This is a genomic window from Bacillus cereus group sp. BfR-BA-01383 (assembly GCF_022663495.1).
Classification (GTDB): Bacteria; Bacillota; Bacilli; order Bacillales; family Bacillaceae_G; genus Bacillus_A; species Bacillus_A cereus_AU.
In genome coordinates this window covers 1-115,343 of sequence record NZ_JAKUFP010000004.1, presented here as the reverse complement: position 1 = coordinate 115,343, position 115,343 = coordinate 1, and the positions used below count along the sequence as shown (strand labels likewise).

Here is a 115,343-nt window from a genome sequence, read left to right as displayed (position 1 = left end):
ATAAAGATATTTTACAGTTACCAATAAAAGCAGAGCACGGTACATATATTGAGTTTGAGACTGGATCTACAATTTTAGCGATGAATACAAGGGATGATGTAAAGGAGTTAACCGGATTACTACTTACAGAAGGTGAATTACAGTCTTCTCATTTCGAATTAGGATTTGTTGTTGAGAATGTACAAGATACGATTGAGCAATTCAGAGAACAAGGTATTAAAATTTTAGTTGAACCAATTGTAAAGCCATGGGGACAAACCATTGCATATATTGCTGATCCAGATGGAAATTATATTGAAATTTGCAGTTCAGTAGAATAGAGGGAGAAAAAGAGATGGGGTTTCCGAAACTAGAAACAGAACGTTTACTATTAAGAGAACTTACACTATTAGATGCAGAAACGATGTTCCACTATTTCTTAAAAGAACCCGTTATTCGTTATTTCGGAATGGATTCTTTCGAAAATATTGAGCAAGCGAAAACAACGATTCAAACGTTCAAAAATCGTTATGAAGAGGGAAGTGTGTTTCGCTGGGGAATTGAGAAAAAGGGGACTCGCCAACTAATCGGAACGTGTGGATTTCATTTAATTAACAATCACCACAAAAGAGCCGAAATTGGTTATGAATTAGATGATACATATTGGGGAAAGGGATATGCATCTGAAGCACTTCAGGCCATTTTAACTTATGGGTTTGAATCGTTACAGCTCATAAGAATCGCTGCTGTCGTATATGTAGAAAATAAAGCTTCTCAAAAATTGTTATTAAAAGCAGGGTTTCAAGAAGAAGGGTTACTTCGAAAACATATGATTCAAAATGGTGTTGCCCATGATACAATTTTATACTCATTATTAAAAGAAGAATGGCAGAAGTAATGAGTACAAGTGAACTTATAAGTGTTATGAAGAAACATAAAGAAAACAGATTTATTTTAGGGATAGATGGTTTAAGTCGATCGGGAAAAACAACATTTGTAACAAATTTAAAGGAAAATATGAAACAAGAAGGCATTCCGTTTCATATTTTCCATATTGATGATCATATAGTGGAGCGAAATAAACGCTATCATACAGGATTTGAAGAATGGTATGAGTATTACCATTTACAGTGGGATATTAAATGGCTGCGGCAGAAATTCTTTCAAAAATTACAAAGTGAAACAAATCTGAAGTTACCTTTCTACCGCGATGATACCGATACTTGTGAAATGAAAAAAGTACAGATCCCTATAGTAGGTGTAATTGTAATTGAAGGAGTCTTTTTGCAGCGAAAAGAATGGAGAGATTTCTTTCACTATATGGTGTATTTAGACTGTCCAAGAGAGACAAGGTTTCTTCGCGAGAGTGAGGAAACGCAGAAGAACCTTTCAAAGTTTCAAAATAGGTATTGGAAAGCAGAGGATTATTATTTGGAAAGTGAAACACCGGAGAAGAGAGCGGACTTAGTCATAAAATGATTCGAAAATAGCAGGATTAGTTATTAAGTAGAAATATAATGGCAGATAAAGTGGTAGTGTTCACTTTATCTGTTTTTTTATATCATCCAAATTTTGGTTATCAGTACTAGAATAATCTCATAATTATATAGAAGGGGGATGATAGGATGAACACCGAAATAGTTCCCAAAAAGAAGTACAGTATAATAAGCTATATATCTTTACTCATCGGCATTTTGTGTTTTCTGTTCGTTTTTATAACACCGACAAGGATAGCGAATGCAGGTAATATAGTGGGAGATTATATAACGATTGCTCTAACAGGTGTAGGTATCATACTTTCAATAATTGCAATGACGAAAAAAGCAGAAAAGAAGGCAATTGCAATTGTCTCATTAATACTTTCCTCATCGTTCTTTATATTTTGGATTATCGCAATTATTTTAGTGTTGACTGGTCAAATTAGCTTCGCGCCGTAATGAGCAATAAAAAAAGTCCTTCATACGAGAAGGACTCTTTTATTCGGTATCTTCAGGTTTATATTCTAAAATATCCCCAGGTTGGCATTCTAATGCTTTGCAAATCGCTTCTAAAGTTGAAAAACGGATTGCTTTTGCTTTTCCATTTTTCAAGATAGAAAGGTTAGCCATTGTAATTCCAACCTTCTCAGTAAGCTCTGTTACGCTCATTTTTCTTTTCGCTAACATTACATCGATATTAATAATAATTGCCATATGATTCACCTCAGACCGTTAAATCATTTTCTGATTTTATATCTATTGCATCTTGTAAAAGTCTTTGGAGAACGGCAGCAAAGACTGCGATAACCATGGAAGCAAAAATCATAATCATGCCGATAATTATAAAACCTGGAGCGTCATCTCTCTCCGCAATGAGATAAAAGAGTGGCATGCCTAATACGTACAAGACGCTGATTGTCATAGCGCAATATTTTATATGTTTTAAAGCGCTAACAGATAATTCCGAGAAAGCATTATTTTTATCAATATAGCTTAAAAGTTTAAAAGCTTGATACAGGGCGTAGTAAAAAGGTATAGCCGTTGCATATAAGTTGATAAAGACAAAATATTTTATAAATGCAATATCGGGATACAATTCTGCTGCAAAATTCCCAATTTTAGGGACCAAAAATATACACATAGCTAGAACAGGGATTCCAATTAGAATCACAACGGTTTTTAAAAAGAGTGTGGACCCTTGTTTCATAAAAAGCACCTCATTTATTTAATATCTTTTAAATTTAACATGAATTTTATCGTTTAACAATAAATTTTTATTCACTATAACCATGTTTTTATTGTTAAATAAATTTTGGAATAAAACGAATATAATCGTTCCTTATTTCTGTAAATGATGTTATGTTAAAAGTAAAGATTAAGCCTTTTGTATATTAAGAGTTTTTAGAAAATCAATATTTTGCGTAATTTGACGAGGTGTTAATGAAATGAAATCGTACACACAATTTGAACGAAGAAAACACATACTAGATGAATTAGAAAAATATAACCGAGTGATGGTAAATGATTTAGCAAAGGTATTAAATGTTACGACAGAAACGATACGAAGAGATTTAGATATGTTGCACAAGGAAGGGCAGCTTACGAAAATACATGGTGGTGCAATTAAGAAGAAAGATCAAACACTAGAATTTCATTTTGATAAACGTCGATCTGAGAATATTGAAGAAAAACGAAAAATTGCAATGGAAGCAAGTAAAATCGTAGAAGATAATGATATTATCGCAATTGAAATTGGGACAACCACAATGCAAATTTTAGATTACATATACGATAAAAAGAATTTGACAATTTTAACAAACTCGATACCAGCTGTAAATAAAATTATTGAGCTGAAAGACCAGTATGATTCCTTTGATTGTAGGTTAATAGTCATAGGGGGAATATTGAATACGAATTCCTTAGCATTGTCTGGAGAAATGACATTAAACTATCTGGATCATTTCACTGTTAATAAATTATTTGCTTCTTGTGATGGTATTTCATTAGAAAAAGAACTGACATGTTCGTATATTGAAGATGCACAAATATTTAAGCAGCTAAAGAATAATGCAAAACAAGTTGTAATGATGGCTGATGAATCAAAGTTTAATTTGACAAAGTTTTATAAAAGCGGAAGTTTTAGTGATATAGATGCGTTATATACGAATGCGAAGCTCGATGAATCGTGGAAAAATGTGCTAACAAGTAATGGGGTTGAAGTAATAACAGTATAGAAAAGCTAAAAGAAGACTATTTCTTAGTAAGTTGAGAAATAGTCTTCTTTTATTGTTTATATGTTGTTTTATTTTGTTTATTTGTTGTTTTTACAATTAGTTAACAAATTAACAACATTGTGTTAATAATATACTCGTACAATATGAATTAGGGGGTGGCAAGAATGCAAATAAAACTATCAAAAGCTGTGTTCTTTTTAATACCAGTTGGAATACCTCTAATCTTGTTTTGGATTATTCCGAATTTCATTAGTTTAGGTATTAGTTTTACTGATTGGGATTTTATGACGAATGATTTTAACTTTGTTGGTTTAGAAAACTATTTTAATTTATTTACACAAGATTCTTTTATGCAAGCATTGCTCAATACGTTTTATTTCGGAATTGGAACAGTCATTCCAACAATTGCATTGGGCTTAGGTTTCGCATTATTCTTCCGAAAAAAATTTAAAGGTTCCGCATTGTACCAATTAATGATTTTTTCACCTTGGGTAACGCCAACAATAGCTGTATCCATTGTGTGGTCACTTTTATATGAACCTCAATTTGGAGTTATTAATAAAGTGCTAAACTTTTTCGGGATACCAGGTTTGGACTGGCTTCAAAGTAGTCAAACAGCGATGTTAGCAGTCATTATTATGACAGTTTGGAAATTAGTTGGTTGGACAATGATCTTCTATATCGGTGCATTAGAAAAAGTTCCAGATAGTTTATATGAAGCAGCTAGTATTGATGGGGCAAATTCATGGCAGAAATTCCGATACGTAACACTGCCGATGGTTTCATCAACAACTTTCTTCTTAGTTGTCGTCAATACAATTTCTTCGGTGCAGGCTTACGATCAAATAAAGATTTTAACACAAGGTGGGCCTAGTGGTTCGACGCGTACGTTACTGTATTTATTCTTCCAACAAGGGTTTGAGCAGTTTGATATGGGATCTGCAACAGCAATCGCATTTATCATACTAATCATTACAATTTTACTATCTGTTATTAACAAAATAATAGGTGATAAGTGGGTGAATTATTAAGGTGAATAATATGAAAAAAGGTCCATTAATCGTAAAGCATCTCTTTTTAGCATTATCAAGTATACTATTTGTTTTTCCGTTCATATGGATGGTACTTGGTTCGTTTAAAACATCTAGTGAAGTATTACAAGGAGGTTTTTGGCCTAAAGAATTTCACTGGGAAAATTATCGACAAGTATTAGACATACTACCATTTAACACATATTTATTTAATAGTTTTTATACATCTTTCATCATTACTATATATGTGCTTGTTTCATCTGTACTGTTTGCTTATATGTTAGCATTTTACAAGTTTAAAGGTAAAAATATTACATTTAGTGTCGTGATGGCAACCTATATGATTCCTGGAGCTGTTTCGTATGTTCCTGTATATGTAATGTTAGGGAAATTCGGGCTACTTGATTCACATTTGGGATACATGATTTCTATGGCTGTTAGCGTATTCGGTATTTTCTATTTAAAACAATCGTTCCACAAAGTTGGTTTTGAAATAGTAGAAGCAGCCAAAATTGATGGAGCAAGTGATTGGCGTATTCTTTGGAAGATTATTTTTCCAATGACACGATCATCATTTGTAACACTAGGATTGGTCACATTTATTGGTAATTATAATAATTACGTCTGGCCAGCTCTTATATTGAAAGATAATACGCAAAAGTTAATTACGAATGGGATTGCTGATTATTTCATTAATAGTTCCTTAGGGCGAGATTGGTCACACATTATGGTTGCAAGTACAATCGCAACAGTGCCGCTCTTAATCGTATTTTTGATTCTACAAAAATGGTTCTTATCTGGTGTTACTGATTCAGGAATAAAGGGGTAAGTAAATAGTAAAGGAGATTTATGGGATGAAAAAACTATTCATGCTTCTAACAGTTATAACATTGTTTGTTAGTGCACTTGCGGGTTGTTCAGGTAGAAAAGGGAGTACGGTTAAAGCGAGTAAAGAAGGGGAGAAGGTTGTTGTTCCATTCATTAATGGAGTAGGGGGCTCTCTTGCGGATCGTGTAGATAAGATTGTGGAAGAATACAATAAAAGTCAGGACAAATATGTAGTGAAAACGACAAAAGCGGGTAGCTACGATGAGTCATATCAAAAGTTACAAAGTGGATTTGCAGCGAATAACCAAGAAGCAATTGCATTACTAGGCTCTGATGTCATTCAAGAATATGCTAAAAAGCAGTTAATCGTACCTATAGATGAATATGTTAAAAATGATACTAATTTCAAAAAAGAAAATTACGGAAAAGGGTTTATGGAGCAAGCAACAATTGACGAGAAGTTGTATGGAATTCCATTCTACGGTACAACGCAAATTCTTTATTACAATAAAAAAGCATTAGCGGAGAATGGCTTTACAAAAGATGATTTAAAGACGTGGGAAGGTGTAGAAAAGGTAGCAAAAACAGTCGCAAAACGTGGTGAAAATGGAAATGTGACATATGCGGGCTGGATGCCAATGTGGGGAACTTCCAATTTAATTGATGCGGTTCGCAGTGCCGGTGGAAACGTATTAAGCGAAGATGGTAAAAAAGTATTAATTAACGATGACACTTGGGTTTCGGTATGGGAGAAATTCCGTACATGGCTACATGAAGATAAAATTATGAAAATACATTCAGGTGGTACTGGATGGGAATATTGGGATAAAACTGTAATTGATTTAGTTGAAGGTAGAACATTAGGATTTACAGGATCATCTGGTGATCAAGGATTTGTTTTTAAATCATTAGGAAAAGGAATGACGGAAGAAGAACGCCTTAACACATTTGAAGCATTACCTCAGCCTGCTTGGGGTAATAATAAACCAGCGCCAAAACTAGAAACATATTTATTCGCATTAACGAGAAACATTGATCCAGAAGTAGCAAAAGGCGCGTATGACTTTATGAAGTTTGCGACAAGTACGGAGAAAACAGCTGAATGGTCCATGGCTACAGGATATATTCCTGTTCGTAACAATGTAACAGAGTATGGTCCATATGCTGAATTCGTTAAAAAACAACCACAAGCATTAGTTCCATTAGAACAAGCTAACAATTATGGAGTGGGACCATTTGTAGATCCAACGGGCGGTAAAATTAATGACGCCTTAAATGTAGCGAAAGATAAAGTAGAGATTGAAGGAGTACCAGCGAAAAAAGCATTAGATGAAGCAGCTAAAGTTGCGCAAGAAGAGTTAGATAAAGTTCTGAAAAAGAAGAAGTAATATTACCAACATGAGGTGCTTTTGAACGAAGGAAGTGCCTCTAAAATTCCTTCATTAAAACGTAAAAGGTGTGAGAATGATGATCGAAATAACAAGTATGATAACACTTTCTCCATTCGTAAAAAATAAACATTGTTTCCAAATGGATGAAACTGATATTAAAAATTTCACATTAACTATTGATCAAGGGGACAGCCGGAAAATCCCGCTTTTATTAATCTTGCGAGACCCTAACGATTATGTACGTATACAATATCAAACGCCAATTGTAAATGAAAAACTAGTCGTTTCAAAAGATTCAATATTTTGTTCTGCTGGTTGTATTGGAGGAGAAATACAGTCAGGTAATTGGGAATTAGAAGTCATATATATCCCTCATTGTGCAAAGAAAGCAGTAAAGTTTACCGGAGAAAAAGTTGACTACACAGTAAATATAGTAGTGAATGATCAGTTGGAACAAAAGTATAATAGAGATCATTTTTGTAAGGGAAATATTTTTATCAATGAAGACCGTTTTAATAAGGTAGTAAATGAAGAACATCGCTGGTACAAAGGGGATTTTCATGAACATACAGATTTAACAGACGGCGAGATAGATGATGAACTTGGAATGCAAGTATGTGAAAAACAAGAATTAGATTTTTTATATGCGACGGAACACAATATTGTAATGCCATCGTATCAAAAAGGAAACACATTAATTATACCATCTATGGAACTTACAACTCCTTACGGTCATTACAACATATTCGGGATAAAGGAATACGTTGATTTTACAAAGTATGTAGATGAATCGTTTAGCGCAGAAACAATGAATGAACTATTTTCTTTCTTGAAAGAAAAAGGTTATTTATTGAGTGTGAATCATCCGTTTATGAAGCCTTGGGCGAACCAAGTGAATATTAACTTAGAAAATGTTCATACGATGGAAATTATGTGTGATCCAACTTATAAAAAAAGTAAATCATCCACTTTAGAAGCTTTACGTTGTTTCGATCAAATGTGGTCAAACGGTCTTAAAATCTGGGGAATAGGAGGAAGTGATTCTCATTTGCATCCGTCTAAAACATTCCCAGGATCAAAAGACCCATCCATTTATGGTGATCCAGGAACATATGTATTATGTAATGGTTTATCTATTAAAAACTTAAAATTTGCGATCAAAAAGGGACGAATTTATTTCTCTCGATTTAGAAAATTAGCGATAGATATTCAAAACGAAGGTGAAACAATTTATGTCGGTGATGAGGCTAAAGGAAATATTATTTACAACATTTCTACTGACAAACCGTGTGAGTGGAGACTAGTAATAAATGGGCAAATAATTGAACAAAAATCTGGCAGCGATGTAACCTTTGCATTCTCTTTAAATGAAGGGGAATACGCTAGGGTTGAGGGATGGGAAGAGGACGAATTAGTAGCGTTTATTAATCCTATTCATAATAAAGTTGAGAATAAAAATATGAAAACATGGAATGAAGTTATAGGGGGAATAAAAGGTGAATAAAGCAATTATTTTTGATAAAGATGGTACATTAATACAGTTAGATTCAGTTTGGTACAAAATTGTGCATCGTGTGTTAGATGATATATTTCAAACGTATTCAAATGAAAAAAGTAAACGAGATGATTACTTATCGATTATTGGTATGAATGATAACGATTTTGAGAGTACGAGTTTACTAGCATGTCGCACAAATTACTTTATTGCGGCTGCGTGGTATTCATTGTTAGAAAATCAACATGTGGATAAAGAGAATTTTATTCATAATGTGTGTCTTCTATTCAAAAAGTACTCTACAGCAGATGATCTTGTATTTACAGAAGTGGAAGGTGCAAAGGAAACGTTACGATATTTAAAAGACAATGAATATATTATTGGGGTTGTTACGGCAGACGATGTGGATGCAGCGATTCATTCTCTGAAAATGACTGAGTTATATGATTACGTAGATTTTTTAGGTGCAGATGATGGTGTGAATAGAACAAAACCTGAAAGTGATTTTTATCATATGTTTAAAGAAAAATTTTCATTAACTGAAGAAGATGTGCTTATGGTAGGTGATACATTAACAGACGTTACATTTGCGAGAAATAGTAACATTAAAGTAGTGGGCGTCTTATCGGGTGCGAGTAGGAAAGAAGATTTAGAAGGAAAAGCAGATTATATTTTAGACAGTATGAAGGATATTTCGAAGATTTTATAATTCATGTCATCATAATTTTTAACAATATCTATAAATATAGTTCAAATTCTAGGAGGATATTATGGCTCAACTATCATTCAAAAACATTTACAAAAAATATGATCATGATGTGACAATCGTAAAAGATTTTAACCTAGAAGTAAATGATGGAGAATTTATCGTTTTGGTTGGCCCTTCAGGGTGTGGGAAATCTACAACATTACGTATGATTGCAGGACTTGAAGAGATTTCAGATGGCGACTTTTATATTGACGGAAAACGTGTAAATGATATTTCGCCGAAAGATAGAGATATCGCAATGGTGTTTCAAAACTATGCACTTTATCCGCATATGAGTGTTTATGAAAACATGGCATTTGGATTAAAACTACGAAAATATAGTAAAGAAGAAATTGACCAGCGTGTGCAACATGCAGCAAAAATTCTTGGGCTTGAGCAGTATTTAAGTCGAAAGCCAAAAGCACTTTCAGGTGGGCAGCGCCAGCGTGTTGCCTTGGGCCGAGCGATTGTTCGAAATGCAAAGGTATTTTTAATGGACGAGCCTTTATCAAACTTAGATGCGAAGCTACGTGTTCAAATGCGTGCTGAGATTACAAAATTACACAAGCAGCTGCAAACAACAACTGTGTATGTTACACATGATCAAATAGAAGCCATGACGATGGCAACTCGACTTGTTGTGCTAAAAGATGGGATTGTACAACAAGTCGGTACACCGAAAGAAGTGTATGACAATCCTGAGAATGTATTTGTCGGAGGATTCATTGGCTCCCCTGGAATGAATTTTTTCAAAGGGGTATTAACAGATAATACGCTTATGATTGATAAGTGGAAAATTGAAGTGCCAGAAGAGGAAATGAAAGGCTTGCGAAATAAGGGCTATACGAATAAAGAAATAATAATAGGAATACGTCCAGAAGACTTTTATTATGGAGAAGAAATCGAAGCTTTACCGTACAACGCAAAAGTATCGGTATCTATTGATGTAGCAGAATTAATGGGGGCAGAAACATATCTATATTCCAACTTAAATGGACAATCTTTTGTAGCTCGTGTAGACAATTCTTTAGATGTGCAAAGTCAATCAAATATAGAGCTCGGTTTAAACATGGACAAAGTTCATTATTTCGATTCAGAAACTGAGAAACGAATTGTTTTATCCCGCATTAACGGGCAGTAAAATTCCCACCTCCAAATTCAGCTGGAGCAAAGAAGTTAAGTGGGAGATCCCACAGCCCATAAACGCCCGATTGGTGAAGGCTAATAATTAAGGTAATTATATTTTTAAAGCTTCTTCAATTAAATGAATAGTAACATGGCCGATTATCCATTACAGGAAATCGGCTTTTTTATATAAAAGATCGTTTAGCGTGCGAAAAACGCTTTTTGTTGGCAGCGCTCTATCGCTATCAAGTTGAAATTTTATAATGCCCCAAAACGAAAAATTATATCTTTATAGTGAATGAACCCCTGTGATTTAAATAATCAGTAGTGTATTTTAGCTATTTATAAAAAATATTATTTTGACCCCCATAAAATTATTTCTTCCTTCGAATATATATAAGGAAGAAAAAAATTATGGAAAAGTACTATTAAAAGGTACTATGGCACCTATGCTGGTCTGTAGCTCGTTTCTGATGGAAAAAGCAATCTTACACAAGATACATTAGAAAAAAGCGACAGAAGACTTAGGGGGATTCGAAAGCAAAAACTGCAATTACCAAAAATATAGTGAAGAGTTATTCAAAGATTGCAGCTAAAATAGAAATAGAGCAAGAAAAACAAGCGGACGTTATTGTGAAAGAAAATAAGAAAGTAGATCAAAATATAGACGTAACTCTAGCGCCAACAGAAAAGAATAATCATTAAGAAACAGTGAAAAAAGTCGGTCGCGAAAAATATGAGAAATAACAATAAGACAAGCATAAAGAACAGTACTAAGAAGATGTGGTTAAATGGTCACTTGTTTAGTGACCATTTTGCTATTTGAAGCAGAAGGAGGCAGGGAGATTACTAGTGTTGAGTTTAGTAATGAAGATCTTAAAAAAACCGAAAATAGAAGATATCGTATTTAACATACAAAACAACGGAGAAGATAAGGAAGCTTTTATCGTACAGTATCAACCTTTTATTAAAAAATCAATATCGTCTGTCTGTCGCCGATATATTACGGAACAGGATGATGAATATAGCATTGGGTTGTTTGCGTTTAACGAAGCAATTGAACAGTATTCATACAAAAAAGGAAAATCTTTTCTAGCGTTTGCTGATCTTCTTATAAAAAGAGATGTAATTGACTATATACGCAAGGAGTCTAAGCATAATCTTGTCTTTTTAAAAGAAGATAAGCAAGAGGAAATGTTAGAAATGCAAGTATCGCTTACGGAGTATATGAAAGAGATGGAAAATAGTAACCGTAAGGAAGAAATTCTTCATTTTCAAAGTGTGCTAGCTGAATTTAAAATCACATTTTCAGAGCTTGCTAAAGAATCTCCTAAGCATCGTGATACGCGTGAGCACTTAGTAGAAATTGTAAAGATTATTATAAAAGAAGAGGAAATGATGGAAGAACTGTTCCGAAAGAAAAAGTTACCGCTTAAACATATTGAACCGCGTGTTAGGGTAAGTCGTAAAACTTTGGAGCGTCATAGAAAATACATCATTGCAATGTGTATTATCTTTGCAAACAACTATACATATATTCTGGATTATATAAGAGGGGGACAGCATGATGAATAAAGGGATTGTGATGGATATAAAAAAACATAGTGTAGTTATTTTAACGCCAAATGGAGAGTTTATTGCGTTTAAAAGAAAAGCGCACTCTTACATGATTGGAGAGGAAATCTCGTTTAATGAACAAAAGCAAAGGGCACCGCGTTTTTCAATCCCTTCTTTCTTAAAGCCTGCATCGTTACTTGTTGCTTGTTTTCTATGTGTGTTGCTGTTTTTCTACAACCAACCGGAAGAAAAAGTATTCGCTTATGTCTCAGTAGATATAAATCCGAGTTTAGAGGTGAGCGTAACAAAGGATCTTCGTGTTATAGATTTGCGAGCTTGTAATGATGATGGAAAGCGCATTTTAAAAGAAATGAAACGGTGGGAAAATAAACACCTGCAAGACGTAATACGTACTATTATAAAGCAGAGTCAAGAGGATAAGTACTTAACGAATGATAAGCAAGTTATGCTAACAGCTGTTACAAAGGACAAGTCACTAGAAGCAGAGTTGGAAAACGCTATGCAAGAATTAAAGAAAGAGTATGAGATAAAACATGTTACAGTCGAATATCAAAACAGTACGATGCAAATGCGAGAGAATGCTAAGAAAGCAGGAATTGGCACAGGTGTTTATATAAAGCAAGAGAATGAGAAGAAAAAATCGCTTACTCCTCCTGTACCGCCGTCTGATCAGGAGGAACACGATGGGGAGATACAAACGCAACCAAAGTTACCTCCTGATGCATCATCGGATTTGTCTCCTGTAAAAGAAGAAAAATACGAGAAGCAGGAGCATATAGAACAAAAGCAATCTAAGAAACAGCAATCTAAGCAAATAAAAGAAAATAATGAACACCAGCAAGAAAACAACGGAAGAGGATCACAGCAAGGAAATAATGGACATCAGCAAGAGAACAACGGTAGGGGGCCTCAGCAAGGAAATAATGGAAACCAACAAGAAAACAACGGAAGAGGTCCTCAGCAAGGAAATAATGGAAACCAACAAGGAAACAACGGTAGAGGGTCACAGCAAGGAAATAATGGACATCAGCAAGAAAACAACGGTAGAGGATATAACCAAGAAAATAAAGAGTCTCAGTAAGAAAATATAGGTAATATAAACGAAAATAACAGGCCTAAAAATGAGGGGGAAAATGTTCCTACCACACAACATTAAGGGGATGGAAAGAAGAATCCATAGAATATTGAGGATGTTTAGGAACCCCTTGAGTTTCAGACCGAAAAGTTTTTTAAAATTTTTTTGAAATGACGGACATAAAATCGTATATCATTTCGAATTATATATATGGATATCATTAATATTTATATAAAAGGGGAGAAAGAAATATGAAAGAAATGTATGAAGAAATCACTGAAGTATTAAAGGTATTGGCGCATCCTGTCCGTTTATCTTTAGTAGAAATAATGCGTACAAAAGGCCCTACTAATGTAACAACAATGTATGAAAAATTACAGATGCCTCAAAGTACAATTAGTCAACATTTATCCAAACTAAGAGCTGCTAAAATCATTACAGGTACTCGGAAAGGATTAGAAATTTATTATGAAGTAACGGACAATCGTACAAAAGCGATATTATTAAGTTTGGTTTAAATGCTAACTTTAATGAAAAAATGCGTCATTCTTTCTGTGGAATCCATAGGAAAGGATGGCGTTTTTGTATGTCAATTTCTGTATTTGATGAATTATAACTATTCGCTTAATAAATTGAAAACGAGAAAATAAATATGGATCATTATTATATTTATTAAAGTTATATATCTTAATAAAAAATCAAATGTTTCATGAAATAGATTCAGTTCCGGTAAAATCAGTTGCAACGAGTGAACATTACTTTCATTTATGCATGTTATTCGTTTTTTATCGTTTGGGGAAACTAGTTATTGTTAGTTTTGTGACAAGGAGGAATAACAATGACGAATCTGTGTAAAAAGATAATGGGGCTAACATTAAGTTTATTAGTTACAGGAAGCATGCTTAACGATAACGGGGTCGAAGCTAAGGGAGAAAAAGTAGGGCGACAACCGAAAAATGTAATTATGATGGTTATGGATGGAACGAGCTCTTCAGCTACAACTTTAGCTCGTTGGTATAAAGGGGTACCACTTGCGTTAGAGCAAATTGTAACAGGGGGCGTCCGCACGTATTCGGCGGAATCAGCTACTACAGACTCAGCTCCAGCAGCAACAGCATTAGCAACTGGGAATAAATCAAATTCAAACTACATAGGTGTATTACCGTCTATTGTGAATTCACCTGGTTTAAAGCCAATTAAAGAAGAAGACAGGTTTCGTCCAGTTGCCAACGTACTAGAAGGTGCAAAACGTTCAGGGCGCGCAACAGGAATTATTGCTACATCTGAAATTCAGCATGCTACTCCAGCGGGGTTCTCTGCTCACCACTTAAACCGCAAGCAATTTGAGGTACTTGCAAAACAGCAAGTGTATCAAAATATAGATGTTGTATTAGGCGGGGGGAAGGCAGCACTTTTACCTGTCAAAAGTAATGGAATCCGAAAAGATGGTGAAAATTTAGTAAAAGTGATTCGAGAAAAAGGATACGACTTTGTTGAAACGAAAGATGCATTATTGAATGCTAAATCAGATAAAATTTGGGGCTCTTTTTCTCATACTGCACTTGCGTTCGATATGGATCGTGAAGCAACTAATCCGGAGCAGCCAACACTATCCCAAATGACGGAAAAAGCAATTCAAACATTATCAAAAGATAAAGATGGCTTCTTTTTATTTATAGAAGGAAGTAAGCCAGATTGGGCAGCGCATGCGAATGATCCAATTGGGATGATTAGTGATGTATTGGCATTTGATAATGCGGTTGCAGAAGCGTTAAAATTCGCGAAAAAAGATGGGAATACGATGCTCATCGCTTTAGCGGACCATGGTAACAGCGGTATTTCCATTGGGAATATGAATACGACAAAAGGATATAAGACGACGCCGGTATCTGCTTACATTAATCCGCTGAAAAAGGCGAAATTGACACTTGAAGGTGCTACAAAAAAACTAAAAAGTGATTTATCTAATGTAGAAGAGGTCGCTGCACTATATGGTTTAGACAATTTAACTCATGATGAAAAAGACAAGTTAAAAGCAGCGCAAAAGAATATGGATGTAGGTCCAATACTTACTACATTATTGGCCAACCGTGCGAACATTGGCTTTACGACAGGTGGTCATACAGGTGAGGATGTATTCTTATATTCTTATGGACCTCAAAAACCACAAGGCTTAGTCCAAAATACGGACATTGCGAAGACAATGGCGAAAGCAATGGGTTTTAACTTAGAAGAATTAACAAATAAATTATTTTTAGAAAGTGAATCAGGCTTTAAACAAATCGGTGCAACTGTAACAATCGACAAAAACAATGTAGCAAACCCGGTGCTCATAGTAAATCATAATAATGTGGAAGCTCAATTATTTGTTAATAAAAATATAATTCGTATCGATGGTAAAGAGTATGAATTAGGAAGTATCGTCGTTGAAAGTAATGGAAAGTTCTATGTACCAGAAGAAGCAATTCATTTGTTCAAAAAACATTCTCGTTAAAAAATCGCTAATCATTTATCCTATATAGGCTAAGTGGTTAGCGATTTTTGTTTTTTGTCCTAAAGTTTTAAATATTAAACATTACAATGTTAAGATCTTATTATGTATTTCACTTTACATAAAAAATATTTCTCAACAATTGTACGTCAATAAAATATTGAATATTCGCATTATACCGAATATTATGTTGTTATCGACAAAAAAACGATAATTCGCAAACACTGGGGAGGAAATGCATTGAAAAAGAATAAGAAGTTAAAACCTTTATCGGTACTAGCAACAGCGGCAGTGCTAAGTAGTACTTTTGCTTTTGGAAGTCATGCAGCGTATGCTGAGACGCCAACATCATCTCTACCAATAGATGAGCATTTAATACCGGAGGAGCGTTTGGCAGAAGCACTAAAAGAACGGGGAGTAATTGATCAATCTGCATCGCAAGCTGAGACATCAAAGGCTGTCGAAAAATATGTTGAGAAAAAGAAAGGGGAAAACCCTGGGAAAGAAATCATCAAAGAAGATAGTCTTACGCAAGAAGCTTCTGATTTTATGAAAAAAGTAAAAGATGCAAAAATGAAGGAAAATGAACAGGCGCAGCAGCCGGCGGTAGGACCGGTAGCTGGACAAGATGCTGGATTGAATTCTAGAAAATTAAATGGAAAAGTACCTACGACACCAGCGCAGCAAGCTGAGTACAATGGATCTGTTCGAAAAGATAAAGTACTTGTTTTACTTGTGGAATTTAGCGATTTTAAGCATAACAATATTGATCAAGAGTCAGGATATATGTATTCTAAGGACTTTAATCGTGAACATTATCAAAAAATGTTATTTGGTGATGAGCAATTTACGTTATTTGATGGATCGAAGATTAACACATTTAAACAATATTATGAAGAGCAATCTGGTGGCAGCTACACAGTTGATGGAACTGTAACGGAATGGCTTACTGTTCCAGGAAAAGCTTCAGATTATGGTGCGGATGCAGGAACCGGTCATGATAACAAAGGTCCTTTAGGGCCACGTGATTTTGTGAAAGAAGCATTAAAAGCAGCGGTAGCAAAAGGGATAAATTTAGCAGACTATGATCAATTTGATCAATACGATCAAGATGGTGATGGAAATAAAAACGAGCCAGATGGCATTATTGATCATTTAATGGTTGTACATGCTGGTGTAGGTCAAGAAGCTGGCGGCGGTAAATTGAAAGATGATGCGATTTGGTCTCATCGTTCAAAACTTGGATCAAAACCATATGCGATTGATGGCACAAAATCTTCTGTTTCGAATTGGGGCGGAAAGATGGCTGCATACGATTATACAATCGAGCCTGAAGACGGAGCAGTTGGTGTGTTTGCGCATGAGTATGGTCATGATTTAGGCTTACCAGATGAATATGATACAAAGTACTCAGGACAAGGTGAACCTGTTGAATCATGGTCTATTATGAGCGGCGGCAGCTGGGCTGGAAAAATTGCAGGAACAGAGCCAACAAGTTTCTCGCCACAAAATAAAGAATTTTTCCAAAAGAATATGAAAGGTAACTGGGCGAATATCGTTGAGGTAGATTATGATAAGCTTCGCACGGGAATCGGCGTTGCGACATTTTTAGATCAAAGTACAACAAAATCAAAACGACCAGGAATCATTCGTGTTAATTTGCCGGACAAAGATATAAAAAATATCGAATCGGCATTTGGTAAGAAGTTCTATTACAGTACAAAAGGAAATGACATTCATACAACACTTGAGACACCAGTATTTGACTTAACAAATGCAACGGATGCTAAGTTTGATTATAAGGCATTCTACGAGCTTGAAGCGAAGTATGATTTCCTTGATGTAAATGCGATTGCGGAAGACGGAACGAAGACACGTATTGATAGAATGGGCGAAAAAGATGTAAAAGGCGGCGTGGATACAACTGATGGTAAGTGGGTTGATAAAACTTACGATTTGAGCCAATTCAAAGGGAAAAAAGTAAAACTGCAATTTGAGTATGTAACAGATATTGCAGTAGCTTATAAAGGGTTTGCGTTAGATAATGCTGCATTAACTGTAGATGGAAAAGTTGTTTTCTCTGATGATGCAGAGGGTCAACCAGCAATGACGTTAAAAGGATTTACTGTGTCAAACGGATTTGAACAGAAAAAAAATAACTACTATGTAGAGTGGAGAAACTACGCTGGTTCTGACACGGCGTTACAACATGCGCGTGGACCAGTATTTAATACAGGAATGGTTGTATGGTATGCGGATCAAAGCTTTACAGATAACTGGGTAGGCGTTCATCCAGGTGAAGGATTCCTAGGAGTAGTAGATTCTCATCCAGAGGCAATCGTAGGGACATTAAACGGACAACCGACTGTGAAGAGCAGTACGCGTTATCAAATTGCCGATGCAGCATTCTCATTTGATCAAACGCCAGCATGGAGAGTAGATTCACCAACTCGCGGTATCTTTGATTATAAAGGATTACCAGGAGTTGCAAAATTTGATGACTCTAAGCAGTACATCAACAGTCTCATTCCAGATGCAGGACGTAAGTTACCAAAATTAGGATTGAAGTTTGAAGTAGTAGGCCAAGCTGAAGATAAGTCTGCAGGTGCAGTTTGGATTCATCGATAAAATAAGGTGAAATTAAGAGGAGCTGCCTCATAAGTCGGTAAAACCGAGTTATGGGCAGCTCTTTTTTTATTGTGGAAATGGGACAGTATAGGAACAGAAAAATCTGTGTGTCTTTTTTATTAATATATTTATTGGGGAAAACTTCAAGATTTCCGGCGCAGATGATTCTGCTACCTTATTATAGAAGTTATTTTGGATGTAAGTAATTTGTAAGTAATAAGTAAGAAAAAAGAGATTTTCATAGTATATAATATTTATTATATCTACACTTAACACCTACTACTAATAGTATGCTATAATATGAATTAGCAACAAAAAGAAAGGAATTAGAAAAAATGACCTTACAAAATACTAAAAATTTAAAAAAACAAGTTGCTCCTTTTGAAAAATCAACGATTAAAAAAAGTGTGTGGCAACTTATCAACACAATCGTACCATTTATTATTTTATGGTACCTTGCTTATAAAAGTTTGTCTGTTTCTTATTGGTTATCATTAGTTCCATCTCTGTTAGCCGCTGGATTTATGACAAGGATTTTCATTATTTTTCATGATTGCACCCATTATTCATTTTTTAAAAGTCGACGTGCAAATAGAATAGTTGGGACATGTATGGGTGTTTTAACATTATTCCCGTTTGATCAATGGGGGCATGAGCATTCCATTCATCACGCTACAAGTGGTAATTTGGATAAACGAGGTACAGGAGATATTTGGACGCTTACAGTGGATGAATATTTGGCAGCACCATTTAGACTCCGTTTAGCATATCGTTTATATCGCAACCCATTCGTTATGTTTGGATTAGGTCCGATTTATGTTTTTCTGCTTAAAAATAGATTTAACCGAAAAGGTGCTAGAAAGAAAGAGCGCATGAACACCTATTTGACGAATGTTTTAATCGTTGTTTTAGTAGGATTACTTTGCTGGGCAATCGGATGGCAATCGTTTCTTCTAGTACATGGTTCCATATTCTTAATAGCAGGTTCAATAGGTATTTGGCTGTTTTACGTACAGCACACATTCGAGGATTCTTATTTTGAAGAAGATAAAGAGTGGGAATATGTGAAAGCAGCAGTGGAAGGAAGTTCGTTTTATAAACTTCCAAAAATCCTGCAATTTCTAACTGGTAATATTGGATATCATCATGTTCACCATTTAAGCCCAAGAGTACCTAACTATAAACTAGAAGAGGCACACAATAATACGCTTCCTTTAAAAAATGTACCAACGATTACTCTTGCTACAAGTTTGCGATCACTCCGTTTCCGTCTTTGGGATGAGAAAAGTAACAATTTTGTTACCTTTAAAGACGTCAAAAATTTAGTGAAAAACAATGTTTCTATTCGAGTGAAATCTGAGCTATAACTTCATCATATATACAAGAAGCCCCTTAATCCTTTTTGGTTTAAGGGGCTTCTTTGTTTAAATAGTGGATGCCTGATTCTGATAAGGAATTGATGTTTTACTTACCTTGTTGAACGAAAGCAATCGTTAGCTTAATAGTAAATGATTATAACCCTCTATTTCTCCCAAAGCTCAATCAGTCGACCTTCAGGATCTTTAATCCAAATAAACTTCCCAAATTCACTAATCTCTTCTTTCTTTTCAAGAGGTACACCAATTTGTTCAAGATGCTGAATAGTCTCGTTTAGATTATGTACTTGGAAATTTAACATCACTTGTTGTTCTGTCGGAAAATAATTGTCATTCTCGGTAAAGAAAGAAAAGATAGTCGCAGTTCCTAATTCGGGTTTAATCACAGTCCCATTCCAATTTTCTATTTCAATCTTCAACACGTCACTATACCATTTTTTTATAACATCAATATTTTTAGTTCTCCAAAATATTCCTCCGAAACCTTTTATCATCGTAGATAACTCCTGTCTATTTTAAAATTTTTAAGCAATATATATTCAATATATCAAAACAGTAATAGTAAGGAAAATTATTAACTTATAAACAGTAAAAAATCACAATTGCTAGTAATGTAGTATTAACTACATTAACAATACCGACATCATCTTTCGCAGAACTTGAAAAGTAATACGGACTAGTTTGAGGATAACTCTTCAACTCGAAATTCAGATGAACAATCCAACATTCCAAATGGTATAAAAAACCCTTCCGATAGTATAGAAAAAACAGGGGAACTGTTCCTGAGGAAATGAATGAGAAGTGTCAATGATAAAAGACCGCACATGTAGTAAAATCCATGTGCGGTCTTTTATGTATAGGTATTGCATTACATAGTTTTGCTAATTTTAGTTTCTGTTTGATTGTTAGTAGCAATCCTTTTCTTAACCTTAAAGTGATAGTAGGTGTAGCAAATGATAATAAATGGTACAGTGCAATAGATTCCTAGTCTTTGTTCTGGGATAAAGATAAGACTTATTAATATAATGCCGTACAACCCAAAACCAAGAATTGGTACAAGAGGATAAAGTGGAGTTCGGAATTTTAAGTCTTCTAATTTTCCACCTTCAGCCAAATAACGTTTACGGAAAAAGAATTGAGAAACACAAATCGACATCCAAACAATGATTGTAATGACTCCGGAGATTGAAATAAGCCATAAGTAAACCGTTTCAGCAGCTACAACGCTTGTCAATAGAGAAAAAGCAGAAATAGAGATCGTTAAGATTAAAGCGTTTAAAGGTATTCCTCGTGATGATAATTTCTTTAAAAAGGCTGGAGCCATTTCGTGTTGTGATAACGACCAAAGCATTCGAGTTGCGGCGTACAGTCCTGAATTTGCGACAGAAAGAACAGCAGTAAGAATAACAAAGTTCATAATATCAGCTGCATATGGAATACCAATATTATCAAAAACAGCAACAAACGGGCTCTTTGTTAATCCTGCTTCTTCCCATGGAATTAAAGCCACAAGAACAAAGATTGCTAAGACGAAGAAAAACATCGTGCGCCATATAATATTTCTAATAGAACGAGGTAAAGTTTTCGCTGGATCTTCACTTTCACCTGCTGCGATCCCTACAAGTTCTGTACCTTGGAAGGAATAATTGACTGTAACCATTGTTAATAGGATAGCGGCAAGTCCATTTGGGAATAAACCACCATGATTTACGAAATTTGAAAATAGCGGAGCTGGTTCGTCTCCTTTTAAGTCAATAAAACCGAACATAGCGGCGCCGCCAAGGATAATAAAAGCAATAATGGCAGATACTTTAATACTTGAAAACCAAAATTCTGTTTCTGCATAACTACGAGCAGATAATGCGTTAATAGTGAATATCGTAACACCAAATATTAAACACCAAACCCAGACGGGAATATCAGGAAACCAGCGCTGCATTGTAATGCCAGCAGTTGTAAATTCAAGTCCGGTCGTGTTTGCCCAGCTTAACCAATATAACCATCCGATTGTAAACCCAGTTGCAGGGTTAATAAACTTGGTTGCATATTCCTGGAAAGAACCTGAAACAGGCATTGCTACAGCAAGTTCACCAAGACATAGCATAACGAGATACATTAATAATCCACCGGCCATAAAGGCAAGTACGGATCCACCAGGTCCAGCTTGACTTATAATATAACCAGATCCGTTAAATAACCCCGTTCCAATCACACCACCGAGTGCAATCATGAATAAATGTCTACTTTTCATCGTGCGCTTTAATTCATTGTTTGTATTGTTTACTTGCGTCATTGTTTTCCTCACTTTCATAATTGGTAGTATGAGAATTGATGTTTTTCCGTATTATGGAATGTATTCCGTGATGTGAAATCTTGTTATAATTTTCAGATAATTAAGAAGAAAAGTCAATATTTTTTTGTTTGCGTTTTCAAATTGTTAAAAGTGTATCTTTTGTTTATTTAGAAAATTTAATAAATTAATTGATTTTAGTTTGAATTTTTGTTAAATTGATAGTTAATTAAGCGTACTAACATATTACAAGTAAAGTTGAGGCGAGTTATGGTACAGTCCATTGATCGAGCGATAAGTATTATTAAGTTATTGAACTCCACAAACGAAAAAGAGTATTGGGCTATTTCTGATATAGCTGATGGAACACAACTTCCGGTTAGTACAGTACATAGGTTACTGAACTCTCTAATGGAGCATGGATTGGTTACACAAATTTCAGAAACAAAACAGTACAAAATTGGACCAATGTGGATGGAAATAGGATTACGTCAATTGGAAAAGGTAGACTACAGATCTGTTGCAAGAGAAGTGATGAAGCGTTTGGCCTCTGAAGTTGAAGAAAGTGTTTATTTGAACATTCCAAATGGAACACATTCTATTATCATTGAAAGAATTGATAGTCCTTTAAAAATTCGAGTAATCGATAACTTAGGGGAACAGATTCCGCTTTCGATTGGCGCCGCAAATAAAACGATGCTTGCGAATATGAAAACGAATGAAATGGAATACATTGTAGACCATTTACTTTCTTCTTTACCAGAACAAAAGCAAATTCTTCTTGATCAAATAAAGCAAATAAAAAACGAAGGATATGCTGTGAGTTATGGTGAAAAAACAGAAGGGACAGCGTCAGTAGCTGCACCTATTATAGGATTTAATCATAAAGTAGTAGGAGCATTAAGTGTTGGGTTAATTAGTCATCGCATTAATGATGACAGATTATCTTTTCTTATTCGTAAGGTAAAACAAGCAGCTCATGAAATATCAATAAAAATCGGCAGTACATCAGAACTATAATTTTGATAGCTGTCGTCATTTTTTATTCATATATTGGAATTGATTTTCATAATGCGGAAAAATAGGGGGATTTATATGTCAAAGTGGCAATCAAAAGAACAATTGGTTCAATTATTAAGCAATCTTGTTGAAATTCCTAGTATTACAGGTTCAGAAGCTGAAGTTATTTTGCCAGACTTTGTTGTAGAACAATTATCTGACTTACAATATTTCAAAGAAAATCCGCATCATTTGCAAAAAAATCCGACAGGGGATGGACGATATTTTGTTACAGCCCTAGTAAAGAAAAGTGATAGTACGAAAAATACCGTAATTCTTGTTAGTCACTTTGATGTTGTAGATGTACAAGATTATGGAGTGTGGAAAGAAGATGCATTTAACCCTAAAAAATTAACATCTATGTTTTATTCTCATAAAGATGAACTACCAGATCATGTACGAGAAGATATAGAACAAGGAGATTGGCTATTTGGTAGAGGAACAATGGATATGAAATGTGGTCTAGCTTTACAAATGGCGATGATTGAGCAAGCTTGTGAAGGAAGATTTGATGGGAATATTCTTTTATTAGCTGTTCCAGATGAAGAAGTGAACTCTGTAGGGATGAGGGCTGCTGTTCCAAGATTATTAGATTTAGCAAGAGAACATGACTTAGATTATAAAACAGTCCTAAATTCAGAGCCTATGTTTTCACGACATCCTGGTGACCAAAATAAGTATATTTATACTGGTTCTATTGGTAAAGTGTTACCTGGTTTTCTTTGCTATGGAAAAGAGACACATGTAGGTGAACCTTTTGCAGGCTTAAATGGGAGTTATATGGCTTCATTAATAACAGCAGAATTAGAGTTAAACACAGACCTTTGTGATATTGTAGAAGGGGAAGCGAGTCCTCCGCCAACTAACTTACTTCAAAGGGACTTAAAGGAGGATTATTCTGTACAAATTCCGCATCGTGCAGTCACATTATTTAATTTGTTTTTATTAGAAAAATCAATGACAGATGTCGTTTCATTGTTACGTCAAAAAGTAACGAAAGTAGCAGAAAAAATAGAAGAGTCCTATGAGAAGCATGCATATCGCTTTTCTAAATATAATCCATTCATACCACCTAACCTCAAAGTAAATGTATTAACGTATGAAGAGCTTATCGCTTATGCAATTGAACAACATGGGAAAGAGAAACTAGATGAAATTCAATCTACTATTATAAAAAATAGAGAAGATAAAGATGATCGTGCGGTAACGATTGATTTAGTAGATAAATTAGCTATTTTATGTAAAGAAAAGGCACCGATGATTGTGCTATTCTTTGCGCCACCATACTATCCAGCTGTGAGTTCACGCAACAACCCTTTAATTAAAGAGGTAGTTGAAGAAATGGAACAGTATGCTCACTATAACCATAGCATTACATTTGAAAATCAAAATTATTTTGGCGGAATTTCAGATTTGAGCTATGTTGGTCTGCAGTACCCACTAGATTCAATGAGTTCTCTTGTAGACAATATGCCATTATGGGATAAAGGCTATTCGATTCCACTACAGGAACTAGAAGAGTTTGATGTTCCAGTATTAAATATGGGGCCAGTAGGAAAAGATGCACATCAATGGACAGAACGTCTCGACGTAAATTACGCATTTGAAAGACTATTAGATATGTTACCGATATGCATTGAAAAATTACTTGTTCCTAATAAAATTAAACAGTCATAGTAAGGCCTGTATATGAGGAGAAGGGTCGAAACTGTAAGGTTCTGTTATGTAGTTTCTTAACTCAATATAGGATGTTCTACTGGTAATAGGTAAGGTATAAAACTAGAAGCCAAAAAGAAGATGTAAGTAGAAATGGATAGAGTTATTTTAGTATAATAAAAACAAAACGGACAAACTAAATTACTTATGAGTTTGTCCGTTTACCTTTTAGTAACAACGGGGGAGTATGGAAACAAAATGTGTATATAGTCAAAAACGATTTAAAGTTATTCTTTATTTTTTACTTTGATTAGATAGTTCAACAGATTTTTGCGTACAACGCTGCATAGCTGAAATGATGGCTGTTCGTAAGCCTTTTTCCTCTAATGTTGCTACAGCTTCTATTGTCGTTCCGCCTGGAGAACAAACCATATCTTTCAATGCACCTGGATGTATTCCTGTTTCTAGTACCATTTTTGCAGAGCCTAATACAGCTTGAGCTGCGAATTTATATGCTTGATTTCTTGGCATGCCATCTAGTACAGCAGCATCTGCCATCGCTTCTATAATCATGTATACATATGCTGGTGAAGAACCACTTACAGATGTTACAACATCCATTAATTTTTCGCTTACGATCTCTGTTTGACCAAAACTATTAAAAATGTTTAGTACATCCTCTAAATCTTTTTCTGTCACCATTTCATTGGGACATAACGCAGACATTCCTTCGCCAACAAGAGCAGGTGTATTAGGCATCACTCGTACAACTTTTAACTTTTTACCAAAGGAATCCTCAGTACTTTTAATACTTTTTCCTGCAGCGATCGTTACGATGATAACGTCGTTTTGTATCACTTCTTTTATTTCGCTAATTACTGATGAGTAAAGGTCGGGTTTGATTGATAAAATCAAAATATCAGCATTTTTAGCTACTTCAGTGTTGTCAATAGTTGTAGTTAATCCATATTTATCACTGGCATTTTTTAAATTAATAGTGTTTAAATCTGAACAAATGATTTTATTTGAAGACACTATATTATTGTTTATCATCCCGCCAATGATAGCCATCCCCATGTTTCCGCATCCGATGAATCCAATTTGTTTGTCCATAATAACTCGATTTTGCTCCTTTTATAATAAATTATATCAGTTAGACATTATTATCTTGGAATAATAATATCCTCTCCATGCAATATAAAGAAACATTCTAAGAGAATATACTCCTTTTTGCAATAGTAAAAGATAAAAATGAATAATATTAGACATTAAGTAAGGACATACACTATAATTTAATATTTTGTGTGATATACATTGGCATGGAGAATAACAACATATGTTATCAATCATATAAATGACAGGGGGGCCTTTTTAAGGTTTTATGTTTATGTATATGAGCATAGTTATATCAACTTTTTCTAGATGTGGTGATGTTCATCCAGTATGTTCATAATTTCATACACGAAACTTATCGTACTACTCATTTTTCAAAATACCTCTTGACACAAAAATAAACTATATCGCATAATATAAAAAAATTAGATTGAAAATCGTTGAAGGGAAATAGTACATATGTCTTCTTGCGAAAGAGAGTGGAATTCACCGGCTGAAAGATTCCTCGTATAGAATGTATCGAACCTATCCCTGAGTCTTAAATGAAAGTTTAGGCGTTCGCCTGCGTTATAGGCGCCAAGTGGATATCTATGTATATCAATTAAGGTGGTACCGCGGAACAATGACCGTTTCGTCCTTTTTATTTTATTAAGGGCGAAGCGGTCATTTTTATTTTGCTCTTAAATACTTAGGTGCAGCATTGATGAGAACAGACATAGCTGCAAACTGAATGAATAGAAGTGTAATTTATAAAAAACTTTGATTTTAGACTTGGGGGGTACAAAAATGAAAAAACAACGAATTGTTGTAAAGATTGGGAGCAGTTCCTTGGCAGCTAGTCATGGAGGCATCTCTAAAGAACAGCTTTCAGATCACGTTGCCGCATTGGCAAGACTGAAAGAAGAAGGTCACGAGGTTTTGTTAATTACATCTGGAGCCGTCGCTGCAGGTTTTTCTGCTCTAGGCTATCCTAGTAGACCTGTGACAATAAAAGGGAAACAGGCTGCAGCAGCTGTCGGACAAAGTTTGTTAATGCAGGCGTACACGGAGGAATTCCGTAAATATGGTATCGTTACTGCGCAACTTTTACTAACGAGAAGTGATTTTTCTAGAAAAGAACAATACAGTAATGCGTACGCTACTTTAGGAGAGTTACTAAACCGTTCCGCTCTTCCTATCATCAATGAAAATGATTCCATTTCTTTAGAGGAGCTGACGTTTGGTGATAATGATATGCTATCAGCTTTAGTAAGCGGACTTGTGTCGGCAGATATGCTCATGATTTTTACGGATGTGAACGGTTTATATGACCAAAATCCTCAGAAAAATGCGGATGCGAAAAAATATTATTTCCTCCCTGAAGTAACGGAAGAAATTGCTTCTCTTGCAGGAGATGCTGGCTCAAAACTCGGGACTGGCGGTATGAAATCAAAAATTGATGCTGCAAAAATGGCACTATCTCTTGGTGTGAGTGTATTTATCGGAACAGGACATGGACAAGAGAAATTTTTAGATGTTTTGAAGGGGAAAGGTGATGGAACATATATCGGTAATGCCCCTCAAAAAGTGATTAAGATGAACAAGCAATGGATCGCCTTACATTCGCTTGTTAGCGGACAAATTGAAATAGATGCGGGGGCAGCTACTGCCATCATTCAGCATGGAAAAAGTCTTCTCCCTGCTGGGGTTACGAATGTTGCAGGATTTTTCCAAGTGGGCGAAGTTGTGGAGGTAATCACGCAACAAGGGCGCGTAATAGGAAAAGGACAATGCACATATAGTGCAGAGGAACTAAGAGATTTAAAAGGTATGCAGAGCCAAGATATTCAAGCAAGAGGCGAAAGGCATAGTTATGAAGTCATTCATAGGGATTATTGGGTTTCATTTTAAGGATAGAGAGAGCTCTAATTTTAATAGGCAGGAAAGATTTAGATACTGGTGTTAAACGGCTCTCAAACTGTAACCTTTAAAAAGGAGGAAATAAAAATGAATGAAGTGTTAGCAAAAGGTAAAACAGCAAAAGAAATTGCTAGAGAACTTGTGCTTAAATCTACAGACCAAAAAAACGAAGCACTTGCCGCAATTGCGAATCAATTGATAGTAGAAACAGCTTATATTTTAGAGGAAAACAAACGAGACATCGAAGAAGGTAAGGCAAAAGGATTTTCTGATTCTCTCCTTGATCGCCTTATGCTGAACGAGCAGCGTATTATTGATATGGCTGAGGGGATTAAGCAGCTAATTGATTTACGTGATCCGGTTGGAGAATGTGTAAGTGCATGGGAACGACCAAATGGACTATCTATTCAGGAGATGCGCGTACCACTTGGTGTTGTCGGAATGATTTACGAGGCAAGACCGAATGTAACTGTGGATGCTGCTACAATTTGTTTGAAAACAGGAAACGCAGTAATATTGCGTGGTAGTTCTTCTGCTATTCATTCTAATAAAGCGATCGTTGCTGTAATTCACCGAGCGCTCAAACAAACGAGCTTGCCTAAAGAAAGCGTACAGCTCATAGAAGATACAACGCGAGATAGTGCGAAGCAGTTGTTTACATTAAATGACTACTTGGATGTTCTTATTCCAAGAGGTGGCAAGCAGTTAATCGATACTGTAGTAAGAGAAGCGTCTGTTCCAGTACTTGAAACAGGTGCGGGAAATTGTCATGTTTTTATTGATGAAACAGCGGATAAACAAATGGCATTTGATATTATTATAAACGCAAAAACGCAGCGTCCATCTGTATGTAATGCAATTGAAACGATTATACTTCATGAAAATTGGGCGCAGCAATTTGGTAGCGAATTGTTTTCTTCCTTGAAGGAAAGAGGCGTGGAGATACGTGGCGATAAGAACGCATTAGCAATGGATTCTTCTATTATACTTGCTACAGAAGAAGACTGGGAAACAGAGTTTTTATCTCTCACTTTAGCAGTGAAAGTGGTTTCTTCTGTTGAAGAAGCGATTTATCACATAAATACGTATGGATCTATGCATTCCGAAGCGATTATTACAGAGAACGAGGAAAATGTCAGCAAATTTTTCACTTCTGTTGATGCGGCAGCACTTTATCATAATGCATCAACTCGTTTTACAGATGGATCTGAATTTGGATTCGGAGCAGAAATTGGTATCAGTACACAAAAGCTACACGTAAGGGGACCAATGGGGCTTCCTGCATTGACTTCCACAAAATATGTGATACGTGGAAATGGACAGATTCGAAAATAAGAATGATAAAAGAAGAAGTAATAATGTGAAGACACCCAATTTAGTTTGGGTGTCTTTTGTTATGAAAACGAAGCGAGTATTTATTTACCACACAAAAAGCCCAACAAGCATAGCGCTTAATAAAGAAACAGCCATCCCGCTCACAAGAAGTTTCCAAACATTTTTACCGATTATTGCTGATTTTTCCCCGCCAAATAATGAATTGAAAGTTCCGTAAATCATACCTACTGTACTAAAGTTAGCAAAAGAAGCTAGAAACGTTGTTGCAACGGCAATCGTATGAGGTTGTAAAGACTTTAAATTTGATTTTAAATCCATCATGGCAACAAATTCATTCGTTGTTATTTTGATCCCCATTAATTCAGCTACATACATAGCATCTTTTCCTGATAAACCGAGTAAAAAAGCGAAAGGACTAAAGATAATGGAGAAGATTTTTTGAATTGTTAAACCTGTTACGAAAAAGCTTAAAATCCCATTTAAACATGCTGTTAATGCTACATATCCAATTACCATAGCTAAAATAACGATAACCATATTCATCCCGACTAACATACTGTTTGAAATAGTAGAAAAGAAATCTTTTTTTTCATGTTTTGAAGGTGAATAAATAACATCTTCTTCTTGCGTAACTTCTATAGGATTTAAAACATTGGCTAAAATTAATGCGTTAATACAGTTTAAAGGAATAGCACTGAAAATATATGTTGCTGGAACCATTGATAGATAAGCACCAAGAATGGATCCGCTGACGCTACTCATACTCATAATTCCAAAAGTCAACAAACGATTTTCTTTTAACACAGATAATTGATCACGAACAACCGCAAGTGCTTCCGTGTTTCCTAAAAACATCATTTGAATGGAAAAGAAGCTTTCTAACTTTGGTAAACGAGAAATCTTTGAAATAACTGCACCTACTTTATCAATAATCCAAGTTAAGATTCCGAAATACGAAAGAATATCGAAAAAAGTAATAACAAAAATGATAGGAAGTAACGCGCTAAAGAAGAAATCAATGTGTTGATTTTCCATAGCTGAAGGAAATGCAAATCGAATACCTTCATTTGCACAAGATAGTAGCCAACTGAAAAATGACGCGATTTTATTAATGATAATACTGCCGAGCTTCGTGCCTAACATAAACCATGTAATAAAAAGTTCCAATATTATTAGAATAACGATTGGTCTCCATTTTATTTTTCTTTTATTAGGCGAACATAGGAAAACAAATAATATGACAATGAAAATCCCTAACATATTTAATATAAAATGCATGTCAACAACTCCTTGAGGTTTATTATTTGTATATAAAAAAGCCTCTATTCTTCCAAATTTGGATTGTTATCAGAAGTTATGAAGAATGTAAATTATGTTTGGGATCAATTTATTTCAATTAATGTACTAAAAATTAATGTTTATTCGCTTTATAAAGTTATTTATTAGTAATGTAAAGCAACAAAATAAATCTATTGCCGGAATGAAGGACAACTAATACCTGCATCCATTTTTAAATTGTTTAGGTGAAATACCAGTATGCTTTTTAAAGACCTTTGTAAAATGACTTTGGTCGTGAAAATTTAGTAATGTAGAAATTTCGGATATAGAATGTCTCGTATAAGTCATTAACTTTTTTGACTCATCCACTTTAGCGCGCTGAATATAGTCATTTAGAGAAATTCCAACTTCTTTTTTGAAAAGGGAAGATAGATAACTAGGGTTTAATGTGACTATTTCTGCAAGGATATTTAGTGTAATATCACCATAAAGATGAGTGAATATATAATTTTGACATACGTTTATAGGTTTTGAATGTTGCTGCATTGTACCATTTTTGACACGTTCTGCAAACTCGAGTAAAGCATTCTCCAAAAAAGGGGGAATAGCTTCATTTTTATGTATTTCTTCAAGTTTTTGTATAAATAAATCACTAAGAGTATATGCGATTTCAGGGAAAAGTCCTCCTTCTATAGCAGATCTAGTTGCAAGTGTAATGGCTGCAATGGCGGAGTTCTTTTGGCTTCGAAGGTGACTTGTCTTTGATAACACCCCAAGCTCTCCTGATTCAGGTAATCTCCTTAGATTTTTAATTAAATCCTCCTTTTTCCCTTGCTTTATACACTCAAATATTTTCCTCTCAGCTAGTGGATCGATATGAGTTAATGTACTTTGTCGTTGTTCCGATATATGTATATCAGGCTGTTCAATTTCAAAATCATTCTTTTTTAACAGTATATTTTTTTGCAAAATATCAGCAACATCTAATTTTTGTTGATACAGCATGTAATAAAGTACTAAACTTATATTTAAAAAACTCAAATTATTTAATACGGGTAGAGAACGATAATATCGAATCATTTCTTCTTTGTCTATTTTTAGTTGAAGATCATTAACAATTCCTTTAATTGATGTTTCTGTTAGCCTGGAATAAAGGACTGGTCCAACAATGATATTACCACTAATTTGGTCGTTCAAACGCAGATTAATTGCGAAAAAATTTTCGAGAAAGGCAGTCTCTTCTAGTGATGGAAAAGTATAGGGAGGCTGTTCCTTAAATAGTTCATTAAGTATCGCCTCTTTTGAAGAATACATAGGGTTATGCTGAATATTGGACGAGATTTCAAATACTAAATCTCCTTTGTTATTAAGAAAATAGATAGGTGTTTTATGTATGTCAAAGACTAGTTTACAAATATAATATAAATCCTCTAGTTTGGAGCAATTCATTATTTTAACCTCTATCCTTTAAAAATTAGCTAAATTTTTTACAAGTATTCTAAAAAATATACCATAATATCTAAAAAATAATAATTATAATAACCTTAAGAAAGCGTTTACTTAATTATTTTTAGGAGGGCTACCATGAAAAGGGATATTAAGAAAATCATTTCACAAATGACATTAGAAGAAAAGGCAAGTCTATGTTCTGGATTAGACTTTTGGAATACAAAAGGGATTGAGCGATTAGGAATTCCTTCTATTATGGTAACTGATGGGCCACATGGGCTTAGAAAACAGGCAGAAGGAGCAGATCACTTAGGGATTTATAACAGTATTCCATCGACTTGTTTCCCATCAGCAGTAGGATTAGCAAGTACATGGAATAAAGACTTAATAAATGAAGTAGGAGTTGCGCTAGGAGAAGAATGTCAGGCGGAAAATGTAGGTGTTCTCCTTGGGCCAGGTGCAAATATTAAACGTTCGCCGCTATGCGGAAGAAACTTTGAATATTTTTCAGAGGATCCGTATTTATCATCACAAATGGCTGTAAATCATGTTAAAGGCGTACAAAGCCAAGGAATTGGAACATCATTAAAACATTTCGCTGCTAATAATCAAGAGCATCGCAGAATGTCTGTAGATACAATTGTTGATGAAAGAACATTGCGTGAAATCTATCTTGCTAGTTTTGAAGATGTTATTAAGGAAGCACAGCCTTGGACAGTAATGTGTGCTTACAACAAAGTAAATGGTGAATATGCTTCGGAAAATAAATATCTGTTAAATGATATTTTAAAAGATGAATGGGGATTTGAGGGCTTTGTCGTATCTGATTGGGGCGCAGTAAATGAGCGTGTCGCAAGTTTAGCGAACGGTTTGGAGTTAGAAATGCCTTCAAGCTTTGGAATTGGTGAGAAGAAAATTATTGAAGCAATTAATTGTGGTAAGCTATGTGTAGAAAAGCTTGACCAAGCAGTTGAGCGTCTTCTTTACATTATTTTTAAAGCCGCTGATAACCAATTAGAAAACGCTATGTATAGTAAGGACGAGCATCATCAGCTTGCAAGAGAAGTTGCAAGTGAAAGTATGGTTATGTTAAAAAATGAAGATTCCATCCTTCCATTGAAAAAAGAGGGAACGGTAGCAGTAATTGGAGGATTTGCAAAGCAACCACGTTATCAAGGCGGTGGAAGTTCTCATATTAATCCAACAAAGCTTGAAAGTATTCTCGAAGAAATTGAAACGGTATCAGGTGAAAAAACGAACATATTGTTTGCCAAAGGTTATGATATTGCAAGTGATGATGTAAATGAAAGCATGGTTAATGAAGCGAAAAAAATAGCAGAGCGAGCAGATACAGCGGTCCTTTTCGTTGGACTTCCAGATCGTTATGAATCTGAAGGCTTTGATCGAAAACATTTACAGATGCCAGAAAATCACGTGCAATTAATTGAGGCTATTGCTGAAGTTCAAAGTAATATCGTTGTAGTTTTAAGTAACGGTGCACCAATTGAAATGCCTTGGATAGGTAAAGTAAAAGGAATACTTGAAGGCTATTTAGGTGGTCAAGCATTAGGCGGAGCGATTGCTGATTTATTATTTGGTGATGCGAACCCAAGCGGAAAATTAGCGGAAACATTCCCGAAAGTTTTAAGCGATAACCCTTCTTACTTAAACTTCCCTGGTGAAGGTGACAAAGTGGAATACAAAGAAGGCGTGTTCGTAGGATACCGTTATTACGATACGAAAAATATTGAACCATTGTTCCCATTTGGTTTTGGATTAAGCTATACAAACTTTGAGTATAGTAATCTTTCAATTAATAAGAAAGAAATAAAGGATATAGAGACTGTTTCTGTAAGTGTAAACGTGAAAAATATTGGTAGTACAGCAGGTAAAGAAATTGTTCAGCTTTATATAAAAGATGTTGAAAGCACAATGATTCGTCCTGAAAAAGAACTAAAAGGATTTGAAAAAGTGGAATTGCAGCCGGGAGAAGAAAAAATGGTTAGCTTTACTTTAAATAAAAGATCATTTGCTTATTATAATGTTGAATTGAAAGATTGGCATGTTGAAACAGGTGAATTCGAAATTTTAGTAGGAAAGTCTTCAAGAGAGATAATTTTACATGATAGCATATATGTTCAATCAACGACTATAATCCGAAAACCAGTACATCGTAATACTTTACTAGGGGACATATTTGCGGACCAAGTTTTAGCACCAATTGCAAAAGAGCTTATAGAAAAGGCATTAAAAGACAGCCCGTTTGGTAGTATGGCTGAAGGGGATAGTGATACTTCTGAAATGATGGGTGCTATGCTAAACTACATGCCGTTACGAGCGTTAGTGAACTTTAGCGCAGGTGCTTTTACAGAAGAAATGTTAAGTGGAATAATTGTGCTATTAAATGATGCGCAGATGAATCGATAAGTGGTGAATGAATTTTAATTACGATCAAAAAATTTATAATCAATAAAAAACGTAGTTTACAACTAAACTACGTTTTTTTGCGTTCAATGAATTATTGAATTTAAAGGATTGTAAGTATAAAAAGTTTAAAATTCTAAAAAAATAGAAGGTTTAGTTCGAAAAAAATAGAATTCAATACATAGCAAACAAGGAGGGGATAAAATGGAAGTCTTTCACGTAACGAGTAGAAAAAGGGAAACATACAACATTCAAATGAAGTATTCGATACTTTTCGAATGTGCACTTGGCATTGCGGCAATTACTCATAAGAGGTTAATAGACACGCTCGAAAAATCTCAAAGCGAATGGGAAGAAATTAGGGAATCATTAACAAAAGAGATGAGAGAACATTTACAGTTTGTCGAAGAACATAATACGTGGAAAGCGTTGCTACAGTTATTGTATGAAGGGGATTTTCAAGACTTATCGCAGTTTAATGCTAAAATTGATTCGCTTTCAGAAGAAGAGTTGAAGTATATATGTTTACCATTTTTAGGAGAAAAGTATCAAGAAACAAGACGATTAGCGGCAAGGGGAGACGTATGTGCAATACACGAACTAAAGGAACTAACACATGACCATCAGTTTTTCGCTACGTATATTGGCTTTATATGTGATGTAGATGTACAAGAACTAAAAAATCACTTAATCGCTGTAATGACAGGATGGTATGAGAGTGTTATTAAAAAAGAGGAGGAAGAAATTCTTTCTATATTAGAGCGAGACTATGAAGCAAAGAATGAAATGAATAAAAAGATGAAACCAGAAGAGTTTGTCGAGTGGGCCACTGGTGGAGTGAACTATATGCCAGAACCAAGTGTTCATCACGTACTTCTTATCCCGCAAATGACGTACAGACCGTGGAATATAGAAGCTGATATTGAAGATACGAAAGTATTTCATTATCCAGTTGCGAACGAAAGCATACATCCTGAAGATCCATATGGACCAAATTATTTTTTAGTTCAAAAACATAAGGCTCTTGGGGATGAAGCGAGATTACGCATTGTAAAAATGTTGTTTGAAAAAGAACGCACATTGCAGGAAATAACGGAAAGATTGCAACTTGGTAAATCGACAGTACATCATCATTTGAAACTGTTACGTGCAGCTAAGCTAGTTGATATACACGATGGAAAATATGTATTGAGGAAGAAAGCAGTGCAGTCGTTAGCGAAAGAATTAGAAGCGTTTTTGAATAGATAATATACAACGAGAATGTACATAAAGGGAGGAATTTAATAGAAAAGTTGGTGAGTTATAGTGAAAAGCGTATTGAAAAATCGTTCGTTCTTTTTTATGTGGATTGGTAGCGCGATTTCAGAATTAGGTGGGGCTTTCGGAACGTTATGTAATTCCATTCTTGTATATGAGTTAATAGGATCGAAAACGGCGTTAAGCAGTATGTGGTTATTATATTTTATCCCGTCTCTCATACTACAACTAATAAGTGGCCCATTCATAGATAAATGGAGCCGAAAGTGGATTATGATTTTTTCACAATGGATACGGGCAACTGTTTTCTTACTACCTTTAATCATGCTAATTAGTAGCAGTATAGAAGTTTGGCACGTGTATGTCGTTCAAATCATAATCGGGCTCATTACGCCGCTTTATACACCCGCAAGTCAAGCAATCACACCGAGCATTGTAAGTAAAGAGCACCTTCAAGATGCAAATGGGTATATTGATGGAATGACTCGCCTTATGATGTTTCTTGCGCCAGTATTAGGTGGTATCGTTATTAAATTCATTGGGCTCAAATTAACGATATTTTTTGTTTGCGTTTGTTTATTTATAAGTGGAGGTTTGTTATTTTTTATAAAAGAAGCAAGGGTAAAACAAGAACTAAGAAAAACGTGGCTTGAACAGTTTCTTCACGGTTTTACATATTTTTTTACAAAACCAACAATCGTTTGGCTAGGGGTCTTCCTTACTTTCGTGCAATTCGGAGTAGGAGTAACGATGGTCACAAACCTTCCTTATATAAAAGATGAGCTGTCAGCGGGATATGCAGAGTACGGTTACTTCCTGGCAGGATTCCCACTTGGTTATGTAGTTGGATCCATGTTAGTTGGAAAAGTAATATATAAAAGTCGGCGCATACTTATGCTGGGAGGATTGTTTGTAGGAGGGCTCACATACATTTCTCTAGGGTTTAATCATAGCATTATCATTGCGATAATAATTGAAGTAATAGCAGGTATTTGCATTGCATTTTTCAATATTCATAACACGACGATATGCCAACAATCAGTCCAAAGCAATATGATAGGAAAAGTATTTTCAGTGCGATTATTTTTCATACGATCCGCTATGCCCTTAGGTGTGTTATTAGGAGGAATACTGAGTGAAATGTGGGGAGTGAGAGTATTATACCTTATCATCGGTTCGATTATATGTGTCACTTCTTTAATCGGGATAGTACTTCCGTATTTTAAATTTTTAGATGAGCCGATTGAAGGGAAATCTGCATAATTCTAAAAACTTAAAATTTTATAATTGAAAATAATTATCATAATCAATTATAATAAAAGAATACTAGTATTCGTATTACAAAGAAGGAGTGGGAAATATGTTTATCGAAACGAAGACATTTACAGTAAAAGAAGGTACATCAAATATAGTTGTAGAACATTTCACTGGAGAAGGTATTATTGAAAAATTTGAAGGCTTCATCGACTTAAGTGTTCTCGTGAAAAAAGTAAGACGCGGAGACGAAGAAGTAGTCGTAATGATTCGCTGGGAATCTGAAGAAGCTTGGAAAAACTGGGAAACGAGTGAAGAACATTTAGCTGGACATAGAGCAAGCCGTGGTAAACCAAAACCAGATCATATCATTAACGTTGAACATGGTGTTTATTATGTGAAATCATCGAAAGCGGCTTATCAGCAGTCGTAAAATATAAGTAGAGGATACATGTTGTAGAAGCTAACATGTATCCTCTTTTTTAGTACTGGGAGAATAGGAATGATAGAAAGTTTTTCATTCATTACAAATGTTTCATTGAAAAAACGTTCTAGACGATAAAAAAAAGTATTAGACTATTAAAAAATGAACACTTGAATACACCCCTTTAACATTCAGGTGTTATTAATATGGGGCAATATATTATCGTATAACCCTTGTTTAAAAGGAGATGAGTGAATGAAGTTGAATCATTTGAATCTATGTGTTGATGATTTATCAGAAGCGAGACATTTCTTTGAAACATTTTTTGATTTTCAATTTTTGGAGCAAAAGGGAAAGGCACTTGTAGTAATGAGTGATGAGAGTGGATTTATACTTGTGCTAAGTGATCCAAAAGCATTTAAGGGGAATAAGGAAGTTATGTATCCGGAAGCTTTTCATATTGGTTTTTTGGTGGAAACTTCAAGTGAAGTTGATCAAGCATATAATCGTTTAGTAGCTGGAGGCATTGAAATAGACAAGGAACCTTATACAATGAGAGGTAGTAGTTATGGTTTTTATTTTTCAGTATTTAATGGCTTGTTAATTGAAGTTTCTTGTCTTGATTATAGAGAAGGTAAGAAAGTTTCAAAACATAATGATGCTCATCAAGATTAATTGTTTGAATGGGTCTGTTATCATTTGAATAATTTCTTTAATGGAACACCAAAGTAGAAAAGAAGCGTCTTTTAGTCAAAAATTCGACTTAAGAGACAGCTTCTATTTTTATTAATCCAACCGAATTTCAAATTCAAGTACAGCTTGATCTTTCATAAACGGCATACTTCGGTCTTTAAATCGTAAGCTTATTCCAGATAGATTATCAGGAAGAACTGGAGATACAACGAAATGATGACTCATATGTCCATCTGTGCCGCCACTACCTTCTGACCAGCAATCGTATGTATCATTTATTGATAATTGAAAGAAATTATGAGGCTTATCTTCATTAAAAACTTCATTCGTGGAATCCCAATCGCTAAACAAATAAACTACACTAGCATTTGAGTATTGACGAATAAAGGTAACAGTATACATGATGCCTTTATGTTCATAGGTTTTAAAAACAGGTATATGTTTTAGAAACTTAGCTGGTTCAACGCGAGGTTTAAATTCTTCTTCGTCCATCATGGAAGAGAATAATGAATTTATATAATCTGGATACAATCCGTATTGCTTCGCCCAATTATAAATTGCTTCATCATGTGGAAAGCCTGGATTCCCATTTGAAAGTTCTTTTCGTTCTTTTAATAGGGCGCAAATTTTTTCATCGATTGAGTATAAGCGTTCATCATAATGATCGGTAGGGCGTTCAAAAGTCATTCGTTGCATAATCATTCCGCCTTTTCTATAGTTTAACAAAAAAGACAGACTAATATATAGTCTGTCTTTTTACATTAATTCTTCACATCACCATAAAGTTCCAGCGCCTCTTTCACATTCAATCCATTCTTCACAATACCATGTATCGCTTGAATCATCGCAGCTGGATGTTCGGATTGCCATATGTTTCGGCCCATGTCTACGCCGATGGCACCTTCTTGCAGCGCATTGTACGTAATGTTTAATGCGTCTTCGATTGAATCTAGTTTCGGTCCGCCGGCGATGACGACTGGTGCAGGGCATGTGCTCGTAATTTTTTCGAATCCTTCGCAGTAGTACGTTTTAATAATGTCAGCGCCCATTTCAACACATACGCGAGAAGCAAGTGCTAGAAATCGAGCTTCACGTTTTTGTAGTTCTTTTGCGACTGCGGTAATACCGAGAACTGGCAGGCCGTAATCGTGAGCTTCTGAAACTACGTTTGCGAGATTCGTAACGGTTTGTGTTTCATAGTCTGATCCGACGAAAACAGAAACGCCGACGCCAATTGCGTTTTGTTTAACCGCTTCTTTTACAGGTGTAACAATTGTTTCATTCGCTAAATCTTTACCAATGACAGTAGCTCCGCCTGATACACGCATTACCATCGGTGTGTTGCAGTTTTCAGGAATACAAGAGCTAAGTACACCGCGCGTTAAAAAGAGGGAGTCTGTATAAGGAAGCAAGTTTTTAACTGTCTCAAGTGGTTGTTCTAGTCCGTGAATTGGTCCTAAGAAATAGCCGTGGTCTATCGCTAACATTACCGCTCTACCATCAGGTAAAATTGTATTTAATCGATTTTTAAATCCCCAAGTCATTAGGAATCACTCCTTCGTTAATGTTGGATTTTTCGTTTGTACAGTATCTTTATTTGGTAAATGTGGTGACTTTATAAAAACAGCTTTAAAAGGTTTGTCAGAATGGTTAATAAGATAGTGAGATTCATGAGGGCGAACTTGCAGGACATCGCCTTGTTTAATTGGAACTCTTTCATTATTTACATAGAAATCTATTTCACCTTCTAATGCATAAAAAACTTCTTCACATGTTGTATGAAAATGGTTTTGAAATTCTTGTCCAGGCTGGATTACGACAAGGCCTAAATCAATATTTGGACCTTGTATTAAATATTTTGGTCCGTTATCACCGAAACGATAGGAGAAGTCATTTTCATTCACTTTCAGCATACATTTCACTCCTTTATCCCGAATTAACGGGCAGTAAAACTTCCATCTTAAAATTTGGCTGGAGCAAAGAAGTTAGGTGGGAGATCAACTGCCCGTAAACGCCCGATTGGTTCAACTAATAATCAGTGGGGGGGGAACAAAACCCCCACTGATTAAAGTTTCACTTTATGTAATGTGTTACAGAGCACCTGGTGCAATCCACATATGTGATGTGAGTCCTTTATCGGCTAAAGCGAGCTGACTGTCATACACAGTTTTCCATGTTTCATAGAACTCCTTATATAGTTCGTGATTTTCAGTAATTGGCTCGAATATGTTTTCCCACTGTACAAACTGTATAGCGGTTTCTTCCATAGAATTATATATTCCAGCGCCAACTCCGGCAGCAATTGCAGTTCCTAAAGCAGCTGCTTCTTTTACTACTGGTACTTTTACAGGAATGCCGAGTACGTCTGATAGAATTTGTGGCCATAGTTTTCCTTTAGCGGCACCCCCAGCAAAAATGACTTCGGAAGGGAACGTACCTGTAATATTTTCAATTAGTTTTAAGTTGCCAAGTGTAACGAAGGCGGCATTTTCTTCAATAGCGCGGAACAATTCTTTTTTACCGCATTTGTCAGCGTCTAAACTTAAATTTAAAAAAGAAGGTGCGGCATGACGCCAAGAAATGTAGTTCATGACGTTTGAAAAAGTAGGGATAATGCCATGTGATCCGACCGGAACATCTTTCGCTTGTTCTTCTAATAATTCATATGCATCTACACCGAGTTTTTCAGCAAGTTTCTTTTCTTCTTGGCAAAAAGCATCTCGAAACCAGCGCATAACAAGACCAGGGAAAAAGGCGATCGTTTCATATTGCCATAAGTTCGGAACGACGTGACAATTCACACGAATTGCAGCTTGTGGATCCGTTATCGGCTCTGTAATATTCACTTCTTGTTGCCAAAAACTGCCCCCGCATATGAATGTTTGATTTGACTTAACAACTCCAGTTCCGAGTGATGCCATTTGTGCATCACCGCCGCCAGCGACGACAGGAATCCCTTCCCGTAAACCAGTTAATACGGAACACTCTTTCGTAACATTACCGATTACAGTGCCAGCTTCATTTACTTTTGGTGAAAAAGGCAGAGTTAAACCACACTCCTTAGCGACATCGTTATCCCAAACTCTATTTTGTAAGTCAAAAATACCGGATGTACACCCGTTGGAAGAATCGATTTGTAGTACGCCGCTTAATTTATATAAAATCCAATCATTTAGCATCGTAAAAGAATGAATATTGCTATAGACTTCGGGTTCATGTTTTTTAATCCAAAGTAGACGAGGTAAAGCGCCTAATGAAAAGGTTTGCCCAGATCTTTTATATAAATCTTCCTCAAGATGTGAGCGGATTTCTTTTAGTTCGCTAACTTCAGCGGATGCACGCCCATCAACATTTGCACAGGTCCATATTTCTTGCCCGTTTTTATCGTATAGAACAAAACCTTCACGCATACTTGTAGCGCTAATAGCTTGAATAGAAGAGGGAGATATATTACTTTTCTGCATAACTTCTTTCGTGCACTGTTGTACAAGCTGCCAGTTTTCTTTTACATCAAAATTCATAGAGCCTGGGTAACGAGAGTCAGATTTATGAATCCATTCTTTTTGACTTACAGCAATTTGATTGCCATGTAAATCAAAAAGAACTGCTCGAATGCTTCCTGTACCAGCATCGAAAGCTAATAAAGTAGACATTAAGAATCACCGTCCTTTCGTAATAAAGAGAGCGCTGTTTCTTCATCAGTAATTAATGTATGAATAAACTTCCCTTTTAAAGCCCCATAAATGGCGTCTATCTTATGAATGCCTCCAGCAACACCAACGATATGATTCATATTGCGCAAAATAGAGAGAGGCGTGCCAATTAGGCGGTTGTGATGCGGAAGATTTAATAAATTTCCATTCGTATTATAAAACTGTCCTAAAATATCGCCAACACCGTGTTGGCTACGAATATATGTCATTTCACGTAGCGTTAATTTTTCTTCTTTCACAATAGTGGCATCTTGAGATAAACCGCCAATACCGACAACTGCCGTTTGAGCAAGTGAAGCAACATGAAGCATATCTTTCACACTCGGTTCTGATAGAATGCTTTGTGCCATTTCAGTTGTAGATGCTAGAAACGGCGTAGGGATAATGTGAAGATCGCCTTGCATGTAGTGTAAATAGTTTTGTTTTCTCGGGAGATAGTGATTTACTCCGCCTGTTAGTGTTACGATTGAAAGGTTTATAGAACTTTCAAAATGAATGTTTTCTAGCATTTTGCTAATTGTTTTTCCCCAGCCAATACCGAGTAAATCTCCTTGCTGGAGCTGGGTTTCTAAATATTGTGCAGCAGCTTTTCCGAGAGAAGCGGCATAATCGTCTATTGGAGTAGGGATAATGAAAGCATCTTTTAAATGGAATTTTTTCATTAGGTCACGTTCAATGCTTAAACAGTGTAAACCAGTTCCTTTTATGTGAAATGTCACGATACCTTCACTGCGTGCTTTATCTAATAACCGAACCACTTTATTTCTTGAAATGTGAAGAAGTGAGGCGATCTCTTGTTGTGTTAATTGATCTTTATAATAGTACCAAGCTACTTTTGTTAATAAATTTTCTTCAAAGTTCAGCTGTGACATACTCTTCATCCCTTTCAACAATTGACCAATGCTTAAACATATGTGCCGTATATTTTGTTTATTCCAGTTGAAACGATTAATAGTCTGGTGAAAAAAGTGTTCTAGATATGAAAAAAGGAATATACAATGCTACAAAACAAGTAGAACAAATAATCATTTTCTCAAAAAATGTTCTGCATAAAGGCAGGTGACATCATGTGGAGAACGTGCCCTTATTACAAGTAAAGAAAATGAGTAAGGCGTTTTCAAATCAACTTGTACTAAAAGAAGTGAACTTACAAGTAGAGCGTGGTGATATATACGCTTTAGTTGGGGGAAATGGTGCTGGAAAATCAACATTAATGAAAATATTAACGGGTTTATATTCGTATGATAGTGGAGAAATGTATGTAAAAGGTATGAGGCAGCAGTTTGCAAATCCAAAAGAAGCACACCGAGAAGGTATTTACTTAATACCACAAGAACCTCTCATTTTTCCGCATATGACCATTGAAGAAAATATATGTATTGGACTAAAGGGGACTAGAAAGAAACTAAAGGTAAAAGTTCAGCAATTAATTGCCAGTTTAGGTTGGAATATTGACCTGAATGAGCTAGGGGGATCGCTATCCATTGCACAGCAACAATTAGTAGAAATCGTTAGAGGATTAATACGAGAAGCAGAGATTCTTATATTAGATGAGCCAACATCGACATTAACAACTCACGAAATGAAGAGTCTTTTTGTGTTGCTGAAAAGTTTACAAGAAAAAGGAATTGGAATGATATACATTACGCATCGCTTTCCAGAAATTTTTGAAATTGCCAATAAAGTAGCGATATTACGTGATGGAATGATTACAAACCAAGGGGATGTATGTGATTATACATATGACATATTGATGGAGGGGCTATTGCCAAAAGGGTATAAGCAGAAAGAGAAAAAAGAAGTAGTTCACGAGACAGAAAGGACGGAAAAAATATTAGAAGTGATTGATGTGAATGGTCACGCATTTGAAAATATATCATTCACTGTACATGCTGGAGAAATTGTAGGTATTGCTGGCATTGTTGGATCAGGTAGAACGGAATTAGCAGAAGCGATATTTGGATTGAAATCTATAAAATTAGGTTCAATTTTGTTAGAAGGAAAATCAATTGATACATGTTCTTTACATAAAAGGATAAGCGAAGGACTAGTTTACGTGCCAGAGGATCGGGCGAGAAACGGGATTTTTTCAATTGCATCTGTGAAAGAAAATATGACAGCAGCATGTTTACAGCAAAATAATCGTTTTTTTATTAATCAAGAAAAAGAAAGCGCTTTAGTAAAGTCGTTTATAGAACAGTTCCGAATTGTTGTATCGAATATAAATGAAGAACTGGCATCTTTATCGGGAGGTAATCAGCAAAAAGTCGTGCTTACGAAATATCTCGCATGTAATCCAAAAATTATTATTCTCGATGAACCGACACGTGGCATTGATGCGAAAGCAAGGCTTGAAGTGTATGAGACGATAGAGAAAATGAAGAGGGAAGGACTCGCTGTATTATTCATTTCTTCAGATGTTGAGGAAATAGTCCAATTAGCAAACCGTGTATATGTAATGCGAAATGGGCAATTTGTTTCTCATTTGGAGAAAGAACAAATAAGTGTAGATGAAGTTACACGTCTTGCATACGGAGGTGTAACGGAATGAAGCGTATGTTTAAAATGCACGAAACATCTATCATACTGTTATTACTAATTTATATAGCCATAGTTGGAATAATAAATCCTAGTTTTGTTCAATTTAACTCGTTATCTTTAGTAATGAAATCAAGTGTTATTTTAGTCGTTCTAGCAATTGGCCAATCTTTCGTCTTATTCACGAAAAATATAGACGTATCAGTTGGCTCGATTATGGGAATAAGCGCGGCGGTTTGCGGAATGATGTTAACGAATGGCTATAGTGCATTTTTGTCTATATTTGCTGCTATTTTACTTGGCGCTATTATCGGTTTCGTAAACGGGATTGGTGTGGCAAAGTTTCGGGTACCGGCCATCATTATGACGTTAGGCATGCTAGGAATCATTAGAGGTGCGATGTTAATCTTCACAGGCGGAAAGTGGATTGAAGATATTCCAAACGATTTTAAGCAGCTGTCATCCCTCGTTATACTTGGCTTGCCAATCACAGTATGGAGTGTTCTTATTATTTTATTACTACTATATTTCTTTTTAATGAAAGTACCATACGGAAGGTACTTCTATGCGGTTGGTGATAATGAAGACGGTGCGAGACTTATTGGAATACCTGTAAATAAAGTAAAGATATACGCTTTTATGATTTCAGGCATAAGTGCCGGGCTTGCTGGTTGCATATTTGTTATGAATATCGGGTTCGTTCCAAATCAAACAGGTACAGGATTAGAATTACAAGTAATCGCCGCCGCTGTACTAGGAGGGATTCATTTAAAAGGAGGAACAGGATCTATATTTGGAGCCGCATTAGGAGCATTATTTTTAGAAACAATAAGCAGTTCACTCGTCTTTTTAAAGATACCAGCATTTTGGAATAATGCTATTTCAGGTTTTTTATTATTACTTATCATCATATTGGATAGTGTTATGAAAAAGTGGAAATCAGAAAGGAGGATGAATCTATGAAGTATTTTTACAGATGGGAAGGTGTTCTAATCGTATTGCTTCTTATAGAATTCATTCTCTTTAGTTTTCTAAATAGTGATTTTTTCAACGTAAGTAATCTCCTTTTTAGTACAAATGATTTTCTATTTATAGCAATTGCGGCGGTACCAATGACTTTCGTTATTGTAACAGGAGGAATTGACGTATCAGTTGGCTCTATAATGGGGCTCACTTCGATTTTGATTGGTGTACTTTGGATGAACGGAATACCTATTTTGCTAGCCGTCATAATCTCCTTAATAATTAGTTGTTTAGCAGGCGCTTTAAACGGACTCATTATAAAAATGACAGATGTAGAACCACTTGTTGTTACACTCGGAACGATGTTTTTATACGGAGGAATTGCACTCGTTATTTCAGGAGGCTCAGGTGCTTCCGGATACGAAGGGATTAGTGGTTTACCTGACGCTTATGTACAACTAGCTAATGGTAGTTTTATAAGTATACCAAATTTATTATGGTTACTCATATTATTAACAGTTGCCTTTACGGTATTGTTTCACCGAACGATATATGGGCGCCATGTAAAACTAACAGGGGCGAATGAAGATGCAGCGAAATACACCGGGATCAAAACGAAAAAAGTAGTTATCATTGCTTACATACTTTCTGGGTTAGGAGGTGGATTAGGGGGAGCTTTCTTAACTGCATATTTCGGTTCCGCACGTGCTGATATTGGAAGTGAAACAATTTTACCAATCATTACGGCAGTCGTATTAGGCGGAACACTTATTACAGGTGGAAAAGGTAGTATTTTTGGTACTGTACTTGCTAGTATTTTCATTGGACTTATGCAGTACGGTCTACAAATGACAGGTTTAACAAATGAACAATCTAATGTAGTAATTGGTATTATCCTTATTCTTTCAGTTATTATGAGACATTTCAAATTACATCTATTCACAATGGGGAAAAGAAGGAATTTGCATAAGGGGGAAATGTCATGAAGAGAAAACTGAGGATTGTATTGATTGTATGTATTTGTTTAATCGGTTTAATTGCTTGCTCTAGTCAAACGGCAGATAAGAAAAAAGCAGATGATGTGAAATTTGCATTCATTCCTAAATTAACTGGAGTTGGTTTCTTCACATCGGGCGGTGAAGGAGCAAAAGAGATGGGGGATAAGTTAGGCGTACAAGTGAAGTATGATGGACCGTCTGAAGCGAGCGTATCAGGTCAAGTAAAATATATAAATAATTTTATTAACCAAAACTACGATGTGATTATGGTTTCATCTACGTCAGTGGATGGACTATCGCAATCACTGCAACGTGCTAAGAAAAAGGGGATGACGGTGTTAACGTGGGATTCTGATGTGAATCCGAAAGATCGTTCTTTTTATATAAGCCAAGGAACGCCAGACCAACTTGCTAATTTATTAATAGAAATGACTTCAAAGCAAATTGGAGATAAAGGGAAAGTAGCATTCTTTTATTCTAGCCCAACAGTAACAGATCAAAACCAATGGGTAACGAAAGCGAAAGAAATTATTAAAAAGAAATATCCGAACTGGGAAATTGTAACGACGCAGTACGGTGAGAATAATGCACAAAAATCGTTATCAGTAGGGGAGAATATATTAAAAACGTATCCTGATATTAATGCGGTTATTTGTCCAGATGCAACGGCACTTCCGGCAATGGCGCAAGCAGCTGAAAATTTGAAAATGGATAAAAAAGTAGTTGTAACAGGGTTTTCTACGCCAAACGTCATGCGCGATTATGTAAAACGAGGAACAGTACAGCAATTCGGACTATGGGATGTAAAACAACAAGGTGCACTCGCTACGTATGTTGCAAATGAAATTGTTGTAAAAGGGAAGAAGCTAAAAGTAGGGGATAGCTTCGAAGTAAAAGGAGTTGGCAAAGTGAAGGTAGAGCCAAACTCTATTCAGGGATATGACTATGAGGCGGAAGGAAACGGAATTATCGTACTTCCAGAACGAGTCGTATTTACAAAGGATAATATTGATAAGTACGATTTCTAGAAACGAAAAAACGTCCGAATATATCGGACGTTTTTTGATCTCTTCATTAATTATGAACAGTTTCTTTTTCGTTTAATCCAAGTGCACGTCCTGTAGAAGCGTGTAAATCTTGGAATAGCTTTGGATTTTCAGTTAGTGAAATGCCATAAGAAGGGATCATTTCTTTTATTTTTGAATCCCATTCAAGCATACGGCCTGGGAAGCATTTTTCTAATACTTCAAGCATGACGTGAACGGCAGTAGAAGCACCTGGAGAAGCGCCAAGTAACGCAGCGATTGATCCGTCAGCCGCACTAACAACTTCTGTACCGAATTGAAGCGTTCCTTTACCGCCAGCATCAGTATCTTTAATTACTTGCACACGTTGCCCAGCAACTACAATATCCCAATCTTCACTTTTCGCATTTGGAATAAACTCACGTAATTCTTCCATACGCTTTTCGTGTGACAACATAACTTGCTGAATTAAGTATTTTGTTAATCCCATTTCTTTTACACCAGCTGCTAACATCGTTAAGACGTTATTTGGTTTTACAGAGCCAATTAAATCAAGGTTTGAACCAGTTTTTAAGAATTTAGGTGAAAAACCTGCAAATGGTCCAAACAGTAAAGCTTTCTTATTGTCTATATATCTCGTATCCAGATGAGGAACAGACATTGGCGGAGCGCCAACTTTAGCTTTACCGTATACTTTTGCATGATGTTGCTCAACAACTTTTTGATTTTTACATACCATAAATAGTCCACTTACTGGGAATCCACCGATATGTTTTGATTCAGGAATACCCGTCTTTTGTAGTAGAGGTAGACTACCACCACCGCCGCCAATAAAGACGAATTTTGCAGTGTGATGCTCGATTTTTCCACTGTTCATATCATGTACTTTTACATCCCACAAACCGTTCTTTGTGCGTTTAATATTTTCAACGCTATGCTTGTAGTTTAGCTCGACATTTTTAGTTTGTAAGTAATCAAACAACATGCGTGTTAATGCACCAAAGTTAACATCTGTTCCAGAGTCAATTTTCGTTGCAGCGATCGGTTCATTCGATGTACGGCCGTCCATAATGAGTGGAAGCCATTTTTTTAATGTTTCAGGAGCATCAGAAAATTCCATTCCTTGGAATAGCGGATTTTTTGAAAGCGCTTCAAAACGATTTTTTAGAAACTCTACATTTTTTTCCCCTTGTACTAAACTCATATGAGGTAGTGGCATAATAAAATCTTGCGGGTTGCGAATTAAATTTCTTTTTACAAGATATGCCCAAAATTGTCTTGAAAGCTGGAATTGCTCATTCACTTTTACAGCCTTATTAATATCTATAGATCCGTCAGATTTTTCGGAAGTATAGTTAAGTTCGCATAGCGCAGAATGCCCTGTACCTGCATTATTCCATTCATTAGAGCTTTCTTCCCCGGCACTCGCGAGTTTTTCAAAAACTTTAATTTCCCATTCTGGTGCTAATTCTTTCAGCAATGAGCCTAACGTTGCACTCATAATTCCTGCACCGATTAAGATAACGTCTGTTTTTTGCTGCATGTTGCTCATGATAATCTCTCCATCCCCTATATTGGCAAAAAAGAGTAGGTGTTTTTTTATGTCTAAGCCGTAAAATTGAAAACACCGCCTAGGCCCCACCTAGGTGTATACCTTTTTTGTCTCAATTATATAACCATCTCATACTCTATTATAATAATTAATAGACTAAAATATCTAGTGTTATCTGATAATTTTAAACTATTTAGTGTTGTATTTGCTAAAATTCTTATTTAACAAGCACTTTTCAGCTAATGAATTGAAAAAATCACAGTTTGAAATTATCTCGAAAAAGCTTACGTACTCCTAAGTGGTTAGGGAATATACCTTTTTATAGAATTTTATTCCTATTAATGGTAAGATTATTCAGAAAAATGAAAAGGTGGGATATCAATGCGTACACAAGAACAAATCGCAAACTTATTTCGAAACTTTTCAATAAAGGAATGTAAAGGATCAAGTGATTTATATGAATATTTATCAATAAACATTGCTGAAGATGAGGAAGTGCTTACACTATCTTCTTATGCTCAAACAGGCCAACCAATCCCAAATTTATTATTAGGCGCAGTACATTATTTATTGCTAAAAGGTAAAGACCATCATTTAAAAACGTATTATAGTAGCGTAGTTGAAAATGCTAATACAAATTTAGATAAAGCTTTTGACCACTTTAAAGATTTCTGTAGTGAGTACCGAGAAGAAATCATTACTTTATTACAAACGAAACTAGTTCAAACAAATGAAGTAAGGAGATGTGCGTACTTATACCCAAGTTTCTGCTACATATTTAACAAAGTGAAGAAACCTTTAGCGTTAATTGAAATTGGTACAAGCTCTGGCTTGCAACTGTTCTGGGACCAATATCGTTATTCGTACGGAACGGATGAAATGTATGGAAATATAAATTCACATGTGCATTTAACTTCTGAAATAAGAGGGGATCATGTGCCTCATTTTCTAAAAGAAAGTCCATCTGTTACAGAAAGAATCGGACTGGATTTGCACGTGAATGATTTACATAATGAGGAAGATTATTTATGGTTACGTGCACTAATTTGGCCAGAACATAAAGAAAGGATTGAAATGTTTGATCAAGCTGCATCTTTAGTGAAAAATGAATCTGTCCAATTAATAGAAGGAGACGGGGTAGAACTGCTGCCATCTATTGTTGAACAAATAAGCGAAGATGCTGTTATCTGCATTTTTCATACACACGTTGCAAATCAAATACCTGAACAAGTAAAACATAAGTTAGAAAAACAAATTCAAGAAATAGGTGCAAAACGTGATGTATTCCACCTTTATAACAACATGTGGGACCGGGACCTTCATATTGATTATTATATTAACGGAAACGAATATCGTGAAACAATCGGAGAAACAGAAGGGCATGGTAGATGGTTTAGCTGGAAGTTTTCGGATAAGACTATATGCTAAAGAAAACCTAATAATTATGGATTTCATCACCAATATTCGTAATTAAAACAGCTGATGGAAGATACTCTGTCAACTGTTTTTTACTTTTTACTAAACTCATTAGGTATCAAAGATAAGCGGAAAATATTCCTTTGCTGTAAGTTGCAAATAGCCCGTGAGATTATCTGCTTACATGAAAGAAGGTGGATAATTTAAATTTTCCCAGTGTCAATACAGACCTTACTGGCTGATCAGCTATATTGCTAGTCCAGAAGATCCGAAGGAAAGTAAATGTTTAAAATGAATATATAATACATGCGAGAAAGAGCACAATTTGATAGGGGGGCTTCAAATGCATAAGGTTGAAAGAATGAATTTGCAGTTAACTAGCCAGGCTCTTCAGGTAATGAATAATGGAATTGCTGTTATAAGACATGATGGAATTATAACATTCAGCAACCAACGATTCTGTAGCATGTTACATAAAAAAGAAAATGAAATAATAGGTAAGCACATATCAACGATTATTCCTGATCGTAAAAAGCAAAATGATAGTTTGTACAAGTACGAGTGTAAGATTGGCAACCAAGAATTTATTGTGAATGAATCCAGTGTATATCAGAGTGGGAAAGAAGATGGGTCAATTATCATTCTGGAAAGTAAGAGAAGAAGTATACAGTCCTTAGAAAGCATCATCAGTCGGTATGAAAATGCCTTAAATTTACTATCTGAGTGTATTCTAGGGGTAAATGAACAAGGCATAGTCAATTTTTTAAGTGGTTCTTATGCACAATTTTTAGGGATTGATGATCCGAAGGAAGCGATTGGTAAGCATTGTACGGAAGTTGTTGAGAATACAAGGATGCATATTATCGTAAAGACGGGACAGGTAGAAATTGGGCATATCCAGCGTATAAGTAATCGGAATATTATCGCAACTCGTATACCTATTGTTAAGGAAGGTAAGATTATTGGTGCGATTGGTAAAATTATGTTTCATGATATACAACAGTTTAAAGCTTTAGGGGATCAGATTAGTGCAATGGAATCAAAGTTATCTTACTATCAAACTGAATTACAGCGGCTGCAAGAAGGTAGGTTGTCCTTTCAAAGTATTATAGGAGAAAGTATGAAAATGAAAGAGGTCAAAACGATGGCCTTGAAGGTTTCTAAAAGTCGGTCTACCGTATTGATAAGAGGAGAGAGTGGTACAGGAAAGGAGCTCTTTGCGCATGCGGTACATCGTGCAAGTCCGCGTGCTAGTGATTCATTTATTCGTTTGAATTGTGCTGCAATTCCGAGGGATCTTTTGGAGGCTGAATTGTTTGGATACGAAGAAGGGGCTTTTACAGGAGCAAAAAAAGGTGGTAAGCCTGGGAAGATTGAGTTAGCCCATAAGGGAACGTTGTTTTTAGATGAGATTGGTGATATGTCTTTGGACATGCAGGTGAAGTTGCTTCGTGTGTTGCAAGAGAAAGAGATTGAAAGAATTGGTGGTACGAAAATCCAAAAGATTGATGTCCGTTTCATTGCGGCGACACATCGAAATCTCCGTGATATGGTGCAAAGAGGGGAATTCAGGGAGGATTTATATTATAGGCTGAATGTGTTTGCGATTGATATTCCTCCGTTACGAGAGAGAAAGGAAGATATGATACATATTACGGAATTCTTAATTCAGAAATTGAACGGGGAGCTGGGGAGTAAGGTTCTTTCATTGGATAAGAGAGTATGGGATATATTCATGGATCATAATTGGCCAGGGAATATTAGGGAGCTAGAGAATGTGTTAGAACGAGCGATGAATGTTATAGAAGGAATGATTATTCAAGTGCATCATCTTCCTGTATATTTGCGAAAAAAAGACTTGGAAGAGGAGTTATATCATGAAATGTATGAAGTGGATCAAGAGAAGAATGAGATGAGTTATTTACTGCAAGAGGAAGTGGAAGCTGCTGAAAAACGTGCGATTAGGAGGGCTTTGGAAAAAACAGTTGGAAACATAAAAGAGGCAGCCGAGCTTTTAGGAATTCATCGGGCCAGCTTGTATCGGAAAATAGAAAGATACGGAATATCATGAAGGAAAGAAAAGGGCAAACAGGCCCTTTTTTTGTTTGTTTTGCAGTAATAAATACTGTCTCTATTTTGCGACATTTTCTTATGGATGCGACACGATTGCTAATATTTGTAGCACAAATGCGACATATGAGAGCGATCATGTAAGGAAGACACAGAGTATGTCCCTCAGAAATAAGTGAATAGGAAATAAGTCGATTTTTGGCATGTTTCTTGCTATATAAATAAAAAGGAATTTAGCAGGAAGGGGATGGAAGTCAATGCTGGAAAATCATAGTTTGCCACATTTTATTATGCAAAGTATCGAAAAAACACCAAGTAAGGTGTATTTACAATTTGAAGAACAAAGGGTCACGTATGAGGAGCTCTATCATCGAATTGCAAGAGCCGCAGCGGGATTTTGTGAGCTCGGTATTCAAAAAGGTGACAAAGTTTGTATTATGCTTCATAACACTCCTGAATATCTGGATGTATGGTTTGCTTTATCTTTTATGGGAGCAATTGCAGTGCCTCTGAATGTGCATTTAAAAGGGGAAGGTTTGCAGTATATTTTATCTCACTCTGATTGTAAGCTAATTATCGTTGATAAGGAATTTGTTCCTCAAATAGCGTCTTGTTTGCCATTTATACAAAGGGAAATTCAAATTGTCGTTTACGGAAATAATGAGAACGCAATTATAACAGGCGATGGTAAGGAACGGCTCGTAATCGAATTAAAAGATGTACTGAATACAAATAATCATCATCCTCCAGCTGAATTTGTTTCATCTTCTTCTATTAACAGTATCCTTTATACCTCTGGAACGACTGGATTACCTAAAGGGGTCATGTTAAGTCATTCTGCCTATGTAAATTCTGCGCAGTCATTTGCCACCTATATGGTTGGCGCGAGTTCGAGAGATATCTTATTTACAGCTCTACCGTTATTTCATATTAACGCCCAGGCCCATACAGTACTCGGTGCTATTTCTTCCAATGCGACTATTGCTCTTGGAAAGCGATTTAGTGCTTCTAGATTTTGGGATGAAATTCGCGATCATGGCGCAACCATTTTTAATTCTTTAGGATCTATGATTCCTATTCTCTGTAAGCAACCAGAAAGGGAAAACGATAATGAAAACTTTGTAAGGGTGACCGCTTGTGCTGCTACGCCTAAGGAATTTTGGAAGCCGTTTGAGGAGAGGTTTGGCGTCCGGATTGTAGAAGGCTACGGATTAACGGAAACGACGGGTTTTTGTGTAACGAATCCATTGAATGCCATTAAGCCGCCTTCTATTGGAAAACCGTATTCTTACGTAGAGACGAAGATTGTCAATGAGGATGGAAATGAAGCACGGACTGGTGAAATTGGAGAGATTTTTATACGTTCGTTACAGGGACAAACATTCATGGAAGGCTACTATAAAATGCCGGATAAAACAGAAGAGGCGATGAAGGAGGGATGGTTCCACACAGGAGATCGCGGTTATCTAGATGAGGAAGGTTACTTATATTTTTGCGATCGAATTAAACAGTGTATCCGGAGACGTGGAGAAAATATCTCCTCTTGGGAAATCGAAAAGGTCGTGAATAATCACCCGAAAGTACTTGAATCAGCGGCCATCGGTGTCCCATCGGATGTGGGAGAAGAGGATGTCAAATTATATGTGATCGCAAAGCAAGGAGAAACGATATCCCATGAAGAGATTATAGATTGGTGTCAAGAACGTATGGCTTACTTCATGGTGCCGCGATATGTTCAGTTCAGTAAATCTTTCCCAAAAACCGCGACGGAACGGATTCAGAAGTTCAAGCTGAAGGCGGAAGGAATCGGTACTGCTTGGGATCGCGAACAGGTCGGCTATGTAATTAAAAGAACGAGTTGATGGGCTGACGTTAGTAAAAGGGATAGTTTTTAACCTCATTACATATTGGAAAGAAGGGATTGAATTGGAAAATAAGCGGGTTGTTACATGGTCCAAAGAAAAAGGAATCGCGACGATTCTCATTGATAATCCTCCTGTGAATGTACTGAGCTGTGCTGTGGTTGAGCAACTGACGGCGGTGGTCGATGAAATTGAACGGGATGATCAAGTAATTGCTGTAATTCTAACTGGCGCTGGAGAAAAGGCTTTCGTTGCAGGAGGGGACATTAAGTCATTTCCGGACTGGATTGGGAAAGGGATTGAATATGCAGAGGAAAAATCATTGTGGCTTCAGAACCCATTAAATAAAATAGAAAGATTGCCGAAGCCTGTAATCGCTGCTATTAACGGATTAGCGCTTGGGGGCGGGTGCGAATTAGCCTTATCATGTGATTTACGGATTATAGAAGAACATGCCCAAATCGGGCTTCCGGAAGTGAAGTTAGGTTTGTTTCCAGGTGCAGGAGGAACGCAACGTTTGCCTCGATTAATAGGAACTGCAAGTGCGAAAGAAATGATGTTCACTGGCGAACCGCTCACTGCCGAAGTAGCTTGGCGAGTTGGTTTGGTGAATCATGTTGTTCCGCGTGGCGAAGCGCTGAATAAGGCCAAGGAACTAGCCACGAAGATGGCTCGATTTTCCCTTCCTGCTTTATCTTTGATGAAGCAATCTATTAATAAAGGGTTATCTTCTTCTCTTGAGGAAGGGCTAAAAATAGAAGCTGAGAATTTCGGCCATGTATTTCAAACAGGTGATGTAAGAGAGGGAGTGGAGGCTTTTATAGAAAAGAGGATACCGCTTTTTCATCATAAATAAAAAGCTAGGGCTATAAAATAGCAAAAAATAATGCCTGCCAAAGGCAGGCATCGTAATAATATATACAAGCATAGAAGAATGTAAAGTAAATGTAAGAGAATCCATTTTATTGAGGGGGATTGCGGTTATGGATTTATTGATTGTATTGTTATCGCTGGGTTTGCTTATATTTGTAGCTTACCGAGGATTCTCAGTCATTTTGTTCGCTCCGTTATGTGCTTTGTTGGCTGTGTTTTTAACGGAACCGGCGAACGTTTTACCGTTCTTTTCCAATGTTTTTATGGCGAAGATGGTCGGATTCATAAAATTATATTTTCCTGTGTTTTTGCTTGGAGCGATATTCGGTAAAGTGGTAGAAATCACTGGAATAGCAGAAAAAATCGCGAAAATTATCATCCATTTTATAGGTGTGAAAAGAGCGATTCTTTCGATCGTGTTAATGGGAGCAATTCTTACATACAGTGGTGTTAGTTTATTTGTTGCGGTATTTGCGATTTATCCATTTGCGGCGCAATTATTTCGCGAGGCGGATATTCCGAAACGTCTCATTCCAGCGACAATCGCATTCAGTGCATTCACGTTTTCGATGGATTCGCTTCCTGGATCGCCTCAAATCCAAAATGTTATTCCAACTACGTTCTTTAAAACTGATATTTATGCAGCTCCTACATTAGGAATTATCGGAGCATTGTTTATCTTTATATGTGGCATGCTGTATTTGGAAAGGTGTAAAAAGAAGGCTGCTGCTAAGGGAGAGGGGTACTTCGGAAAAGGTGATGCCGCTTCTGAAATGGCTGCCACAACTAGCGCACAATTGGTGCAAACGCCGATTGCGTCCAGCGATGTTATTCCAGCTAGTTACTGGGTAGCTTTTCTTCCACTTGTACTGGTTGGAGTGATGAATAAAGTCTTTACAAAATTCATCCCCGTATGGTATACAAAAGGATTTGATTTTGCATCCATAGGTTTGAAGGAGTACGGAACGATTGATATGGGACAAGTTGTAGGTATTTGGTCAGTGGAAATGGCACTTCTTATCGGAATATTGGCTGCTATATTATTAAACTTCCAGGCGGTAAAAGAACACTTTCAATCTATTACAAGCGTGGGCGTAAGTGGTTCAATTTTAGCGGCCATGAACACTGCAGCTGAGTATGGATTTGGTGCCGTTATAGCAGCTTTACCCGGATTTGTCATGATTCAAAATTATTTGACGGGGACATTTTCAAATCCTTTAATTAGCGGAGCGGTCATGACGAATATATTGTGCGGGCTGACGGGATCAGGATCAGGTGGAATGAGTATTACATTAGGTTTAATGGCAGATAAATATATTGAAGCGGCAGCGAACTTTGATATTCCGTTAGATGTGCTGCATCGTGTAATTGCAATGGCAGCGGGAGGTATGGATACTCTTCCTCATAACGGAGCAGTTATAACCTTACTTGCAGTTACAGGATTAACACACCGAGAAGCTTATAAAGAAATTTTTGGTATTACGATAATTAAGACATTAGCTGTTTTCTTCGTTGTTGGAGTGTATATGATGTTTTCTATTGTATAGTAGATGAAATAAGGGAATAATGATTTGTTTTATAAAAGGGCAATACTACCGTTGGTTTAAAAGTAGTATTGCCTTTTAATTTTTTTTGGTTGAAATTTTGTACTAACGATTAGGAAAGCCCGAAAACTATTTTAAGGTTTAGACAAAATATATATTAATTTAAGCTTGGGTTCACGTCTTTTTTCGTCTTGGTCAAATAAATAACTAAGCTCAAGATTATTGTGAGGAAGATTACGCTTGTTCCCACTGTACCGAGACCAAGACCACCAGAATCGTGAGGCTGTGATAGATAATCGCCAAAAGAGGCACCGAAAGGACGAGTTAAAATATAAGCGATCCAAAAGGCCAACACTGCATTTAATTTGAAGCGGTAGTAAGCGACGGTTACAGCCCCAATTAATGTGGCAAATATGAGTGCTGAAATCCAGTAACCTAAGTTGAGACTCTCTGCTACGAGATCACCAGCTGCAGTACCTAAGGCGAAGGTGAACAGGATAGCTAACCAGTAGAATGCTTCTCGCTTTGTGGTGTAAATGGAGTGGATGGACAGTGTCTTCTCACTCACATACCAAGCGGAAAAAGTCGCCAGTAACGCGACGGTGAAAACGATGGTGGTCGTCTCTAGAGCGACCCCGAAGTTGTCCGTAAGATTGTCGGTGACTAGCGTGCCAACAACACTAATCAGCAAGACAGTGAGCCAGTAAATCCCTGGAACATACTTCTTCAACCTGAACTGGAAGAATAGTGTGATGAACAAGAGAGCACTCATAACAAAGGTCGTTTTAGTCAAGCCAAAGTTCAAGTTTGTATTTAAGAAGTCCGCGCCTGTTTCGCCCACTGTAGTTGCCATGATTTTGATAATCCAGAAGAAAATCGTGACTTCTGGAACTTTGCTTAGCATCTGCCAGCTTCGTGATGAAACGGAAGTCACCTCATCAGAAATGGATAGATTTTTTCTATTCTTATCCTGATCCTTCTCATAATATTTCATGTATGATCCCTCCTTAGTAGTTGTTTATATATAAACAGAGTGTAACTAATAAGAATGAGATTCAGATGAAATTTGGATGAAAGAATCATTAAAATAAGATGAAAAAAGAAATGAATTACATCCAACATAAAAGAGAACGATTCCTTACTGTAATTTTTATAGAAAGAATCGATCATTTTTTACATAGAAATATAAACTATAATATAATTTTCATTTGGAACTATTAAAAAGGCGGAATAAACTGCGGAAAGTTAAAAATATTTTTCGGATCATATTTCGTTTTTACTTTCATTAATTCCTTTGCAATTGCACTACCATATCTTTTTCCACAGTGCTCTTGCAAAAGCATATATCCAATTTCAGCTTCTTTTACATGTTCCTCATTCATCGTTACATGCCCAAGACCAATATATTCATTTGAAATAGAATCATACACTTTATAGGAGCCGAATAGTTGATGTTTTTCATTGCACTTTAACAATTTTTTAAAGTTAGCTTGCGCCTCTTCTAACGGAATGGAACGCTCTGTAATTTGCGCCATCACTTCTTCGTTTGAAACGAGTTGGAAATATAAGTTGAAATCTGTTGGTTCAAATTTATTGAAATATAGCTTCTTCATAATATTCCTCCAAACTAATTTTTAATTGTTCTTCAGAAAAGAAAAAGATAAGTTAAATTGTAATTTCTATTTGATTGCCTTCAGGATCGCTTATTACACTTTCATAATAGCCGTCTCCAGTAAAACGGAGACCATTTAATAATGAATAACCTGCATTTTTTAAAGTTGTAGTTAGTTCATTCACACGTTCTTCACTACCGACAGAGAAAGCCATATGTGCGTAGCCAATTATATTAAGATTAGGCTCATTTTCAATCCCTTTTTTACGCATAAGTTCAAGCCTTGCTCCAGATTCGAACGTAATAAAATAAGATTCAAATTGTTTCGCTTCATTATGATATAAAGCGTTTGCTTTACCGTTAAAGTATGTCGTATAAAAATCACGCATTAATTTTATATTGTTTACCCAAATTGCGATATGTTCAATTTTCATAGATTTCACCAATCCTATCTGTACTAATTAGGATTTCACTGTATAAAAATTGCATTTACATTGCAAGAAATTTGATTTGGTGTCAAAAGATAATTGTTAATTTTTAGTTGTTATCGTACATACAATGTGTAATTAAGTGCGTGCACTATGGAGTAAAGTTTCGTTTTATAAAAAGGGGGAATAGTATGACTGAAATAAATGAATCTTCAAGAGTCGATTTGAAAAAAGATATAAAGTTTTCTATTATTATCCCTGCGCACAATGAAGAAAAGTACATTAGGAAATGTTTAGATTCAATTTCAAAGGCAGCGGAGGCATATAAAGATCAAACTGAAGTCATAGTTGTTTTAAATCGTTGTACAGATAAAACAGAGGAAATAGCAAAGTTATATAATTGTATTACATTAAAAAATAATGATAAAAACTTATCCAAAATCCGAAATGCAGGAGCCAAAATAGCTAGCGGAGAAATCATCATTACTATAGACGCTGATACTCAAATGACAGAGTCAATGTTGACTAATGTAGACAAATATTTAGTTTCAGGTAAATACATTGGCGGTGGGGTAACTGGGAAGTTTGAAAGAATATCTTTAGGAATATTCCTTTCCGCAATGTTAATAATAATCCCCTTACTTTTTAAGTATGGAGCTATATCTGTAGGGATTTTTTGGTGCTATAGAAAAGACTTTATGGCGATTAATGGATTTAATGAAAACATGCTTATGGCAGAAGATGCAGATTTTGCAAAACGGTTAAAAAAATGGGGAAAGCAAAAAAATAAGAAGTTCGGTACAATTAAAAATGGAATGGTAACTTCATGCAGAAGGTTTGATACATATGGAGATTGGGCTTTAGTTAAAAACCCAAAAATAATCTTAGCTTATCTAAAAGGAAATGATAAAAAATATGCAGATAAAACATATTATGATAACCAAGAAAGATAACTGTGGAAATTCCTAAACAATTCATTAATAAATGAACTAGTGAAACAAAATAAATATGTTTTATTCAGAATAACTATTTATTGGTTTACTTTTAAAGTATTAAAATGTGTTTTCTATATATTTTAAATACTAACGTACGGAGCAAAATATTTGCATTGATGGTAGCTGGAAATTGTGGTCTTAACGTTGGGGAAATCTTCTCATTTTATAAAAGATGAGGAGATTTTTTATTTATAGAATTAAAAATGAGAATTTGATACCATTGGAGTAAGGGGTTTTAATAACGGTATATTAAGCAATGTAAATACATCGTTACAAATGTTTTGATATTCCGTGAAATTACATAATTTTATGGAAGCATTTGATAGAACCCAAAAAAACGCAATGGAGGCTAATATGAAAAAAATAATTGGCGCAGCAACAGCAACAGTTTTTGGATTGGGGGCTTTTACCACATCTGCTACTGCAGAAACAATCGTAACAGCGGATGTACTCAACGTACGTGAAAAGCCAACTACGGAATCAAAAGTTGTCAAAAAAGTAAAAGAAGGACAAAAATTAAAAGTTATACATACTGAAGAAGGATGGTCAAAAATTGAATTAAATGGTAAAGAAGTATTTGTAAGTTCGGAGTTTACAAAAGATGTTTATCATGTAACAGCGAATTTGTTAAATGTCCGTTCTGAAGCAAATACAGAATCAGAAATTCTTGGTAGGCTGAAAAAAGATGATGTAATTGAATCAACGCATCAAGTGAAAGATGGATGGCTACAATTCGAGTATAAAGGAAAAACAGCTTATGCAAATGTTTCTTTCTTATCAAGTACAGCACCAATTGAAAAGAAAGCTGGAGAGAAAACAAAAGAAGTAGCGAAAGAACAAAAAGCGGTAAAAGCTAAGGTAGCAACAAAAACGAAAGAGCAAGAAGTAGCAAAAGCGAAAGAACAAGAAGTGGCAAAAGCGAAAGAACAAGAAGTAGCAAAAGCGAAAGAACAAGAAGTGGCAAAAGAGAAGGAACAAGAAATAGCGAAAGCGAAGGAACAAGAAATAGCAAAAGCGAAGGAACAAGAAATAGCGAAAGCGAAGGAACAAGAAATAGTAAAAGCGAAAGAGCAAGAAATAGCAAAAGCGAAAGAGCAAGAAATAGCAAAAGCGAAAGAGCAAGAAATAGCAAAAGAGAAGGAACAAGAAATAGCGAAAGCGAAGGAACAAGAAATAGCAAAAACGAAAGAACAAGAACTAGCGAAAGCGAAAGAAGAAGCGAATGCAAAAGAAGCAACAAAGACACAAGAAGTATCTAAAAACAATGCACAGTCTGCTAAACGTGAAATAACGGTTGTAGCGACAGCGTATACTGCTGATCCAAGTGAAAATGGTACATATGGTGGACGCGTTTTAACTGCGATGGGGCATGATTTAACGAAAAATCCGAATATGAGAATTATAGCGGTTGATCCGAAAGTAATTCCTTTAGGATCAAAAGTGTGGGTAGAAAATTATGGTGAAGCGATCGCTGGTGATACCGGAAGTGCAATTAAAGGTAATCGTATTGATGTTTTAATGGGTTCAAAAAGTAAAGCTATGAATTGGGGAAGACAAACTGTTAAAGTGAAAATTCTATAATAATTCTGGGTATCCAAATAGAAGTCAGTTCTCTTTATTGAGACTGGCTTTTATTTTTTGAGCTAATGTGATTCATTGAAAAACTATGTTGATTTAATATAGGATTTTTTAAAGGGATTATTACTAAATCTGCACTAGAACATAAATAAAAAATGAAACGACTTTTAGTGTTAATTTTTTTATAATAAAGTGGATCAGATTTATATAAAGCGAGGATGGAATATGACAACAGAATTATATGGCGAGCATTGCAATGAATTGAAAGGCTATAGAGTAATTGAAGGAAGAGATTCATATACTCATTACTTTGGCGGGCAAGATTGTAATTTACCAATATGTAAGCTATGCGGTGAGAAGATGCACCAAATCATTTGTTTAGATTTGAAAGATGAGAGGCTTGCTGAACTTAAAAGTGGTGAACTAGATATATTACCATTCGTTTCATGCTTGAACTGTGCAATGGTGTGGGAGCCACAATATTTTCAGTTAAGTGATGGAGGGAAAACAGTTCAAATTATAAGGCAAGATAATTCGGAAGAGTGGGTAATGGAAGAGGAAGATAAACTTCTAGTTTCATTACCAAAAACAACTGTAAAGCTTATAAATATGAAAAATGAAGATATACCTACTGATGAAGATAGTTACTGGGAAGCTTTCGATTTGTTCGGTTCGGAATATGTATGTAGATTATTAGGGGCACCATTATATGGAGATATTCCAGGAGATTTGGCATGTCCAACTTGCTCTAAAGAGATGAAGTATGTTGCTACTATTACACAAGATATTGAGGAACGGGAACTTGTTTCAGTAGTTGATTTTCAGTTCGGGGAGATGCATATCTATTTTTACATATGTAAAGATTGCTCTGTAATGAAAACTGAAATGCAAAGTACATAATAAAAATACGACTGACCCATTCTGTCAGTCGTATTTTTGTATCGTAACATCATTAAGAATCGTATGAAATATATCTTTTTGCGTGAAATCATCTGTAAAAACAGTTTCTCTATTCACTTTGATTGTATCGTGCGGATTATACCATTTCCGTAGAGAGTCCTCACCAAATTCATGCTGTTTTTCTCTTGTATTATGCCGTTTAATCGTTTCTTCTAATGATAAATCGAAGTAATATGTAAACGCATTTTTATCAAAATAATGTATTAATTCTCTTAACATATCACCGTACCTACGATTGTTCAAAATACCTTCTACAATAACAAATTCACATTTTCCTTTTCCGTACTTCGCAATTTCAAATAGTAAATCATGAGATAAGTTACCCATGGTGTCGTGCACTTTTAGCATATCTCTACGCACGACATCTTGAGAGACTAGAAGTGTACCTTGCCCGAAATGTTCTTGTAGTTCTTTTGCGATTGTTGTCTTGCCACTTGCTGAATTTCCTCTAAGGATGATTAATGTTGATTTTAGTATAGGGTGTGACATAATATATTTCCTCCGACTTCTTTCATTCTGAATTTTATTATATAGAAAATTTTAACAAATAAAGTGTGGAAAGTGTATAATCAATATGTTGGAAATATAAAGGAGGGGGCTAGATGGGAGATAAATTAAAGAAAGTACCACCTGTATGGAAGCGGACGTGGTTTCGTTATCTAGGAGTATTTATAATTGTTCAATTACTATTTATTACTTGTGAAGTGACTGCCCGGGCACCAAACTTTAGACCTAGCGGAGAATTTTTTAATAGAATTTTAAATTCTCAATTTTTCACAGAATGGTTCACACCATATCAAATTCCGCAATTTAATGTATTTACAGCATTTTTTGCGAGTACATTACTACCATATGCACTAATAGGTGCAATTAAAGATTTAACATTAAGAAAACATATAAATGAACAATAGAGGTGTCACATGCTATTTCAAAAAGAAAAATTATTTGTTAGATACGTAATAGAAGATGATGCACCTATCATTTCCAAATGGTTAACAGATCCAGAAGTCCTGCAGTATTACGAAGGACGAGATAATCCTCAGTCTATAGAAAAAGTACTCTCTCATTTTATACATAATCCAAGCAGTAATGAAAAAAGATGTTTAGTAGAATTTGATGCCGTGCCGATCGGTTACATACAAATGTACCCAGTAGATTCTGAATGGAAAGCGTTATATGGATATGAAGAATTGCATAATGTATGGGGAATGGACCAATTTATCGGTGAACCAGCCTATTGGGAAAAGGGAATTGGAACAAAACTCGTTCAAGCAGCAATTACATACATTATGAAAGAAGTGGATGCGGAAATAATTGCAATGGACCCGAAAGTAAATAATGAACGTGCGATAAAGTGTTATGAAAAATGCGGATTTAAAAAAGTGAAGATTTTAAAGGAACATGAACTGCATGAGGGGAAATTAGAAGATTGTTGGATGATGGAATATAAACAACTATAATGATTTATGAAATTGCTTATACAAACAAAGGGAGCTGTGTAAAATGAAAAAAGCATTAATAGTAATTGATGTGCAAGCGGGTATGTATACAGCGGGAATGCCAGTACATAATGGAGAAAAGTTTTTACAAACATTAAAAGAGCTTATTGGGTCATGTCGTTCAAATGATATTCCGGTTATTTATGTACAGCATAACGGGCCGAAAAATCATCCTTTGGAAAAAGGTACAGATGGCTGGAAAGTGCATGCGGCAATCGCACCACAAGAGGGTGATAGTATCGTTGAAAAGACGACACCTGATTCATTCCATAAGACAAACTTAAACGCAGTGTTACACGAAAAAGGGATTGAGCATATTATCATTTCAGGTATGCAAACAGAGTACTGTGTGGATACGACAACGCGCAGAGCGTTTAGTGAAGGATATAAAGTAACATTAGTAAGTGATGCACATAGCACATTTGATACAGATGTATTACGAGCTGAAGATATTGTAAAACATCATAATGTTGTATTTGGATCATTTGCGGATGTTATTGCGTTAAAAGATTTAAAAATAGAAGCGTAAGTGGGAAAGCGGCTGTCTCTAAAAGAGTGGCCGCTTTTTTTATTTGAAATCAAGTTGTCGAAGTGAGTCGATTAGTATATTTTTATCAGTTGGTGTATATATGTTGTATTTATTATTTTTGGATTTCAAATGAAATTTCTTTAGCTGCTTCTAAAGCTATTTTTTTAGCTTTTGTTTTAAAATAGGACGCTGCTATAACGTATCCATATCGATGTCCCATTGATGTAGGTGGTTTTAGAAAAGTTCCTTTTTTAGGTTTTATATAAACTTTCTTTACACCAGGATATCTAGAACTACGATTTTTTCCTGTAACTCGAATTAGTTTTCCTATAGATTTAACTGTTAGGTAATGAGCATACACATATTTATGATGTTTTTTATTTAGTGAAGGTTTATTTCCTAACATTAATTGAATAGTTTCTTGTACTAAGTTGATTCCATGCCCAATTTCAATTATGTCATTCATTGCTCCACCTGATATTCTGGGGTTTATCTCAATTAATTTCCAAACATCATTTATTCTTCGGAGTTCTAGATGACAAGCTCCGTTTTTCATATTAAAAGCCTGAATAACAGAATTAACTGCATTGAAAAGACTATTGTATAGTCTTTTGTCTACTTGTCCTAGTAAAGAATAGCCAGTAACAATAAAGCGTTCAAAAAGTGTAATTTCTTGTTCAATTACTGCTATAATATGGACTTTTCCATTTTGAACTAAAATTTCGACTAAGTACTGAGGTCCATCTATATATTCTTCAAGTAGAATTTCTTCATTAGGTAGTTTTTTTAAAAGACTTTGTATAGATAAAATTAATTGATCTTTATTTTTTACTAATAATACATCTTTTGATCCTGTTGATTTAGGGGATTTCACAATAAGAGGGAAATTTATCTTATTATTTTTTTTAAAAAAAGATGATAATGATTCTGTTGGTTTGTAAATTAAATAGTTGAGTGAGATTGGTAAATCTTTAAGTACATTACGAGTTAATATTTTGTTTTCCATATGATGGATAGCTTTAGTAGATACAATATTTGAGCAAAATTTTTCTGATAAACGTGCAGCCACATAAACATAAGGGTCAATAAAACTAAAGATCCCTTTTATGTTTTTTCCTGATTTATTTAATTTTTCAATTGTTGTAATTATATTATCATAATCATTTATATCAGTGAAAATCATCTGATGTACATCAGGGAATATAGTGCGTTCATTAATAAATTTTGTTTTTTTAGTTAATAGAACAGTAAAGAAATTAAGTTTTTCAGCTGCTTTGATTGCTTCCCTACTTGATCCAGATTTATTTGTTTCAATGAAAACGATAGTATCCATTTTATGTCACCTTAACCTTTATCATTTATCATTTTATAAAACCTCAGGTTTATTATTTCTATAGGTAGAATATTAAAATGAGGTTAAGCTTGTTCGGGATTTTTCGAAAAATGGTTGAATGAGGGAGAACATGAATATATATATAATGAATTTGATATTTGTTTTGAAAAAGATCTTTAGAAAGAAGGGAAGAAGAACTAACATGACTATAATTGGTATGCTTCACCATCGGAAAGATCCGAATGACGTAAAGAAAGCATATACTTACGCTGCTGTAGCTAAAGCTGAAGGTGTGGAATTTTTTTATTTTACTTTAGGGAAAGTAAATATAGAAAAGAAGAAGATTTTAGGTAAAACTTATGAAAATGGTAAGTGGATTGAACAAGAATTTTCTTTTCCAGATGTTATTTACAATGCAAGTGTTCATGTTAGTGATAAAAATCAGCAAATCTATGATTATCTACATGAAAAAGTTCCTTTTACAAGTCATTCAATTGGAAATAAATTAAGTGTATATAACAGAATAAATAGAGCAAAAAAATTTAAGCAATATCTTATTCCTTTTTATGAATTAAATGATGTTAATAAGTTTTTTGACATGATTAATCGTTATGAAAAACTTATTATTAAACCGATTTCTGGACATCAAGGTAGTGGTATTGTTTTCATTGAAAAAAATGGGATGAATTACAGTATGAATGAGTCAGAACAAATTTCATCTATTAATAAAAAACAATTGCGGAGCTTCATATCTGATAAGATTCAAGAGCAAGGATACATAGCTCAACAGTTTATTTCATGTCAAATGAAATCTGGTCATGTTTATGATTTTCGATTGCATGTTCAAAGAAATGGGGAAGGCAGGTGGGTTGTTACTTCTATATTCCCGAGAATAGGTCCATTAGGAAGTATTGTATCAAATATGGCTAAGGGTGGTTATAGTACTTATTTAGATGTTTTTTTAAAAGCGGAGTTTGATAACGATTGGTATAATATTAAAAGGTATTTAGAACGATTTGCAGTAACTTTTTCTAACCATTTTAATTCTTTATTTAAGGATGTATTATTTGATGAGTTAGGAATTGACGTAGGGATTGATAAAGATCAAAAATTGTGGTTATTTGAGGTGAATTGGAGACCAGGGGTACCTAATATATTTAATCTTGAATTAGATGTAGCTAGAAATTTAATTCACTATGCTAGATATTTGGCTGATAAATCTAAATAAGAAAAGGAAAGTAGAAAAATAAAATGAAACCTAGAAACCTTTATATACCAATGTTTCTACTAATCTCTCTTTCTATATCTCCTATAAGGCTTTTCTCCATGCATTCCGCTGGATTGTCGTCAAGTCGACGTACCTAATACGAGCACAATACCGGAACCTGATAATACATCCTTCATTGTGGGCGGGGGCACATATTTATAAAAAAATACGCTTGTCCAATCCATTATCATTCTCCAGTCATTTAATATTACAAAGGGGGGAGAACATGGAAAACAATGAAAAAATCACGTTTCGATTTGTAAAAAAAGATGGAGAAGAAATTAATTTGGGAAATCTTGCTGATAAACGAAAAATTGTCATTGTCATTAATAATCAGATTACATTTGCACCGAATACAACACAAATTGCCAGTGGAGCCGGACAAAATAGTGCAGCAGGAAGTAATGCAGCAATTGATTCATCGAATACTAGACAGCAACAAACGGTGGGCGCTGGAGGCGAAGCCATAAATAAGGGGATTAGTGGGGACCAGATTGAGCCGCATAAAATGAAAAAAGAAACTTCGGATGAAGAGGCAGAATTTGTACTTATCATCAATAATCAAATTAATAAAACCCGTAAGGAACAGGCTGGTGCTACTCAAGTGGCAAGTGGTGGTGGAGATGACAGTGCAGCTGGAACCAACGCTGCCATCGAAAGTTCTAATACTAAACAGCAACATGCAGTGGGAGGCGGAACGGATAGTTCGGCAGAAAATGCAGGTGAAGAAGGCGACCAAATAGAAAACTGCGATTAAAGAAAAGGGCAGAATCTGGATCTTCGGATACAGATTCTGCCCTTTCCTTTAATTGGTTATTACAGTTAAGATGGTTTACCCTCGATAAACACTTTTTTTACTTTTTTAGACGGGGTAGCACAACATGCCATGCCCATCAACTTAAGCGTTTTATTACACCAAAAAACAAAAAAATGTACAATTTCTCTTAGAAATGTCAATTTATTCGTTTTGGGGTATTTGCTTTTTTTAGCTTGATGGCGATGGGGCTCCTTCATCAAAACATTACTTCTTTTTATCTTTATCCAACACATTCTGTTCTTCCGCAAACTCTGTACCATATGCAAAACGGCGATTAATATGAATGTTATCGTTGTTGTGCCTTGTGTGCGAGTTAGAAAAGCGATGAACGATTGCTTCAGATAATGTAAAGACAATCGCAGAAAGGATACTGCCCCATGCAATTTGCATATAGTTGTCTAATAAAATATTACCGAAAATCCATACGCTTAAATATGTGAGTAAGAAATCCGACATAATGGCACCAGTATTGCCAATTCGCTCTAAAATAATTTTATCAACGAACATATAAGATACGATTGTAACGAAGAGACTGAACGAAATAATTTGAACAAACGTTGCAGGGAAAAACAAAGCGAGTCCAATACTAAATGCGATAATGCACGATATAAATTTGATAAGTACTACAGTAAAACTATTCAATATTCACACCTCCGATTTATACATAGTTTTGCAATAAATTCAGGAGTTCATACATTGTAACGGATTTATTTAAATAAAACTTTTTCATGTCGTTGTTTTTATCTAAATATTATAAAAAAAACGAAAAAATGTTATAGTAAAATGAGAGTATATGACATTTTTAGGTAAGGGGGAATCCGGGATGTGGATTACTTCAGAAGTAGAAATTCCAGATGAGTTAATTGATCATCTTGAACAAGGGAAGTTAGTGTTATTTGTTGGAGCAGGAGTTTCTATGCAAGGGAAATCAAGCTTACCAAATTTTGATGATCTAGTTGATGAAATTGCGAAAAAGTTATATGTCGAAAAACGTGAAATAACTGAACCACATGATTATTATCTTGGTAAAATTGCAAAAACGAAAGACGTACATCAAGTTGCGAGAGATGTTGTTCATATAGAAAAATCAAAACCGAATCCACTGCATTATGCAATTCCAAGGTTGTTTCCTTTAGATATAGATGTCCGTATTGTGACGACAAACTTTGATCAACATTTTACAACTGTAATTAAAGAAATGAATAGGGAGATAAATGTTTATTACGCACCTGCTTTACCGACAGGGAGAGCTTTTAAAGGACTGGCTTATATACATGGCAATGTAGAACAGGAGAAAGAAGCATTAATTTTAACAGACGGTGATTTTGGAAGGGCTTACTTAACGGAAGGATGGGCAAGAAGATTTTTAGTTGATTTATTCTCAAATTATACCGTTTTATTCGTTGGATATAGTCATAATGACCCAGTAATGAAATATTTAGCGACTGGTTTACCACCAAGTACAAGGCGTTATGCATTTGTCGCACAAGGGGAAAATACATATCATTGGGAGCATTTAGGCATACGGCCGATTGTGTATCCAAATAAAGTGAATAATCATCAGTCCCTCGTCAAAGCAGTGAAGCGATGGGCAGAATTAATGGGCGATAATTATATTACAAAAAGAATGCGTATTCGGGATATTGTAACAGTTCCACCATCAGTAGAACAAGAACAATTATCATACATAAAGCAGTCAATAAAAAAAATAGAAACAGTCCGTTACTTTGTTGAATTTGCCAGAGATTATGAATGGGTGGAATGGCTTGAAGCAGAAGGGAAATTGCGAAATTTATTCTTGCTCACGCCAAATTATAACGAGGTAGACGAATTACTTGCAGAATGGTTAGTAGAGCAATTTCTTTTTAGTCATCAGAAGGAACTATTTCAACTTATTTATAAAAATCATTCAAAAATATCCCCATTGTTGTGGCGAACAATTTGTCGCTATTTAAACGAAATGAAAATAAAGATGGATCCGTTGTTGTTTGCAAGGTGGACACTCCTTTTGTTAGAAACTGCTGAAAAAGATAGTAGCTCTATTGAAAATATTTCATATTTACTGCAAAAATGCTCTTTTCCTGAGCATAAAGAAATTGCATTATTGTTACTAGCCTTTATTCTAGATGGGAAACTTAAATTAAAGCGTGTAAGAAAGTGGGGAAATGATACGCAAGAATCAATAGAACTCGAGGAATCGAGTCGTATACCAGTGTCTAGATTTTCTCATGTGGAGAAAATCTGGGATGAGAAGATGAGACCGCATATTTCTTATTACGCTGTTCCAATAATGATTATGGGATTAGAGAAGATGCGACTATTGTCATTAAGACAAACAGCTTTGAAAAAAAGAGATAAGGAAAATGAAGAGAAAGAGTTTCATCAAAATGACCTTGCATTTTTAATTCAAATTGTAAAAGAGTGTTTAACTTATTTATGTGAAAACAATGAGAAAAAAGCGAATTACTATATTACAGAAATGATAGAAGCAAATAGTGTACTTCAAAAGCGAATCGCAATTGATGCGATGAATAAAAATATATTCGTTAGTGTAGATGACAAAATGAAATGGTTGTTACATGAAGGGCTTCTTTTAGATTTCACTTATAAACACGAAGTTTTTCAACTTTTAAAAAGGCAGTATACACATTCTTTAGAAGAAACAAAGGAAGAAGTCATTCAAACTGTATTGAAACACCTTACAGAGGAAAGAGCATTTGATGTATGTCTCGTATTAGACTTATTATTCACTTGTGATCCCAATAGTCCATCTACAGCAAAAGGGTATGAGTTAATGAAGCAAAAGCATCCTCACTTTCATTCTGATCGATACAGTATACAAAAGAAGAAGACTACAGAACAAAGCATTATTTGTAATGTGACTGCGGATGGCTTACTGCAATTAAAAGATGATGAAATTGTGAAGCAAGTTCGGCAATTTTCTCAAGACGGTGTGTTTGAACAACGCCATTTTTTAGAGATGTTATCTAAAGCATGTAAATTGAATACAGAGTGGAGTATTTCATTTGCATATCAATTAGTAGGCGTGCACGAAATAAGTAATGAAGTATGGTTTGTTTGTATTAGAGAGTGGAGAAATAACCGAGAACTGACAAATGAGCAAATTCAAAAAATTATTCCACTATTGCAGAAATTTGTTAGAAATACAGCCTTTCATTGGTTAATTAGTAGTTTTCTATATGAAATTAGTAATCGATTAGAAGAGTTAGAGGAGAATAGTATACGAGTTGTAAAACGTTTTGCTTTTTCAGTTTTCCCTCAAGTTATGAAAAGTAATACGGATTTTAAGCTTGGAAAACAAGACTTTTACAATGAATCGATTCAGCAACCTGTTGGAAAAATGACAGCTGTATTATTAAAACTATTATCATATGATCATTTATACGATCGTAATGTGTATGAATATTTATTTTTATTTGAAGAACAAGTAAGGAATAGTTCAGAACGGACGAACTTTATGTTTGCACGTTTAATAGCAGATATTACATTTCTATATCATATTGAGAAGCAATGGTGCCGAAAATATTTGTTACCGTACTTAGATTTAAAGAAAGAAAATGAGATTACAAAATATTCATGGGCAGGTTTATGTTACACGCAAATTAATTTACCTTTATTTACAGAGATGAAGCGATTTATTAAATATGCGGTAGAACATTTGGAAGTTTTGCATCTACATACACGTGAAGCTTTCTTGAAGTGGCTTAGCTTTGTATTTATTAAATGCGTACTGTACTGGGAGCAAAAAACAGATTGGTTATACCCATTACTTATGCAAGGAAACGAAGAGAATAAAATTAAGTTTATGCAGCATGTATGCTATTACGTCAAAACATTAAGCGTAAAAGAGCAGCAAAAATTTTGGACAGCTTGGCTAAGTGTATTTTTGCGAGAACGACCAAAAATGGGTGAGATAACAACGAGAGAATATGTAATGCTTTTACGCATTATTTTATACATGGATGAGATTGTAGAAAAAGGATTATGTATTATATCTCGTACATTTTTAGATGTAAGCGGAAAATGTACGGAGGGGGAAATAAAGCAGTTATTTACTGAAATACTGGATAAGAAGGAAAGTATGAAAGCGCATAAGGAAATGTATGCAAATGTGTTTTTTATTTTACTACAAACATGTCAGGAAGCCGATTTACTTGAAAGTGAAATCATACAAATGAAAAAACAATTAATCGAGTATGAAGTAGATAAACATGTATTAAATTTAATAGAAAATGAGATAATTCGCATCGGAATTGTAATGGGAAATTTACAAAAGGAATTATAGGTCAAAAGTGGAATTTCAAAAAATATATAAAAAGTTGTTGACAGTGTTTTGAAAAGCGTTCTATAATACGAATCATACTTATTCAATTTCAAAAACATTTGAATAAACAAAGTGCAATGAAGAGATCACAGTAGTGGTTAGTCTTACTGTAACAGAGAGCTGGTGGTTGGTGTGAACCAGTACAGGGATAATCATGAATTACAGTCTTGGAGCATCTTTTTCGTAGTAAAGATAGTATCGTCTTTATGAAGAAAAAGCGGTCAATTGATCGTTAACAGTGAAGAGAGGTAGACAGTAAAGTTAGTCTACAACTAGGGTGGTACCGCGATAAATATCGTCCCTACTGATTTATTCAGTAGGGACTTTTTGTATTTTAATGGTCCAACTTGAAAATAAAATATATATGCGTTGAAAGGAAAAGCAGTAGTTGTTGTTTCCCTGTAACAGAGAGCTGGTGGTTGGTGCGAACCAGTACAAAAACAAGAGCGAATTACAGTCCTGGAGCATCTTTTTCGTAATAAAGATATGTATCTTTATGAAGGGAAAGACGGTCACATTGATCGTTAACAATGAAGAGAGGTAGACGAAAGAAGTCTACAACTAGGGTGGTACCGCGATAAATATCGTCCCTACTGATTGGATCAGTAGGGATTTTTTGTACAAAAAAAGTGATTTTTACTGAATCGATAGTGTCTTTATGGTAATTATTAGTTTAAAATAAGAAGAGGTATCGATTCCACTTTAAATTTGTATAATCCATCAGTTCAGAAAATAGAGAATTTTCAATTCTCTTACTATACTTTTAAAACATTAGAGGAGGATTTCCAAATGGCAAATCATGAATTAGATCAATTACGTAAACAGGTAGATGAAATTAACTTACAACTATTACACCTTTTAAACAAACGCGGTGAAATCGTTCAAAAAATTGGGGAGCAAAAGCAAGTGCAAGGTACGAAACGCTTTGATCCAGTACGTGAGCGTGAAGTACTTGACATGATCGCAGAAAATAACGAAGGACCATTCGAAACATCAACAGTTCAACATATTTTCAAAACAATCTTCAAAGCAAGCTTAGAATTACAAGAAGATGATAACCGTAAAGCGTTACTTGTTTCACGTAAAAAGAAACAAGAAAATACAATCGTTAATGTGAAAGGTGAATTGATTGGTAACGGCACACAAACATTCATCATGGGACCTTGTGCGGTAGAAAGTTTAGAGCAAGTTCGCCAAGTAGGGCAAGCGATGAAAGACCAAGGCTTAAAATTAATGCGCGGTGGTGCTTTCAAACCGAGAACATCTCCATACGATTTCCAAGGTTTAGGAGTAGAAGGATTACAAATTTTACGCCAAGTAGCAGATGAGTTTGATTTAGCGATTATTAGTGAAATTTTAAATCCGAACGATGTTGAAATGGCATTAGAGTACGTTGATGTAATTCAAGTTGGCGCACGTAACATGCAAAACTTCGATTTACTACGAGCTGTAGGTAAAGTTAACAAGCCAGTATTACTAAAACGTGGTTTAGCAGCAACAATTGATGAATTCATTAACGCAGCAGAATACATCATTGCGCAAGGAAACGATCAAATTATTCTATGTGAACGTGGTATCCGCACATACGAAAGAGCGACACGTAACACATTAGACATCTCAGCAGTACCGATTTTAAAGAAAGAAACACATTTACCAGTTATCGTTGACGTAACGCATTCAACTGGACGTAGAGACTTATTATTACCAACAGCGAAAGCGGCACTTGCAATTGGAGCAGATGCAGTAATGGCGGAAGTACATCCAGACCCAGCAGTTGCGTTATCAGATTCTGCACAACAAATGGATATTCCAGAATTCCATAGATTCATGGATGAGTTAAAAGGTTTCAAAAATAAATTATCTTAATTCCATATCATATATGCGCTGAAGAGGAAACAGTAGTGCTTATCTCACTGTTAAAGAGAGCTGATGGCAGGTGTGAATCAGTACAAAGGTAAGCATGAATTACAGCCTTGGAGCATCTTTCTCGCCAACTTACGGAGGGAAAGACGGTCAAACGATCGTTAAAGAAGAAGAGAGGTAGACGAAAGAAGTCTACAACTAGGGTGGTACCGCGATAAACATCGTCCCTACTGAGCGCTCAGTAGGGACTTTTTTGTACAAAAAAATAGTAAAGGGGCAAGAGAAATGAGATACATTACAGCTGGAGAATCACATGGACCACAGTTAACAGTTATTTTAGAAGGTGTACCTGCAGGTTTAACACTCGCGGCGGAACATATTAATAAAGAATTATTAAGAAGACAAAAAGGGCATGGTCGCGGAAGACGCATGCAAATTGAAACAGATACAGTTGAAATTGTAAGTGGTGTACGTCACGGAATGACACTTGGATCACCAATTACGTTGATTGTAAAAAATGATGATTTCAAACATTGGACGAAAGTAATGGGCGCAGAACCAATCTCGGAGCAAGAAAGTAAAGAAATGAAACGTACAATTACAAAACCACGTCCAGGACATGCGGATTTAAATGGAGCAATTAAGTATGGCCATCGTGATATAAGAAACGTATTAGAGCGTTCATCTGCTAGAGAAACAACAGTAAGGGTTGCGGCTGGCGCAGTTGCGAAACAAATTTTATCAGAATTAGGTGTCAATATTGCAGGGCATGTGCTTGAAATTGGTGGTGTAAAAGCAAAACATATTTCAAACTTACCAATTGAAGAAATTCAAATGATAACTGAAAACTCACCTGTTCGATGTTTAGATAAAGAAGTAGAACAAGAAATGATGGATGCGATTGATAACGCAAAAAGTAGCGGAGATTCTATCGGTGGTATTGTGGAAGTTATTGCAGAAGGTATGCCAATTGGCGTTGGTAGCTATGTTCATTACGACCGTAAATTAGATGCAAAACTTGCTGGCGCGATTATGAGTATTAATGCATTTAAAGGTGCTGAAATAGGTGTTGGTTTTGAAGCGGCAAGACAGCCAGGAAGTAAAGTACATGATGAAATTTTATGGGATGAAGAAAAAGGGTACACGAGAAAAACGAATAATGCCGGCGGTTTAGAAGGCGGTATGACAACAGGTATGCCAATTGTCGTAAGAGGCGTTATGAAGCCAATTCCTACATTATATAAACCGTTAGCAAGTGTTGATATTGATACGAAAGAAGCATTCCAAGCAAGCATTGAAAGATCTGATAGTTGCGCAGTACCAGCAGCCGGTGTTGTCGCTGAATCTGTTGTAGCATGGGAACTTGCAGATGCACTAGTCGAACAATTCGGAAAAGATCGCATGGAACTAATTCAGCAAAACATTACGCAACATAAAAAATACGCAAAAGAATTTTAATAAAAGGGTGGGTTTAACGTGCAAGTAAAAGATCAACTATCATCATTACAACCATATAAACCAGGTAAATCACCAGAACAAATGAAAGAAGTATACGGGGATCATTCATTTGTGAAATTAGCGTCGAATGAAAACCCGTTCGGTTGTTCGCCACATGTTTTAGAAGAGTTGCAAAAATCGTGGTTGGAACATGCACTATATCCTGACGGAGGTGCTACAACGCTCCGCCAAACAATCACAGAGAAATTACAAGTGCAAATGGAACAAGTACTTTGCGGTAGTGGCCTAGATGAAGTCATTCAAATAATAAGTCGCGCCGTACTTCGAGATGGAGATAATATTGTAACGGCTGGTTCAACATTCCCGCAGTATCGTCATCATGCGGTTATTGAAGGCTGTGAAGTGAAAGAAGTTGCTTTAAATAACGGTGAATATGACTTAGACGGAATTTCGTCAGCAGTAGATAACAATACAAAAATCGTATGGATTTGTAATCCGAATAACCCGACAGGCACATATGTTAATGAGCGAAAATTAACTCAATTTATTGAAGGCATTAGTGAAAATACGTTAATTGTCATTGATGAAGCGTACTATGAATACGTAACAGCAAAAGATTTCCCGGTGACATTACCGCTTCTAGAAAAACATAACAACATTCTTATACTTAGAACGTTTTCTAAAGCGTACGGATTAGCTTCTTTCCGCGTTGGATATGCGATTGGACACGAAGAGTTAATCGAGAAATTAAATATCGTACGCTTACCATTTAACGTATCTTCATTAGCGCAAAAAGCTGCGACAATTGCTTTTAACGATGAAGCATTTATTGAAGAAATTGTAAGTGTTAATACAGAGGGATTACAACAATACGAAAGTTTCTGTAAGGAAAATGAAATTCCGTTTTACCAGTCGCAAACAAATTTCATTTTCTTGCCGGTAGATAATGCTGGAGATATTTATGAAGCTTGTGCACACGCAGGGTTTATTATTCGTCCGTTCCCGAATGGTGTCCGTATTACAATCGGAACAAGGGAGCAAAATGAAGGAGTGATTTCAGTGTTAAAACAACACTTTGAAAATAAAAAAAGTAAGTCTCGAGATGAGGAAAATGTGTAAAAAAGTAGTATTAATTGGAACGGGTTTAATAGGAGGCTCTCTTGCATTAGCAATTAAGAAAGAGCACGATGTAACGATAACAGGTTATGATATATTTCAAGAACAAGTAGAACGCGCGAAAGAATTACACGTAGTAGATGAAGTAGCAGTAGATTTACAACGTGCATGTGAAGAGGCACATTTAATTGTTTTTGCTTCTCCAGTTGAGGAAACGAAGAAGCTATTACACAAACTAGCGTCATTCCGTTTACGAGAAGATGTTATAGTGACCGATGTTGGTAGTACAAAAGGAACGATTATGAACGAAGCGGAAGCTTTATTTTCAAAGGAAGTTTCTTTCATTGGTGGACATCCAATGGCAGGTTCTCATAAAACTGGTGTTGAAAGTGCAAAAGCACATTTATTTGAAAATGCATTTTACATTTTAACACCGATGAATCATGTGCGAAATGAACAAGTGGAAGAGCTAAAAGAATGGCTAAAAGGAACAGGATCACATTTCCTTGTTTTAAATACAGAAGAGCATGATTATGTAACAGGGATCGTTAGTCATTTCCCGCATCTTATCGCGGCAGGATTAGTAAAGCAAGTTGAGAAGCATGCAGGCGATAATCCACTCATTCATCAACTAGCTGCTGGAGGGTTTAAAGACATTACACGCATTGCATCTAGCAGCCCGAAAATGTGGAGTGATATTGTAAAGCAAAATCGAGAACATTTAATGGTATTATTAAAAGAGTGGATCTCTGAAATGGAAGAATTATATGATACAGTTTCTACTGGAGACGCAGGCGAGATTCAAAACTATTTTGCAGACGCAAAAGAATACCGTGATTCTTTACCAGTACGAAAGAGCGGCGCAATTCCTGCCTATCACGACTTATACGTCGATGTTTTAGATAAAGTAGGGGCTTTAGCTCACATTACGAGTATTTTGGCGCGTGAGGAAATTAGTATTACGAACTTGCAAATATTAGAAGCGCGTGAAGGGTTGCTTGGAGTATTACGTATTAGCTTCCAAAGAGAAGAAGATCGTATGAAAGCAAAGCTAGCGCTTGGACAAGAAAAATATCAAACATATGAAACAATTTAAATGAGAAGGTGAAAACGTGAAAGAAAAAACAATACAACCTGTTAATAACGGATTGAATGGCAACATTACAATTCCAGGTGATAAGTCCATTTCACACCGTGCTGTTATGTTCGGTGCGATTGCAGAAGGAAAAACGACAATTAAAGGTTTCTTGCCCGGTGCAGATTGTTTAAGTACAATTTCTTGCTTTAAAGAAATGGGAGTAGACATTACGCAAAATGGTGATGAAGTTACTGTAATTGGGAAAGGATTAGAAGGTTTACAAGAACCGAAAGCTGTATTAGATGTTGGTAATTCTGGTACAACAATTCGATTAATGTCAGGTATATTAGCTAACACACCATTTTTCTCTTGTGTACAAGGTGATGCGTCTATCGCAAAAAGACCGATGAAACGTGTAACAAATCCATTAAAACAAATGGGCGCAAATATTGATGGCCGAGAAGAAGGAACGTTTACGCCGCTAACAATACGTGGCGGAGATTTAAAAGCAATCCAGTACACTTCACCTGTAGCAAGTGCACAAGTAAAGTCAGCTATTTTACTTGCAGGTCTTCGCGCAGAAGGTGTAACAACTGTTACAGAACCACATATTTCACGCGACCATACGGAAAGAATGCTTGAAGCATTTGGAGTAAAGGTAACTCGCGAAGGAAAAACAGTGAAACTAGCAGGTGGACAGAAGTTAACAGCAATAGATGTTCAAGTGCCAGGTGACGTATCATCCGCAGCATTTTTCTTAGTAGCAGGTGCAATTATTCCAAATAGTAAACTAGTATTACAAAATGTAGGAATGAATCCAACTCGCACAGGTATTATTGATGTGTTAGAGAAAATGGGAGCTACATTTACTGTAGAGCCAATTCATGAAGGGGCATCAGAACCAGCTGCAAACATTACAATCGAAACATCTTCATTAAAAGGAATCGAAATTGGCGGAGATATTATCCCGAGGCTAATTGATGAAATTCCTGTGATCGCCTTAGCAGCAACGCAAGCAGAAGGCATTACAGTCATTAAAGATGCACACGAATTAAAAGTAAAAGAAACGAACCGTATTGATACAGTCGTTGCAGAGTTAACGAAACTAGGAGCTCGTATAGAAGCAACTGATGACGGTATGATTATTTACGGAAAATCAGCTTTAAAAGGCAATACAGTAAATAGTTACGGTGATCACCGCATCGGAATGATGCTTGCGATTGCTGGCTGTCTAGCAGAAGGAAAAACAACAATTGAAGACGCAGAAGCAGTAGGAGTATCATACCCTACATTCTTTGAAGAACTTCAAAAGTTAGCGAAATAAAGTGATGAGAAGCAGATACGTAATGTATCTGCTTTTTATGTTAGATTGTTATTAAATCGATATCTTTTGTTGAAACGTCTATGTAATTTCACTTACCGAACTATAATAGTAAGAATTATGGTACAATTCAAATGAGGAATGGAGGGGAAGTATATGAACGTCATACAATTAAAAGAAGATAAGCTCAGAGAAGCATTACGTTTATCAGAATACGCTTTTCAATATAAAGCAGATGAGGAACGAGTGCAGCAACAAATGACTCGAATGAAAGAAAGCCATGAAATATACGGCATTATGGAAGGGGAAGACTTAGCGGCAAAACTGCATCTTATTCCGTTTCATATTTACATAGGCAAAGAAAAATTTAAAATGGGAGGCGTTGCAGGGGTAGCGACGTATCCTGAGTATAGAAGAAGTGGCTATGTAAAAGAGCTACTTGAGCATTCACTTCAAACGATGAAAAAAGATGGCTATACAGTATCTATGTTACATCCATTTGCAGTTTCATTTTACCGTAAATACGGCTGGGAACTTTGTGCAAATCGCCTTGTATGTCATATGGAAAAGAGCGATTTAATTATGAAAAAACAAGTAAATGGTACTGTGAAGCGTTTCAATAAAGAAAACCATCCAGAAGAAGTAGAGAAAATTTATGAAACATTTGCAGAACGTTTATCAGGTATGTTAGTGCGCGGAGAAAAATGGTGGTTACAAGCAGTCTATCATGACTTAACATTAGCAATTTACTATGATGAAAATAAAATAGCAGCTGGTTACATGTTATATAAAATAGAAAACTATAAAATGACAGTAGAAGAATTTGTACCACTGCATAATGAAGCACGAAATGGTCTATGGAACTTTATTTGTCAGCATGATTCTATGATTAAAGAACTTGAAATGATAGTAAGTGAAAAAGAACCGTTGTTATATACATTGCAAGAGCCACGAGTGAAGACAGAAATGAAGCCATATTTTATGGGTAGAATTGTAGATGTAGAGCAGTTCTTAAACCAATATGAGTTTAATTGGAACGATGCGCAACAAGAAGTGATCTTACAAATTACAGATTCATTTGCACCTTGGAATAACGTAACTGTGAAACTTGCAAATCATGAAGTAACAATTATAAAAGAAGAGACATTGCATAAAGGAATTAAGCTGGATATCAATGCGCTATCTACAATAATGTTTGGCTACAAGCGTCCGTTAGAACTAAGTGAGTTAGAATTAATTAGCGGAAGCGAAGAGGAAATACGAGTGTTTGAGAATGTAGTGCCAGTACGTGAAGCATTTATTTATGATTTCTTTTAATTAGTACAGTGTGCAATGTGTAATTAGAAAAGTACTATAATGAAAAACAGTTTATAGTACTTTTCTATTAATAGAGTGAAATCATTATTTTAGGAGGAAAAAGAGAATGATTAGGCAAGCTGTAGGGGCATAAATACTACATTAGTTTTGTCACGCACTTGACTTTTAATCCGTGTAATTTATAATTAAAAACGGAATGAATTTTCATTCCTGAAAATTGAGGTGGGAAAAGTGGCTAAAAACAAACAAGAGGATATTTTTGATGCTGCGATACAACTTTTCGCAGAGCGTGGTTACGATGGTACGACAATTCCGATGATCGCTGAAAAAGCAAATGTTGGCGCTGGTACTATTTATCGCTATTTTGAAAATAAAGAGGCACTCGTTAACTCACTATTTTCAAAGAGCATGTTGCAATTATCTGAAATACTAAAAACTGATTTTCCTGTTGAAGCAAATATCCGTGAACAGTTTAGTCATATTTATAACCGTTTATTTGAATTTGCGAGAAACAATGTGGATGCTTTTCTTTTTACAAATTCTCACTGTGATAGTTATTTTCTTGATGAACAGAGTAACAAAATATTTGACGATTTTATAGGCTTCTTTATGAATATTATAGAAGATGGAATCGCAAAAGGTTTGCTCCGTCCATTGCCTCCAGTTGCTTTAATTATTATTGTATATCAACCGCTAGAAAAATTAACTAAAGTAATGGCAACAGGGCAATTAGAATACTCAAAAGAATTAGTAAAAGAATTGGAAGAAAGCTCTTGGAATGCTATTAGAATCATTTGATTCTATAGCTCTATAAGGACAGGAATGAACATTCATTCCGATAGAGGTAGGTAAATAGATTTAAAAATAATTTAATAGAATAATAGGAATGAACGTTCATTCCGAGTACAACATGAAATTCTAAAAGTAGGAGATGATTCATATGAGCAAATTAAAAAGTTGGAGAAGTTTATCTTTTCTATTATGGATAGTTATTACTATTACAATGGTTGTAACGATGCCTAATATGGATAAGTTAGTGAAAGAAAAAGGGCAAATTACGATTCCTAATACAGAACAAAGTAGTATTGCTGACAAGATGATAAAAGAGATGGATAAAGAAGGGGCTGAAAAGTACGAAATTATAGCGGTTTTTAATAGTGGTAATAAAGCAGCTTTAACTACTGAGCAAAAAGAGGAAATAACAAAAACGATCAATGCGTTACAAAATGAAAAAGAGAAATTAGGAATTAAGGAAGTTGTTTCACATTTAGATAATAAAGACTTGGAAAAACAGTTAATTTCTAAAGACAATACGACTATTTTAACGCAAATATCGGTAGATAAAAAGCATGGTGAAATATCAAAAGTTGCAGAGGAGCTACATAAAAAAGTTAAACCGAATGGGGTAAAAACATACTTAACAGGAAGTGACTTAATCGGAGATGATTTTCTTAAATCCTCTCAAGAGGGAGTGAAAAAGACAGAAGTTATTTCAATCATTTTCATTCTTGTTGTATTAATCATTGTATTTCGTTCACCAATTGTTCCAATCATTTCTCTTCTTACAGTTGGGGTATCGTATTTAGTTTCAATGGGCGTAATTGCTCATCTTGTAGATCAATTTAATTTTCCGTTTTCGAATTTTACACAAGTGTTTGTCGTAGTTGTTTTATTTGGAGTGGGAACAGATTATAACATTTTATTATATACAAGATTTAAAGAAGAATTAAGTAAACAAGAAAATGCATTTTTGGCTACGAAAGAGACATTTAAATCGGCTGGGAAAACTGTTTTATATAGCGGGATAGCGGTGCTAATTGGATTTGCATCACTTATTTTAGCAAGTTTTAAATTGTATCAATCAACTTCAGCGGTATCAATTGGGGTTGCAGTATTATTACTTGTTTTAACGACATTAAATCCATTTTTCATGGTGCTATTAGGAAAAGGAATGTTTTATCCAGTTAAAACATTTAAAGGACATGAAGATAGTCGTTTATGGGGATTCTTTGCGAAAAACTCGGTAGCAAGACCATTTGTTGCTTTAATTATTGTGTTTGTGATATCGATTCCTTTCGTATTGAAATATTCCAACACGCTGAATTACAATGACTTATTTGAAGTCGATAATAAGTATGAGTCAAAGATGGGGATTAATGTAATAGAAGACCATTTTCCACCAGGATTTTCTTCACCAGGTACGTTAGTCATTCAATCGGATAAGAAGTTAGATGAGGCGACTTCTCTACAAGCATTAGATGAGTTAACTGATAAAATTTCGAAAGTTAAAGGTGTTTCAGAAGTATATTCACCGACGCGTCCAGCAGGAGAAAAAATAAAAGAACTGTATATAAATAAACAGGCTGGAGAACTGAATACAGGCATAGGGGATGCAAATGGTGGTATTAAAGAAATAAATGACGGGCTAACTGATGCTAAGGAAAAAATGGGTGGTAATGACTCAAACAGTCTCGCAAATGTTCAAAAGTTAATTGATGGAACAAATGAAGCGAAAAATGGTGTATCGGCTTTAGGAACAGCTTTAAATCAATTATCAAATGGAATAAACGATGGAGCACAAGGAGCACAGCAAATTGAGAATGGGTTAGCTTCAGTAAACGAAAATATAAATGTCCTATCTAATGCAACGTCGCAGCTTCATGCTGGCTATGCACAATTAGAAAAAGGGTTAAGCTCTTACGATCAATACTTTGGAAGTATTTCTCAAGCGATTGAGGGGGCGAAAAAAGGATACGAACAAATTGAAATGTTAATGACCAATTTCATTCAAACAAAACCAGAATTAGCAAATGATCCAAACATACAGCAAACGATAGGAATTGCGAAGGAAGCTCAAAAGCAATTAAATGTACTTTCAAAAGAATTAAATGAACTAGCAACGCAGCATAATGCAGCGATGAGTTCATTTAAAGAAGCGAATCAATCGTTACTGAAAGTAGATAGCGGTTTAAAAGAAATGAACAGTGGTGTTACGCAATTACAAAAAGGAGCAACCGAGCTGAAAAACGGCTTGAACGAAGGAGCTACAGGTTCAAAACAAATTGCGAACAAATCAGGTGAGTTACAATCTGGATTAACGAAAATAAACGATGGGCAAGGGCAGTTATTAACGGGGCTCAAAGATTTGCAAGAGAAGATGGGCCAATTACAATCAGGTTTATCTAAAAGTACAGAAGGTTTAGGAAAAGTAAGTAACGGTCTAGGGGATGCTCAAAAATATTTAGGTGAGCTGAATGAATCGAAAAGCTCTGAGAAGTTTTATATTCCAAAAGAAGTTTTGGAGGGAGAAGACTTCCAAAAAGCATTGAATACGTATATGTCACATGATAGAAAAACTGCTAAAATGACAATCATTTTAGATGTAAATCCGTATTCAAAAGAAGCGATGCCTATTATTCAAGAAATAAATAAAACAATAGATGGCACTATAAAAGGGACGGAAATAAATGATGCGAAAACTGCAATCGGAGGGACTACAGCTAGAAATGTTGATTTAAAAGAAGTAACTGGGCAAGATTTCTTGCGTACTGCTACGATTATGTTGATTGGAATTGGGATTGTATTAATTGTAATTACCCGTTCATTCTTAAATTCGATTTTTATTATCGGATCTTTAATTTTAACGTACTTCACATCACTTGGTATAAGTGAGCTAATAAGTACGCATGTATTAAACGTTGAGTCATTAAGCTGGAATGTTCCATTCTTTAGTTTCATAATGATTGTCGCTTTAGGAGTGGATTATAGCATCTTCTTGATGATGCGCTATAACGAGCTAGAAGGGGATTCAGTAACAAAAATTATAACTGCATCTCGTCACATAGGCGGAGTCGTATTATCAGCAGCACTTATTTTAGGCGGGACATTTGCAGCTTTAATACCTTCAGGTGTATTAACTCTTATACAAGTTGCATCAGTTGCTGTTATTGGACTTCTATTATTAGCTTTTATTATTATGCCAGTGTTATTACCTGCTTTAATGGGGTTAACAGATAAAATGAAGAACTATACAAAGAAAATAAGTAATAAAAAATAGTAGAATCCCCCTTTAAAGGGGGATTTTTAATTATTTTATAAACTTGTTCATCCCATCTTTATATTTGGCGAATTCTTCGTCTTTCATATCGCCATTCATCTGTAAAAGGAAGTTGCCTTTTGCGTATGTATGGGAAAATAACATAGAAGATGGATGAATAGCAATCAACCGTTGCTATTCATCCATCTTCTACTATATAATAGCTATAGTCTACAATAAGTGAATCGTAATTTGCGGTTTTTAAGACAATCGGTGAGAAAACGCTGAAATAAGCGGTATTAGTAGGAGGACACAAATGATTACAGTAAGTAACGTTAGTTTGCGTTTCGCGGATCGCAAATTATTTGAAGATGTTAACATAAAATTCACACCAGGTAATTGCTACGGTTTAATTGGAGCAAACGGTGCTGGTAAATCAACATTTCTAAAGATTTTATCTGGAGAAATCGAACAATCAACAGGTGACATACATATTACGCCAGGTGAGCGTCTAGCAGTATTAAAACAGAACCACTTCGAATATGAAGAGTTCCCAGTATTAGAAACAGTAATTATGGGTCACACGCAACTTTATAAAGTAATGCAAGAGAAAAATGCCATTTACATGAAAGAAGACTTTAGTGATGAAGATGGTATGCGTGCTGCTGAACTTGAAGGTGAGTTCGCTGAGCTTAACGGTTGGGAAGCTGAGTCAGAAGCTGCAATCTTACTAAAAGGACTTGGTATTGGTGAAGATCTTCATGATAAGAAATTGTCAGAATTAACTGGAGCAGAGAAAGTAAAAGTATTACTTGCTCAAGCTTTATTCGGTAAACCTGACATTCTATTACTAGATGAGCCTACCAACCACTTGGACTTAAAAGCGATTCAATGGTTAGAAAACTTCTTAATGAACTTTGAAAATACAGTAATCGTTGTATCCCATGACCGTCACTTCTTAAATAAAGTTTGTACGCACATGGCTGATCTTGATTTCGGTAAAATTCAACTTTATGTTGGTAACTATGACTTCTGGTATGAGTCAAGCCAATTAGCTTTAAAATTAACACAAGATGCTAATAAGAAAAAAGAAGAGAAAGTAAAAGAGTTACAAAACTTCATTGCACGCTTTAGCTCAAACGCATCTAAAGCGAAACAAGCAACTTCTCGTAAAAAATTATTAGATAAAATTACATTAGATGATATTAGACCATCATCACGTCGTTATCCATTCGTTGGCTTCACACCTGAGCGTGAAATAGGAAATGACTTATTAACTGTTGAAGGTCTTTCTAAAACAATTGATGGTGAAAAAGTGTTAGATAATGTGTACTTCACTTTAAATAAAGGTGATAAAGTTGCATTTATCGGTCGTAATGATATTGCGATGACAACATTATTTAAAATCCTTATGGGTGAAATGGAGCCAGATAGCGGTTCATTCAAATGGGGCGTTACAACATCTCAATCTTACTTCCCAAGAGATAACTCTAAATACTTTGAGAACAGTGACTCCAACTTAGTTGATTGGTTACGCCAATTCTCTCCACAAGATGAGTCAGAAAGCTTCTTACGTGGTTTCTTAGGCCGTATGTTATTCTCAGGTGAAGAAGTTAAGAAGAACGTTTCTGTATTATCTGGAGGCGAAAAAGTTCGTTGTATGCTATCTAAAATGATGTTAAGTGGTGCGAACGTAATTACACTTGACGATCCAACGAACCACTTAGATCTTGAGTCTATCACTGCATTAAACAACGGTTTAATCGCATTCAAAGGTACAATGTTATTCACATCTCATGACCATCAGTTCGTACAAACAATTGCAAACCGCATTATCGAAGTAACGCCAAACGGTGTAATCGATAAAGAGGCTACTTACGATGAGTTCTTAGAAAATGAAGAGCTTCAAAAACAAGTAGATGCAATGTATAAAGGTCAATAATATATGAAAAAAACCTCGCTCTCGTTTTGAGAGCGAGGTTTTTTTATGTATTATGAATAATTATTCAAAACTAACTTTAGTGGAGGTAATTGATTTTGATGTTGCATCCAGTGGAATTACCCGAACGTTAATAAACATCGAATTAATGAATACTTTTTTATACAATGAAAAAACAAATGTTATGTATAGTGAATTTAAATATATTACATTAATGTTCCAAAACTGGAGATATATTTATTTGCGAAGCAGTGAATATAGGTTTATAGTATGTGGAGTCATAATTAGTTGGATGGATTTTGGGAGAAAACAGGAAATGTTACAAATTAATTTAGTTAAATAGAAACCAAGGTCAAAATGTTTAAAAAGAAATAGTTGAATAAATAAAGGCTTCAAATTATAATTACTAATATTCTTCATATAGTTAAATAAAAAAATCTAGTTGAAGAAGAAAAATTGAATAGAGAGACAGACTTATATCAAAATAAGCCTTGGATGATCAAAAGAGGTGGAGAGATGAAACAATTACTATTAAAGAGTAAACGAGTGTTAAGCAATCACTTTGGATTTTTCGTGTTTGCAGTTATTTTATTATGGTTAAAAACGTATGCAGCATATGTGATAGAATTTAATTTAGGGATTTCAAACACAATCCAAAAGTTCTTACTGTTTTTCAACCCGTTAAGCTCAGCAGTTCTATTTTTAGGGCTCGCATTATTCGCAAAGGGGAAACGAGCTTACATTTGGTTAATTGTTATTAATTTGCTAATGTCTATACTTTTATACGCAAACGTAGTATATTACCGCTTTTTCAGCGATTTTATTACGTTCCCGACATTAACACAATCGAATAACTTTGGAGATTTAGGTAATAGTATTTTTGCATTGCTACACGTATATGATCCACTATATTTCTTGGATACAATCATTTTAATTGTTTTAGTCGCAACGAAATTTGTAAACCCTAAACCAATCCGTGTTGCGAAGCATAAATTATCACTTGTGTTTATAGCAGGTATTTTATTCTTTAGTATTAACTTAGGACTCGCAGAATCGGATCGTCCTCAGTTATTAACTAGAACGTTTGATCGTAATTATATTGTGAAATATTTAGGAGTGTATAACTTTACGATTTATGATGGTATTCAAAGTGCGAAAGCATCAACAGAACGAGCATTAGCTGATGGAGATAATATGACAGAAGTTAGAAACTATCTTACATCAACATATGCAAGTCCAAATCCTGAGTACTTTGGTAAAGGAAAAGGAATGAACGTAATTTATATTCATTTAGAGTCATTCCAAAACTTTTTACTAAACTACAAATTAAATGGCCAAGAGGTTACACCATTCTTAAACTCATTTATAAAAGATGAGAATACGTTATACTTTGATAACTTCTTCCATCAAACAGGACAAGGTAAAACATCTGATGCGGAGTTCATGTTAGAGAACTCAATGTTTGGATTACCACAAGGATCTGTTTTTACAAATAAAGCTCATAACACGTATCAATCAGCACCAGCCATTTTAGGTCAACAAGGATACACATCAGCAGTGTTCCATGGTAACTATAAAACGTTCTGGAACCGTGATGAAATTTATAAATCATTTGGTTTTAATAAATTCTTTGATGCGTCATACTATGATATGAACGAAAAAGATGTAGTAAACTATGGATTAAAAGATAAACCATTCTTTAATGAATCAATTCCATTATTACAAACGTTAAAACAACCGTTCTATGCGAAGTTCATTACGTTATCGAATCATTTCCCTTATCCTATTGATCCGGCGGAAGCAACGATTGAACCAGCGAAAACAGGTGACTCTTCTGTAGATACGTATTTCCAAACAGCACATTATTTAGATGAATCTGTAAAAGGATTCATGGATTACTTGAAACAATCTGGTTTATACGATAACTCAATTATTGTTATGTATGGTGACCATTATGGTATTTCAGATAATCATAGCGCAGCAATGTCTCAAATAATGGGTAAAGAAATGAACTCATTTGAAAATGCTCAATTACAACGTGTACCTTTAATCATTCGTGTACCAGGAATGGAAGGCGGCGTACAACATCAATACGGCGGAGAAATTGACGTTCTTCCAACGTTATTACACTTACTAGGGACAGATACAAAAAATTATGTCCAATTCGGATCAGATTTATTATCGCCAGAGCATAAACAAGTCGTTCCGTTCCGTAATGGTAACTACGTAAGTCCAACAGTTACAGCACTTAACGGCAAATATTATGATACAGCGACTGGGAAACCTGTAGAATTTACAGATGAAATAAAACAAAATGAACAAATGGTTCAAAAATCACTAAAATACTCTGACCAAGTTGTTAACGGAGATTTATTACGATTCTACACACCGGAAGGATTTACCCCAGTAGATCCTTCAAAGTACAACTACAACAATCGTGATAAAAATAAACCGAAGGTAAAGACGACTCCGGAAGAGGAAGCTAAATAAATACTAAAGAGCGCTACTCATATGAGTAGCGCTCTTGTTTGTATATAATTCCATCGTTATTATACAGAAGGATCTTTTGTTTTTTGTTTCGCCTTTCCGAAGAATACTACACCTACAATGATAATAATGATGAATCCCCATTTAACTAAAGGGTTTCCCTCGAAAAATCCTACAAACCATTTTTCACTTACAATCATTTTCGCAGCAGTATAAGCTAAAACGGCAGCTCCAATCGTAATGATGACAGGGAAACGGTCCACCCATTTTAAAATCAATGTACTTCCCCATACGACTACAGGAATAGAAACTAATAGCCCGATGATTACTAAAGAAAAATTGCCATGTGCAGCTCCTGCAACAGCGAGAACATTATCTATTCCCATTAACGCATCAGCTATAATAATGGTTTTAATAGCAGACCAGAATCCTTCTTCTGCCTTAATATCATGATCTTTGCCTTCAGCAATTAATTTGTAAGCAATCCATATAAGAAGTACACCACCAATTAGAAGTAATCCTGGTATTTTTAATAACCAAACAACAACTAAGGTGGCAGCAGCTCTTATAGCGATTGCTCCGATAGTTCCCCAAATGATGACTTTCTTTTGCTGTTCTTTCGGTAAGCGTCTTGCTGCTAATCCAATTACAATAGCATTATCACCAGCTAAAACTAAATCAATTACAATAATGGCAAGCAAGGCAGACAAATATTCAGATGAAAGAAAATCCATTTACATATCACTCCTTAAGAGTAATATGTGCTAAGCTGTTAAACGGTATGAAAAATTACAAGGGTAATCTTTTTTGATACATAATTAAGAAAAGAATAGCTTAAAAAAACAATTTCTTCAAATAGTAATCGAGGATGATTTACACGATTATTATTATGATTATTAGTAATGGACATTCAAAAAGATGGCTCCGGTACAATTCCGGAGCCATCTTTTAAGTATTTAATTTTAAATGTGTAGGTTTTAGTTTTAAGATTTAATTTCATATTTTTGGATTGCTACTTTCTTAGGCATGAAACATGCAATAATCAAAGCAACAAAAGATAAGACTAACATAAATACGTAGGCATCACTTGAGCTGAAGATAGAAGATAATTTTGTTACTTGCATAGCAGATATGTTTCCATTTTCACTAGATAACTGTAAAGTATGTGAAGTTGACTGGATCGTATATACGGTGATGATAACGGCTGTTCCAATCGCACCTGCTAATTGGCGGATAGTATTGTTTACTGCTGAACCGTGTGAACCTAGTTCTCTTGGTAAAGCATTTAGGCCTGCAGTATTTAAAGGCATCGAAATGAAGCTTAACCCGATTCGTAAAATAATAGTACGAACCATTAAATACATATAAGTTGTAGATTCCGTTAAATCAATTACACCCCACATTGAAATGATTATAAATATTAAACCTGTAATAAAGAGTGGCTTTGCTCCGTATTTATCAAACATTTTGCCTGTGATAGGGGATAAGAAGGCATTAATCACAGCACCAGGTAATAGAAGTAGACCTGATTCAAATGCGGTAAAGCCTCGTCCGTTTTGTAAGTAAATCGGTAAAAGAATTAAATCAGCATACATAATCATCGTAATGAGTATGTTAATGACTGAAGTAAGAGTGAAAATTTTATATTTAAATACGGATAAATTTAGTAGTGGATCGTTAGACTTTATTTGACGTAAACAGAATAGCGTTGTAACGATTATACCGGTGATAATTGTTGTAATAACAACTGGATGATCCCATCCTTTACTTCCAGCACTACTAAACCCAAATATAATACACCCAAAACCAATCGTTGATAAAATGACACTTAGTATGTCTAATTTTGCTTTTGTTGTCTCAGCAACATTCATTAAATATTTAAGTGCGAGAATAATAACGATAAATACAAATGGAGCTAATCCAATAAATAGCCATCTCCAGGATACATATTCAATGATAAAGCCAGATAACGTTGGAGCGATAGCTGGCGCAAAAATGATGGCGAAGCCGATGGTCCCCATAATACTTCCGCGCTTTTCACTAGGGTATAAATATAAAATAACTGTCATCATTAGTGGCATAATAATTCCTGCTCCAATTGCTTGAATCATTCTGCCAGTTAACAGAACGCCAAAATTCATGGCGCATGCACAGAGAACAGTCCCAATAAACAAAGAGAGCATCGAACTAATAAAGAGTTGCCTTGTTGTAAAACGTTTCATTAAAAACGCAGTAATGGGGACGAGAACACCATTTATGAGCATAAAGCCTGTTGATAACCATTGTACTGTTGCAGCTGTAACATCAAATACTTCCATTAAATTACTCATCGCCACATTTAATAGTGTCTGATTTAATGTGGATAAAAAACAGCCGGTAATGAGGACAGCTAATATAATTTTTTTATTTCTTTCTGATATGTCCTTTTGCATTGGTAAACTCCTTCATTATTCACTTGATTTATCGACATTGTGTCGATAAAATTAATGGTAACAAAATAAATTTTCTTTGACCATGAACAGTTTTTTTGAAAATGTTCACTACTCGACATAGAAGGTATGCACTGTCGAGTAAGTAAAGAGAAAATCTATAAAGGAGTTTTAAAGTGTCTACACATAAAAAAGAAGATCCTCGTACAGTTCGTTCAAGAGAAATGTTTAAAAATGCTGTTTTTTCTCTTCTAAGTGAGAATCCTAGTATTTCAAGCTTAACGGTCCAAAAAGTCGCAACAAAAGCAGGATTAAATCGAACAACATTTTACTTACATTATCAAGACATTCAAGATTTACTAGACCAAATTACGAATGAGATTTTAAATGAACTTTCTAATAAAATTGTTGATTTAATACATGCAAGAGATTTATCAGAAAAACAAAAGCTAACACAACTACTGGATTATTTATATATCCACCGAAACTATTTATTTATTTTATTTAAAATGAATCAATTTGAGGAGCAATTATTTTTATTTATTAAGCAATTAATAGAAACGAGAAGAGAGAATACGAAAAAGGATTTACCAGATGATTATGTTGCAGTTGATATTAAAACAGCCTCATTGGTAGGTATCATCATGTGGTGGATAAGGAATGGACTTCACTTTAGCTCAGATTATATCGCAAATCAAATTTATTTTATGTATAAAGGGTAATTAAGTATAGGAATTAATAAAAAATTTATAATACAAAAGAATCAGAGAAAGCAGGGGATATTCATGAACTTTCAAAATGACAAAATATCCTTACATTTAGAGGTTGTGAAATACGAGTTTGAAAATGCAAATAATGCATGTGATCGTAATTGGCTAATGGTAAAAGCAAAACTCTCAGAAAAAAATAAAGTTTTTGAAACGATGGATCCTTTTTTGCAAACTTCCGACTTACTGTACATGATAAAATGGTTTCAATCTTTACCAAATCCTACATATAACGAACTAGATTTCATAGAACCAAATTTAGCATTTGAATTTATGGGAGAAAAAGAAGGGGAGTTTCATATTGTTATTCGTTTATCGTTGGAACTTAATCCTTCATGGTGTAAGGAAGGGGAATACGAATTTTCTATTAGAATAACTCAAGATGATAGAGAGAACATTATTCGTTCTATTGAAGAGCAACAAAGGAAATTCCCAAAATGATAAAAAAAGACTTGATAACCTACTAGAGGGAATCAAGTCTTTTTATTACATGCGATTATCATGCCAGAAGTTTACTGGGAAGTGTTCGTTTTCATGATAGCTTTCTAATTCATATCCTCTTTCTTTCAGCCCTTTAATAATTCCAGGTACTGCTTTAACTGATTGTGGATGAATATCGTGCATAAGGATAACTTCTGTTGGATTTGTAGCATGAGCTAGAACGTTTTCTACGATTTTAGCAGATGCAGCATCTACTGGTATTTTGTTGTATTTCCAGTCTAATGAATCAATTGTCCAGTCCCAAACTTTTAAACCATTTTCGGCAACTTTGTTACGAAGATCTTCATTTAAACCGGGCATTGAGCCGTAAGCAGGACGAGTTAATACTGGTGATTTTCCTAGAACACCAGCGATTAAGCCTTGGTCTTCTTTCATTTCATCAACGTAATGACCTTCTGTGTAAAGTTTCTTGTAGTTATGAGTCATACTGTGCATCCCAACGTAGTGGCCTTCAGCATCTTCGCGTTTTACAAGGTCGGGGAAAGCTTTAACGTTTGAACCAATTAGGAAGAATGTTGCTTTTGCATTTTCACTCTTTAACATATCTAAAAGCTCAGCTGTGTATTTTCCAGGACCATCATCAAATGTTAAGTAAGCAACTTTTCTAACTTGCCCGTTATAGTGTTTGGGAGCTTCTTTTGGTACAAGAGAAGTTTGAATTTCACTTACAAGTTGAACTGATTTTGCATCATCCTCTGTACTTGCTAGAGCAGTATGTATTGATCCAAAAGCGGCTTCGTAAGTAAATAATACCCCAGCGCAAATCAACATAGCCCTTTTCACTAAAGTTGTCATCCGAATTCCATTGTGCATAATTTTCCTACTCTCTATAAAAGTTCTACTCTACTATATTAGCAATTATAGGTAGGGAAATGCAAAAAAACTTTTTTACAAGTGTAAGAAAGTTTTTCCAAAAGTATGCAAGATTTTATAATAATTGCGTTTTGAATAAATGGGACAAAAAATGAATAATTCTAATCCTTAATAGGAAAACAAAGGATATTAATTTTAGGAGGTGCTATATGGTATCGCTTAGGAAGTGAGATGGTTATGGGCAAAAAGATGAAAAATGAAATTTCACATACCGTATTTAAAAAATAAATATAGGAAAATCAAAAAATAATGTAGAATATATCGTACATATATATATTAAGTCAACATAAAACATAAATGAGGTGGACATATGTTACTTGAAGAAGTAATGCAGCAACTAGAGGAATATGGGACAGAACAAACGAGTAAGACGTATAAAAACCATGGGGCGAAAGAGCCGTTATTTGGAGTTAGTTTTGCGAATTTAAAATTGTTAAAAAAGAAAATAAAAAAAGATCATGATTTAGCAATCTCGTTATGGCAAACGAAAAATATGGATGCTATGACTTTAGCGACATATATTTTAGACCCGAAGAAAGTAACGACAGAACAGCTTAATAGTTGGGTGCAGGATGTCGATTATTATTGTTTAATGGATGTTCTTATGACAGCGATATGTACTTCGCCAATCGCAATAGCTAGGATGGAAGAATGGACAAAATCTGACGATGAATGGATTGGGAGAGCTGGATGGTCTTTATTAGCGAATATTGCAATTAAAAATAAAACGTTACATGATGATTTCTTCTTACCGTATTTAACAGAGATTAGAATTCATATACATAATGAAAAAAATAGAAAAAAAGAAGCAATGAATAGTGCTTTAATCGCGATAGGAATTCGGAATGAGTACTTAGAACGACAAGCAATTGAAATTGCTCGTGAAATTGGAAAAGTAGAAGTTGATCACGGTGCAACGTCATGTAAAACACCAGACGCAGAACCATATATTAAAAAGGTGCGGGAAAGAGCTGAAAAAAAGAAAGTGAAATAAAAAAGGAGAATGGCTATGAAACCAATTGAAGCGGCACAAAGCATAATTACATCACAATTTCCGAATTGTGATGTTGCCTTACTAGGGGGAAGCGTTGTAAGAGGAGAGGCTACGAAAACATCAGACCTAGATATTATAATAATCGATCAAAAACTGTCAGGGTGTTATAGGGCATCCTTCTATAGTAATGGTTGGCCCGTTGAAGTATTTGTACATAATTTTGAAACGTATAAAACCTTTTTCAAAAGTGATTGTGAGCGCGGGAGACCTTCACTCCCTCAATTAGTTTCAGAGGGGATTGTTTTAAAAGGAAACGATGAAATTATTGAAAGACTAAAAAGAGAAGCGAATGATTTATTAAAGCAAGGTCCTGAAAAATGGAATGAAGAAACGATGAAACAGAAACGATATTTTCTTACAGATACTTTGGATGATTTCATTGGTGCAACGAAGAGAGAAGAAGAATTGTTCATTGCTAATTTATTAGCGGATTTAGTACATGAATATGTATTAAGAGTAAATGGTAGGTGGCTTGGAAATTCAAAATGGTTTATAAGAGTGCTGAGAAGATATGATGAGCAATACGCAAAACAGTTTGTAACGGCTTTTGATCATTTTTATAAAACAGGAGAGAAAAATGAACTAATTATTTTTATTGAAAAGACTTTAGAATATTATGGAGGAAGAGTGTTCGAAGGGTTTTCTATTGGCAAATAAAAGGGGGATAGTAAAATGAATGTACCAAACGTTAAATTAAGAGAACTGACACTTGATGATGTAGAAGATCGATATCACTGGTCATTAGATACAGAAGTGACAAAACATTTAGTCGTACCAGATCAATATCCTCCGTTTACTCGTGACGATACGAAAAAATGGATTGAAGCTTGTATAAGTCGAGAGAATGGTTATGAACAAAGAGCTATCGTTACAGAGAAAGGTATACATATTGGCTGGGTAGATCTTAAAAATTTCGATAAAACAAATAAAAATGCAGAACTAGGAATTGCGATTGGTAAGAAAGAGTATTGGGGAAAAGGATTTGGAATGGCTGCTCTAAACAGCATGTTACAAATAGGGTTCTCTCAGTTCGAATTGGAGAAAATTTGGTTACGTGTAGATGAAGATAATGCACAAGCAAGAAAGAGTTATGAAAAAGCAGGATTTGTATGTGAAGGGTTAATGAGAAATGATCGATTGCGCCATGGTAAGTTCATTCATCGCTATCGTTACAGTTTATTAAAAGAGGAGTATGAATCGAAAACTAATTTTACATAAAAATATTATGTAAACTAAAAAGGGGATAGATAAAATGATTCGATTACTTACAAAAGTGGATGCAAAGCAATATTGGGAGCTACGTTTACAAGCATTGCAAGTAAACCCAGAAGCATTTGTAACGACATATGAAGAAGCAGTGAATCAAGAAAACCCTCTTAATCGTGTTGTTAGTAATCTTTCGTCTAACAGTAGTTTTACATTTGGTGCTTTTAATAAAGAGAGTCGCTTAGTTGGAGTTGTTACTTTATTAACAGAAGAAAAGGAAGCATATAAACATAAAGGGCATATCGTTGCGATGTATGTAGATGCAAGTAATCGAAGAAGTGGTCTTGCACGTGATTTAATACGTAAGGCAATTGAAAGAGCAAGAGAAATGAAATTAGAGCAATTGAATTTAGGTGTGGTATCAACAAACGAACCGGCAAAGAAATTATATGAATCTCTTGGCTTTAAAAAGTATGGAATTGAAAAGAGAGCTATAAAGATGAATGGTGTGTATAGTGATGATGAACATATGGTGTTGTTCTTTTAAGGGAGGGAGTTTATCATGAAAGATCTTTATTTAGAAAAAGATATGAACCCGCAAGTAGCGATTTTGTATGCGACGGTTACGGATACTTTTAAAAGATTGCAAAGTTTAGTAGAAGGTACTGAAGAGGAAGAACTATCCTTTAAAGGGTCTGAAAATAATGAAAATAGTATTGGGCAACTACTTCAGCATTTAGCAGTTGTCGATTTACATTGGGTGTACCGTTTAAAGGGAGAAGAAGTTCCACTGGCACTTGAAAATAAATATGGTCCTATGCTGAATGAAGTAGGAGAACTGCCAAGTTTAAGAAAGCAAACATTGCAAGAATTAATACAAGATTATGAAGCGGTACAAAATATGTTTTATGAGGAATGTATGAAACTAACAGAAAATGATTTAACCGGGGAAGTCTTTTATGAAAAGGGAGAAAATGCGACTATAAGATGGGGGATATGGCATATAGCTGATCATAATCGGTACCATCAAGCACATATAAATCGGTTGAGAAAATTATATATAGCTAGATTACATGTAAGTTAAATATTGCGAATTTTAATTATATTTTCTTTGTTGTATGATATAAGAAGAAACTTAACAAGGGGTTTTAAGATGAAAGCTATTGCAGTTGGAATATTGGCATCATTTTTCTTTGCCTTTACCTTTGTGTTAAATCGGTCGATGGACTTAGAAGGTGGAAGCTGGATATGGAGTGCATCATTGCGTTATTATTTTATGGTTCCAATGCTTTTACTGATTGTCATGTATAGAGGCAATTTAAAGCAGCTCTTTCAATATATGAAAAACAATCCGAAAGAATGGTTGTTATGGAGTATTATAGGATTCGGTCTTTTTTATGCACCGCTTAGTTTTGCTGGCGCATTTGGACCAGGTTGGCTCGTTGCATCAACATGGCAAATAACGATTGTCGCAGGGATTTTGTTAACACCATTTTTTGCGGTAGACCCATTACATAAGAAACTTCCTATGAAGGAATTAGTAATGTCAGGCATTATTTTATTCGGTGTTGTGCTTATGCAAGTTGAACACGCTTCGTCTTTAGGAATTCGGGAAACTATTTTATGTGTAGTTCCTGTTCTCATTGCAGCATTTGCATATCCACTTGGAAATAGAAAAATGATGCAAGTTTGTAAAGGGGAACTAGATGTATTCCAGCGGGTTCTCGGTATGACATTAGCAAGTTTACCATTTTGGTTTATTCTATCTGGTTACGAGGTATCTACAAATGGATTACCGTCAAGTAGCCAAGTTTTTCAATGTTTTATTGTAGCAGTTAGTTCTGGTTTAATCGCAACAGTATTATTCTTCTTTGCGACAGATCTTGTAAAAGATGATCCGCAAAAATTGGCAACAGTCGAAGCAACGCAATCTGGTGAAGTATTATTTGCGCTTGCAGGAGAGCTCATCTGGTTATCTGCCCCAATTCCGTCATCCTTATCTTGGATTGGTATGAGCCTTGTTATTATCGGGATGATACTACATAGCTATGTAGCAGTCGTTGTGAAAAAAGAAGAAAAAATAACGGCGTAAAAAGATTAGCTCTTTAAAAAAGAGTTAATCTTTTTTCATGAAAAAGGATGGATATACAATGTTACAATATGTTTAACATGAAGATATAGATTCAATTAAAGGAGTATTCAACCTCATCTGCGATTTTAATAAATTCTCTAAGTTGAGGTACATCAATATACATAATCGGGTTTATATCTTTTCCCTTTTTTTTTCGATATGTAATACAATAACAGATGTGTTTATTAGCATTTTAATAGAAATGAAAATGATCAAGCTAAATATTAAGAAAAATATGATAATATATTTATGAATAAGTTTAAATTTTAATATATAGTGTTAGTGGGGGAACCGTTATGAAAATAAATGAAATAGTAGCGAATACACGATTTCCTAATACAATTGAATCCATTACAAAAGATTTAAAGATATTAGGAGTCGAAAAAGGAATGACAATTATCGTTCATTCATCATTAAGTTCGATCGGTTGGATTTCTGGTGGAGCGGTTGCGGTAGTAGAAGCATTAATGAAGGTTGTTACAAAAGAAGGAACGATAATTATGCCAACGCAATCTTCAGATTTATCAGATCCGAAACATTGGTCAAGACCGCCTGTACCTGAAGACTGGTGGCAGATTATCCGTGATAATGTCCCAGCATTTGATCCACGCATAACACCAACAAGAGGAATGGGTGAAATAGTTGAATGTTTCCGTACATATCCGAATGTAGTGCGCAGCAATCATCCATTAGGAAGTTTTGCTGCATGGGGAAAATATGCAGAGGCAATAACGATGAATCATTCGCTATCAATGAGTTTAGGAGAGGAATCACCATTAAGAAAAATATATGATTTAGATGGATATATATTATTAATTGGTGTTGGATATGATTCCAATACGTCTGTCCATTTATCTGAAATACGTACCGGTGCACGTGAGCTAATAAAAGTAGGAGCACCAATTTTAGAAAACGGTGAAAGAGTATGGAAAGAGTTTGTTGAGATGGATTATGATTCTGATGTGTTTGTAGAAATTGGTGTAGAGTTTGAGCAAAAAGGAACTGTAACAAACGGAAAAATAGGCAACGCAACGTGCCGTCTTATGAAGCAACGTGATATAGTTGACTTTGGAACAGCATGGTTTCGTAAGAAAAATCAGTAAGGGATGGTTACAATGAAGGGGAAAAAGGTATTAATTACGAGTGGTGGTTGTTTAGAAAAATGGGATCAAGTGCGTGGTCATACGAATATGGCAAAAGGAACAATTGGTAGGATAATTGCAGAAGAACTTATAGCTAAAGGGGCACATGTTATATATTTACACGGTTATTTCGCTGAGAAACCAAGCGATGTAAATAAAGGATTAGAATTACATCCATTTGAGGGAATTGTTGATTTACAAGATAAAATGAAAAGTATCATTACACATGAAAAGGTTGATGCGGTCATTATGGCAGCGGCTGGATCAGATTGGATTGTTGAAAAGATTTGTGATCAAGATGGAAATGTTCTTAATATGAATGGGAAAATTTCAAGTGATATCGCACCTATTATTCATTTTCAAAAGGCACCGAAAGTATTAAAGCAAATAAAGGGGTGGGATCCGGAAACAGTACTCGTTGGTTTTAAACTGGAAAGTGATTTAAATGAAGAAGAATTGTTTGAAAGAGCGAAAAATAGAATGAAAGAAGCAAAGGCGAATGTAATGATAGCGAATTCACCAAATTCTTTATATTCGCGCGAGGCTGTACACTATGTAATTGGAGAAGATGGTAAAGGGAAGTTATGTAATGGGAAAGATGATACAGCGAAAGAAATTGTCAAAAGCTTAGAAGTATTATGTAATCGTATTACTGCTTTGTAAAATTTAGTTTTTAGATAAGAATGAATCCGCATAGTATATAAATGAGCGAGACTTTAATCGAATGTGAGCGTAAACCAATCAAGATCTATACAGAGAATAATTGGTGAGGAGTGGGTTCTATGGAACATTTATTAAAGCAAGCTATTAAACTCCGGAACGATAAGAAATATGCGCAGTCCAGAGAGATACTTATAGGATTAACAAATTTTACGAGGGATGCCGAAGTGTTTTATCAATGCGCTTGGATACATGATGTAATGGGTCTTGAAACGGAAGCTGTGCCGTATTATGAACAGGCTATTGCAAACGGTCTTGAAGGTGAGTCACTTTGCGGAGCTTATATTGGTCTTGGCAGTACATATCGTTGTATAGGTGAGTATGACAAAGCAATTACTGTTTTAGAAGCAGGATTACAGAAGTTCCCTGAGAATGATGTGATGAAAGTATTTTTGTCATTAGCAAAATACAACGTAAACGATCATGAATCCGCGATGAAATTATTACTTGAAACTGTCGTAAAAGTAGATGAAGTAAGAGAATTTGAGCGTGCGATTTTGTTTTATAAAGACCGTTTAAACGAGGTTTTTAAATAGAGGAGTGACCGTATGAATGTATCTATATCGCGAAGGCGAAAAGGAATTTGGATTGGACTCGTATCTTTAATTATGTTATCGAACTATTTATTGTATGCCCTTCCCATTGTACCAGCTGCTCCGAAAGAAGTAGTGCTTGGGTCATTATTAGATTGTATGTTTGTAATTCCAGTCATCACATATTTCTTTATTATAAGGAAAAGATACTCGTTAACGTATATATTTCCTATAGTTATAGCTGGATACGTGTTCGCAAGATTTATAATTCCTAGTGATTATTTACAAGCTTTTTCATTTATTTCATATGTAATAGTTGCAGGAGAAATTGCATTTGTATGCTTAGAATTATTCCTTCTATATAAAATAATTAGGGCGCTTCCTAACATAGTAAAAAGATTTAAAGAATATAGAAGTGTATATTCGTCATTTTCTTATGCGATTGATGCAGCGTTTGACGCTACTATGAAAAGAAGTAAGGCTGTAAGTATCATTCTTACTGAGTGTAAGTTAATCTATTATGCGTTTTTATCGTGGCGTGAAAAAGTACCAGATGGTGAATGCACATATTCCTATCACAAAAAGACCGGTGCAATAGGTGTTTATATTATGATTATTCATGCAACATTAATTGAAAGTATCGGTTTTCATTATTTACTTCATCAATGGAATCCAGTAATAGCTTGGATTTTACTCATATTAAACGTATATGCGATGATTTATTTTTTAGCTGAAATACAAGCGATGCGTAAAAATCCGATTATCGTAACAGAAGACAACATAATCATTCAGATCGGATTAGGAAAGAAAATCGTTTTGCCATTTACTCAAATTAATAAAATTGTGTTTTATAAAGGCGAACTTATAAAGAAAGAAGAAAAAGAGGTTCTTGATGCAACTGTTATGGAGTTCATAAAAGAACCTGCTACTTTTGAAATAACGTTAAAAGAGCCAGTGAAAGCGCAGTTGTTATATGGTTTTTCTAAAACAGTGAGTCGTGTGCATTTAAATGTGGATGAGGAAAGGAAATTTTATGATGCGGTTACTGAAAGGTTAAAACATATGAATGATGGATAGTGAAAAACTCCTTCTAAATAAGAAGGAGTTTTATTGTGTAATTGTAGACCGTACACTTCTTTATCGCTATATAAACGGATATAATTAAGACTAGAAATAGCATAAGGGGAAACAAAAAATGAATAAATTACGAACACCTAAAAGTGAAATTATAGAAAGAAAAGTCCGGTATGACTCGACAATAGTAGATCACAATTGCTTAATACTTGAAAAGAAATCTCAAAGTATCATGTTATTTCATGAGGTTCAGTATTCATTTACGATGAATACAAATGATTCGAGTTTAACAATCGCGAAAGGAAGTTATACAATTGCATACTACTGGGAAAATCGTCCGTACAATTTATACATATGGAGAGATAAGAAGGGAATGTATTTAGGCTCTTATTTTAATATTGTAAAAAATACGCACATAACAGACGAACTAGTGTCGTTTGAAGACTTAATTATTGATATTTTGGTACTTCCAAGTGGCGAATACTATATATTAGATGAAGATGAATTACCTGAGCCCTTAGAGAGTTTTGAAGGTGGCTATGTGGATGAAGCTCTTTATGTATTAAAGGAAATAATTCAAAAGTCGCTTCCTCAAATGATTGTAGAGACAGAAATGGTGCGGCTAAAATAAAGTTTAATCGATTTGAAAAGAGAATACGTGTTTAATGAAAATGAGTAGTCTCAAGTTATATGATCTAAATACAAAATGGAAAAGAGAACGTATTAAAAAAGTATTAAATACATTAGGACATAAAGAGCCTGAAATAAATGATACAGACGTCATGATAAAAAAGCTAACGGAAGTAAAGTTGAAATAAGAAAATAAAATCGTTGGTGAAATGATAGCTGATGCATATGCTTTAAAAAAGTAGTGAGAAATAAAAAAACCACAAGTTTTTAAGCTTGCGGGTTTTCATCGTAAACAATTAATAAATATGGTAAAATTAAGAGGTAACTTATGGTACGGTTGGTTGTTCAATTATCACTTCTCCGAGTAGGAGGGGGTGATAATACATGAGTGAAATTGCGTTGCTGCTGCAAGGTGGACTGTTTCTCGTTGCATTGTTAACGTTTATTGTCGTCTTAATAGACAAGCTCAAAAAATAACAACCCACCTATGCCTATAGAATGTGGGTTGTTGTGTTTGTACGAAACAAATAGGATAAATGGACAATCCAATCTGCTAAGTTACGTGGACTAGTGTGTAGCCGCACACTAGTCTTTTTTATTTATATACAGTTTTTAATTGTTTTATGAGATTGTATTATTCTTTTCATACTCATTATAACACAGTGTCTTTTTATGAAGAAAGGAGACCATACGTTCTTATATGGATTAAATAGAGTGTGTAGTTTCTTTAAATAGCCCATCCATATACTGTTTTAAACTTTGAATATAAAATTCCTGTTTATTTACACTGTTTACTCCGACAATTGGTGATGGAAGTTCATATCTCTTTTCTGATAAATGAACGACAACGTCAAAGATATCAAACAGACGAATGAAACAGAACAGGCCATCTTTATCGCTTAGTAAAATAAAGTAATGGTTATCACTCTTTGTATTTAATGTATTCCATAAAGAACTTTTGCTTAAGTCACGTACAATACTCTTTTCTTTTAATTCCATGAAATCGGCGTTTAATAGAATGTTAGAAATATCAATTGCATCTTGATCTTCAAAATAGCCATCAATTGTTTGTACAGCGAAAGTATAAGCCATTTTTAATACGCTCATTTTGTATTTACGGTTATCTAAAAGTAATTCACGTTGAATAGAGCTAGCTACTTTTGTTACACGTTCTTCTTTCCAAATTTCATTATGTAATGAAATATCGTGCTTTTTACATAGTTTCATAATTAATGCATTGGAATAAAGTATTTCATCACTTACTTCAATAACATCTGTCTCAGCCGCCGCAAGTTCCTCGCCATGTTCATTCGTATAAAGAGGAGAGTCGATTTGTTTTTTCATTTGCTCAATCTTATATTGACTTAATTTATGCCTAATTAAAGGACGATCAATATTTGTTGTCATATGTTCATGACAAGTATCACAAATTGAGTTTGTGAAATAATATCCACATAATATTTCTGGGACGACATATTGTTCACTAAGTTCTTTCGTATCTTTTCTGCAAATGATGCATTGTGTCATATTTATCACCTTTACCTGCAAATTTGTATGTAATCTCATTGTAGTGTATTTATTGGCATTTTGGAATATTGTTAAGGAAAATATTATGTGAAATTCATGTTTATTTTGGTACAATATAGAGAAGTGCTAGTTTAAAGGAGGACGTTTTTTTGAAATCGAAAGTGCACTTTTGGACATTAGAAGTGCTGATGGTTGTAGGGATTATATTTATTTGCACAAAAATATCGTTTCTATTTCAACCAATTGGTATCTTCATATCAACATTATTTTTCCCAATTTTAATCGCGTTATTTTTATACTTTGTATTTAACCCTTTGTTAGTCTTTTTAGAGAATAAAAAAGTTCCTAGAAATTTAGCGATTTTACTACTATACCTTTTTATTATCACATTAGGTGGGGTTGCTATTGGAGTAGTCGTTCCAACCATCTCACAACAGTTAATGGATTTAGTAAAAAATATGCCAACTTACATAAAAGAGGGGAAAATATACATACAAGAGTTATCCCATCATAGATTTTTTGAATGGATATCTACACAAAATTATGTTTCCATTGAAACAATTGAAAAAAATGCGATTGAATCTTTAAAGGAAATTCCAAACACAATTACGTCGAGTGCAACCGCTGTATTTGGTATCATCACGAATGTTGCGTTAGTTATATTTACAGTACCGTTCATATTATTTTATATGTTTAAAGATGGACATGCCTTTCCAGGGAAAGCAGTTAGTCTATTACCTGAGTCTTACCGAGAAGAAGGACTTCGTATCATAAAGGAAACGAACGAAACATTATCTGCATATATTCAAGGTCAAGCGCTCGTTTGTTTATTTATCGGTGCCTTTACATTTACTGGTTATTTAATTATCGGTTTACCGTATGCTTTCGTTTTAGGGATTATCGCAGCATTTACAAATATCATCCCGAACTTAGGTCCATTTATCGGTGCAGCACCAGCTGTCATTGTAGGTCTGTTCGTATCTCCGATGCAAGCATTGTACGTAATAATTATCGTAACAATTGTACAGCAGTTTGAAAGTAACATTATTTCACCGCGTATTATGAGTTCAAAATTAAATATCCACCCGTTAACAATTATTATTTTAATTTTAGGGGTGGGTAACTTTGCGGGAATTATCGGGATGATTTTAGCAGTGCCAGTTTATGCAGTAACAAAAACGGTTGTTTCGAACTTAGTGAGATTGTTTAAGACGAAACGAAATAATCGAAAATAGTAATTGTTGAGAAAGATACACCGCTTTTTAAGTGGTGTATCTTTGTTTGTAAATCAATATTTAAAAGTGTACTAATATAGTTTTAATATATATTTTTTACATATCAAATTCAACGGTAATCCTGTGTGATACGATCCCTATAAAACTATGTGGAATCCCTCTGAACTATCCAAATCATTTCTTTACACCGTGCTATCAACATCATAATCGACTCCTTTCAATTTTTTATATTTAAACGATTATAGGTGAGTGTAGTATTTGCTTCTACGATCACGAATTTCATCAATAATTTGTTTATATTGTTGCTCTTGTTTTAATTCATTTTGAGATATCGTTTCTTTTTGAATCGTAATAGTTAAAAAGAAAAGGTGAAACTTCATAAGTGAATTCCTCCTTTCAAATCGGAATTACAGATGACTACAGTAATGGCTTTGTCTTTCTTTTACATGATCCATAGCCTGATTAATTTGTCGTTCATGAAGTATTTCAGACTCAGAAAATTTATTTTTTTGAATGGTAATGGTTAAGAAGAATACTTTAAATTTCATTGGATTTTTGCTCCTTTAGTATTTATTTAGAAAAGATGGTTGTAAAAAGAGGATTGCAGCTCTTTTACTTCGTCCATAGTATTTTGAACGTGTTGATCGTGTAAAACTTCATTTTGTGAAAGCTTACGTTTTTGAATGGTAATGGTTAAAAAGAATGCTTTAAATTTCATTAGATTTTTGCTCCTTTAGTATTTATTTAGAAAAGACGGTTGTAAAAAGAAGATTGCAGCTCTTTTACTTCGTCCATAGTATTTTGAACGTGTTGATCGTGTAAAACTTCATTCTGTGAAAGTTTACGTTTTTGAATAGTAATGGTTAAAAAGAATGCTTTGAATTTCATTAAGATATTGCCCCTTTAAAATATATTTTTAACACATTTGTGTATAGTACGTGCTTCTAATGTCAGTTAATTTATCAGTTGTTTGTTTTAATTGTTGTTTACGAATAATTTCATCTTCAGATAATGTTTTTTTCTGAAGTGCAGTCGTAAAAAAGAAAATATGAAAAGCCATAGACGAATTCCTCCTTTCGAAAAGGAATTACAGGTGATCACAATACAGCACTTGGCGCTCCTTAACATCATTCATAGCTTTTTCAATCTGCTTATTATGAAAAATTTCAGTTTTGGAAATTGTATTTCTTTGAATCGTAATACTTAAAAACAATACGCTAATAGTCATCGAATGTTGCTCCTTTCTTTAAAAAATAATGTAAGAGACTAAAAAATCGCACAAAAAAGCCACAGGAAGATATAGTTCTCCTATGGCTAGGCGTGAAAAAGCCACAGGAAAGTATACGACCTCCTGTGGCGAATTTATGAATTAATAGAAATAAAGTACGATTTTCAATTCTCCGCTAGGGTGGTCGAATTCATATTTAATTGTCCGAAAAACACAGGTGCAGTTAACGCTAAAATTAAAGCATGTAAATGTAATTTCATCATAGTATTCGACCTCCTTTTAGAATATTTTTCTTACGTTAGTAATTATATACAATTAATGGATAATTGTAAACATGAAAATTGAAAATTTTTAATTTTGATTAAAATGCGTATATATTAAAGGGTATTTGAAAAGAAGTATTGTAATTAACGAAATATCGATAAAAATGGGGGATGTTAAATGAAATATATGCATCATAACATGCTCGTTATGCTAACAATTTTTTTATTTATTACTGCTTGTTCTAACGGAGAAAGAATAAAAGAAATAGATGATGTTGGATCTGGAGATTTTAAGAAATATGCTGGGACATACGTTGGAAATAATTCAGATGTGGTTGCGATTGTTACAAACTTACCTGGTGGTGAAACATTTCAAAGCTTAAGTTTAGAAAATGAAAATATAAAAGTGAAATATGGTGCAAAGGAGAATGGAAATCTTACAGAAGATATGCTAGAGACATATTGGTTTGATGGGAAGGATACGATGAAAAAAAACTTCTTCTTTAATGTTATGTATTTTGCAGTTTTAGTGCCGAATGCAAAAGGCTATGAGCTTCAAGTAGAAAATAAAAGTTTTACGATAAAGAGAGAAGAATTATTATCAATCTTGTATGAAAAATTTGATGATTTTCCAAAAGAAGATGATGTATGGGATAAAAATAAAGTGGGAAAGTTCCTTAGTGATAATAACGAAAAAATGAAAATGCTTGTGAATGATAAAGATTTTCGGGAATTTTTATTTGCTAAATATCCAGTACAGCAGTTGAAAGAGAGTCATTCTTAAACGAATGATTCTCTCTAATTACTGTATTTTTATGTATTGCACTATTAATATTTTGGCGTCGTTATCGTTCTATGCATAAGCCAATAAAGGGAACGGGAAAACGTATTTTGTGGCCGTTACTATTTTTAACACCGGGTATTTTATTGTTTTTTGGTCCAGTACACCCAGCTATATTACAAGTGAGCATAGCAATATTAATTGGGATAATTTTTGCAGTACCACTTATAGTTTTAACAAATTATGAACGAAGAGAAGATGGAAATATTTACACGAAAAAAAGCGTAGCCTTCCTCATTACTTTTATTGCGCTTGTTATTTTAAGATATGGTTCAAGACAATATATTGTTGATGTAGATCAACAAACGATTGGTTTATTATTTTACGTCGTTGCAGTATCGTATATCATTCCGTGGAGAATGGCTTGTTATATAAAATTTCGTAAAGTTTGGCGGAAAAATAATAATCATGCTATGTGAAAACTTCTCATTTGAGAAGTTTTTTATTTTTATCCCGCATTTACGCGCAGTAAAACCCCCACTGATTAAAGTTTCATTTTATATGTAAGCAAAATAATTTGTTGAAGTGCAAGCTGACATACAATATGATAAATATAAAAAATTAAGGGGAAGTAGAGGATATAAAAATGCGTACAATTTTACTTTTTCTAAATAACATGTCCATCAATGAAATAGAGAGTATTAGACAAAAGCATGATCCTTTATTCGGACTAATCCCACCGCATATTACAATTGTATTTCCATTTGAAAGTTCGATTTCAAATGATGAGCTGAAATTACATATTTTGAATGTGTCAAAAGGGATACAGAGTATAGAAATTGAATTTGCGAATCAAATTACGAGTGAAGGAGAATATTTGTTTTTACGAGTTGAAAAGGGTAAAGAACAAATAGAAGAACTACATGATATCCTGTATACAGGACTATTATCACAATTTTTGGAAGGGGACATTCCGTACATACCGCATGTAACAGTAGGGAGAAAAGAATGTGCCGAGCGAGCTGTGGAAGTGGTTAATGATATTCCTAGTTTTCATGAGAAGTTAAATTGTGTAATTAATAGAATTAGTGTAGAACGTATTGGGGAGAGCGGAGAGTCAATTATTGAATTTGAAGTACTATTGCAAAAAAGCTGACACAAGTCAGCTTTTTTAATTCGTGACATGAAGCAAAGCACCAATTGCACCGCTGTAACCATCATCTTGTAGGAAGACTGGTATTTTGTTTTGATATTCTGTATAGCTACTTATAATTCTTTGAAGATGTCCGTTATTGCATAGAGTAGAACCGATGTAAATAATATGGTCAATATTTTTAGCTTCGGCGAATTGAAGGCTTAATGCAGTAACAACTTCACCTACAAGTCCTTGAATGGTAGCAAGTATATCTGAGCTATTAAAATGTGATTCTGTAATGGCTACTTTCCCGAAATTGCTAGCTGTTAAGCTATTATCAATGGGGGAGAGAATACCGTCATAAATATCTCCAACCGTAATATCTAAATCTTTTCTAGAGCCTACTTTTGTTAGAGGGATTACATCTTCAAACTGATCAATATTTGTTAACAGTTTTGAAAGCCCCATAATTGTACCACCACCAACTCCAGTTCCACCGGCGCGAACATATTGCTTGTCATGAACGTAGTGAATAGATGTACCTGTACCGATATTTGTTAATACAAAATTATTGATAGTTTGCTTTTCTTTGTTTAGGATATAGTGCACACCTGTTATAGTAGCATCGAATTCATTTAATGTTACTGTTTCATATGAATCCGAAAGTAGATCTTGCAATTGGGCCGCTTTACCACCTGTAATGCATAATTTTGTAATGAATTTGTTTTGATGAAGCCATTCTTTAATCTTTTGATGGTCATATGAATAAAATTTCTCAAAAGATATTTTATTCTCTACGTTATAGTAAACAATTTTCGTTAATGTTCCTCCAGCATCAATCCCGATAGCACGCTGCATTTTTCTACTCCTAACTATGTGTTGTTTAATCAGCTTGATAAATTAATAGTTTCTCCACTGTAACAATTAGTTGATCGTTAACAGTTGCAGTTCCTTTGCCGAGAATAAAACCTCGTCGGTTACGTGTTAGCTCATAATGTAAATCAAGTTTATCACCAGGATACGCATTTTTATGAAATTCTACCCCATCTAAAGAGGAGAGGAAGCCAAGCCCTTCAGATTCACCTGTACTTACAAAGGCACTAAGTTGAGCCAGTGCTTCTACAATAAGCATATGAGGCATATATCTTTGATTGTCATTAATAAACCACTCGTTATTTGTGATCAGTTTGTATCCTGTAGCTGACTGTGATTCTTTAACGTTTGTAATTTTATCAATCATTAAAAATGGATAGCGATGGGGAAGAGTATCTTTAATATTCATAGCGTACCTCCAGGAATAATAATACCCCTGCTAAAGTTAAGCAGGGGAGTTATTATTAATTTTTAACTAGTTCCTCTACTTTTTCAATAGAGAAAATACCACTGTTTTTAATGTTTTCAACTGCTTCTTGTAATACTACTTTATCTTGAACAAGTGCAATACGTACAAAACCTTCGCCGTGAGGACCAAATGCATGGCCTGGTGTGACAACGACATTTGCACGATCCATCAGTGCATAAGCGAACTCTAGAGAAGTCCATCCTTTCGGAATTTCAGCCCAAACGAACATACTGCCAGCTGGTTTATCGACGTTCCAACCAAATGTTCGGAATCCATCGACTAAAGTATCTCTACGTTCTTGATAAATACCGCGGTTTTTTTCACAAAATGCAGCGCCATTTCTAAGCGCAGTACATGCTGCTTTTTGAATTGGTAAAAACACACCGTAATCTGTATTAGACTTAAATTGCGTAAGCGCGCCGACAATTTCTTCGTTACCAATCATATACCCAATACGGCTACCTGCTAAACTATAACTTTTAGATAAAGAGTTAATTTCAACGCCAACTTCTTTTGCACCAGGTACAGATAAGAAGCTAATTGGCTTTTGGCCATCAAAATAAAATTCAGCATAAGCAAAATCATGAACAACGATAATATTATGTTTTTTCGCGAATGCGATTACTTCTTTAAAGAAATCTTCATGAGCCATTGCTGGAACTGGGTTCCCTGGGAAGTTCAAAATCATCATCTTCGCGTTATCGGCGATTTCTTCAGGAATAACTTCTAAATCAGGTAAGAAATCATTTTCTTTCTTTAATGGCATGTAGTAAGATGTTGCACCGGCCATTTGAATACCTGTTTCATAAGCTGTATATCCTGGATCAGGAACTAATATTATATCTCCAGGATTTGCATAAACCATAGGTAAATGAACGAGTCCGTCTTGTGAACCCATTAATAATAAAACTTCTTTTTCAGCGTTTAATATAACGTTATGAGTGTTGTTGTAATATTCAGTTACAGCTTCGTGAAATTCTTGTATACCTGCTAATGTGTATCCATAGCTTTCTTTTTCACTCGCCGTATGTACCAGTGCTTCTCTTACGAAGTCAGCAGGAGGCATATCGGGATTCCCGATACTTAAATCGATCATTTTATGACCTGCTGCAATTTTCTCTTTTTTATAGGCCCCTAATTCACTAAAAATAGAAGATTGGAATGCTTTCATTCTAGTTGCTAACGTGTAAGTCATTAAAACCCCTCCTAAAAACTGTGTTTTCTTTCTGCGTTTTTAATTATTCTGAAAACACATGTTTATATTTTATCATTTTTTTATGAAAATTAAAACGATTGACAAATTTAGAAGGAGGATTAGAATATTATATATTTCTTATAAAACAATTAAGATGTTTTATAATTTTTGTTTATAATATCTCGGATATTTTGTATTAAAAAGAATACGAACACCAAACCTAGTATCCCGCTAAGCCAATAGTATGAATTCCCTGTAGTGAATTTTTCATAGAATGAAATAGCATTCCATAGAATAAGGATTACGGAACAAACTGTTGATATAATTAAAGAACTTAAGCTCCTCAAAAAAAGCACCTCACAATAAAAAGTATTTATTAATTAATTTTATATTATAATTAAGGGATTTAAAAGAGAATATATTTTTAAGAAAGCATCTAAAGTGAAAAACCGCAAAAATATATTTTGCGGTTTTGTAAAATCCCTATAGTTAATCACTTGTTTTTTTATATGTACATATTTTTTCAGCATTAGTAAAATATACATTTAATTTATTATCGACAATTTTTAAAGATTGATCCGATGTAAAGGAGTTACCATAATCAATGTGGTATACGCTAGAGTTATTTACAAACGAACCTTTATATAAATCTTCTTTTTTATTTGTCGTTTGCATTTCCACTAAATTTTGTACAATTTCTACTTTCTTTTCCTCTTTTACAATTGTTTCAAATTTATAAGATACAGGACATTCCCCATTTTTATTGTCAACGATTTCCCAAGAACCGTATATATCATTATTGCTGCACCCACTAAGAAGAATGGCGAGTATAGGAGATATTAATAGAAATTTTTTCATTTTGTGCTCCTTTCGTATGTAATGCTTATAAAACGTACGATATGAATATTGTAAAAAATAAAGTTTAAATTTTTATAAAGAATTACTAAATTTCACATAAAAATTGGGAAAAGCGATGGGGAAAATAATAGGCATGGATCTAGCGTGATACTAGAATTCATGCCTAACAGTATACTTTTTGTTATGATTTTTTGGGGATTAATGTAGAGGAAAGAAGGATGATTATTCCATTTAAAATATATATACCTGAAATAATGAAGGCCAAGGTAGCTGATCCAAACCCACCTTTATCAAATATAGAAGCGAAGGTCAAAGTGCTGAAAAAGACTAAAGGAGTTAATAGTAAGAATACAAAACCTGCCACAATTCTTCTTTTAAAGCTATGTTGAGATAGGGAAATAGCTAAAAAATTAATGATGCCAAACATAATAATATCAAAAAGAAAAATAATAAATAACTGCATACCATCAGACATCTTTGAACCCCCTTTTTATAGATAATATGTTATATAATGTATTCGCAAGTAAGATGGTTTACTCCTTTAAACATTTTCGATAAACGTAATAAATGGGATTATTATAAAACAAAGAGGCATGGGCCAGTATAAAACTGAATCCATGCCTAAGGGGGTTATACTATAAATTCGCAGATTGCGAAGGTTGTTTTTCATATTGTTTCTGTTTTGATAAGGAAATAAAAATAATTAACAAGGAAATGACCCCGAAAATTAAGACCATGTACTGTAATCCAATCGTGTCTAAGAAGAAGCCAGTGCCGAGTAATACGATTTGGAACATAACCCTCTCAAACATATTACGAAACGAGAAGAGACGTCCGTGATAACTTTTTTCTACTTTCGTTTGGAAGATTGTCGACATTATTGGGAAGAAACAGCCAACACTAAATCCAAATAAACCAAATGATACAAGAGCCATCCATTTTACATCGCTAAAGAATAGCGAAAGGTGTGCGAACGCAGTACAAACTGCGAAGAAATATAGTAACTTTTCAGGTTTGAAATGATCAGATAGACGTTTAATAACGAAGGCACCTAGCATAAATGCGACACCTTCAATTGTATATATGAATCCTTTAATCGTTGGATCATGTTGCATTTCGCTAATATTAATAACCATTAAATTAAACCCAGCTATAAATAACAGAGGGATAATACTTAATATAAGTGCTGTAAAAGCAATAGGAATTCCTTTTAAAATACGAAATACTTCCATAAAGCTATTATCTTTTGCAGTTTGTTTACTTGGCGTTGTTGATTTCTTGTCTTCGAATTGTAGGAAGAAAGTTGAGAGGAATAATAAAGCGTATGCTGCCATTGAGAAGGCATACATATACTGTAAACTCATTACAACTAAAAGAATTCCACCTAGTGAAGTACCTGCAATACGAGCGATTGTACCTACATTCATATGTACACCGTTCATCTGTAATAACTCATGCTCACGTACGATGAGTGGAATTACAGATTGTAATGCAGGGAAATAAAATGCTGCTGAAATTTGCAGTGCTATCATAAATGCAATCATAAAGGCGATACTTTCATATTGAATAGCGAAAAACATAAAAATAACACTTAAAACCCGACCAAAGCCAGCATATAGAAGGATTTTCTTCTTTTCATACTGATCGATGACACGGCCAGCCATAGGACCAACTAGAACACCTGCTAATAGTCCGATAAATAATATAACTGATTTCATGAAATCAGAAGGGACATATTTTTGCATGAATTCAAGGTTACCAAGTATACCAAGCCATAATCCTAGACCAGCAATAAACTCCCCAATAAGAACAATCCAAACGTTTTTATTACGCCACATAATGTAAAACCTCTCCGTCTTTTAAAATGAAAAACCCGTATATAAAACCTCCTTATTTATCCGTTATTTTTTAACGTGCTTTTTTTAGAGTCAGAGTCTATATTACGTGTTTCATTAGTGGATTTCAATTTTTTTGATTTGTGAAAAAATCACTTTGTTAAGTACTGAAATAAGCAATTCAAAATGTAAAAAAACTTATGCTTAAATACCAATTGATAGTAAAGATAAACATAGAAAAAATAAAAAAGCAAGAACGTATATACTACGTCTCGCTTTTTTGAAATACAAAATTAAACAATAAATTTACTTAGCAACACTTATGATCTTGTCCAATAGCTAAACCGCTAAAAGATAGTGGACCAACGACGGCACCACTAGTAAGGTTTTCTACAGTTAAAGAATATTCGTGAGTCCCGCAGCTAACATTTTGATCTATAGCTTGAAATGTTTGCGCGTAAAATTGCTCAGAATCTGTAGATTCAATTCCTACTTGAGCGTTGAAGATTTCTGTATTGTCACGGAAAATTCGGAATAAAACTTGTGAAATCTCAGTTATACCTTCAACTCCAACTGTAGCGATTAATTCTACTCGATTATTACGTGAATCTCTTCTTGAAATTTTTAATTTAATATTAGCTAGAATTGCTTTGTGTGGGGAATGGGGAATTACAAAAGTTGTTTCATTCGTTTTACTTATAGGTTGAGTAGCTTGGTAATCAATGATATGAGTCATATTCGTACCTCCTCATATACTAAAATATGAAGATAACGATGAATTAGCTTGGACAAATACTAGAATATTTTAAGAGAATAATCGAGAATGATTGTTAAAAAAGAAAAACGTATAAAAGCATCAAGAATGTATCATGCTTATACGAAATACTTCTTGATGCTTTTAATACTCTAGGCAGAAAATTCTTCTTTACGTACTTCGAAGAATTCATTTCGGCGTAAGTAATTATACGTTTTTTCTGAAACTTCTTCCTCCTGAGATACTAAAAAACGACGATCAAAAGCATAGAAGGATTGACCTTTAATTAATTTTACGTAATATATTTTAAACGCCTCCTCTAATAGAATTATGACTTACCTCATATTATGATGGCTTATATGTCTGTTAAAAATACTTGGAGTTTTAAAAGGGATAAGTGGGGAAATGAAAGAGCTTACAAATTTGTAAGGTTTGTGTCATCTTTTCCGATAGTTTCAACTAATCAATTGCTACTATACTACAAATAAGTTCCATAACATAAGGGGGTAAAAAGATGGATGAAGTAATTGGAGAAGTTGTAGCTGGGATTTGTGAATTTGTAGTTGAAGTAACGGCAGATGCTATAGGTAACTTAGTGTCAGGAAATGAAAAAGAGGAAAAAGAAACTTTATAAAAGGATTTAAGTTAAAAAATGGATTTTTTATATGCTTAGCTAAACTGTGAGATACGTTTTCACAGTTTTTTATTTCTCTTTTATAGAGGATTATATGTCATACATCTAAAAGAGGAATTGAAAATATGAAAGAGAACTTATTAATTAACTGAATCGTATATGTAAATTATAATAGAAAGAAGATGATAAAATGAGTAAAGAAGAGCTTGTCAAAAAACAGTTTGGTAGTAATGCAGAAAAGTATGTAAAAAGTAAAATACATGCACAAGGACCAGATTTACAATATGTAGTTCAACAAATTGAAACTCGTCAAAATACTCGGCTTCTTGATATTGCTACTGGTGGCGGACATGTTGCAAATATATTAGCACCTATGTTTGAAGAGGTAGTTGCACTTGATTTAACAGAAAAGATGTTAGAAAATGCACAAGGTTTTATAAAGCAGAATGGCCATGAAAATGTGTCCTTTGTAGCAGGAAATGCAGAGAAATTACCATTTGCAGATCATTCTTTTGATACAATTACATGCCGGATTGCAGCACATCATTTTACAAATCCTTCACAATTTATTTTTGAAGTAAATCGTACGTTAGAGGATAAAGGGCTATTTATATTAATAGATAATGTCTCACCAGAAAATAATGAATTTGATACTTTCTATAACTTTATAGAAAAGAAACGAGATCCGAGTCATGAGCGAGCTTTGAAAAAAACAGAATGGATTACGTTATTGGAAAAAAACGGTTTACAAATGCAGTCATGTTTCACCTTTGATAAAAAGTTCGATTTCGACTGGTGGTGTGACATGATGGACGTACCGATGCAAAAACGTGAAAAGTTAACAGAGTGTATGATGAAAACACCAAACGAAATGAAAGAATACTTTCATATTCAATTTAAAAATCATAAAGTAGAGTCGTTCTATACTCAAATGGCAATGTTTATATGTAAAAAAAGTACAACGTTAAAAAGATAAATATGTTGCAGTCTTTTCGAAGTACGATATACTTAGTACAGAGAAAATGAGAATTGAGGAATAGTAATAATGATTCGCTTACGTATAGAAGGAACTGAAGAAGAAATGCTTGAATTTATGGAGAAAATGCCGGACATTCCTGGATTTGAAAAAACACATATGAGAGAACCTAGAAGAGGGAATAATCCAAAATATGATTCCAGTAAAAATGTACTAGCATATTTATCTTATAAAAAGATTGAAGTCGCCAATGAAGTGAACCCTGAAAACGGGACACCTATTAAAACACCTAAACCATCTGTTCCCTAAATTCTTTAGGGGATAGGTGGTTTAATTTTTCTTGAATTCGCACACAATTGTAGTAATGAATGTATTCTAGCACAATCTTTCGCACAGTTGT

111 protein-coding genes, 3 pseudogenes and 4 other annotated features (1 of these 118 running past the window's edge) are annotated in these 115,343 nt (G+C 34.8%); of the genes and pseudogenes, 75 read left to right on the top strand and 39 right to left on the bottom strand.

Translation table 11 applies throughout. The annotated features are described in order from the left end of the window. The 4 genes from MR065_RS06060 to MR065_RS06045 all read left to right on the top strand — a co-directional run. Positions 1–320 carry the 3' portion of a VOC family protein gene (locus MR065_RS06060; RefSeq protein ID WP_242212875.1) on the top strand. The gene continues 64 nt to the left of window position 1, outside the view, so only the last 320 of its 384 coding nucleotides appear in the window; the start codon falls outside the window, past its left edge; it ends in the stop codon at positions 318–320. 14 nt (positions 321–334) lie between these two features. Beyond that, a complete protein-coding gene (locus MR065_RS06055; protein ID WP_097906284.1) occupies positions 335–877 on the top strand; it encodes a GNAT family N-acetyltransferase in 543 nt (180 codons plus the stop codon). Next, a complete protein-coding gene (locus MR065_RS06050) occupies positions 877–1,458 on the top strand; it encodes a kinase (RefSeq protein WP_242213034.1) in 582 nt (193 codons plus the stop codon). The genes MR065_RS06055 and MR065_RS06050 overlap by 1 nt, the downstream gene beginning before the upstream one ends. A gap of 146 nt (positions 1,459–1,604) precedes the next feature. Further along, positions 1,605–1,916: a hypothetical protein gene (locus tag MR065_RS06045; protein ID WP_242212874.1), complete on the top strand. Its 312-nt coding sequence runs from the start codon at positions 1,605–1,607 to the stop codon at positions 1,914–1,916. Between the two features lie 39 nt (positions 1,917–1,955). Here the strand turns inward: MR065_RS06045 and MR065_RS06040 are convergent, their stop codons facing one another. Both MR065_RS06040 and MR065_RS06035 read right to left on the bottom strand, forming a co-directional pair. Beyond that, complete coding sequence (locus tag MR065_RS06040; protein ID WP_097906286.1) at positions 1,956–2,171, bottom strand: helix-turn-helix domain-containing protein; 216 nt, start codon at positions 2,169–2,171, stop codon at positions 1,956–1,958. A gap of 10 nt (positions 2,172–2,181) precedes the next feature. Beyond that, the gene (locus MR065_RS06035) at positions 2,182–2,664 is read right to left on the bottom strand and encodes a DUF2975 domain-containing protein (RefSeq protein WP_242212873.1); all 483 of its coding nucleotides are present in this window, start codon (positions 2,662–2,664) and stop codon (positions 2,182–2,184) included. 238 nt (positions 2,665–2,902) lie between these two features. Here MR065_RS06035 and MR065_RS06030 point away from each other — a divergent pair, with 238 nt between their 5' ends. The 14 genes and pseudogenes from MR065_RS06030 to desA all read left to right on the top strand — a co-directional run bounded on the left by MR065_RS06030 (position 2,903) and on the right by desA (position 19,448). Beyond that, complete coding sequence (locus MR065_RS06030) at positions 2,903–3,691, top strand: DeoR/GlpR family DNA-binding transcription regulator (RefSeq protein WP_242212872.1); 789 nt, start codon at positions 2,903–2,905, stop codon at positions 3,689–3,691. Positions 3,692–3,855: 164 nt separating this feature from the next. Next, positions 3,856–4,722, top strand: a complete 867-nt coding sequence (locus MR065_RS06025; protein WP_002110516.1) for a carbohydrate ABC transporter permease — start codon at positions 3,856–3,858, stop codon at positions 4,720–4,722. A 10-nt stretch (positions 4,723–4,732) separates the two neighbouring features. Continuing rightward, positions 4,733–5,551: a carbohydrate ABC transporter permease gene (locus tag MR065_RS06020; protein ID WP_242212871.1), complete on the top strand. Its 819-nt coding sequence runs from the start codon at positions 4,733–4,735 to the stop codon at positions 5,549–5,551. A 25-nt stretch (positions 5,552–5,576) separates the two neighbouring features. Beyond that, complete coding sequence (locus MR065_RS06015) at positions 5,577–6,938, top strand: extracellular solute-binding protein (protein ID WP_242212870.1); 1,362 nt, start codon at positions 5,577–5,579, stop codon at positions 6,936–6,938. 79 nt (positions 6,939–7,017) lie between these two features. After that, a complete protein-coding gene (locus tag MR065_RS06010) occupies positions 7,018–8,445 on the top strand; it encodes a CehA/McbA family metallohydrolase (RefSeq protein ID WP_242212869.1) in 1,428 nt (475 codons plus the stop codon). Next, positions 8,438–9,145 (top strand): HAD family hydrolase, encoded by a 708-nt coding sequence (locus MR065_RS06005; protein ID WP_242212868.1) that lies wholly within the window; start codon positions 8,438–8,440, stop codon positions 9,143–9,145. The genes MR065_RS06010 and MR065_RS06005 overlap by 8 nt, the downstream gene beginning before the upstream one ends. 61 nt (positions 9,146–9,206) lie before the next feature. Next, entirely contained in the window at positions 9,207–10,325 is a 1,119-nt protein-coding gene (locus MR065_RS06000; RefSeq protein WP_242212867.1) for an ABC transporter ATP-binding protein, read from the top strand. 551 nt (positions 10,326–10,876) lie between these two features. After that, positions 10,877–11,014: a hypothetical protein gene (locus tag MR065_RS05995; RefSeq protein ID WP_242212866.1), complete on the top strand. Its 138-nt coding sequence runs from the start codon at positions 10,877–10,879 to the stop codon at positions 11,012–11,014. Positions 11,015–11,161: 147 nt separating this feature from the next. Beyond that, positions 11,162–11,884, top strand: a complete 723-nt coding sequence (sigI, locus tag MR065_RS05990; RefSeq protein ID WP_242212865.1) for an RNA polymerase sigma factor SigI — start codon at positions 11,162–11,164, stop codon at positions 11,882–11,884. After that, a pseudogene (locus MR065_RS05985) lies at positions 11,877–12,965 on the top strand (anti-sigma factor domain-containing protein); the annotation flags it as partial. The gene sigI and the pseudogene MR065_RS05985, both read left to right, overlap by 8 nt. Before the next feature lie 248 nt (positions 12,966–13,213). Then, positions 13,214–13,480 carry an ArsR/SmtB family transcription factor gene (locus MR065_RS05980; RefSeq protein WP_088229465.1) on the top strand — a complete coding sequence of 89 codons (267 nt, stop codon included), beginning with the start codon at positions 13,214–13,216 and terminating at the stop codon, positions 13,478–13,480. 320 nt (positions 13,481–13,800) lie between these two features. Next, positions 13,801–15,456: an alkaline phosphatase gene (locus tag MR065_RS05975; RefSeq protein ID WP_242212864.1), complete on the top strand. Its 1,656-nt coding sequence runs from the start codon at positions 13,801–13,803 to the stop codon at positions 15,454–15,456. Positions 15,457–15,693: 237 nt separating this feature from the next. Further along, positions 15,694–18,081, top strand: a complete 2,388-nt coding sequence (locus tag MR065_RS05970) for an immune inhibitor A domain-containing protein (protein WP_242212863.1) — start codon at positions 15,694–15,696, stop codon at positions 18,079–18,081. Positions 18,082–18,416: 335 nt separating this feature from the next. After that, positions 18,417–19,448 (top strand): Delta(5) desaturase DesA, encoded by a 1,032-nt coding sequence (gene desA, locus MR065_RS05965; protein WP_242212862.1) that lies wholly within the window; start codon positions 18,417–18,419, stop codon positions 19,446–19,448. Positions 19,449–19,603: 155 nt separating this feature from the next. Here desA and MR065_RS05960 read toward each other — a convergent pair whose 3' ends face one another. Then, on the bottom strand, positions 19,604–19,951 hold the full coding sequence (locus MR065_RS05960) for a VOC family protein (protein WP_097903839.1): 348 nt from the start codon (positions 19,949–19,951) through the stop codon (positions 19,604–19,606). 374 nt (positions 19,952–20,325) lie between these two features. Continuing rightward, positions 20,326–21,750: an amino acid permease gene (locus MR065_RS05955; RefSeq protein ID WP_242212861.1), complete on the bottom strand. Its 1,425-nt coding sequence runs from the start codon at positions 21,748–21,750 to the stop codon at positions 20,326–20,328. A gap of 267 nt (positions 21,751–22,017) precedes the next feature. On the opposite strand from MR065_RS05955, the gene MR065_RS05950 reads away from it, so the two are divergent. Together MR065_RS05950 and MR065_RS05945 are read left to right on the top strand one after the other, a co-directional pair. Continuing rightward, entirely contained in the window at positions 22,018–22,767 is a 750-nt protein-coding gene (locus MR065_RS05950) for an IclR family transcriptional regulator (RefSeq protein WP_242212860.1), read from the top strand. A 51-nt stretch (positions 22,768–22,818) separates the two neighbouring features. After that, positions 22,819–24,483: a M20/M25/M40 family metallo-hydrolase gene (locus MR065_RS05945; protein ID WP_242212859.1), complete on the top strand. Its 1,665-nt coding sequence runs from the start codon at positions 22,819–22,821 to the stop codon at positions 24,481–24,483. 273 nt (positions 24,484–24,756) lie between these two features. On the opposite strand, the gene proC is transcribed toward MR065_RS05945, so the two are convergent. Beyond that, complete coding sequence (gene proC / locus MR065_RS05940) at positions 24,757–25,575, bottom strand: pyrroline-5-carboxylate reductase (protein ID WP_242212858.1); 819 nt, start codon at positions 25,573–25,575, stop codon at positions 24,757–24,759. Between the two features lie 431 nt (positions 25,576–26,006). Beyond that, positions 26,007–26,217 (top strand) — a binding site (T-box leader). A gap of 144 nt (positions 26,218–26,361) precedes the next feature. On the opposite strand from proC, the gene proB reads away from it, so the two are divergent. Then, positions 26,362–27,465 carry a glutamate 5-kinase gene (gene proB, locus MR065_RS05935; RefSeq protein ID WP_242212857.1) on the top strand — a complete coding sequence of 368 codons (1,104 nt, stop codon included), beginning with the start codon at positions 26,362–26,364 and terminating at the stop codon, positions 27,463–27,465. A gap of 96 nt (positions 27,466–27,561) precedes the next feature. After that, entirely contained in the window at positions 27,562–28,809 is a 1,248-nt protein-coding gene (locus MR065_RS05930; protein WP_242212856.1) for a glutamate-5-semialdehyde dehydrogenase, read from the top strand. 84 nt (positions 28,810–28,893) lie between these two features. On the opposite strand, the gene MR065_RS05925 is transcribed toward MR065_RS05930, so the two are convergent. Together MR065_RS05925 and MR065_RS05920 are read right to left on the bottom strand one after the other, a co-directional pair. Next, positions 28,894–30,087, bottom strand: coding sequence for a NupC/NupG family nucleoside CNT transporter (locus MR065_RS05925; protein ID WP_242212855.1), 1,194 nt, complete (start codon positions 30,085–30,087; stop codon positions 28,894–28,896). A 213-nt stretch (positions 30,088–30,300) separates the two neighbouring features. Beyond that, on the bottom strand, positions 30,301–31,536 hold the full coding sequence (locus MR065_RS05920; protein WP_242212854.1) for a helix-turn-helix domain-containing protein: 1,236 nt from the start codon (positions 31,534–31,536) through the stop codon (positions 30,301–30,303). A gap of 135 nt (positions 31,537–31,671) precedes the next feature. Between MR065_RS05920 and MR065_RS05915 the strand changes: the two genes are divergently transcribed. The 5 genes from MR065_RS05915 (at position 31,672) to MR065_RS05895 (ending at position 37,570) form a co-directional block, all read left to right on the top strand. Beyond that, positions 31,672–33,963 carry a glycoside hydrolase family 3 C-terminal domain-containing protein gene (locus MR065_RS05915; RefSeq protein WP_242212853.1) on the top strand — a complete coding sequence of 764 codons (2,292 nt, stop codon included), beginning with the start codon at positions 31,672–31,674 and terminating at the stop codon, positions 33,961–33,963. Between the two features lie 201 nt (positions 33,964–34,164). Then, positions 34,165–35,208: an ArsR/SmtB family transcription factor gene (locus MR065_RS05910; protein ID WP_242212852.1), complete on the top strand. Its 1,044-nt coding sequence runs from the start codon at positions 34,165–34,167 to the stop codon at positions 35,206–35,208. A gap of 57 nt (positions 35,209–35,265) precedes the next feature. After that, entirely contained in the window at positions 35,266–36,480 is a 1,215-nt protein-coding gene (locus MR065_RS05905; protein WP_242212851.1) for an MFS transporter, read from the top strand. A 97-nt stretch (positions 36,481–36,577) separates the two neighbouring features. Beyond that, positions 36,578–36,904 (top strand): heme-degrading monooxygenase HmoA, encoded by a 327-nt coding sequence (gene hmoA / locus MR065_RS05900; protein ID WP_071711829.1) that lies wholly within the window; start codon positions 36,578–36,580, stop codon positions 36,902–36,904. 246 nt (positions 36,905–37,150) lie between these two features. Then, on the top strand, positions 37,151–37,570 hold the full coding sequence (locus tag MR065_RS05895; protein WP_097903823.1) for a VOC family protein: 420 nt from the start codon (positions 37,151–37,153) through the stop codon (positions 37,568–37,570). A 111-nt stretch (positions 37,571–37,681) separates the two neighbouring features. On the opposite strand, the gene MR065_RS05890 is transcribed toward MR065_RS05895, so the two are convergent. The 5 genes from MR065_RS05890 to MR065_RS05870 all read right to left on the bottom strand — a co-directional run bounded on the left by MR065_RS05890 (position 37,682) and on the right by MR065_RS05870 (position 42,191). Further along, a complete protein-coding gene (locus MR065_RS05890; RefSeq protein ID WP_242212850.1) occupies positions 37,682–38,284 on the bottom strand; it encodes a hypothetical protein in 603 nt (200 codons plus the stop codon). Between the two features lie 65 nt (positions 38,285–38,349). After that, positions 38,350–39,132 carry a 3-hydroxy-5-phosphonooxypentane-2,4-dione thiolase gene (gene lsrF / locus MR065_RS05885; RefSeq protein ID WP_242212849.1) on the bottom strand — a complete coding sequence of 261 codons (783 nt, stop codon included), beginning with the start codon at positions 39,130–39,132 and terminating at the stop codon, positions 38,350–38,352. A gap of 6 nt (positions 39,133–39,138) precedes the next feature. Beyond that, positions 39,139–39,501, bottom strand: a complete 363-nt coding sequence (locus MR065_RS05880) for a cupin domain-containing protein (RefSeq protein ID WP_098991775.1) — start codon at positions 39,499–39,501, stop codon at positions 39,139–39,141. 177 nt (positions 39,502–39,678) lie between these two features. After that, positions 39,679–41,241 (bottom strand): autoinducer-2 kinase, encoded by a 1,563-nt coding sequence (gene lsrK, locus MR065_RS05875; RefSeq protein WP_242212848.1) that lies wholly within the window; start codon positions 41,239–41,241, stop codon positions 39,679–39,681. Continuing rightward, positions 41,241–42,191: a sugar-binding transcriptional regulator gene (locus tag MR065_RS05870; protein ID WP_242212846.1), complete on the bottom strand. Its 951-nt coding sequence runs from the start codon at positions 42,189–42,191 to the stop codon at positions 41,241–41,243. Before MR065_RS05870 ends, lsrK begins: the two co-directional genes overlap by 1 nt. 179 nt (positions 42,192–42,370) lie before the next feature. Between MR065_RS05870 and MR065_RS05865 the strand changes: the two genes are divergently transcribed. The 4 genes from MR065_RS05865 to lsrB are packed head-to-tail and all read left to right on the top strand — an operon-like array spanning position 42,371 to position 46,828. Then, entirely contained in the window at positions 42,371–43,852 is a 1,482-nt protein-coding gene (locus tag MR065_RS05865; protein WP_242212844.1) for a sugar ABC transporter ATP-binding protein, read from the top strand. Continuing rightward, positions 43,849–44,802 carry an ABC transporter permease subunit gene (locus MR065_RS05860; protein ID WP_242212842.1) on the top strand — a complete coding sequence of 318 codons (954 nt, stop codon included), beginning with the start codon at positions 43,849–43,851 and terminating at the stop codon, positions 44,800–44,802. Before MR065_RS05865 ends, MR065_RS05860 begins: the two co-directional genes overlap by 4 nt. Then, positions 44,799–45,788, top strand: a complete 990-nt coding sequence (locus MR065_RS05855) for an ABC transporter permease (protein WP_242212841.1) — start codon at positions 44,799–44,801, stop codon at positions 45,786–45,788. Before MR065_RS05860 ends, MR065_RS05855 begins: the two co-directional genes overlap by 4 nt. Beyond that, positions 45,785–46,828 (top strand): autoinducer 2 ABC transporter substrate-binding protein LsrB, encoded by a 1,044-nt coding sequence (gene lsrB / locus MR065_RS05850; protein WP_242212839.1) that lies wholly within the window; start codon positions 45,785–45,787, stop codon positions 46,826–46,828. Before MR065_RS05855 ends, lsrB begins: the two co-directional genes overlap by 4 nt. A 46-nt stretch (positions 46,829–46,874) precedes the next feature. Here lsrB and MR065_RS05845 read toward each other — a convergent pair whose 3' ends face one another. Then, entirely contained in the window at positions 46,875–48,377 is a 1,503-nt protein-coding gene (locus MR065_RS05845) for a malate:quinone oxidoreductase (protein ID WP_242212837.1), read from the bottom strand. Positions 48,378–48,758: 381 nt separating this feature from the next. On the opposite strand from MR065_RS05845, the gene MR065_RS05840 reads away from it, so the two are divergent. The 5 genes from MR065_RS05840 (at position 48,759) to MR065_RS05820 (ending at position 56,145) form a co-directional block, all read left to right on the top strand. Then, complete coding sequence (locus MR065_RS05840; protein ID WP_242212835.1) at positions 48,759–49,805, top strand: DUF2332 domain-containing protein; 1,047 nt, start codon at positions 48,759–48,761, stop codon at positions 49,803–49,805. 331 nt (positions 49,806–50,136) lie between these two features. Then, positions 50,137–51,864 carry a sigma 54-interacting transcriptional regulator gene (locus MR065_RS05835; protein WP_242212834.1) on the top strand — a complete coding sequence of 576 codons (1,728 nt, stop codon included), beginning with the start codon at positions 50,137–50,139 and terminating at the stop codon, positions 51,862–51,864. 256 nt (positions 51,865–52,120) lie between these two features. Then, positions 52,121–53,725, top strand: a complete 1,605-nt coding sequence (locus MR065_RS05830) for an ATP-dependent acyl-CoA ligase (protein ID WP_242212832.1) — start codon at positions 52,121–52,123, stop codon at positions 53,723–53,725. A gap of 64 nt (positions 53,726–53,789) precedes the next feature. Then, positions 53,790–54,581 carry an enoyl-CoA hydratase gene (locus MR065_RS05825; RefSeq protein WP_242212830.1) on the top strand — a complete coding sequence of 264 codons (792 nt, stop codon included), beginning with the start codon at positions 53,790–53,792 and terminating at the stop codon, positions 54,579–54,581. A 127-nt stretch (positions 54,582–54,708) separates the two neighbouring features. After that, the gene (locus tag MR065_RS05820) at positions 54,709–56,145 is read left to right on the top strand and encodes a GntP family permease (RefSeq protein WP_242212828.1); all 1,437 of its coding nucleotides are present in this window, start codon (positions 54,709–54,711) and stop codon (positions 56,143–56,145) included. Between the two features lie 154 nt (positions 56,146–56,299). Here MR065_RS05820 and MR065_RS05815 read toward each other — a convergent pair whose 3' ends face one another. The 3 genes from MR065_RS05815 to MR065_RS05800 all read right to left on the bottom strand — a co-directional run bounded on the left by MR065_RS05815 (position 56,300) and on the right by MR065_RS05800 (position 58,188). After that, entirely contained in the window at positions 56,300–57,136 is an 837-nt protein-coding gene (locus MR065_RS05815; RefSeq protein ID WP_242212827.1) for a COG4705 family protein, read from the bottom strand. Between the two features lie 223 nt (positions 57,137–57,359). Beyond that, positions 57,360–57,755: a GNAT family N-acetyltransferase gene (locus MR065_RS05805; protein ID WP_277927326.1), complete on the bottom strand. Its 396-nt coding sequence runs from the start codon at positions 57,753–57,755 to the stop codon at positions 57,360–57,362. A gap of 52 nt (positions 57,756–57,807) precedes the next feature. Continuing rightward, on the bottom strand, positions 57,808–58,188 hold the full coding sequence (locus MR065_RS05800) for a VOC family protein (RefSeq protein ID WP_242212825.1): 381 nt from the start codon (positions 58,186–58,188) through the stop codon (positions 57,808–57,810). Positions 58,189–58,373: 185 nt separating this feature from the next. Here MR065_RS05800 and MR065_RS05795 point away from each other — a divergent pair, with 185 nt between their 5' ends. The 3 genes from MR065_RS05795 to MR065_RS05785 all read left to right on the top strand — a co-directional run bounded on the left by MR065_RS05795 (position 58,374) and on the right by MR065_RS05785 (position 61,655). Then, positions 58,374–59,135: a glycosyltransferase gene (locus tag MR065_RS05795; RefSeq protein WP_242212824.1), complete on the top strand. Its 762-nt coding sequence runs from the start codon at positions 58,374–58,376 to the stop codon at positions 59,133–59,135. 396 nt (positions 59,136–59,531) lie between these two features. Then, entirely contained in the window at positions 59,532–60,758 is a 1,227-nt protein-coding gene (locus MR065_RS05790; RefSeq protein WP_242212823.1) for an SH3 domain-containing protein, read from the top strand. Between the two features lie 222 nt (positions 60,759–60,980). Continuing rightward, positions 60,981–61,655: a hypothetical protein gene (locus tag MR065_RS05785; RefSeq protein WP_242212821.1), complete on the top strand. Its 675-nt coding sequence runs from the start codon at positions 60,981–60,983 to the stop codon at positions 61,653–61,655. Positions 61,656–61,679: 24 nt separating this feature from the next. Here the strand turns inward: MR065_RS05785 and MR065_RS05780 are convergent, their stop codons facing one another. Then, the gene (locus MR065_RS05780; RefSeq protein ID WP_242212820.1) at positions 61,680–62,204 is read right to left on the bottom strand and encodes a kinase; all 525 of its coding nucleotides are present in this window, start codon (positions 62,202–62,204) and stop codon (positions 61,680–61,682) included. 113 nt (positions 62,205–62,317) lie between these two features. Between MR065_RS05780 and MR065_RS05775 the strand changes: the two genes are divergently transcribed. Genes MR065_RS05775 through MR065_RS05765 form a run of 3 tightly spaced genes read left to right on the top strand, consistent with a single transcriptional unit; the run spans position 62,318 to position 63,743 of the window. Next, positions 62,318–62,626 carry a YfzA family protein gene (locus tag MR065_RS05775; RefSeq protein WP_242212819.1) on the top strand — a complete coding sequence of 103 codons (309 nt, stop codon included), beginning with the start codon at positions 62,318–62,320 and terminating at the stop codon, positions 62,624–62,626. Positions 62,627–62,635: 9 nt separating this feature from the next. Continuing rightward, positions 62,636–63,175: a GNAT family N-acetyltransferase gene (locus tag MR065_RS05770; RefSeq protein WP_242212818.1), complete on the top strand. Its 540-nt coding sequence runs from the start codon at positions 62,636–62,638 to the stop codon at positions 63,173–63,175. 43 nt (positions 63,176–63,218) lie between these two features. Next, complete coding sequence (locus MR065_RS05765; RefSeq protein WP_242212817.1) at positions 63,219–63,743, top strand: cysteine hydrolase family protein; 525 nt, start codon at positions 63,219–63,221, stop codon at positions 63,741–63,743. 112 nt (positions 63,744–63,855) lie between these two features. Here the strand turns inward: MR065_RS05765 and MR065_RS05760 are convergent, their stop codons facing one another. Continuing rightward, positions 63,856–65,076 (bottom strand): ATP-grasp domain-containing protein, encoded by a 1,221-nt coding sequence (locus tag MR065_RS05760; protein WP_242212815.1) that lies wholly within the window; start codon positions 65,074–65,076, stop codon positions 63,856–63,858. Positions 65,077–65,206: 130 nt separating this feature from the next. Between MR065_RS05760 and MR065_RS05755 the strand changes: the two genes are divergently transcribed. Together MR065_RS05755 and MR065_RS05750 are read left to right on the top strand one after the other, a co-directional pair. Beyond that, positions 65,207–66,304 carry a YheC/YheD family endospore coat-associated protein gene (locus MR065_RS05755; RefSeq protein ID WP_242212813.1) on the top strand — a complete coding sequence of 366 codons (1,098 nt, stop codon included), beginning with the start codon at positions 65,207–65,209 and terminating at the stop codon, positions 66,302–66,304. Positions 66,305–66,569: 265 nt separating this feature from the next. After that, positions 66,570–67,100, top strand: a complete 531-nt coding sequence (locus MR065_RS05750; RefSeq protein WP_242212812.1) for a hypothetical protein — start codon at positions 66,570–66,572, stop codon at positions 67,098–67,100. A gap of 264 nt (positions 67,101–67,364) precedes the next feature. On the opposite strand, the gene MR065_RS05745 is transcribed toward MR065_RS05750, so the two are convergent. Next, a complete protein-coding gene (locus tag MR065_RS05745) occupies positions 67,365–67,802 on the bottom strand; it encodes a YndM family protein (protein WP_242212811.1) in 438 nt (145 codons plus the stop codon). Between the two features lie 181 nt (positions 67,803–67,983). Here MR065_RS05745 and MR065_RS05740 point away from each other — a divergent pair, with 181 nt between their 5' ends. From MR065_RS05740 to MR065_RS05700, 9 genes are all read left to right on the top strand, one after another. Next, complete coding sequence (locus MR065_RS05740; protein ID WP_242212810.1) at positions 67,984–71,466, top strand: DUF4020 domain-containing protein; 3,483 nt, start codon at positions 67,984–67,986, stop codon at positions 71,464–71,466. A 107-nt stretch (positions 71,467–71,573) separates the two neighbouring features. Beyond that, positions 71,574–71,811 (top strand) — a binding site (T-box leader). 54 nt (positions 71,812–71,865) lie between these two features. After that, positions 71,866–72,100, top strand: a binding site (T-box leader). A 194-nt stretch (positions 72,101–72,294) separates the two neighbouring features. Beyond that, positions 72,295–73,371 (top strand): bifunctional 3-deoxy-7-phosphoheptulonate synthase/chorismate mutase, encoded by a 1,077-nt coding sequence (locus MR065_RS05735; RefSeq protein ID WP_242212809.1) that lies wholly within the window; start codon positions 72,295–72,297, stop codon positions 73,369–73,371. 9 nt (positions 73,372–73,380) lie between these two features. Beyond that, positions 73,381–73,600: a binding site (T-box leader), on the top strand. Positions 73,601–73,653: 53 nt separating this feature from the next. Then, positions 73,654–74,826, top strand: a complete 1,173-nt coding sequence (aroC, locus tag MR065_RS05730) for a chorismate synthase (protein ID WP_242212808.1) — start codon at positions 73,654–73,656, stop codon at positions 74,824–74,826. A gap of 18 nt (positions 74,827–74,844) precedes the next feature. After that, complete coding sequence (gene hisC / locus MR065_RS05725; RefSeq protein ID WP_242212807.1) at positions 74,845–75,945, top strand: histidinol-phosphate transaminase; 1,101 nt, start codon at positions 74,845–74,847, stop codon at positions 75,943–75,945. After that, on the top strand, positions 75,938–77,038 hold the full coding sequence (tyrA, locus tag MR065_RS05720; protein ID WP_242212806.1) for a prephenate dehydrogenase: 1,101 nt from the start codon (positions 75,938–75,940) through the stop codon (positions 77,036–77,038). Before hisC ends, tyrA begins: the two co-directional genes overlap by 8 nt. Before the next feature lie 16 nt (positions 77,039–77,054). Further along, positions 77,055–78,344, top strand: coding sequence for a 3-phosphoshikimate 1-carboxyvinyltransferase (gene aroA / locus MR065_RS05715; protein ID WP_242212805.1), 1,290 nt, complete (start codon positions 77,055–77,057; stop codon positions 78,342–78,344). 153 nt (positions 78,345–78,497) lie between these two features. Then, a complete protein-coding gene (locus MR065_RS05710) occupies positions 78,498–79,658 on the top strand; it encodes a GNAT family N-acetyltransferase (protein WP_242212804.1) in 1,161 nt (386 codons plus the stop codon). A gap of 231 nt (positions 79,659–79,889) precedes the next feature. Continuing rightward, the gene (locus tag MR065_RS05705) at positions 79,890–80,456 is read left to right on the top strand and encodes a TetR/AcrR family transcriptional regulator (RefSeq protein WP_097903790.1); all 567 of its coding nucleotides are present in this window, start codon (positions 79,890–79,892) and stop codon (positions 80,454–80,456) included. 142 nt (positions 80,457–80,598) lie between these two features. Continuing rightward, positions 80,599–83,715 carry an MMPL family transporter gene (locus tag MR065_RS05700; RefSeq protein ID WP_242212803.1) on the top strand — a complete coding sequence of 1,039 codons (3,117 nt, stop codon included), beginning with the start codon at positions 80,599–80,601 and terminating at the stop codon, positions 83,713–83,715. Between the two features lie 30 nt (positions 83,716–83,745). On the opposite strand, the pseudogene MR065_RS27685 reads toward MR065_RS05700, so the two are convergent. Next, positions 83,746–83,859: pseudogene (locus MR065_RS27685) on the bottom strand (stress protein); the annotation flags it as partial. A gap of 151 nt (positions 83,860–84,010) precedes the next feature. On the opposite strand from MR065_RS27685, the gene MR065_RS05695 reads away from it, so the two are divergent. Then, a complete protein-coding gene (locus MR065_RS05695; RefSeq protein WP_097903788.1) occupies positions 84,011–85,636 on the top strand; it encodes an ABC-F family ATP-binding cassette domain-containing protein in 1,626 nt (541 codons plus the stop codon). Positions 85,637–86,149: 513 nt separating this feature from the next. Further along, on the top strand, positions 86,150–88,123 hold the full coding sequence (gene ltaS, locus MR065_RS05690; protein WP_242212802.1) for a lipoteichoic acid synthase: 1,974 nt from the start codon (positions 86,150–86,152) through the stop codon (positions 88,121–88,123). A gap of 59 nt (positions 88,124–88,182) precedes the next feature. Here the strand turns inward: ltaS and MR065_RS05685 are convergent, their stop codons facing one another. Both MR065_RS05685 and MR065_RS05680 read right to left on the bottom strand, forming a co-directional pair. Continuing rightward, complete coding sequence (locus MR065_RS05685) at positions 88,183–88,854, bottom strand: TerC family protein (RefSeq protein WP_000346965.1); 672 nt, start codon at positions 88,852–88,854, stop codon at positions 88,183–88,185. 249 nt (positions 88,855–89,103) lie between these two features. After that, positions 89,104–90,552, bottom strand: a complete 1,449-nt coding sequence (locus tag MR065_RS05680; protein WP_242212801.1) for a DHA2 family efflux MFS transporter permease subunit — start codon at positions 90,550–90,552, stop codon at positions 89,104–89,106. A gap of 173 nt (positions 90,553–90,725) precedes the next feature. On the opposite strand from MR065_RS05680, the gene MR065_RS05675 reads away from it, so the two are divergent. Both MR065_RS05675 and MR065_RS05670 read left to right on the top strand, forming a co-directional pair. Next, the gene (locus MR065_RS05675) at positions 90,726–91,271 is read left to right on the top strand and encodes a TetR/AcrR family transcriptional regulator (RefSeq protein WP_097903783.1); all 546 of its coding nucleotides are present in this window, start codon (positions 90,726–90,728) and stop codon (positions 91,269–91,271) included. Positions 91,272–91,334: 63 nt separating this feature from the next. Beyond that, positions 91,335–91,757 carry a WapI family immunity protein gene (locus MR065_RS05670; protein ID WP_242212800.1) on the top strand — a complete coding sequence of 141 codons (423 nt, stop codon included), beginning with the start codon at positions 91,335–91,337 and terminating at the stop codon, positions 91,755–91,757. Positions 91,758–91,802: 45 nt separating this feature from the next. Here the strand turns inward: MR065_RS05670 and MR065_RS05665 are convergent, their stop codons facing one another. Beyond that, positions 91,803–92,630, bottom strand: coding sequence for a peptidoglycan-N-acetylglucosamine deacetylase (locus tag MR065_RS05665; protein WP_242212799.1), 828 nt, complete (start codon positions 92,628–92,630; stop codon positions 91,803–91,805). 370 nt (positions 92,631–93,000) lie between these two features. Here MR065_RS05665 and MR065_RS05660 point away from each other — a divergent pair, with 370 nt between their 5' ends. The 12 genes from MR065_RS05660 to MR065_RS05605 all read left to right on the top strand — a co-directional run bounded on the left by MR065_RS05660 (position 93,001) and on the right by MR065_RS05605 (position 101,657). After that, positions 93,001–93,684, top strand: coding sequence for a DNA alkylation repair protein (locus tag MR065_RS05660; RefSeq protein WP_242212796.1), 684 nt, complete (start codon positions 93,001–93,003; stop codon positions 93,682–93,684). Between the two features lie 15 nt (positions 93,685–93,699). Then, entirely contained in the window at positions 93,700–94,401 is a 702-nt protein-coding gene (locus MR065_RS05655) for a nucleotidyltransferase domain-containing protein (protein WP_242212795.1), read from the top strand. A 15-nt stretch (positions 94,402–94,416) separates the two neighbouring features. Continuing rightward, the gene (locus tag MR065_RS05650; protein ID WP_242212794.1) at positions 94,417–94,962 is read left to right on the top strand and encodes a GNAT family N-acetyltransferase; all 546 of its coding nucleotides are present in this window, start codon (positions 94,417–94,419) and stop codon (positions 94,960–94,962) included. A gap of 34 nt (positions 94,963–94,996) precedes the next feature. Then, positions 94,997–95,497, top strand: a complete 501-nt coding sequence (locus MR065_RS05645; RefSeq protein ID WP_242212793.1) for a GNAT family N-acetyltransferase — start codon at positions 94,997–94,999, stop codon at positions 95,495–95,497. 15 nt (positions 95,498–95,512) lie between these two features. Further along, complete coding sequence (locus MR065_RS05640) at positions 95,513–96,034, top strand: DinB family protein (RefSeq protein WP_242212792.1); 522 nt, start codon at positions 95,513–95,515, stop codon at positions 96,032–96,034. 69 nt (positions 96,035–96,103) lie between these two features. After that, complete coding sequence (locus MR065_RS05635; RefSeq protein WP_242212790.1) at positions 96,104–97,042, top strand: DMT family transporter; 939 nt, start codon at positions 96,104–96,106, stop codon at positions 97,040–97,042. 341 nt (positions 97,043–97,383) lie between these two features. Next, a complete protein-coding gene (locus MR065_RS05630; protein ID WP_242213032.1) occupies positions 97,384–98,184 on the top strand; it encodes an AAC(3) family N-acetyltransferase in 801 nt (266 codons plus the stop codon). Positions 98,185–98,196: 12 nt separating this feature from the next. Beyond that, positions 98,197–98,886 (top strand): phosphopantothenoylcysteine decarboxylase domain-containing protein, encoded by a 690-nt coding sequence (locus tag MR065_RS05625; RefSeq protein WP_242212789.1) that lies wholly within the window; start codon positions 98,197–98,199, stop codon positions 98,884–98,886. A gap of 119 nt (positions 98,887–99,005) precedes the next feature. Further along, positions 99,006–99,479 (top strand): tetratricopeptide repeat protein, encoded by a 474-nt coding sequence (locus tag MR065_RS05620; RefSeq protein ID WP_242212788.1) that lies wholly within the window; start codon positions 99,006–99,008, stop codon positions 99,477–99,479. Positions 99,480–99,491: 12 nt separating this feature from the next. Further along, complete coding sequence (locus tag MR065_RS05615; protein WP_242212787.1) at positions 99,492–100,553, top strand: hypothetical protein; 1,062 nt, start codon at positions 99,492–99,494, stop codon at positions 100,551–100,553. Between the two features lie 118 nt (positions 100,554–100,671). After that, entirely contained in the window at positions 100,672–101,181 is a 510-nt protein-coding gene (locus tag MR065_RS05610) for a ribonuclease FAU-1 family protein (RefSeq protein ID WP_242212786.1), read from the top strand. Between the two features lie 383 nt (positions 101,182–101,564). After that, complete coding sequence (locus MR065_RS05605; RefSeq protein ID WP_001289319.1) at positions 101,565–101,657, top strand: putative holin-like toxin; 93 nt, start codon at positions 101,565–101,567, stop codon at positions 101,655–101,657. 228 nt (positions 101,658–101,885) lie between these two features. Here the strand turns inward: MR065_RS05605 and MR065_RS05600 are convergent, their stop codons facing one another. Further along, positions 101,886–102,707, bottom strand: a complete 822-nt coding sequence (locus tag MR065_RS05600; RefSeq protein ID WP_242212785.1) for an HNH endonuclease — start codon at positions 102,705–102,707, stop codon at positions 101,886–101,888. A gap of 149 nt (positions 102,708–102,856) precedes the next feature. Here MR065_RS05600 and MR065_RS05595 point away from each other — a divergent pair, with 149 nt between their 5' ends. Then, positions 102,857–103,942, top strand: coding sequence for an AI-2E family transporter (locus MR065_RS05595; protein ID WP_242212784.1), 1,086 nt, complete (start codon positions 102,857–102,859; stop codon positions 103,940–103,942). A gap of 239 nt (positions 103,943–104,181) precedes the next feature. Here the strand turns inward: MR065_RS05595 and MR065_RS05590 are convergent, their stop codons facing one another. The 6 genes from MR065_RS05590 to MR065_RS05565 are packed head-to-tail and all read right to left on the bottom strand — an operon-like array spanning position 104,182 to position 105,170. Then, positions 104,182–104,322 (bottom strand): YrzI family small protein, encoded by a 141-nt coding sequence (locus MR065_RS05590; protein ID WP_000668496.1) that lies wholly within the window; start codon positions 104,320–104,322, stop codon positions 104,182–104,184. Between the two features lie 27 nt (positions 104,323–104,349). Continuing rightward, positions 104,350–104,490, bottom strand: a complete 141-nt coding sequence (locus MR065_RS05585; protein WP_088229390.1) for a YrzI family small protein — start codon at positions 104,488–104,490, stop codon at positions 104,350–104,352. Positions 104,491–104,516: 26 nt separating this feature from the next. Continuing rightward, positions 104,517–104,660, bottom strand: a complete 144-nt coding sequence (locus MR065_RS05580; protein ID WP_242212783.1) for a YrzI family small protein — start codon at positions 104,658–104,660, stop codon at positions 104,517–104,519. A gap of 26 nt (positions 104,661–104,686) precedes the next feature. Next, positions 104,687–104,830, bottom strand: coding sequence for a YrzI family small protein (locus MR065_RS05575; RefSeq protein ID WP_088229388.1), 144 nt, complete (start codon positions 104,828–104,830; stop codon positions 104,687–104,689). A gap of 28 nt (positions 104,831–104,858) precedes the next feature. After that, complete coding sequence (locus tag MR065_RS05570) at positions 104,859–105,002, bottom strand: YrzI family small protein (protein ID WP_242212782.1); 144 nt, start codon at positions 105,000–105,002, stop codon at positions 104,859–104,861. A 27-nt stretch (positions 105,003–105,029) separates the two neighbouring features. Continuing rightward, positions 105,030–105,170: a YrzI family small protein gene (locus MR065_RS05565; protein WP_242212781.1), complete on the bottom strand. Its 141-nt coding sequence runs from the start codon at positions 105,168–105,170 to the stop codon at positions 105,030–105,032. Between the two features lie 441 nt (positions 105,171–105,611). On the opposite strand from MR065_RS05565, the gene MR065_RS05560 reads away from it, so the two are divergent. The 3 genes from MR065_RS05560 to MR065_RS05550 all read left to right on the top strand — a co-directional run bounded on the left by MR065_RS05560 (position 105,612) and on the right by MR065_RS05550 (position 107,370). Then, positions 105,612–106,217: a DUF4825 domain-containing protein gene (locus tag MR065_RS05560; RefSeq protein ID WP_242212780.1), complete on the top strand. Its 606-nt coding sequence runs from the start codon at positions 105,612–105,614 to the stop codon at positions 106,215–106,217. Between the two features lie 17 nt (positions 106,218–106,234). Next, positions 106,235–106,693, top strand: a complete 459-nt coding sequence (locus MR065_RS05555; RefSeq protein ID WP_242213031.1) for a cytochrome c biogenesis protein CcdC — start codon at positions 106,235–106,237, stop codon at positions 106,691–106,693. A 167-nt stretch (positions 106,694–106,860) separates the two neighbouring features. Beyond that, positions 106,861–107,370 carry a 2'-5' RNA ligase family protein gene (locus MR065_RS05550; protein WP_242212779.1) on the top strand — a complete coding sequence of 170 codons (510 nt, stop codon included), beginning with the start codon at positions 106,861–106,863 and terminating at the stop codon, positions 107,368–107,370. A gap of 15 nt (positions 107,371–107,385) precedes the next feature. Here the strand turns inward: MR065_RS05550 and coaW are convergent, their stop codons facing one another. The 8 genes from coaW to MR065_RS05505 form a co-directional block, all read right to left on the bottom strand. Next, positions 107,386–108,207, bottom strand: coding sequence for a type II pantothenate kinase (gene coaW / locus MR065_RS05545; RefSeq protein ID WP_097903765.1), 822 nt, complete (start codon positions 108,205–108,207; stop codon positions 107,386–107,388). Between the two features lie 25 nt (positions 108,208–108,232). Further along, complete coding sequence (locus MR065_RS05540) at positions 108,233–108,631, bottom strand: 3-hydroxyacyl-ACP dehydratase FabZ family protein (protein WP_097903764.1); 399 nt, start codon at positions 108,629–108,631, stop codon at positions 108,233–108,235. A gap of 55 nt (positions 108,632–108,686) precedes the next feature. Then, a complete protein-coding gene (locus tag MR065_RS05535) occupies positions 108,687–109,886 on the bottom strand; it encodes an LL-diaminopimelate aminotransferase (RefSeq protein ID WP_242212778.1) in 1,200 nt (399 codons plus the stop codon). A 489-nt stretch (positions 109,887–110,375) separates the two neighbouring features. Beyond that, positions 110,376–110,744: a hypothetical protein gene (locus MR065_RS05525; protein ID WP_242212777.1), complete on the bottom strand. Its 369-nt coding sequence runs from the start codon at positions 110,742–110,744 to the stop codon at positions 110,376–110,378. A 181-nt stretch (positions 110,745–110,925) separates the two neighbouring features. Continuing rightward, positions 110,926–111,219, bottom strand: coding sequence for a hypothetical protein (locus MR065_RS05520; protein ID WP_242212776.1), 294 nt, complete (start codon positions 111,217–111,219; stop codon positions 110,926–110,928). A 160-nt stretch (positions 111,220–111,379) separates the two neighbouring features. Then, positions 111,380–112,582: an MFS transporter gene (locus MR065_RS05515; protein WP_242212775.1), complete on the bottom strand. Its 1,203-nt coding sequence runs from the start codon at positions 112,580–112,582 to the stop codon at positions 111,380–111,382. A gap of 307 nt (positions 112,583–112,889) precedes the next feature. Then, complete coding sequence (gene exsC, locus MR065_RS05510; protein ID WP_242212774.1) at positions 112,890–113,315, bottom strand: exosporium protein ExsC; 426 nt, start codon at positions 113,313–113,315, stop codon at positions 112,890–112,892. Positions 113,316–113,485: 170 nt separating this feature from the next. Further along, complete coding sequence (locus MR065_RS05505; RefSeq protein ID WP_097903855.1) at positions 113,486–113,638, bottom strand: YqbF domain-containing protein; 153 nt, start codon at positions 113,636–113,638, stop codon at positions 113,486–113,488. Positions 113,639–114,157: 519 nt separating this feature from the next. Here MR065_RS05505 and MR065_RS05500 point away from each other — a divergent pair. Both MR065_RS05500 and MR065_RS05495 read left to right on the top strand, forming a co-directional pair. Continuing rightward, complete coding sequence (locus MR065_RS05500) at positions 114,158–114,943, top strand: class I SAM-dependent methyltransferase (RefSeq protein ID WP_242212773.1); 786 nt, start codon at positions 114,158–114,160, stop codon at positions 114,941–114,943. A gap of 69 nt (positions 114,944–115,012) precedes the next feature. Continuing rightward, positions 115,013–115,198 (top strand): annotated as a pseudogene (locus tag MR065_RS05495) (DUF3970 family protein); the annotation flags it as partial. A 34-nt stretch (positions 115,199–115,232) separates the two neighbouring features. Here MR065_RS05495 and MR065_RS05490 read toward each other — a convergent pair. After that, on the bottom strand, positions 115,233–115,343 hold a 111-nt coding region (locus MR065_RS05490; RefSeq protein ID WP_242213029.1), incomplete at its 5' end, for an IS3 family transposase.

Coding starts and splice junctions, on each gene's coding strand:
- MR065_RS05700 (WP_242212803.1), top strand. CDS start 80,599: ATGAGCAAATTAAAAAGTTGGAGAAGTTTATCTTTTCTATTATGGATA.
- MR065_RS06045 (WP_242212874.1), top strand. CDS start 1,605: ATGAACACCGAAATAGTTCCCAAAAAGAAGTACAGTATAATAAGCTAT.
- MR065_RS06015 (WP_242212870.1), top strand. CDS start 5,577: ATGAAAAAACTATTCATGCTTCTAACAGTTATAACATTGTTTGTTAGT.
- MR065_RS05820 (WP_242212828.1), top strand. CDS start 54,709: ATGGATTTATTGATTGTATTGTTATCGCTGGGTTTGCTTATATTTGTA.
- MR065_RS05665 (WP_242212799.1), bottom strand. CDS start 92,630: ATGCACAATGGAATTCGGATGACAACTTTAGTGAAAAGGGCTATGTTG.
- MR065_RS05565 (WP_242212781.1), bottom strand. CDS start 105,170: ATGACTATTAGCGTATTGTTTTTAAGTATTACGATTCAAAGAAATACA.
- MR065_RS06035 (WP_242212873.1), bottom strand. CDS start 2,664: ATGAAACAAGGGTCCACACTCTTTTTAAAAACCGTTGTGATTCTAATT.
- MR065_RS05695 (WP_097903788.1), top strand. CDS start 84,011: ATGATTACAGTAAGTAACGTTAGTTTGCGTTTCGCGGATCGCAAATTA.
- MR065_RS05775 (WP_242212819.1), top strand. CDS start 62,318: ATGGGAGATAAATTAAAGAAAGTACCACCTGTATGGAAGCGGACGTGG.
- MR065_RS05955 (WP_242212861.1), bottom strand. CDS start 21,750: ATGACGCAAGTAAACAATACAAACAATGAATTAAAGCGCACGATGAAA.
- MR065_RS05520 (WP_242212776.1), bottom strand. CDS start 111,219: ATGTCTGATGGTATGCAGTTATTTATTATTTTTCTTTTTGATATTATT.
- MR065_RS05655 (WP_242212795.1), top strand. CDS start 93,700: ATGAAACCAATTGAAGCGGCACAAAGCATAATTACATCACAATTTCCG.
- proB (WP_242212857.1), top strand. CDS start 26,362: ATGAAAAAACAACGAATTGTTGTAAAGATTGGGAGCAGTTCCTTGGCA.
- coaW (WP_097903765.1), bottom strand. CDS start 108,207: ATGCAGCGTGCTATCGGGATTGATGCTGGAGGAACATTAACGAAAATT.
- MR065_RS05975 (WP_242212864.1), top strand. CDS start 13,801: ATGACGAATCTGTGTAAAAAGATAATGGGGCTAACATTAAGTTTATTA.
- lsrB (WP_242212839.1), top strand. CDS start 45,785: ATGAAGAGAAAACTGAGGATTGTATTGATTGTATGTATTTGTTTAATC.
- MR065_RS05925 (WP_242212855.1), bottom strand. CDS start 30,087: ATGCATTTTATATTAAATATGTTAGGGATTTTCATTGTCATATTATTT.
- MR065_RS05880 (WP_098991775.1), bottom strand. CDS start 39,501: ATGCTGAAAGTGAATGAAAATGACTTCTCCTATCGTTTCGGTGATAAC.
- MR065_RS05950 (WP_242212860.1), top strand. CDS start 22,018: ATGGTACAGTCCATTGATCGAGCGATAAGTATTATTAAGTTATTGAAC.
- MR065_RS05710 (WP_242212804.1), top strand. CDS start 78,498: ATGAACGTCATACAATTAAAAGAAGATAAGCTCAGAGAAGCATTACGT.
- tyrA (WP_242212806.1), top strand. CDS start 75,938: ATGTGTAAAAAAGTAGTATTAATTGGAACGGGTTTAATAGGAGGCTCT.
- MR065_RS05635 (WP_242212790.1), top strand. CDS start 96,104: ATGAAAGCTATTGCAGTTGGAATATTGGCATCATTTTTCTTTGCCTTT.
- MR065_RS06040 (WP_097906286.1), bottom strand. CDS start 2,171: ATGGCAATTATTATTAATATCGATGTAATGTTAGCGAAAAGAAAAATG.
- MR065_RS05570 (WP_242212782.1), bottom strand. CDS start 105,002: ATGGCTTTTCATATTTTCTTTTTTACGACTGCACTTCAGAAAAAAACA.
- MR065_RS05770 (WP_242212818.1), top strand. CDS start 62,636: ATGCTATTTCAAAAAGAAAAATTATTTGTTAGATACGTAATAGAAGAT.
- MR065_RS05740 (WP_242212810.1), top strand. CDS start 67,984: ATGTGGATTACTTCAGAAGTAGAAATTCCAGATGAGTTAATTGATCAT.
- MR065_RS05600 (WP_242212785.1), bottom strand. CDS start 102,707: ATGACACAATGCATCATTTGCAGAAAAGATACGAAAGAACTTAGTGAA.
- MR065_RS05550 (WP_242212779.1), top strand. CDS start 106,861: ATGCGTACAATTTTACTTTTTCTAAATAACATGTCCATCAATGAAATA.
- lsrF (WP_242212849.1), bottom strand. CDS start 39,132: ATGACTTGGGGATTTAAAAATCGATTAAATACAATTTTACCTGATGGT.
- MR065_RS05765 (WP_242212817.1), top strand. CDS start 63,219: ATGAAAAAAGCATTAATAGTAATTGATGTGCAAGCGGGTATGTATACA.
- MR065_RS06010 (WP_242212869.1), top strand. CDS start 7,018: ATGATCGAAATAACAAGTATGATAACACTTTCTCCATTCGTAAAAAAT.
- MR065_RS05840 (WP_242212835.1), top strand. CDS start 48,759: ATGCGTACACAAGAACAAATCGCAAACTTATTTCGAAACTTTTCAATA.
- MR065_RS05590 (WP_000668496.1), bottom strand. CDS start 104,322: ATGAAGTTTCACCTTTTCTTTTTAACTATTACGATTCAAAAAGAAACG.
- MR065_RS05795 (WP_242212824.1), top strand. CDS start 58,374: ATGACTGAAATAAATGAATCTTCAAGAGTCGATTTGAAAAAAGATATA.
- aroC (WP_242212808.1), top strand. CDS start 73,654: ATGAGATACATTACAGCTGGAGAATCACATGGACCACAGTTAACAGTT.
- MR065_RS05605 (WP_001289319.1), top strand. CDS start 101,565: ATGAGTGAAATTGCGTTGCTGCTGCAAGGTGGACTGTTTCTCGTTGCA.
- MR065_RS05670 (WP_242212800.1), top strand. CDS start 91,335: ATGAACTTTCAAAATGACAAAATATCCTTACATTTAGAGGTTGTGAAA.
- MR065_RS05580 (WP_242212783.1), bottom strand. CDS start 104,660: ATGAAATTTAAAGCATTCTTTTTAACCATTACCATTCAAAAACGTAAG.
- MR065_RS05650 (WP_242212794.1), top strand. CDS start 94,417: ATGAATGTACCAAACGTTAAATTAAGAGAACTGACACTTGATGATGTA.
- MR065_RS06020 (WP_242212871.1), top strand. CDS start 4,733: ATGAAAAAAGGTCCATTAATCGTAAAGCATCTCTTTTTAGCATTATCA.
- MR065_RS05805 (WP_277927326.1), bottom strand. CDS start 57,755: ATGAAGAAGCTATATTTCAATAAATTTGAACCAACAGATTTCAACTTA.
- MR065_RS05680 (WP_242212801.1), bottom strand. CDS start 90,552: ATGCAAAAGGACATATCAGAAAGAAATAAAAAAATTATATTAGCTGTC.
- MR065_RS05845 (WP_242212837.1), bottom strand. CDS start 48,377: ATGAGCAACATGCAGCAAAAAACAGACGTTATCTTAATCGGTGCAGGA.
- MR065_RS05760 (WP_242212815.1), bottom strand. CDS start 65,076: ATGGATACTATCGTTTTCATTGAAACAAATAAATCTGGATCAAGTAGG.
- MR065_RS06050 (WP_242213034.1), top strand. CDS start 877: ATGAGTACAAGTGAACTTATAAGTGTTATGAAGAAACATAAAGAAAAC.
- proC (WP_242212858.1), bottom strand. CDS start 25,575: ATGGACAAACAAATTGGATTCATCGGATGCGGAAACATGGGGATGGCT.
- MR065_RS05735 (WP_242212809.1), top strand. CDS start 72,295: ATGGCAAATCATGAATTAGATCAATTACGTAAACAGGTAGATGAAATT.
- MR065_RS05615 (WP_242212787.1), top strand. CDS start 99,492: ATGAATGTATCTATATCGCGAAGGCGAAAAGGAATTTGGATTGGACTC.
- MR065_RS05755 (WP_242212813.1), top strand. CDS start 65,207: ATGAATATATATATAATGAATTTGATATTTGTTTTGAAAAAGATCTTT.
- ltaS (WP_242212802.1), top strand. CDS start 86,150: ATGAAACAATTACTATTAAAGAGTAAACGAGTGTTAAGCAATCACTTT.
- MR065_RS05980 (WP_088229465.1), top strand. CDS start 13,214: ATGAAAGAAATGTATGAAGAAATCACTGAAGTATTAAAGGTATTGGCG.
- MR065_RS05835 (WP_242212834.1), top strand. CDS start 50,137: ATGCATAAGGTTGAAAGAATGAATTTGCAGTTAACTAGCCAGGCTCTT.
- MR065_RS05855 (WP_242212841.1), top strand. CDS start 44,799: ATGAAGTATTTTTACAGATGGGAAGGTGTTCTAATCGTATTGCTTCTT.
- MR065_RS05915 (WP_242212853.1), top strand. CDS start 31,672: ATGAAAAGGGATATTAAGAAAATCATTTCACAAATGACATTAGAAGAA.
- MR065_RS05515 (WP_242212775.1), bottom strand. CDS start 112,582: ATGTGGCGTAATAAAAACGTTTGGATTGTTCTTATTGGGGAGTTTATT.
- MR065_RS05830 (WP_242212832.1), top strand. CDS start 52,121: ATGCTGGAAAATCATAGTTTGCCACATTTTATTATGCAAAGTATCGAA.
- MR065_RS05585 (WP_088229390.1), bottom strand. CDS start 104,490: ATGAAATTTAAAGTATTCTTCTTAACCATTACCATTCAAAAAAATAAA.
- exsC (WP_242212774.1), bottom strand. CDS start 113,315: ATGACTCATATCATTGATTACCAAGCTACTCAACCTATAAGTAAAACG.
- MR065_RS05780 (WP_242212820.1), bottom strand. CDS start 62,204: ATGTCACACCCTATACTAAAATCAACATTAATCATCCTTAGAGGAAAT.
- MR065_RS05785 (WP_242212821.1), top strand. CDS start 60,981: ATGACAACAGAATTATATGGCGAGCATTGCAATGAATTGAAAGGCTAT.
- MR065_RS05610 (WP_242212786.1), top strand. CDS start 100,672: ATGAATAAATTACGAACACCTAAAAGTGAAATTATAGAAAGAAAAGTC.
- MR065_RS05575 (WP_088229388.1), bottom strand. CDS start 104,830: ATGAAATTCAAAGCATTCTTTTTAACCATTACTATTCAAAAACGTAAA.
- hmoA (WP_071711829.1), top strand. CDS start 36,578: ATGTTTATCGAAACGAAGACATTTACAGTAAAAGAAGGTACATCAAAT.
- MR065_RS05640 (WP_242212792.1), top strand. CDS start 95,513: ATGAAAGATCTTTATTTAGAAAAAGATATGAACCCGCAAGTAGCGATT.
- MR065_RS05525 (WP_242212777.1), bottom strand. CDS start 110,744: ATGAAAAAATTTCTATTAATATCTCCTATACTCGCCATTCTTCTTAGT.
- MR065_RS05860 (WP_242212842.1), top strand. CDS start 43,849: ATGAAGCGTATGTTTAAAATGCACGAAACATCTATCATACTGTTATTA.
- MR065_RS05945 (WP_242212859.1), top strand. CDS start 22,819: ATGCGGAAAAATAGGGGGATTTATATGTCAAAGTGGCAATCAAAAGAA.
- MR065_RS05895 (WP_097903823.1), top strand. CDS start 37,151: ATGAAGTTGAATCATTTGAATCTATGTGTTGATGATTTATCAGAAGCG.
- MR065_RS05660 (WP_242212796.1), top strand. CDS start 93,001: ATGTTACTTGAAGAAGTAATGCAGCAACTAGAGGAATATGGGACAGAA.
- MR065_RS05540 (WP_097903764.1), bottom strand. CDS start 108,631: ATGAATATTAAAGATACTCTTCCCCATCGCTATCCATTTTTAATGATT.
- MR065_RS05960 (WP_097903839.1), bottom strand. CDS start 19,951: ATGATAAAAGGTTTCGGAGGAATATTTTGGAGAACTAAAAATATTGAT.
- MR065_RS06030 (WP_242212872.1), top strand. CDS start 2,903: ATGAAATCGTACACACAATTTGAACGAAGAAAACACATACTAGATGAA.
- MR065_RS05930 (WP_242212856.1), top strand. CDS start 27,562: ATGAATGAAGTGTTAGCAAAAGGTAAAACAGCAAAAGAAATTGCTAGA.
- MR065_RS05790 (WP_242212823.1), top strand. CDS start 59,532: ATGAAAAAAATAATTGGCGCAGCAACAGCAACAGTTTTTGGATTGGGG.
- MR065_RS05560 (WP_242212780.1), top strand. CDS start 105,612: ATGAAATATATGCATCATAACATGCTCGTTATGCTAACAATTTTTTTA.
- MR065_RS05500 (WP_242212773.1), top strand. CDS start 114,158: ATGAGTAAAGAAGAGCTTGTCAAAAAACAGTTTGGTAGTAATGCAGAA.
- MR065_RS05535 (WP_242212778.1), bottom strand. CDS start 109,886: ATGACTTACACGTTAGCAACTAGAATGAAAGCATTCCAATCTTCTATT.
- MR065_RS05645 (WP_242212793.1), top strand. CDS start 94,997: ATGATTCGATTACTTACAAAAGTGGATGCAAAGCAATATTGGGAGCTA.
- MR065_RS06000 (WP_242212867.1), top strand. CDS start 9,207: ATGGCTCAACTATCATTCAAAAACATTTACAAAAAATATGATCATGAT.
- MR065_RS05800 (WP_242212825.1), bottom strand. CDS start 58,188: ATGAAAATTGAACATATCGCAATTTGGGTAAACAATATAAAATTAATG.
- MR065_RS06025 (WP_002110516.1), top strand. CDS start 3,856: ATGCAAATAAAACTATCAAAAGCTGTGTTCTTTTTAATACCAGTTGGA.
- MR065_RS05620 (WP_242212788.1), top strand. CDS start 99,006: ATGGAACATTTATTAAAGCAAGCTATTAAACTCCGGAACGATAAGAAA.
- MR065_RS05685 (WP_000346965.1), bottom strand. CDS start 88,854: ATGGATTTTCTTTCATCTGAATATTTGTCTGCCTTGCTTGCCATTATT.
- MR065_RS05920 (WP_242212854.1), bottom strand. CDS start 31,536: ATGAATTGCTCCAAACTAGAGGATTTATATTATATTTGTAAACTAGTC.
- MR065_RS05910 (WP_242212852.1), top strand. CDS start 34,165: ATGGAAGTCTTTCACGTAACGAGTAGAAAAAGGGAAACATACAACATT.
- lsrK (WP_242212848.1), bottom strand. CDS start 41,241: ATGTCTACTTTATTAGCTTTCGATGCTGGTACAGGAAGCATTCGAGCA.
- MR065_RS05815 (WP_242212827.1), bottom strand. CDS start 57,136: ATGAAATATTATGAGAAGGATCAGGATAAGAATAGAAAAAATCTATCC.
- MR065_RS05750 (WP_242212812.1), top strand. CDS start 66,570: ATGGAAAACAATGAAAAAATCACGTTTCGATTTGTAAAAAAAGATGGA.
- MR065_RS06055 (WP_097906284.1), top strand. CDS start 335: ATGGGGTTTCCGAAACTAGAAACAGAACGTTTACTATTAAGAGAACTT.
- MR065_RS05890 (WP_242212850.1), bottom strand. CDS start 38,284: ATGCAACGAATGACTTTTGAACGCCCTACCGATCATTATGATGAACGC.
- MR065_RS05625 (WP_242212789.1), top strand. CDS start 98,197: ATGAAGGGGAAAAAGGTATTAATTACGAGTGGTGGTTGTTTAGAAAAA.
- desA (WP_242212862.1), top strand. CDS start 18,417: ATGACCTTACAAAATACTAAAAATTTAAAAAAACAAGTTGCTCCTTTT.